The organism is Inquilinus sp. NPDC058860, assembly GCF_042743185.1.
GTDB lineage: Bacteria > Pseudomonadota > Alphaproteobacteria > DSM-16000 > Inquilinaceae > Inquilinus.
Map to the genome: position 1 here is coordinate 24273 of NZ_JBHYMS010000009.1, position 110809 is coordinate 135081.

The window sequence follows — 110809 nt, forward strand, 5'->3', positions numbered from 1 at the left end:
ACGTCGTTGCCGGCGCCGCCGTAGAGCTTGTCGCCGCCGGTGCCGCCGATGAGGGTGTCGTTGTTGGCCCCGCCGACCAGGGTGTCGAAGCCCGAGCCGCCGTTGAGCTTGTCGGCGGCGCCGGCGCCGAAGAGGAAGTCGTCCGCGCTGCCGGCGGTGAGATCGCGCGGCGTGGTGGAGGTGTTGAAGGTGAAGAAGTTGCCGGCGGTCAGGTCATCGACAGTGATGTTCTTGATCCGGATGCTTTCGTCGCTGAAATCGTAGTCGAAGGTGATGACGACATCCGTGCCATCCTGCTTCATGAAGGGCAGGAGGCTGGCCATATCGCCGACGCCGATGCCCTGTAGGTCGATCTTGTCGCCGGCCTGGAGGTCGAAGATCGTGTCGTTGCCGAACTCGCGGTCGTTGTAGACGAAGACGTCGTTGCCGGCGCCGCCGGTCAGCTTGTCGGCGCCGGTGCCGCCGATGAGCCGGTCGTTGCCATTGCCGCCGTCGATGGTATCGCTGCCCCCGAACCCGCTGATGGTGTCGCCGTCCGAGGAGCCGGGCAGATTATCGTCGAGATTGGTTCCATTGATCACAGCCATTGCTTCTTACCCCTTCTTTCACGGTTCGATCGAAGGCCCGCCGCACGGCCCCGGCCTGGACGCCGGGCACGGCGGTGCCGTCGGGCGCCCTTCGTCGCGAAGGCCGCCCCTGCCTGCGCCGCCCATGGCGGCAGCGGGCCGAGCTGATGGTCAGGTTGACGGCCGGCCGTGCCGGCCTGTTCCGGGTGCTACAAGAGGAGGTGAAGGGACCACGGGCGGCGGCCGCGGATCACCGCGGGCGGCCGGATCGCCACGGCCTTCAGCGTGGAAGCCGACGCCGGTCGATATCCCGTTCCGTCAGGTCCCGTTCGGGTTCCGCAGATGACATCCAAGTGCTCCCCCACCATCCATTTAACATTTGATTCAAATTAAACTTTGCCGTGCCGGCCCCGCTGGCGGCAATCCGCACTCGACGAGCCGCCGGTCGTCGTCGACACGGGGCTCGCCCGCTGCTCGGTCCGGGGACGAACGGGCCGGGCGTGCCCCCGGCGGCTGCCCGATGACGAGACCCGGCCGTGAGGCGGCCGGGCGCGCTTCGTCATCGCGCTTGCAACCTGGATATCGGCCGATGGTGGCGCGATTGTGTCATCGGGGTGAGATTGTCGTCCCAATCCGCAAGACCGCAATTTTTTTGGCCAAGCCGCGCTGCGATCGCGCTGCAGCCTTTCAGGCCCGGGGCGCCCGGTGCAGGGCGACGCCGGCCATCACCAGGCCGATCCCGGCGAGATCGCGGATCGAGGGGATCTGTCCCAGCACCAGGACGCCGATCCCGGCGGCGGTGGCCGGCAGCAGCGCCAGCATCAGCGCGAAGCTGGCGCGCGGCAGCCGGGCCATGGCCAGCAGGTCGCAGGCATAGGGGATGACCGACGACGCGACGCCGACCCCGATCCCGGCCAGCAGCAGCACCGGGTCGGCCAGCGCCGGCAAGGCCGGGCCCAGCCCGAAGGGGGTGATCGCCGCCAGCGCCGCCAGCATCGCCGCGGCCAGCCCGTCGATGCCGCCGGCCCCGGCGATGCGGTGGCCCAGCACGATGTAGGCGACGAACAGCGCGCAGTTGGCGAAGGCCAGGGCATAGCCCAGCGCGTCGCCCTCCAGCCGGATCTGGGTCAGCAGCGCCACGCCGGCCGCCGCCAGGCCCAGCGCCGCCAGGTTGCGCCGGCTGCGCAGCCCGGCCAGCGCCAAGCCGATCGGCCCCAGGAACTCGATGGCGCCGACCGTGGCCAGCGGCAGCCGAGCGATGGCCAGGTAGAAGCAGCCGTTCATCGCTGCCAGCACCAGGCCCAGCGCCAGCAGCGTGCGGCGGTCGGCCGGGCTGCTGCGCCGCCACAGCCGCCAGGGCCGGCGCCACAGCGCGAACACCAGGGCGGCGGTGGCGATGCGCAGCCAGGCGACGCCCAGCACGTCGACCGCGGCGAACAGCAGCACGGCGCAGGCCGGCCCGAGATAGTGGAACACGGCGCTGACGACGAAGAACAGCTGCGGCGGCACCCGCTGCGCCAGCGGCGCGGGGTGCAGGGTCTCGGCGGAGGGCATGCCCGAAGATTTGCATGCACCGGCGATCCGGCCCATGATCGGTCGAAGCCCTGTGCCTTCATCTGCCTTCGCTTCGAAGGAGATCCGTCGATTTGGCCTTCCAGGTCTCGCCGCTGCTCGCCGATGAGCGCAACCTCGCCCTGATCCGGCTGCTGCAGGCCGAGCCGCGCCTGGGCACGGCCGAGCTGGCGCGGCGCATCGGCATGTCGGCGCCGGCGGTGCGCGAGCGGCTGCTGCGGCTGGAGGAGGCGGGGGTGATCCGCGGCTGGCGGCTGGAGCTGGAGCCGCGGGCGCTCGGCTACCCGCTGACCGTGTTCGTCCGCATCCGGCCGATGCCGGGCCAGCTGCCGAGGATCGCCGAGCTGGCGCGGGCGATGCCGCAGGTGGCGGAATGCCACCGCATCACCGGCGAGGACTGCTTCATCCTGAAGGTGCATGTCGAGGCGATCGAGACGCTGGACCGGCTGCTCGACCGCTTCCTGGCGCATGGCCAGACCACCACCTCGATCGTCCAGTCCACCCCGGTGCCGCCGCGCGACCCGCCGCTGCCGGGATAGGCCCGGGGGCCGGGGCTACAGCCCGCGGCGTGAGCGCAAAGCGGCGACCAGCGTGCCGTCGTCGAGATAGTCGAGCTCGCCGCCCACCGGCACGCCATGGGCCAGGCGGGTGATGCTGGGGCCGGTCCCCTCCAGCTTCTCGGCCAGGTAGTGGGCGGTGGTCTGGCCGTCGACCGTGGCGTTCAGGGCCAGGATCACCTCGGCCACGCCCGGCTCGCGGGCGCGGGCCAGCAGGCGCGGGATCGCCAGGTCCTCCGGCCCGACACCGTCGATCGCCGACAGGGTGCCGCCCAGCACGTGGTAGCGGCCGCGGAAGGCGCGCGCCCGCTCCAGCGCCCACAGGTCCGCCACCTGCTCGACCACGCAGATCACCCCGGCGTCGCGGGTCGGGTCGCTGCAGATCGGGCAGGGGTCGACCGTATCGAGATTGCCGCAGACCGAGCAGGGCACGATCGCCGTGGCCGCCGCCTCCAGCGCCTCGGCCAGCGGGCGCATGACGGTGTCGCGGTGGCGCAGCAGGTGCAGCGCGATCCGGCGCGCCGACCGGGGCCCCAGCCCCGGCAGCCGCGCCAGCAGGTCCATCATGGTGGCGATCTCGCCGCTCATGCGCGCTCCATTCCCGCCGCCCGCCCGCCGCGGACGGGCACCGATCCTATCTAGACCGGCGGGACGTCGTTTCCCAGCATCGCGAACAAAACAGGGCTATGCAGCATCGTCGAGGCGCCTTGAACGGCATCGCCGCTTCGCCTATAACCGACGGCGCGCGGGTGTAGCTCAATGGTAGAGCAGAAGCTTCCCAAGCTTACGACGAGGGTTCGATTCCCTTCACCCGCTCCAGCCCTTTGCAATAGCGTCGCCGCCTCGTCCGCACCCTCCGGTGCCGGCAATCCGCGCCTGCCGTCAGCCCGGCCGGGCGGTCGGTGGATTTCTCGCGCTTTATTTGAGCTTGACCAACCGCCGTCGAGCAGATTGAAATAACAACACCACAAGCACGGGAAATCATCAAAAATTGCTTACATTATTTTATGCTCGATGAGGGACCTCGTCTTCGCCCGCGACTTGCGGATCGGCCAGGCGCCGGCACTGCCCCACGTCCATCGATGCAGTCGAACCGCGCCGGCCCGCGACTGAAGACGGCGCCGGCGCCCAAGGAGGAGGAGCCCGATGCGCGTCGTCCCAGCCGTTGCGCCGATCGCCCTTGCCCTGTCGCTGCTGTCCGTGGGCCCGGCGCCCGCCGCGGAGAAGCCGAACGTCCACATCGTGGCGACCGGCGGCACCATCGCCGGCGCCCAGGCCGATGTCGAGCAGCATGGCTACACCGCCGGCACCTTCACCGTCGATTCGCTGATCCAGGCGGTGCCAGAGCTGAAGGACATCGCCGCGGTGACCGGCGAGCAGCTGGTCAACATCCCCAGCCAGGACATGAACGACGACGTCTGGCTCAAGCTGGCCAAGCGTCTGAACGAGCTGCTGGCCGACCCCAAAGTCGACGGAATCGTCGTCACCCATGGCACCGACACGCTGGAGGAGACCTCCTATTTCACCCAGCTGACGGTGGCCGGCGACAAGCCGGTGGTGTTCACCGGGTCGATGCGGCCGGCCACCGCGATCAGCGCCGACGGCCCGATGAACCTGTACAACTCCGTCGCGGTGGCCGGCAACCCGGCCGCCCGGGGTTATGGCTCGCTGGTCGTGCTCAACGACGAGATCCATGCCGCGCGCGACGTCTATAAGACCCACACCACCAGCGTCGACACCTTCCGCTCGCCCGAGCATGGGCTGGTCGGGCGGGTCGATACCGGCCATCCCACGCTGTTCGGGCCGCCGCCGCCGCGCGGCGCGACCTATGATGTCGGCGCGCTGACGGCGCTGCCGCAGGTCGAGATCATCTACGCCCATTCCAACATGGGACGGACGCTGATCGATGCCGCGATCGCCGCCGGCGCCAAAGGCCTGATCGTGGCCGGGGTGGGCAACGGCAACATGACCAAGGTCGCGATCGACACCCTCGCCGAGGTGGCGAAGACGGGCGTGGTGGTGGTGCGCAGCACCAAGCTGGCCGAGGGCACGGTGGTGCGCAACGCCGAGGTCGACGACGACAAGCTCGGCTTCGTGGTCTCCGACGACTTCAAGCCGGGCAAGGCCCGGGCCCTGCTGCAGCTGGCGCTGACCCGGACCTCGGATCCGGTCGAGATCCAGAAGATCTTCGACAGCCACTGAGGCCGAGATGACCCGCCGGATGCATATGCGGCGCGGGGGGAGGCCGGGATGAGCTGTTCTGTCCCGATCCTCGAACGCGTGCCGGAGGCGGCGATCTTCCTGTGCCTCTGCCTGGGCTTCGCCATCGGTCAGATCCGTTTCGGCAGCATCCGGTTCGGCGGCGTCTGCGGCACGCTGATCGTCGCCCTGGCGCTGGGCCAGACCGGCTGCGGCGTCGGGCCGGGGGTGCGGTCGCTGTTCTTCGCCATCTTCATCTTTGCCCTCGGCTTCTCCGGCGGGCCGCAATTCTTCGCCAATCTCAACCGCAAGGGCTGGCGGTTCGGCGTCCTGCCCCTGGTCGAAGTGGCGACGATCCTGGGTCTCGTCCTGGCCGCGACCGCGATCGCCCGGCTCGACCCCGGCACCGCGGCCGGGCTTCTGGCCGGCGCCGCGACCGAATCGGCGGTGGTCGGCACCGCCGGCGACGCCCTGGCGCGGCTGCCGCTCGACGCCGCGACGGTCGCTGCGCTGCAGGCGAATGTCGCCACCGCCTACACCATCACCTACATCTTCGGCCTGATCACGATCGTGGTCTTCACCAGCCAGCTCGCGCCGCGGCTGCTCGGCATCGATCTCAGGGCCGAGGCGGAAAGGCTGCTCGTCCGCATGGGCGGGATGGGGGCGGATCCCGGGGCCGGGCCGGCCGCGCCGCCGCTGGTGGGCCGTGTGCACCGGGTCACCGCCGCGGCCGGGAAGGCCGTGGCGGAGACGGAGCGGGGCCTGGCCGACGGGGTGACCATCGCCCTGGTCCGGCGCGCCGGCGCCGACCTGCCGGTCACCCCCGGGCTGACATTGGCGGAGGGCGATCTCGTCCTGCTCCACGGCCGGCGGGCGGAGGCGGTGGGCGCCGCCGCGGCCATCGGCCCGGAGGAGGCTCCGGCCGACGGCTTCGGCCTCGCGCTCAAGCGGCAGGATGTCGTGTTCACCCGCAGGGGCCTGAACAACCACCGTTTCGGCGAGCTGAAGGCGATGGCCGACCGTGAGGCCAAGCACGGCGTCTATGTCGCCGCCATCGCCCGGATGGGCGGGCCGCTGCCGATCGCCGAGGAGACGGTGCTGCAGCATGGCGACGTGCTGACCCTGCAGGGGACGCCGGCCGACGTGGCCCGCGCTGCCCGGCTGATCGGGGCGCCGGTGACCAGCCCGGACCGCACCGACTTCGTCATCCTCGGCATCGGCCTCCTGATCGGCATCCTGATCGGCCAGGGCGCGGTGCCGGTGGCCGGCATCCCCCTGACCCTCGGCATCGGCGGCGGCGCGCTGCTGTCCGGCCTCGCCTTCGGCTGGCTCAACGCCAAGCGGCCGGACATCGGGGCGCTGCCGCCGGCCGCGGCGCAGATCCTGAAGGATTTCGGCCTCGCGGCCTTCATCGCCAGCGTCGGCCTCTCGGCCGGGCCGCAGGCGATCGAGCTGATCGGCCGCTACGGCCTGGCGCTGCCGCTGATGGGGGTGGCGCTGTCGCTGACCCCGGCGCTCATCTCGCTCTATCTCGGCCGCTACCTGCTCGGCCTCGAACCGCCGGTGCTGATCGGCGCGATCGCCGGCCAGCAGGTCAGCACCCCGGCGATCAGCGCCGTGGTCCAGGCCGCCGGCAACGCCACGCCGATCATCGGCTACACCGTCACCTATGCCATCTCCAACGCGATCCTGCCGCTGCTCGGGCCGATCATCGTGTTCCTGACCAGCTGACCCGGGCCGCGGCAGCCATCCAGTGCCTCCCCACGACGGAGTACACGAATGGAAATGCTCCACGATCTGTTCAAAGCCTCGCCGGAGGCCGCGCTCTTCCTGTCCCTGGCGATCGGCTATGCAGTCGGCAAGATCCAGTTCGGGCGGTTCCAGTTCGGCGGAGTCGCGGGGTCGCTGATCGCCGCGGTGCTGATCAGCCAGGTCGGGGTGACGATCGATCCCGGCATCAAGGCGGTGGCCTTCGCCCTGTTCATCTACGCCGTCGGCTTCGAGAGCGGCCCGCAATTCTTCAATTCGCTGAACCGCTCGGCGCTGCGCGAGATCGTGCTGGCGGTGTTCCTGGCCGCGACCGCGCTCATCACCGTCATCCTCTGCGCCCGGATCGGCGGGCTGGACAAGGGTCTGGCGGCCGGCATCGCCGCCGGCGGGCTGACCCAGTCGGCGATCATCGGCACCGCCGGCGACACGTTGAACCGCCTCGGCCTGCCCGCCGACGAGGTGGCGCGCCAGCAGGCGGAGATCGCGATCGGCTATGCGGTGACCTACATCTTCGGCTCTCTGGGGCCGATTCTGGTCTGCCTGATCCTGATCCCGCGCCTGTTCGGCCGCGACATCCGCGAGGATGCGGTCAGGGCCGAGCGGGCGCTGGCCGGCGGCGGTACGGTGCTGGGCCGCGGCGACGTCGCGGCGGCCCCGGCGCTGGTCGGCCGCACCTATGTGGTGACCGCCGCCGCCGGCCGCACGGTCGGCGAGATCGAGGCCGCGGCGCCGGGGATCACGATCGAGCGGGTGCGCCGCGGCGATTCGGCGCCGGCGCTCGACCCCGGGCTGCGGCTCGCGGCCGGCGACCATGTGCTGGTCGTCGGCCGGCGCGAGGCGGTGGTCGCGGCGGCGCCCGAAATCGGCACCGAGGAGCCCGCCGCGGCGGGCATGGACATGGTGCTGCATCTGCGCGACGTGGTCTTCACCCGCCCCGGCGCCAACGGCAAGACCATCGGCGAGCTCAAGGCCCAGGCCGACGCCGCGGCGAAGCACGGCGTCTACATCGCCGGCATCACCCGGATGGAGCGGCCGCTGCCGGTGCTCGACGGCACCGCGCTGCATCACGGCGACGTGATCACGCTGCAGGGCGCCGCGTCCGATGTCGACCGGGCGGCGAAGCTGCTCGGCTACGAGATCGCGCCCAGCGACAAGACCGACTTCGTCTATCTCGGCCTCGGCATCCTGATCGGTCTGCTGGTCGGCCTGATCACCGCGCGGGTCGGCGGCATCCCGCTGACCCTCGGCAGCGGCGGCGGCGCGCTCCTGTCCGGCCTGGTCTTCGGCTGGCTGCGCGCCAAGCATCCGACCTTCGGGGCGATGCCCTCGGCGGCCGGCCAGATCCTGAAGGATTTCGGCCTCGCCGCCTTCGTCGCCTGCGTCGGCCTGTCCTCCGGCGCCCAGGCCTGGACCACGCTGCAGGAAAGCGGCGTCGCGATCTTCGTGCTCGGCCTGGTGGTCACGCTGGTGCCGCTGGTGCTGACCCTGCTGTTCGGCCGCTACGTGCTGCGCTACGACAACGCCGCCATCCTGGCCGGCGCTTTGTCCGGGTCGCGCAGCGCCAACCCGGCCTTCGGCGCCGTGCTCGACAAGGCCGGCAACTCGGTGCCGACCGTGCCCTTCGCCATCACCTACGCCATGGCCAATGTGCTGCTGACCATCCTCGGCCCGCTCGTGGTCGGGCTGGTCTGAGCGTTTGGGAGGAGACCCATCATGAACGACACCGTACCCGCCATCGACGACAAGACGGCCGCCTCGCTCGCCAAGCTCAGCCCGTTCGAGCTGAAGGACGCGCTGATCCAGCTGGCGAAGAGCGACGCCGACCGGATGATGCTGAATGCCGGCCGCGGCAACCCGAACTTCCTCGCGACGGTGCCGCGCCACGGCTTCTTCCAGCTCGGCCTCTTCGCCATGACCGAGGCCGAGCGCTCCTTCGCCTATATGCCGGAAGGGGTCGGCGGCTTCCCGCGGCGCGACGGCATCGAGGGCCGGTTCGAGATTTTCGCCCGCGCCCACAAGGACGTGCCCGGCGTCGCCTTCCTGGTCGGCGCCGTCTCCTATGTGCGCGACCAGCTCGGCCTGTCGGCCGGCGACTTCCTCTATGAGATGTGCGAGGGCATCCTCGCCTGCAGCTACCCGGTGCCGGACCGCATGCTGATGCTGAGCGAGAAGATCGTCGGCCAGTACATCCGCAAGGAGATGATCGGCCGCCAGCCCTTCGCCGGCGGTTTCGACCTGTACGCGACCGAGGGCGGCACCGCGGCGATGACCTATCTGTTCAACAGCCTGCGCGAGAACCGGCTGCTGGCGCCGGGCGATTCGATCGCGATCGGCCTGCCGATCTTCACCCCCTATATCGAGATCCCGCATCTGAACGACTACCGGCTGGTCGAGGTCGGGCTGAACGCCGATCCGGAGAAGGGCTGGCAGTACAGCGACAAGGAGCTCGACAAGCTGCTCGACCCGAAGGTGAAGGCCTTCTTCCTGGTCAACCCGTCCAACCCGCCCTCGGTCAAGCTGGGCGCCGCCAACCTGAAGCGGCTGCAGGAGATCGTGGCCAGGCGGCCCGACCTGATCCTCCTGACCGACGACGTCTACGGCACCTTCGCCGACGACTACGTGTCGCTGTTCGCGACCTGCCCGCACAACACGATCCTGGTCTATTCCTACTCGAAATATTTCGGCGCCACCGGCTGGCGCCTCGGCGTGATCGCGACCCACAGGGACAATGTACTGGATCGCGGCATCGCGAAGCTGCCGGCCAAGGTGCAGAAGGAGCTGGACGAGCGCTATTCGTCGATCACCACCGACCCGCGGCACCTGCCCTTCATCGACCGGGTGGTGGCCGACAGCCGCACCGTGGCGCTGAACCACACCGCCGGCCTGTCGACGCCGCAGCAGGTGCAGATGGTGCTGTTCTCGCTGTTCAGCCTGATGGACGAGCCCGATTCCTACAAGAACGCGATGAAGCGGATCATCCGCCGCCGCAAGGCCGCGCTGTACCAGGCGGCGGGGGTGGCGCTGGAGGACGACGAGAACTCGGTCGACTATTACACCATCCTCGACCTCGAGGTGCTGGGCACCAGGCTGCACGGCCGGAAGTTCGTCGACTGGTTCATGAAGAACACCAAGCCGCAGGAGGTGCTGTTCCGGCTGGCCAAGGAAAGCGGCGTGGTGCTGCTGCCCGGCCGCGGCTTCGGCACGCTGCACCCCTCGGCCCGGGTGTCGCTCGCCAACCTCAACGAGACCGACTACGTCAAGATCGGCACCGCGATCCGCACCCTGATGGCCGAGTATGTGGAACGGTTCCAGGCGGCGGGGAAGAAGAAGTAGCCGCAGCTCCCGCCGGACCTTTCGGCGGCATGACCGTCCCGCGCCCGGGACCGGTTCCGCTCGCCTTCGCCTCCGCCTAAGCTTCCCGGCGACACGGACCGAACGGGGAGGCCGGATTGGACGATGCGGGCAGGATGACGGGCGGCGGCAGGCCGGCGCGAGGCAAGGGGCGGCTCGGGCCGCCCGGGCGCGCGGAGGGATCGGCCATGCCTGACGCGACCAAGGCCGCCGATCCGGCGCAGGAGTGCCTCGACTTCCTGGCCCGGCACCGCGACATCCGCTTCGTCGACATCCTGCTGACCGACGCCTGCGGCGTGCAGCGCGGCAAGCGCATCCCGGTGGGCGAGCTGGAGCGGATCTGGCGCAACGGCCGCTACATGCCCGGCTCGATCATCAGCCTCGACATCACCGGCGCGGATGTCGAGGAGACCGGGCTGGTGTGGGAGGACGGCGACGCCGACCGCAGCGCCCGCCCCGTGCCCGGCACGCTGGTGCCGGTGCCGTGGAAGGCCGAGCCCTCGGCCCAGCTGCTGCTGACGCTGTTCGAGCTGGACGGCACGCCCTCGGCCTACGACCCGCGCCAGGTGCTGGCGCGGGTGGTGTCGCGGCTGGCGGCCGACGGGCTGCACCCCGTGGTGGCGGTGGAGCTGGAGTTCTACGTCTTCGACGCGGCGTGGCGCGAGACCGGGCGCCCGGTGCCGCCGCGGGGCGCCAGCACCGGCAAGCAGGCCTACGGCATGGCCGATCTCGACGAGCTCGGCGACTTCCTGGCCGACCTCTACGCCTGCTGCGAGATCCAGGGCCTGCCGGCCGACACCGCGATCAGCGAATACGCGCCGGGCCAGGTCGAGATCAACCTGAAGCACCGCGCCGACGCGCTGCGCGCGGCCGACGACGCCATCCTGTACAAGCGGCTGGTCCGCGCCGTGGCGAAGCGGCACGGCATGGAGGCCACCTTCATGGCCAAGCCCTATGCCGGCGAGACCGGCAGCGGCACCCACCTGCACATCAGCCTGGCGGACGAGGACGGCGCCAACCGCTTCGCGGCGGAAGGCGGTGACGAGCTGCTGCGCCACGCCATCGGCGGCATGGGGGCGACGATCCGCGACGGCATGCTGGTGTTTGCGCCGAACGCCAACTCCTACCGCCGGTTCCAGACCCTCAGCTACGCGCCGCTGGCGCCGACCTGGGGCGTCAACAACCGCACCGTGGCGCTGCGCGTGCCGATCGGCCCGCCGGCGGCGAAGCATGTCGAGCACCGGGTGGCCGGCGCCGACGCCAATCCCTACCTGGCGCTGGCGGCGGCGCTGGCCGGGCTGCATCGCGGGATTCTGGACCAGCGCGACCCCGGCCCGCCGGTGACCGGCAACGGCTACGGCGCCCCGGCCTCGGACATCCCGCCGAACTGGCTCGATTCGATCCGCGACTTCCGCGCCTCGGCGCTGATGCGCGACTATCTCGGCGACGCCTTCGTCGACGCCTTCGCCAAGATCAAGCTGGCCGAATACCGCCGCTTCCACAGCCAGGTGCCGCCGCTCGACTTCGACTGGTACGCCCGGGTGGTGTGACGGCGAGGACCTCGTAGGTTGGGTTCGCGGAGGCGAACCCAACATCGCGCAACCGGAGCCATCGTTGGGTTCGCATGCGCGAACCCAACCTACGACTCACCACCCGCAGCTTTGCCCCTTGTTCTGCTCGGTCAGCCAGTCGTTCAGCGGCTGGAAGTATTCGGCCACGGCGCTGGCGTCGGTGCGGCGCTCGCCGGTGAAGGCCTCCAGCTCGTCCGGCCAGGGCTTGGACTGGCCCATCTCCAGCATCGCGTTGAAGCGCTCGCCGACATCCTTGTTGCCGTAGACCGAGCAGCGGTGCAGCGGCCCGGTCCAGCCGGCCTGCTTGCAGGCGGCGCGATGGAACTGGAACTGGTAGATATGCGCCAGGAAGTACCGGGTGTACGGCGTGTTGCCGGGGATGTGGTACTTGGCGCCGGGGTCGAAGGCGTCGGCCGGGCGCGGGCCGGGCGGCACCAGCCCCTGGTATTTCAGCCGCAGCGCCCACCAGGCGTCGTTGTACTGCTCCGGCGTCGCCTTGCCGGCGAACACCTCCCAGCGCCAGCGGTCGACCAGCAGGCCGAAGGGCAGGAAGGCGATCTTGTCGAGCGCCATCTTCAGCAGGAACGGGATGTCGCCCTCGGGGCCCGGGACCTTGTCCAGGAGGCCGATCTGGTTCAGGTAGGTCGGGGTCAGCGCCGACAGGCCGACGAAGTCGCCGATCGCCTCGTGGAACCCGTCATTGGCCCCGTTCTTGAAGATATAGGGCTGGTCCTTGTAGGCGCGCTGATAGTAGTTGTGCCCGAGCTCGTGGTGGACGGTGTAGAAATCCTCGCCATTCACCTTGGTGCACATCTTGATGCGGACGTCGTCGCGGTCGTCCAGGTCCCAGGCGGAGGCGTGGCAGACCACGTCGCGCCCCTCCGGCCGCACGATCTGCGACCGCTTCCAGAAGGTGTCGGGCAAGGGCGCCAGGCCCAGCGAGGTGTAGAAGGCCTCGCCGGTCTTCACCATCCTGGTCGCGTCATAGCCGGCATCGACCAGCAGCTTGTCCAGGCTGTAGCCCTCGGTCTCGTCCTGCGGCGCCACCAGGTCGTAGATGTTGCCCCAGGACTGCGCCCACATGTTGCCCAAGAGGTCGGCGCGGATCGGCCCGGTCTTCGGCTGCACCGCGTCGCCGTACTTCGCGTTCAGCCGGCCGCGGACGTAGCAGTGCAGGTTCTTGTAGAAGGGCTCGACCTGGCCCCACAGCCGGTCGGTCTCGGCCGCGAAATCGTCGGCCGGCATGTCGTAGCCGGAGCGCCACAGCGCACCGGTGTCGGCATAGCCCAGCGCCGTCGACCCCTCGTTCGCCAGCGCCACCAGCCTGGCATAGTCCGGCCGCATCACCGGCGAGATCGAATGCCAGCCCTCCCACACCGCTTTGGTCTCGGCCGGGTCGCGCGAGGCGGCCAGGATATCCTCGGCGTCGCTCAGATTCAGGGTCTTGCCTTGGACCTGGAACTGGCCGGTGGAGTAGGTGGAGTCGAGCTTGGTGCTCAGCGTCGCCAGCTCGCGGGCCGCGCCCGGCCGGTCCGGCGCCGGCAGCACCAGGTTGCGCTTCAGGATATCGAGCTTGCGCCGGGTCACCGGGTCGAGCGCCACCCCGTCGAAGCGCGAGGCCTGCTTGGCATAGGCGCTGGTCTTCTCGGTCCACTCGCCATTGGCCTTGGCCTCGAGCCACTGGGTGTCGTCGGTGATGAAGGTGGCGCGCACCCAGGAGGCCTTGTTGAGGTATTCGCTGGTGGCGGCCAGGTCGGCCTCGGCGGTCTCGATGAAGGCGCGGGCCTCGTCCGGGGTCGGCGCAGCGGTCTGGGCCGGGGCGGCGATGGCCCACAGCAGGGCGGCCGTGGCGGTACCGGCGGCCAGCAGGCGGGATCTCATCATCGGGTCCCCCTATGCATTGAATTTTATGAGAAATCTCCGGCGCTCTTCCCATCGCCGGATGGGTTGCGCCCATGGAAGGCGGCCGGGAATCGCCTGTCAATCACCGCGTAGGAGTGCGGCCCTGTCCAGCGGGCTGGGTCAGAAGTTCGTTGTCTCACGGCAGAACCCGGCGGCAAAAGCTGAGCCCGATCTGACGTCCGCCCTCAACTCTCCTGTGCCTCCGCCGGAGTCCGGGTGGTCAGCGACAAGGCGTGCACCCGATCCTTCAGCTCGGCCGCCAGCAGGTCGTAGACCAGGCGCTGCCGTTCGACCCGCGAGCGGCCCTCGAAGGCGTCGGAGACGATCAGCACCCGGAAATGGCTTTCGCCGCGGCCGTCGTGGCCGGCATGCCCCGCATGCCGGTGGCTGTCGTCGATGATCTCGAGCCGGGCCGGGGCCAGCGCCTCCTCGATCTTGCGGCGCATGCGGTCGGCGATCTGCATCGGTCCTCTCCTCCATCCGGGCCCAAGGTGATAGCAGAGCCGGCGCCGCGGCGGGAGGCCGTCAGCCTATATTCCCATATGCTGCAAGCGCGAATGCTGCGACACGAGGGCAGGGCAGATTTCCGCCGCCTCGGCTTGTCAGGCGAATGAGCCCTCCCCATACTCGCACCATGGCCACCGCGAACCGCAGAGAGTACCGGGCATTCGAGGAGCCGGCGCCGGCGATGCGCCGCTGCGACCGCCCGGGCTGTGCCTGCGCCGGGGAGTTCCGGGCGCCGAAATCGCGGCAGCATCTGAACGACTACTGGTGGTTCTGCCTGGAGCATGTGCGGGAGTACAACCGCAGTTGGAACTATTACCAGGGCATGAGCCCGGATCAGATCGAGCGCGAGGCCCGGCGCGACACGGTGTGGGACCGGCCGACCTGGCCGATGGGATCCTGGCGGGCCGAGCAGCGGCTGCGCGCCCGGATCTATCAGAGCTTCGCCGAGGGCGCGGGCGACAACCCGTTCCACGCCGGCCGCGAGGCGGAGGAGGAGGCGAAGCAGGGCCGCCCCCTGACCGAGCAGGAGAGCGCGATGAAGACGCTCGAGCTCGCTCCTCCCTTCGACCTGAAAACCCTGAAGGCCCGCTACAAGGCCCTTGTCAAACTGCATCACCCGGACGCCAATGGCGGAAGCCGCGATGCCGAGGAGAAGTTCAAGACCATCAACCACGCCTACAGCGTGCTGAAGGCCGGCTTCGCCTCGTGAACCATACTCTGGAATTTGGACTTCGACTGGATCATGAGCGCTGACACCTCCACGACGCTGCCCGACATCAAGGTGTCCGTGCGGCAGACCTTCGGCATCGACAGCGACCTGCAGGTGCCCGCCTTCTCCGCCGCCACGCCGCATGTGCCGGACGTCGACAGCGCCTACCGCTTCGACCGCGACACCACCATGGCCATCCTGGCCGGCTTCGCCCACAACCGGCGGGTGATGATCCAGGGCTATCACGGCACCGGCAAGTCGACCCATATCGAGCAGGTGGCGGCGCGCCTGAACTGGCCCTGCGTCCGCGTCAACCTGGACAGCCACATCAGCCGCATCGATCTGGTCGGCAAGGACGCCATCGTGCTGCGCGACGGCAAGCAGGTGACCGAGTTCCGCGAGGGCATCCTGCCCTGGGCGCTGCAGAACCCCTGCGCCATCGTGTTCGACGAATACGACGCCGGCCGGCCGGACGTGATGTTCGTGATCCAGCGCGTGCTGGAGGTCGAGGGCAAGCTGACCCTCCTGGACCAGAACCGGGTGATCAAGCCGCACCCGGCCTTCCGCATCTTCTCCACCGCCAACACCGTCGGCCTGGGCGACACCACCGGCCTGTATCACGGCACCCAGCAGATCAACCAGGGCCAGATGGACCGCTGGTCGATCGTGGCCACGCTGAACTACCTGCCGCATGACGCCGAGGTCGAGATCGTCCTGGCCAAGGTGCCGGATTTCGACACGGAGGAGGGCCGGACCAAGATCAACGCCATGGTCCGCCTGGCCGACCTGACCCGCGCCGGCTTCATCGGCGGCGACATCTCCACCGTCATGTCGCCGCGCACGGTGATCACCTGGGCCGAGAATGCGCGCATCTTCGGCGATGTCGGCTTCGCCTTCCGCCTGACCTTCCTGAACAAGTGCGACGAGGTCGAGCGCTCGACCGTGGCCGAGTACTACCAGCGCTGCTTCGGCACCGAGCTGCCGGAAAGCGGCGTCCGCGCCCATCTGGCGTGAGGCTGGTCGGTTTGTGAGTAGGTTGGGTTCGCGTCCGCGAACCCAACATCGAGACGAAAGAGCCATGTTGGGTTCGCCGTGGGCGAACCCAACCTACGGCGGATGAGCGGATGCCCCAGGACGACAGCCCGATCGAGGTGTTCAAGCGCGCCACCACGGCGACGGTGCGGGCGATCGCCGAGCGGCCCGACATCACCGTGGCCTATTCCAGCGAGCCGGCCGGCGTCGCCGGCACCCGCGCCCGGCTGCCGCAGCCTTCGCGCCTGCTGACCTCGGCCGAGGTCGCCAAGGTGCGCGGCGCCGCCGATGCCGTGGCGCTGCGCCTGCGCCACCACAGCGCCAAGGTCCATGCCGCCCGCATGCCGCAAGGCGACGTCGCCCGCGCCGCCTTCGAGGCGCTGGAGCAGGCGCGCTGCGAGGCGATCGGCGCCACCCAGATGGCCGGCGTCGCCGGCAACCTGGCGGCGGCGCTGGACGACCGCTTCAAGCGCCAGGGGCTGGACCGCGTCACCGAGCGCGAGCAGGTGCCGCTGGCCGAGGCGGTGCGGCTGGCCGCGCGCGAGGCGATGACCGGCGAGAAGCCGCCGCCGAACGCCCGCCACGCCGCCGACCTGTGGCGGTCCTGGCTGGAGAGCCGGATCGGACGGTCGCTGCACGAGCTGGCCGACGCCATGGACGACCAGGAATCCTACGCCCGCTGCGCCAAGCACCTCTTGGCCGAGCTCGACGTCGATGTCGGCCAGGAGGACGAGACGCAGGAGGACGAGGACGGCGAGGACGACGACAAGGCCGACGGCGAGGAGCCGGAGGAGCAGGGCCGCGAGGGCGAGCAGGTCAGCGCCGAGGCCGACGACAGCGACAGCGACCCGGAGAGCGGCGACGAGACCGACGCCGAGGGTGCCGAGCAGGAGGAGGCGTCGGACGACGCCGACGAGTTCTCGACCGAGGACACCGAGTCGCCGGGCCAGCCCTGGCGCGACGACCAGACCGGCGCGCTCGACCCGAACGGGCTGAACTACAAGGCCTTCACCACCCAGTTCGACGAGATGGTGTCGGCCGAGGACCTGTGCGATGCCGACGAGCTGTCGCGTCTGCGCCTGATGCTGGACCAGCAGCTGCAGCACCTGCAGGGCGTCATCGCCAAGCTGGCCAACCGCCTGCAGCGCAAGCTGATGGCCAAGCAGACCCGGTCCTGGGACTTCGATCTGGAGGAGGGCATCCTCGACGCCGCCCGCCTCGCCCGGGTGGTGATCAACCCGCTGACGCCGCTGTCCTTCAAGATGGAGCAGGACACCGATTTCCGCGACACGGTGGTGACCCTGCTGATCGACAATTCCGGGTCGATGCGCGGCCGGCCGATCACCATCGCCGCGATCGCCGCCGACATCCTGGCGCGGACGCTGGAGCGCTGCGGCGTGAAGGTCGAGATCCTCGGCTTCACCACCCGCGCCTGGAAGGGCGGCATGGCGCGCGAGCGCTGGATCCAGCAGAGCAAGCCGCAGAATCCCGGCCGGCTGAACGACCTGCGCCACATCATCTACAAGGCCGCCGACGCGCCCTGGCGCCGGGCCCGCAAGAATCTCGGCCTGATGCTGCGCGAGGGCGTGCTGAAGGAGAACATCGACGGCGAGGCGCTGCTGTGGGCCCACAACCGCATCGTCGGAAGGGCGGAGCAGCGGCGCATCCTGATGGTGATCTCCGACGGCGCCCCGGTCGACGACTCGACCCTGTCGGTCAACCCCGGCAACTATCTCGAGCGGCACCTGAAGCAGGTGATCGAATACATTGAGCGCTGGTCGCCGGTGGAGCTGGTGGCGATCGGCATCGGCCATGACGTCACCCGCTACTACCGCCGCGCCGTCACCATCGTCGATGCCGAGCAGCTGGGCGGCACCATGATCGACAAGCTGGCCGAGCTGTTCGACGAGGAGCCGAAGAAGGCGGTGACCCTGCGCCGGGCGAGCTGAGCCCTGAAACCGGATCCTGCAGAGGTGGTCGCATCCGCGGCCGCCTTTGCCGTGTCCGCCGCCCTGCCTTCGCCGCCGCGCCTCCACACCGATGCCATAATAAAAGTGCCTATAATGGCACCGACAAAACACTTATGATCCCCGGTCGAGGAAAACGTCGCGGCAGGCCGTGACGTCGACCTCGCGGGACTTGGCGTTGTTTCAGGAACCGGACGGGTTCGATTGGCGGCGTATTTTCCTGTTCTAGGATATTTTGGAGCACGGGATGCCGGCATGGCATGATCGACTTGCGGGCGGCGCGCAGGCGGCGGTTCGTTTCGATCCGGCGTGCCGTGGCATCGATGCGAAACCCGGGAAAAGGTCGGCCCGATGACCGCGGGTGCGCAGGTGATCCTCCGGACCGTCCAACGGATCTACGACGCCGCGATGGAGCCGCAGGAATGGCCGCATTGCCTGGACGCGGTGCGCGATCTGGTCGGCGGCTCGCACGCCGTGTTCACCACCACGACGCCGGACGGCGTCCAGCTCGCCACCTGTTCCCGCATGGATGTGCGGCAGCACGGCGACCGCTGCGACAAGATCCTGCACAGCGACTTCTGGGCCGAGCAGATGCAGCGGTTTCCGGCCGGCACCGCCCGCACCCAGTCCTCCCTGGTGCCGGTCCCGGACTATGAGCGGACGGATTTCTACCAGCAGCTGATCCGGCCGATCGGCGGCGGCCTGGCCGCGGTGGCCGTGCCGTGGCGCGGCCCGTCCAGCTGGTCGGCGGTCCGCGTCTGCCGGCCGCTGCACGAGCGCGATTTCGGCCCCGAGGAGCTGAACCGGCTGCAGGCCCTGGTGCCGCACCTGGCCAAGGCCGGCAAGCTGCACCGCCGCCTCGCCAGCGTCGATCCCTGCACGACCGGCGCCCTGGCGGCGATCGACGCGCTGGGTCTGGGCCTGATCCTCTTGGACCGGCACGGCCGGCCGGCCTATCGCAACGAGCGGGCCGAGGCGGTGATCGCGGCACGCGACGGCCTGCTGGCCGATGCCTACGGCATCGCCACCGCCCTGCCGGCGCAGACCAGGGCGCTGCACCAGGCGATCGCCGCGGCGATGCTGCTGGCCGGCGGCCCGGACACGGCCGATGCCGCGCTGAACCGCGCCGCCGCCGCGATGCTGCGCATCCCGGTGTCGCGGCGACCGCCCAGCGGGCCGCTGATCCTGACCGTGGTGCCGGCCCCGAGCGGCCGCTCGGCTCCGGGCGAGCCGGGCGCGGTGGCGGTGCTGATCTCCGACCCCGATCGCCGTAGCCGCATCGACACTGCCGGCCTGGCCACCGCCTACGGCCTCACCCGGCGCGAATCCCATCTGGCGGCGCTGATCGCCGACGGCTTCGGCCCGGCCGAGGCGGCCGAGACCCTGGGCATCTCCATCGGCACCGCCCGCCATTATCTGAAGCAGGTGTTCGAGAAGACCGAGACGCATCGGCAGGCCGAGCTGGTGCGCCTGCTGCTGCACAGCTTCGTCGCCCCCGATTCCGGCGCCGCGATCGGGCGCTGAGCGGGCTGGCTTGACCGGCCGGACGGCATCGGGCCTGCTGCACCTCTTCGATTCAGGAGACGCCCGATGCCAGAACCGGTGCTGGAGACTGCCCGGCTGATCCTGCGCCCGCCGCGGCGGGAGGATCTCGACGCCTGGGCCGAATGGGTCTCCGATGCCGAGGCCATGCGCTTTCTCGGCGGCGTTGCCTCCCGCCCGCTCGCCTGGCGCTTCCTCGTCACCATGGCCGGGGCGTGGGCGATCCAGGGCTTCGCCAATTTCTCGGTGATCGAGAAAGCGACCGGGCGCTGGATCGGCCGGCTCGGGCCCTGGCAGCCGGAGGGCTGGCCCGGCACCGAGGTGGGCTGGGGCCTGTGCCGCGCCGCCTGGGGCAAGGGCTACGCCACCGAGGGCGCCACGGCGGCGATCGACTGGGCTTTCGACCATCTCGGCTGGACCGAGGTGATCCACTGCATCGCGCCGGAGAACGAGCCGTCCAAGGCGGTGGCTCGCCGGCTGGGCTCGCGCTTCCGCGACCACAGCCGGCTGCCGCCGCCGATCGACGCCGAGGTCGAGATCTGGGGCCAGAGCCGCGAGGAATGGCGCGGCCGGGCCGCGCGGCTCCGCTAAGGCGGCGCGACGGCCTTGCCCAGACGGCGGATAGTCGGCGTGAAGCCGGCCGCCTCGTAGCAGGCGACCGCCCCGGCGTTGAACTCCCAGACGCCGAGCTCGAGGGTGCCGACGCCGCGATCGCGGGCCCAGGCCTCGGCATGGCGAAGCAGCAGGCCGGCGATGCCGCGGCGGCGATGGCCCGGCATCACCACCAGATTGTCGATCTCGACGATACGCCGCTCCGGCCGGACCGGGTTGGCCGGGATCGTCCGCTCGACCAGCGTGGCCAAGCCGGCCAGGGCGCCGCCGTCCTCGGCGACGAGGATGGTGCTGCCGGGCCCCGCGATCAGCCCGGCGACCAGCTCCGGACTGCGCGCGGGCCCGTCCGGCTCGACGAAGACATCGGGCCGGACCTCGCGGTGGAAACGGTCGAGCTCGGCGAACAGGACGCAGAGGGCGGGATGCTCGTCCGGCCGGGCCGGGCGGATGAGGGGCATGTCGGATCTCCTGGCGGCGCCGCGCGGCCCCGGAGACCCCACATGGAAATGCCGCCGGAACCGGCGGCATGGGTGGGCATGAAAGATCGTCCCCGCCGCCTCAGAAGGGCGGGGCACCGTATCGCGAAGCGGGACGAGAACGACGGATCATGGCGGCAGGCTATCGGCCGGCCGGGCCGCGGTCAATCACGCGCCATCCGGCCAGCGCCCCGGCGATGATCCCCGCGACCTCGTCCGCGGTCAGGGCGGAGTTTGATGCAGATGACGTCCATGGCCCGTCCTTTCGCGACGCGCCGTCTCAGCCTCGTGAAGGGCCGATGTCAGGCGAACAGCTTCTCCAGCTCGTCCAGGCAGCCCGCCCAGCCGCCGCGCACGCTGTCGGCATACTCCCGGCTCGGGGTCCGGCTGTGATGCACCGTGACCTCGGTGCGGCCGGGCGAGACCTCGCGGAACTCCACCGTCACCTCAGTCTCGGCGCCGCGGAACGCCGCGAAAGGCCCGTCATAGACCCAGCTCTTGACGATCCGCCGGCCGGGCACGAGCTCGCGATAGACGCCGGTGGTGCTGTGGCGCTCGCCGCTGCCGCCGATGACGTCGATGCGCCAACGGCCGCCGACCCGCGGGTCGGTCTCGGCCAGGGCGCAGGTGAAGGGCGGCGGCGCCAGCCAGCGCCGCAGCTTCGCCGGGTCGGTCCAGGCCTCATAGGCCTGAAGCGGCGTGGCGTTGATGACGCGGCTCTGGGTCACCGTCTCGACCATGGCCCTCACTCCTGCTCCGGCGAGCGCCGCTTCATTCTAAACCGTATGGTTTACGATAGAGATCCCCATCGGAATCATCAACCATCCGGTTGAATGATCTGCGCCTTGAGAATGCCCCCAAGATCCGCTACCGCGAAGGCTGCGTCACGGGGATGCGGATGATCGGGGTCTTCGATTCGGGACATGGCGGGCTGACGGTGCTGCAGGCGCTGACCCGGCACCTGCCGCAGCAGCGCTTCCTCTATCTCGGCGACCACGGCCACGCCCCCTATGGCAACCGCGAGCCGGAGGAGATCTACCGCCTGACCGTGGCGGCGGTGGAACGGCTGTTCGGCCTGGGCTGCCGGCTGGTGGTCCTGGCCTGCAACACGGCCGCGGCCACCGGGCTGCGCCGCCTGCAGCAGAGCTGGCTGCCCCATCATCACCCGGACCGCCGGGTGATCGGCGTGCTGGTGCCGATGGTGGAGGCGATCACCGGCGTGCCGTGGATGGCCGACATCCGCACCGGCCGGCACCGCGGCGAGCCGCGCACCGTCGCCATCTTCGCCACCCGGCACACGGTCAGGACCGGCGCCTTCGTCGAGGAGATCGGCAAGCGGGCGCCGGAGATCACGGTGGTGCAGCAGGCCTGCCCGGTGCTGGTCACGCTGATCGAGCAGGCGGCGCCGGAGACGGTGCTGCGCCGCGCCGTGCGGCGCTATGCGGCGCTGCTGATGCGGCAGCTCAAGGGCGTGCCGCCGGATGCGGTGATCCTGGGCTGCACCCACTACCCGCTGGTCGCCGATCTGTTCGCCGAGGCGCTGCCGTCGGGGGTGGAGGTGCTGTCCCAGCCGGACATCACCGCCCGCAGCCTGGAGGCGTATCTGGAGCGCCACCCGGAGTTCGACACCGCCGGCGGGACCGACGTGTCGCCGCCGCTGTTCTTCACCACCGGGGATGCGGGGCAGATCTCCACCCTCGCCACCCGCTTCTACGGCCGCCCGGCGTTGTTCCGGCCGCTCGGGGCGGAGGCGCTGGCCGAGGCACGGTAGCGTTGCGGCGCGAACCTAATCGTCCGGAAAGAACTCGATCCCGGCCTCCCACGGGTCGTCCCGCATCGACCGCAGGCGCGTCCGCCAGTCGCCGTCATGGATCTCGAGCTTGTGGCCGTCCGGATCGAGGAAATAGATCGATGCCCCCTCGCTCCGGTTGAGGCGCCAGATCGGGGCGCCGTGGTCCGCCAGCCGTCTGGCGCAAGCGCCGAAATCGGCCACGCTGAAGGCGATGTGGGTGTAGTCGGGATGGGGCGACGAGCGCGCCGTCTCATCGGCGCTGAGGCAGAACCAGAGATCCCCGGCCAGCAGATAGGCGCCGCGGCTCCATTTCGCCAAGGGCTTCAGCCCCAGCACGTCGACGTAGAACCGGAACGACCTCTCGACGTCGCTGACGGCGAGGGTGACGTGATTGATGCCGGTGACCATGGGGCATCACCTCACCGACGGTAAGCCAGCGGGCATCCGGGTTCCGGCCAGTCCATGGCCACGAGCCGTCCCGTGCCGGACAGGGTGATGTAAGCGGCTTTCAGATCGGCCCCGCCGAAGCAGATATTGGTCACGATCGGATCGTCCGGCAGCATGACCTGGTCCAGCACCGCGCCGTCCGGCGCGATCACGGTGATGCAGCCGGTGATCAGCGTGGCGACGCAGATGTTGCCCCGGGCATCGACCGCCAGGCTGTCGAAGCGCTGGTATCCGGGCAGGCCGCAGACCAGCCGGCCGCCATGCGGCGACGGGAACGGCTGCTTCCGTGCCCGCCCCGGCTCCTCCAGGTCGAAGGCCCAGAGGCGGCCGGTCTCGGTCTCCGAGACATAGACGACCGACTCGTCCGGCGACAGGCCGACGCCGTTCGGCGTCTCCATCGGATAGGCGACCTCGACGATCCGCGAGCCGTCGGCACGGGCGTAGTACAGCCCGCCATAGTCCCGCTCGCGCTCGCGATGCTTGCCGAAATCGGTGAAGTAGAAGCCGCCGGAGCGGTCGAAGACGATGTCGTTCGGGCCGCGCAGCGGATGGTCGCCGCAGCGGTCGTAGAGGGTGCGGATCTCGCCGGTGGCGAGGTCCAGGCGCTCGATCCGGCCGCTGGTGTACTGCGGATGTACGCCGCGGCGCATCCGGTTGTAGCCGCCGTCGAGATGGAACAGGAAGCCGCCGTTGTTGCAGACATAGAGCGCGCCGTCCGGGCCGACGGCCAACCCGTTCGGCCCGCCGCCGAGTTGCGCCACGACCTCGACCGTGCCGTCCGGCCGGACCCGGCTGACCGTCTCGCGCTGAATCTCGACCAGCAGGACGGAGCCGTCGGCCTCCGCCACCGGCCCTTCCGGGAACTGCAGCCCGTTGGCGATGACGCGGATCTCGGGCATGGTTTCCTCCGTCAGATCAGCCCGGATCGGGCCGCGGCCTTCGTGCTTGCGCACGATACCGCCGCCGCCGGTCCCGTCCAGGCCGATCTTGCCGACGTCAGACCAGGCCGCCATTGGCGCGCAGCACCTGGCCGTTGACCCAGCCGCCATCCGGGCCAGCCAGGAAGGCCACGACCCCGGCGATGTCCTCCGGCGTGCCCAGCCGCTCCAGCGGCGCGGCCTTGGCGAGGCGCTCGACCAGCTCCGGCGACTTGCCGTGGAAGAACAGGTCGGTGCCGGTCGGGCCCGGGGCCACGGCGTTGACGGTGATGGAGCGGCCGCGCAGCTCCTTCGCCAGAATCCCGGTGAGGGCCTCGACCGCGGCCTTGGTCGCCGTATAGACGCCGTAGCTCTCCAGCTTGGTGCCGACGACGCTGGTCGAGAAGTTGACGATCCGGCCGCCGTCGTGCAGCCGCTTCGCGGCCTCGCGCAGCACGTTGAAGGTGCCCTTCAGGTTGACCGCGACCTGCCGGTCGAACAGCGCGTCGTCGGCATCGGCGATCCGCGCCAGCTGCATGATGCCGGCGTTGTTCACCACCACGTCGATGCCGCCGAAGGCGGTCTCGGCCGCCTCGAACATCCGGCGCACCGCGGCGGGATCGGCGACGTCGGCCCGGGCGGTCAGGGCCCGGCCGCCTGCCTGCTCGATGCCGCGGGCCAGAGTCTCTGCGGTCTCCGCGTTGCCGGCATAGTTGACGACGACGGTGAAACCGTCGCGGGCGAGCCGCCCGGCGATCGCGGCGCCGATGCCGCGCGAGGCGCCGGTGACGATTGCGACCTTGTTGGGCACGACCTTGCTGCTGACGTCGCTCATCTCTTCCTCCTGCTCGACTCCGTGTCGACGAGAGGAAGATGGGCCTTATCGCTTTCCGGATAATCTGGTCTGATCTGCCATCATCATTCGGAAATCGGGAACAATGGCCATGGACCGGCTGGATGCGATGCGGCTGTTCCTGCGGGTGGTCGAGCGGCGCAGCTTCTCGCTTGCTGCCCAGGATGCCGGGCTGCCGCGCTCCACCGCCACCGAGGGGGTCAAGCAGCTGGAGGCGCGGCTCGGCGTGCGGCTGTTGGAGCGGACCACCCGGCAGGTCCGCCCGACCCTGGACGGCGAGGCCTATTACCGGCGCTGCCTGTCGATCCTGGCCGATATCGAGGAGGCCGAGGCCGCCTTCACCGGCGCCAAGCCCAAGGGGCTGCTGCGGGTGAACGTGCACGGCATCCTGGCCCGGTCCTTCATGATGCCCGGCCTGCCGCGGTTCCTGGAGCAATATCCCGATATCCAGCTGCAGTTCGGCGAGGGCGACCGCTTCGTCGACCTGGTCCGCGAGGGGGTCGATTGCGTGCTGCGCGTGGGCCAGCCAACCGACAGCTCGTTGATCGGACGGCGGATCGCGGTGCTGGCGGAGGGTACCTTCGCCAGCCCGGCCTATCTGGGCCGGTTCGGTACGCCGCGGACGCCGGACGATCTGGACGGCCACCGCATGGTCGGCTTCCTGTCCTCGGCCACCGGCGGGCTGCTGCCGCTGGAGTTCATGGTCGACGGCGCCCTGCGGCAGGTGATGCTGCCGATGACGGTGTCGGCGACAGGGGCCGAGATCTACTACGCCTCGGGCCGGCAGGGACTGGGGCTGATCCAGCTGCCGCGCTACCGGATGGCCGAGGATCTGGCTGCCGGCACCTTGGTCGAGGTGCTGCCGGACACGCCGCCCTCCCCCTCGCCGGTCTATGTGCTGTACCCCCACAGCCGGCAGCTCTCACCCCGCGTCCGCGTCTTCATCGACTGGCTGGCGGCGGAGTTCGCCGCCCGGCTGCCGCGGTCGGACGGAGGCGGTTAGAGGCGGCTCACGCCGCCTCCTCCTCACCGTCGATCAGCCCCATCGCCTGGTGCTCGAACAGCTCGCGATAATGGCCGCCCTCGCGCTTCACCAGCTCGGCATGGGTGCCCTGCTCGACCACGCACCCACGCTCGAACACCAGGATGCGGTCGACCTTCTGCACGGTCGACAGCCGGTGCGCGACGATGATCGTGGTGCGGCCGACGATCAGCTTCTCCACCGCCGCCTGGATCAGCGATTCCGACACGCTGTCCAGGCTGGACGTCGCCTCGTCCAGGATCAGGACGGGGGCATCGGCCAGGATGGCGCGAGCCAGGGCCACGCGCTGACGCTCGCCGCCCGACAGCTTCACCCCGCGCTCACCGACCAGCGTGTCGTAGCCCTGCGGCAGGCGCGAGATGAAGTCGTGGGCATAGGCCTGCTTCGCCGCGTCGACGATCTGCTCCATGGTCGCGTCGGGCCGGCCATAGGCGATGTTCTCCGCCAGCGTGCGGTGGAACAGCACCGGCTCCTGCGGCACCAGGGCGATCTGCCGGCGCAGGCTCTCCTGCGTCACCCCGGCGATGTCCTGGCCGTCGATGCGGATGGCGCCGCCGTTCAGGTCGTACAGGCGCTGCACCAGCTTGACGAAGGTGCTCTTGCCGCTGCCGGAATGGCCGACCAGGCCGATCCTCTCGCCCGGGGCGATGGTCAGGGTGAAGCCGTCATAGATCGGCTCCCTCTGCCCCTGGTAGCGGAAGGTGACGGCGTCGAAGTCGATCCGGCCGGCCTCGACCTTGATGGCCGGCGCCGCCGGCCGGTCCTCGACCCCGAGCGGCTGGTCCATGAAGTCGACCAGCTCCTCCATGTCGTTGACCGCACGCTGCAGATTGCGGACATGCATGCCGACGCCGCGCAGATAGCCGTGGATCAGGGCGTAGGTGCCGAGGATGTAGGTGATGTCGCCCGGCGTCGCCATGCCGCGGCCCCACAGCCACAGGCCGATGCCCAGCACCATGCCGTTCAGCCCCACCATCAGGAGGTTCTGGGTGGTGCCGGAATTGGTGCCGCGATGCCAGGTGCGGATGGTGCGCTGGCGCCAGATCTCGACCGTGCGGGCGATGAAGCTGTCCTCGCGGCGCTCGGCGCCGAAGGTCTTCACCACCGCGTTGCAGCCGATCGAATCCGCGAGGTTGCCGCCCAGCTTCGAGTCCATCTCGTTGGCCAGCCGCGCCGCCGGGGCGACGTAGCGCAGCACCAGCACCAGGCTGACCAGCAGGAACAGGGCGACGCCGCATGCCACCGCCGCGCCCATCAGCGGCCAGCGCGCCGCCAACAGCGCGGTGGCGCCGAGCAGGACCAGGATCGAGGGCAGCAGCTCGACCAGGATCACGTCGTTCAGCAGGTCCATCGCCCAGGTGCCGCGGTTGATCTTGCGGACCGTGGCGCCGGCGAAGGCATTGGCGTGCCAGTCGGTGGAGAAGCGCTGGACGCGCCAGAACGCCTCCTGGGTCATCGCCTGCATGATCCGGGTGGTCAGCCGGATGATGGCGCGGAACACCGTGTCGCGCAGCGCCACATAGACGATGCCGAGCGCGACGATGGTCAGCAGCGCCTGCAGCGCCGCGTCATAGCCGCCGGGGCCGGAGGCGATGGCATCGACCATGTGGCCGGCGAACACCGGCAGCACGACGTCGATGCCGGTCGAGGCCAGCACGCCGCCGATTCCGACCGCGATCTGCAGCGGATGGCGGCGCCAATGGCCGTAGCTGAAGCGCAGTACGCGCAGCAGAGGGTTCTGGTTGGTGGTCTGGTCTTTGGTGGTCTGGTCTGGCGCCACGGTCGTTCCGACACCGCCGAAGCGGCATCCTCCCGGCTGAACGGTTCAGGCGAGTCGGCGAGGGCAGGGCCCGGCGCCGACGGCGATCTGAGAGTTTCGGGATGGGACGCTTGGGCGGTGCAGGCCCTTGGGCGTCCTCGGCGAGGGTCCGGCGGCCCCCGGGGCCAGACCGGCCGGGAGCGCGGAGGCGGACCTACCTAATGACGGAGGTCCGGGGAGCTGACGATGCGTGGCGATGTCACTGCAACTCCCCTCTGCCGTTGGTGGACGCCGTTCAACCCGCCGCGACGGACGGGAGGTTCTTGATACCAGCGACAGAATGTTTCGGCAAGCCGCGATGGGAAGAATGTCGGGCCGGCGCGGGCCCGAAACGAAAAAGGGCCGCTCGCGCGGCCCTTTCCGGATGGATCGGCAAAAGAGAAAACTGGTGCTTACGGCTTCTTCGGCTTGACGGCCGGAGCCGCCGCCTTGTCGGTCGGCGCCGCCGCGGTCTGGGTCTTCGCCCCGACCTCGTTGTAGCGGGTGTGCAGCATCTCGTAGGTCTTGTTCAGATACTCGTCGAGCTGCTGCGGATTGTACTTCACCACCTCGGCGAACTGGTCCTGACGCGCCAGGCAATAGGCGGTCTGAGTCATCCGCTGCATGCGCTGGGACTCGTCGTTCGCCATCTTGGTGCGATAGGTGTCGAACAGGCGCTGACCGTTGCCCTTGTTGTACTTGGCCAGCAGCCGACCGAGCTTGTCCTGGGTCTCCAGGATGCGGTCGTCGTTGTTGACCACCCACTGGCTGAAGGTCCGGAAGATGATCGGATCCCTGAACTCTTCCTTGCAGCTCAGCCCGGTCACCATCATCTCGGTCTGCAGCTTGACCAGCAGGTCGTAACGCACCTCGGTCGGCGTCAACTGCGCCTTCGCCGGCAGGTTCACCGGCTGGTAGTTGCCGACGTCGGGGAACAGCCCCCCCGTCTGCGGCTTCGGCGGCGCCTCCTGGCAGGCCGCCAGCGCCATGGCGGCCAACGCGGCCGCGGCAAAACCCTTCATCATCCTCATCGGTACCCCCGCAGATCCATCGCCCGCACTCTAGCGCAGAAGCCCCGCCGACAGAATCCGAAATGCTCCGCCCTGCCGGCCGGGCTCATATGGTGCTTCAAGTCAGACCCTTATCCCATTGTGATGCATCAGTAAAGCAGGATCAGTCCTGACTCAGTTCCAAAGCCTCGACGCCGAGTTCGGTCAGCTGCCAGGAGGGGTCGGGAGCGTCGGGGTCGAGGCACGTGATCAGCTTCGCGCGGCCGGTCTCGCGCAGGGTGGCGCGTACCCGCCAGAGCGGCAGGCCGGCAGCCTCGGCCAGCCGCGCCGCGGTGTGCGGGACGGCGAGCAGGGTGAGGCTGCGCTTCGCCACCTCGGTCAGCGTGCCGTCGGGGTTGATGCAGGCCATGGTCTGCGCGGGGCCCGGATCAGCCCTTCACCTCGGTCTTGCAGTACCACCAGTCGGTGTAGTCGTAACCGCCCTTGGCCCGGGCCTCGGCGTCCTCGATCGTGCGCGGCGCCGGCACGATCACCTTGTCGCCGGGACGCCAGTCGGCCGGGGTCGCGACCTTGTGCTTGTCGGTGGTCTGCAGCGCATCGATCAGCCGCAGGATCTCGTCGATGTTCCGGCCGGTCGTCAGCGGGTAGTAGATCATCGCCCGCACCACCCCGGCGGGGTCGATGACGAAGACGCAGCGGCTGGTCTCGGTGCCCGACTGCTCCGGCATGATCATGCCGTAGAGCGTCGCCACCTTGCGATCGCTGTCGGCGATCACCGGGAACGGGATCCTGGTCTCGAACAGCTCCTCGATCCGCTTGGCCCAGGCGAGATGGGCATAGATGCTGTCGATCGACAGGCCCAGCAGCTCGACCCCGCGCTCCTTCAGCGCCGGGGCGATCCGGGCGAAGGCGACGAACTCGGTGGTGCAGACCGGGGTGAAGTCGGCCGGGTGCGAGAACAGCACGACCCAGCTGCCGCGAAAATCCTCGAGCGCCAGGCGCCCGTGCGTGGTCTCGGCTTCGAAGGGCGGCGCCACCTGCCCGAGGCGGGGCAGGCTGGGCAGGGGGGAAGTCTCGGTCATGGCGGGGCTCACTGATGACGGTGGCGGCGGCATCGGCAGAGGATAGTCCAGCTGACCCGGGGGGCCAACCGGCTGGCCCGGACGGCGAGGCGCGGTATAAGCTCGCGGCCGAGCCCGCCGGGCCGGCGGGCCAGCCGGAGGATCGAGATGAGACGAGGCACCTGCGTTGCGGCGGCGGCCGCGGCGCTGCTTCTCACCCTCAGCGGACCGGCCGCGGCCGAGATCGACGTGCTGCGCCGGGCGCCGGAGCTGATCCGTGCGGTCGACGCCAACGATGTCGACCAGGTCCGCACCCTGCTGCTGAGCGGGGCGCCGCCGAATGCGACCGACGCCGACGGCCGCACCGCGCTGGTGATCGCCGCCCGCGACGGCCATGCGGGCCTGGTGCGCGAGCTGCTGCGCTTCGCCGCCCAGCCGGACCAGCCCGATTCACTGGGCAACACGCCGCTGTTCTGGGCGGCGGACATCGGCGATGCCGGCGTCGTCCGGGCTCTCCTGGACGGCAAGGCCAACCCGAACCGCGCCAACCGCCAGGGCATCACCCCGCTGATGGCCGCGGCCCGCGACGGCAATCTGCCGGCGGTGGAGGCGCTGCTGGCGGGCGGCGCCAACCCCCAGCAGCGCGACTTCACCGGCCGCTCCGCCCTGGGCTGGGCGGAGACCAGCCGGTCCCGCGCGGTCGCGACCCGGCTGCGCAAGGCCGGCGTCTCCGACTGAGGCTCGGTCCTCAGAGGACGTGGATGCCGTCGGGCCGGCCGCCGAACCGCCAGCGATGGATCTCGACCCGCTCGTAGATCCCGGCCGTCGCATAGGGGTCGGCAGCGAGCATGGCCTCGGCGGCAGGACGCGACGGCTGCTCGACCATCAGGGCGGTGCCGACCCGGGCCGAACCATCGTCGGACAGCAGCGGCCCGCCCACGATCAGGCGATTCCGCCGGTCATGCTCGGCCATGAAGGCGCGGTGGGCTTCGGCCAGGCTGTCGGCAACCGCGCTTGCGCCCGGCCGGCCATGGGCGATGACGAGGAAACGCGGATTGGCATCCGGATCGCCCTTGAACGCCCACATCCTGCGGCCGAGCGCATTCCGCCAGCGCCTCACCATGATTTCGGCGTAGACGCCGGCCCTGTGGTTCGGCTCCTCATAGGCGAACACCCGCGCCGCTTCGGCATCGGGCAGGTCGACGATGTGGACGCTGCCGGTCGGGGTGTCGCCGTCTTCCGCCAGGGTTGGTCCGCGTGCGACCATGCCCTCGGCATACCTGTCCATGAAGGACCAGTGGGCTTCGACCAGCTGCCGGCGCAACTCGAGGGTGCCCGGCTTGTCCCGGCAGTAGATGAAATACTCCACCTTGCCCCCCTCAAGTCGCCCGCGCCGTCAGCGCAGCACAAGCGCGCCGCAGCCGCAACAGGAGCCGTGCAAGGAGGGACACGGGCGTTTCGGAGGAGCGACGGACGGGGCGCGGGTTGCGGTCCGCGCCCCGTCCGGTTAGGAGTCCCGGTCGTCGAGGGGCAGCAATGACGACCGGGACCGAGGCGGGGCCGTGGGGCGGCCCCGTCTCACGGATGCTCCGCCTGGGGGAAGGCGGGCCCCGCTTCCGTTGCCGGCTTCTTGCGATCGCGCCAGGCGATCAGCCGGTAGAACATCGGGATGAAGAAGGTGGCGATGACGGTGGCGGCGAGCATGCCGCCGATCACGCCGGTGCCGATCGAGTGGCGGCTGGCCGACCCGGCGCCGCTGGCGATGGCGAGCGGCAGGCAGCCCAGGATGAAGGCCAGCGAGGTCATGACGATCGGCCGGAAGCGCAGCTTCGCCGCCTCCAGCGCCGCGTCGAAGGCGCTCATCCCCTCCTCGCGCTTCAGGACCGCGAACTCGACGATCAGGATCGCGTTCTTGGCGGCGAGGCCGATCAGGGTGACCAAGCCGATCTGGAAGTAGACATCGTTCTGCAGCCCGCGCAGCCACACCGCGACCAATGCGCCGAACAGGGCGAAGGGCACGGCCGTCAGCACCGCGATCGGCAGCGTCCAGCGCTCGTACTGCGCCGCCAGGATCAGGAACACCATGACCAGGCCGAACAGGAGCGCCTGGTTGCCGGAACCGCCGGCCGACTGCTCCTGGAAGGCCGAGCCGGTCCAGGCCAGGGCATAGCCCTGGGGCAGGACCTCCTTGGCCAGCTGCTCCATCGCCGCGATCGCCTGGCCGGAGGAGAAGCCGGGGGCCGGGCCGCCCATGATCTTCGCCGCCGGGAAGATGTTGAAACGCTCGACCTGATCGGGGCCGACGATCCGCCGGCTTTTCACCAGCGCGTCGATCGGGATCATGGCGCCGCCGTCGGCGCGGACGAAGACCTGCTTCAGATCCTCCGGCCGCTGGCGGAAATCGCCCTCCGAGGCCAGGCTGACGCGGTAGTTGCGGCCGTACAGGGTGAAGTCGTTGACGTAGAGGCTGCCGAAGGTGGCCTGCATCGCGTCGAAGATCGACGAGATCGGCACGCCCAGCGCCCGCGCCTTCTCGCGGTCGACGTCGAGCTTGTACTGCGGGATGGCGATGTTGAACATCGACCGTACGCCGGCCAGGTCCGGCCGCTTGGCCGCGGCCTCGACCAGCCTCTGTGTCGCCTCGGCCAGGGCCGGATAGCCGGCGCCGGTGCGGTCCTGGACATAGGCCTCGAAGCCGCCGGTCGTGCTCATGCCCATGATCGGCGGCGGGTTGAAGGCCAGCACCATCGCGTCCTTGATGCCGGCGTTCATGCCCATGAACGGCCCCGGCAGGTTGCGCGCGTCCATCGCCGAGTCGGTGCGCTGCGACCAGTCCTTCAGCGGCACGAAGACGACGCCGGCATAGGTCTTCTGCGCCGCCGACAGCAGGTCGAAGCCGGGCACGTCGATGCTCTCGCTGACCGCCGGGTGCTTCAGGATGTTCTGGGTCGCCTCGGACAGCGCCTTCTCGGTCCGCTCCAGCGAGGCGGCGGGCGGCAGGAAGGCGGCGACGATCAGGTAGCCCTGGTCCTCGTCCGGCACCAGCGAGCCCGGGATCTTCTGGAACAGGTAGCCCGCCACCCCGGCGAAACCGGCGAACAGCAGGAGGCCGATGGCGAAGCGCTTGAGGAAGAAGCGCACGCCGGCGGTGTAGGCCGAGGTGATGCCGTCGAACACCCGGTTGAACCAGCGGAACGGCAGGGCGGGCTCGTGGTGGCCGGGCTTCAGGATCAGGGCGCACAGCGCCGGGGTCAGCGTCAGCGCGACGATGCCCGAGATGGTGACCGACACCGCGATGGTGACGGCGAACTGGCGGTACATCTCGCCCGCCAGCCCGCCCATGAAGGCGACCGGCACGAACACGGCGCACAGCACCAGGACGATGGCGATGACCGGGCCCGAGACCTCGTCCATCGCCTTCCGCGCCGCCTCCTTCGGCGGCAGCTTCTCGGTGCGCATGATGCGCTCGACATTCTCGAGCACCACGATCGCGTCGTCGACGACGATGCCGATGGCGAGGATCAGGCCGAACAGCGTCAGCAGGTTGATCGAGAAGCCGAGGATATACATCCCGGCGAAGGTGCCGAGGATCGAGATCGGCACCGCGATCACCGGGATCAGCGTCGCCCGCAGGTTCTGCAGGAAGACGAAGACCACCAGCACGACCAGGACCATCGCCTCGATGAAGGTCTTGATCACCTCGTCGATCGAGACCTGGACGAAACGGGTGGTGTCGTAGGGGATGGCATAGGTGATGCCGTCGGGGAAGGCCTGCTTCAGCTCCTCCATCCGTGCCTTCACGCCTTCCGCCGTCTCCAGCGCGTTGGCGCCGGGCTGCAGATAGATGCCGATCGCGGCGGCCGGCTTGCCGTTGTAGTTGGCGGCGGAGTTGTAGGCCTGGGCGCCGAGCTCGACCCGCGCCACGTCCTTCAGCCGCAGCGTCGCCGCGTTGCTGTCGGACTTCAGGATGATGTTCTCGAAGGCCTCGGCGTTCGGCAGGCGGCCGTCGGTCGTCGCCGAATAGGTGAAGGCGAGGCCGTTCGCGTCCGGCTCCTCGCCGAAGCGGCCGGCGGCGAACTGGGCGTTCTGCTCCTGGATCGCGGCGGAGACGTCGCTGGGCGTCAGGTTGTACTGCGCCAGCTTGTCCGGCCGCAGCCAGATCCGCATCGAATAGTCCTTGCCGGCGCCGAACAGCGAGGCGTCGCCGACGCCGGGCACGCGCTTGAGGTCATCGATGACGTTCAGGAGCGCATAGTTGTTCAGGTAGATCGGGTCGTACTGCCCGCTCTCGTCGTGCAGGATCACCGCCTGCAGGATCGAGCTCGACTTCTTGTCGACGCGGACGCCGGTGCGCTGCACCTCCTGCGGCAGGGTCGGCAGCACGCGCTGGACGCGGTTGTTGACGTTGATCGTCGCCTGATCGGGGTCGGTGCCGATCTTGAAGGTGACGGTCAGCGTCATGGTGCCGTCGCCGGTGTTGGTCGACCGCATGTACAGCATGTTGTCGACGCCGTTGATCTGCTGCTCCAGCGGCGCGGCGACGGTCTGGGCCACGGTCTCGGCGCTGGCGCCGGAATAGCTGGCCGAGACCGTCACCTCGGGCGGCACGATCTCCGGATACTGCGCGATCGGCAGCACCCGCATCGCCACCAGCCCGGCCAGGGTGATGACGATCGAGAGGACGGCCGCGAAGACCGGCCGGTCGATGAAGAAGCGGGAGATCACGGGGTCACCTGCGCGACCTTGGCCTCGGACGGCCGCACCGGGCTGCCGGGCCGGACCTTGATCACGCCTTCGGTGATGATCCGGTCACCGGCCTTGAGGCCGCTCTCGACCAGCCAGCCGCCCTGGACCTCGCGGCCGAGCGTCAGCGGTCGGGCCTCGGCCTTGTTGCCCTCGCCCAGGGCATAGGCGAAGGGACCCTGCGGGCCCTGCATCACCGCCACCTGCGGCACCACGATGCCCTGCTTCAGCGTCAGGCCGCTGACCGTGACCCGCACGAACTGGTTCGGCATCAGCAGGCCCTGGGCGTTCGGCAGCATGGCGCGGGCGCGGATCGTGCCGGTCTGGTCGTCGACGATGCTGTCGGTGAAGTTGATGGCGCCGCCATGGTCATAGGTCCGCCCGTCGCCGAGCTTGACCGACACCGGGAAGCGGCGGTCCTTCGGCCCGTCGGCCTTACCCTCGTCGAGCAGCCGCCGGATCTCGGCGAAATCGGCGTCGCTGAAGGAGAAGCTGACATAGGCCGGGTCGAGCTGAGTGATCCGGGTCAGCAGGCCGTTGGCGCTGATCAGGCTGCCCTCCGGCACCTCCTCGATGCTGGTCATGCCGCCGAGCGGCGCCGTGACCGTCGTGTAGTCGAGATTGAGCTGCGCCGTCTTCAGCTGCGCCTGGGCGGCGGCCACCGCCGCCTCGTCGGTGCGCACCTGGGCCGCGGCGTCGTCGCGGTCCCGCTCCGACCCGGCGCGGGCGGCGAACAGCTTGGCGGCGCGCTCGGCGTTGATCCGGTCGTTGGCGAGCTGGGCCTGGGACTGCTGCAGCTGGGCCTGGGCGCGCGCCACCTCGGCCTGGTAGGTGGCGGGGTCGATGCGGAACAGCTCCTGCCCCTCCGTCACCCGCTCGCCCTCGGTGTAGTCGCGCTTCAAGAGGATGCCGCCGACGCGGGCGCGCGCCTCGATCTCGCGGAAGGCCGAGACCCGGGCGGCATAGGTATAGGTCAACGGCACCGGGCCGGCCGCCACCTCCTGCACCGTCACCTCCGGCGGCGGAGGCGCGGATTGCGTCTGGGCCTGGGCTTCACCGGTGTTTTCGTTGCAAGATGCGAGAATCGGCGCGGCAGCCAGGGTAACGGCCAATGCGACGGCGCGAAGAGAAGACGTCTTGCTCACGGTGACCGCACCTTTGCCTGAGAGTTTTTTGCACTGCACAAATATTCGAGCGACAGTCTGCAGCGCAGGGTTGCTTTACATACATTCCAGAATGTATGTATCAGGGATGCGGAAGATCCCCTCGACGTTTCATCCGGCCCCCACACCGCCATATCGGCGCACCCCCAGAATGCCTGCTCTTGGCCGCCTGGGCAATGGCGGAGGCCGAGCCGACGTATTAAGATTTGTTACCGGGAAAGTCGCGGCAGCCGGTCCCCGGAAAGACGGAATCGTGTCGGGGAGCACCCCGAATCCCGGATGGCTGAGCTCACGACAACCCCTTCCCGCTGTCGGATTCTTTTGCACCGCACACATCCCGGGGCCTCCGGGACATCATGCAGGGATGGACTTATATACATACTTGGACGTATGTAAAGAGCAAAAAGGGGGAGAGGAATAGGGACATGGCACGCCGCACCAAGGCCGAGGCGGAAGAGACCCGGCAGAAGATTCTGGACGCAGCGGAGCGGCTTTTTTTCGTCGACGGGGTGTCGCGCACCTCGCTGGAGCTGATCGCCAACGCCGCCGGGGTGACCCGCGGTGCCATCTACTGGCACTTCAAGAACAAGGTCGAGCTGTTCGAGGCGCTGCACGAGCGGGTGAAGCTGCCGGCGGAGGACATCGTCGAGCGGGCGATGGCCGATGGCCATCCCGACCCGTTGGGGCTGATCGAGCAGGCGATGGTCGAGAGCTTCGTCGCTCTGACCGAGGACGAGCAGCGCCAGCGCGTCTTCACCATCCTGACCTGCCGCTGCGAATATGTCGGCGAGATGCTGGCGGCGCTGGCCCGCCAGCGCGAAGCGCATGACCACATGCGCGCGACCATGAGCCGGGCCTTCGGGATGGCACGGGAATCCGGCCGGCTGAGCCCGGCTTGGCCGCCCGAGGTGGCGGCCAGCACCCTGACCTGCCTGATGGTCGGGCTGATGGTCGACTGGATCCGCTTCGGCCGCCGCTTCGACCTGGTCGAGACCGGCACCCGCAGCGTCGGCGAGCTGTTCCGGTCGTTCCGGCGCGAGACCGAGCCGGCGATGTGCTGAACGAAACCCAGGCGGCCGCTATTCCCCGGCCGCCTGGGTGCGCGGGCGGTGGCGCTTGCTCCAGGTGAAGGTCGAGGTGACGCCGAAGTTCCAGACCGAGGACAGGGCGGCGCCGAGGAAGCTGGCCAGGGCCCAGGGCACCTGCTGCTCGAACAGGAACTCCGCCACCTGCAGGTTGATCACGGCGCCGATGGCGCAGGCGGCGTAGAAGGACAGGAGACCGCGCAGGAAGTCGCGGCCGCGCAGCTGCTTGTCGCGGTAGGTGATGCGGTTGTTGAGGGCGAAGTTCGAGGTCATCGCCCCGACCGTCGCCACCGCCTGGGCCCAGTAGAAGTCCCAGGCGAAGGCGTGCAGGAACAGCCCGACCAGGGCCAGCTGCACCGCCACGCCGGACAGCCCGACCATGACGAACAGGATGAAACGCGCCGGGACCGTGCCGCCCAGCAGCTTGTCGAAGATCAGCATCAGGAATTCCAGGCTCACGGCGAAGTCCAGCTTGCTTTCGCCGCTGAGCCGGCTGCGGAAGACGAAGGGCAGCTCGGCGAAGCGCAGCGGGCGCCCGGCCGAGGCGAAGATGTCGAGCAGGATCTTGAAGCCCTGCCCGTTCAGCCGGTCCGCGACCTCCTCGATCAGCGGCCGGCGCAGCATGAAGAAGCCGCTGAGCGGGTCGGTCAGCTCACGCGGCACCACCATGCGGGCGAGGCGGATGCCGAGGCCGGACAGGCGCTCGCGCTTCTCGGAGAAGGTGCCGAGATCGCTGCCCGGCAGGAAGCGGCTGGCGACGACGATGTCGAGCGTGTCGGCCTTCAGCCGCGCCAGCATCTTCGGCAGTAGCGTCTCGTCATGCTGCAGGTCGGCGTCCATCACCGCGAGATAGGGCGCGCCGGTCGCCATCATGCCCTCGACCGTGGCCGAGGACAGGCCGCGCCGGCCGATCCGCTTCAGGCAGCGCACATTGTCCCGGGTCTCGGCGATCTTGTAGACCGCCTCGGCGGTGCCGTCGGTCGAATCGTCGTCGACGAAGATCACCTCCCAGGCGACGCCGGCCAGGGCCTGGTCGAGCAGCTCGACCAGCCGCCCGACATTGCCGACCTCGTTCAGCGTCGGGACGATGATCGCAAGTTCGTAGCGCATCACTTCGCGGTTTCCCACGGTGCGTTCGGCGGCAGCGGCAGCGGCCAGGGCGCCTTGAAGCCGCGCGCGGTGTAGACGTGCAGGGTCAGCTCGGCCCGGCCGCCGCGATGGACGATGATGTCCGGCTGCGGCTCGACCGAGGCGAAATAGGGCCGCCAGCGCTCGTCGAAATCCTTCAGGAACTCGTCCTGGCCGATGATCACCGCGTCATGGCCGGCGAAATCCATCTGGTTCCAGCCGAAGGCCAGGTTGCGCGGGTCGCGGCACAGGCACAGCACCGGCAGCCTGTCGCCGAGCTGGACGTCGATCTTGCCGGCCTGGTGCCACTGGGTGCCGACCACGAACAGGCCGGGCCGGTCGAACCAGCCGCGCTCCTGCGCCGCGGCTTGCAGATCGGTCCAGTCCAGCCCCTCCAGCGTCGGGTCCCAGATCTCGGTCGGGCCCAGCCCGGGCAGCGCCCGCGCCCAGCCGGTGGCGGCATGACTGCCGAGGCTGACCAGCACGGCGACGGTGGCGATGCCCGAGGCCTTGAGCCAGATCCGGGCGGCCCGGCTGCCGGCGTCGAGCCACCGCGCCGTGGCGGCGCCGAGCAGCGGGAACAGCAGCAGGTAGCCCGGCGCCTGCCAGTGGAAATGAGCGCCGACCTTGGCCCAGGAGGCGACCGCGGTGAACAGCAGGATCGGGATGATGGCGAGGCTGACCAGGAACCAGCCGCGCAGATCCTTCGGACCGCGGAACAGGCCGGCGACGAAGACCCAGATCATCGGCAGCCAGATCCAGGGCAGGAGCCAGATCGCCTGGCCGCCGATGTTCTGGCCCAGCCAGTCGAGCCGGATCCGACCGCCGGAGCTGCGGCCGCTCTGGAACAGGAAAGAGACCCACTGGTTCTCGGCGTTCCAGATCAGCACCGGCGAGAAGATGGCGAAGGCGACCACCACCGCGATCCAGGGCGCCGGATGGGCCAGCCAGCGCCGCCGGCCCGGCGTGGTCAGCAGGAACAGCAGCAGCCCGGCCATGATCAGCACGGCGTGGTATTTCGACAGCAGCGCCAGGCCGAAGCAGACCCCGGCGGCGAGCCACCAGCCCCAGGCGGCGCGGGGCGATACCGTCTCCGGCTCCGGCACCACCACCCGGGCGACGCACCAGGCCGCGGCCAGCAGGAACAGGAACAGCGGCCCGTCCGGCTGCACCCAGCTGCCGACGCTGAGGAAGAACACGGCCGAGAGGTTCAAGAGCAGCGCCGCCCAGACCCCAGCCCAGGCGCCGAACAGATAGGCGCCCAGCCGGTACATCAGCCAGGTCGAGACGCCGAACATCAGCACATAGGGCAGGCGCAGCCACAGCTCGGCGTCGCCGAGCCCGATCATGGCGTGGGTGAGCCACAGGAACAGCGGCGGCTGGTCGAAGTAGCTGAGCGCCCAGAAGCGGGCGGTGGCGACGTAGTAGGATTCGCCGTTGCCGTAGCCGAGCGCCCAGGACAGGGCGAGCCGCAGCAGCCCGCCCAGCAGGATCAGCCAGAACATCGCCCCCTGGGGGGTGCCGAGCCGCAGCCAGCCGGCGGATCCCGTGGATCCGGGCCGGGCGGGCGCGGCGGAAAGAGCGTCGGTCATCCGCATTCCCGGCAGCCGCCGCCAATGGCGGGCTGCGTCCTATCGATCTCGCGGATCGGTCGATCCCGCGCGACCGCGCTTCATACCAGCACGGGCCCCGCCCGGCCAGCGCCGATCATTCCGGCCGCCTGCGACCGGTTACAGCAGCGCCGCGGCCGCCGACCACCAGCCGCGGCCGGCCAATACCGTCTCGGCGGCCTTCGCTGCGGCGGGGCTGTCGAACAGGCCGAAGCAGGTGGCGCCGCTGCCCGACATCCGGGCCAGGCGGCAGCCCGGCTGCGCCGCCAGCGCCGCCAGCACCTCGCCGATCACGGGCGCCAAGGACATGGCCGGCGCCGCCAGGTCGTTGCCGCGCCCGGCCAGCAGCGCGCAGAGCCGATCCAGATTCGGCCGTGTCTCGGCGAAGCGGGCCTCGGCCGAGAAGCCGCCGCGCCGGGCCCGGAACACGTCGGGCGTCGACAGCGGCACGCCGGGATTGACCAAGAGGATCGGCACGCTGGCCAGGTCCGGCCCCGGCTCCAGCCGCTCGCCGACGCCGCCGAGCCAGGCGGTGCGGCCGGCGAGGCAGACCGGGACGTCGGCGCCGAGCCCGGCCGCGACCTCGAGCAGGCGCGAGTCACCCGGCGCGAGGTCCCAGAGCACGGCGAGGCCGCGCAGCACCGCCGCGGCGTCGGCCGAGCCGCCGCCGATCCCGGCCGCCACCGGCAGCCGCTTGTCCAGGGTGACGGCGATGCCGTCCGGCCGCCCGGCCGCGGCCGCCAGGCGCCGCACCGCGCGCAGCGCCAGATTGTCGTCGCCCGGCGGGATGGCGCCGGCGAAGGGACCGGTGACGGCCAGGCGCGGCGCTTCCGCCGGCTCCAGCGTCAGCCGGTCGCCGACATCGGCGAACACCACCAGGCTGTCGAGCAGGTGGTAGCCGTCCGCGCGCTTGCCGACGACATGGAGGTAGAGATTGACCTTGGCCGGCGCGATGCCGGACCAGACGTCCCGCGCCACGATCAGTTCGACTTGACCGGGGCCGAGGCTTCCTGGGCGGGCAGGCCGTTGGCCAGCTTGGCCTCGATCTTGTCCTTCGGCGGGTCGCCCTCGGTGGTGCGCAGCGCCGCCTCCCACTGGTAGCGCGCCTCCAGCTTGCGGCCGACCCGCCAATAGGCGTCGCCGAGATGGTCGTTGATGGTCGGGTCCTCGGGCTTCAGCGAGATCGCCTTCTCCAGCGTCTCCACCGCCTTGTCCATCTGGTTGGTGCGGTAATAGACCCAGCCCAGGCTGTCGATGATGTAGCCGTCGTTCGGCGACAGGTCGACGGCCTTGCGGATCAGATCCTCCGCCTCCTTCAGGGCCTTGCCGCGGTCGAGCAGCGAATAGCCGAGATAGTTCAAGAGGTTGGCGTGCTCCGGGTTCAGCCCGATGGCACGGCGCAGATCCTGCTCCGCCCGGTCGAAGCGGCCGGCGCGCTCGAGCGCGATGCCGCGGCGGTAGAGGAAGGTCCAGTCCACCTCCTCCAGCCGCTTCTGCCGGCGCGCCGCGTCGTCATAGGCGACAACGGCGGAGGCGAAGTCCTGCTTCGCACGGTACAGGTCGGCGAGGCGGAGATAGCCGGCCGGGCTGTCCGGCCGTTCCGACACCAGGTCGGAGGCGAGCGCGATGCCCTGGTCGAACTCCTCCAGCCCCTCATAGGCCAGGGTCTCGCGCAGCCGCGCCATCCAGCCGGCCGGGGTGCCGTCCGGCAGCGAGTCATAGGCGGCGATCGCGTTCCGGTACTGGTCTTGCCCGGCCAGGATGTCGCCCAGCAGCATCTGCGCCACCGGGAAGTCGGGCCGCAGATACAGCGCCAGACGGGTGTAGATCAGCGCTGTGTCGCCGCCTTCGGCGTCGCGGTCCTGGCTGACGGCGCTGGCGATGTAGAACAGGGCCTCGGCCAGCCCCTCGGCCGGGCTGCCGATGATCGGCTGCGGCCGGTCGCCCTTGTCCAGGCGCTGGATCGCCGGCTCGAGCAGCAGGTTGTCGCCGTTCTGGTCGGCGAAGGCGCTGTAGAGCTGGCGCGCCTTGTCGCGCTGGCCCTGGCGTTGATAGACGCCGGCCAGGCCTTCGACCAGCCGCACCGTGCCGCCCATCTCGCCCAGCGCCTCATAGGCCGCCCGGGCGCCATCGAGGTCGCCGAGAGTGTCGAGCAGCAGCGCCTTCTGGATCGAGGCCAGCGCGTCCGGCCGCGGCTGCTTCAGGAGCGGGTCGAGGCTGGACAGCGCCGCCTTGCCGTCGCCGGCGCCGACCCGGAGCCAGGCGGCGATGATCGGGGTGACCGACCGGGCGGTGCCCGCCGTCTCCATCGCCTTGAGCCGCGCCAGGGCGTCGCGCCACTTGCCGGCCTTGGCGTCGTGCAGGATCAGGGTGATGCGGACCAGCTGGTCGGCGGTGTCCGCCGTGTCCAGGCGCTGGGCCAGCTTGGCGGCGCCTTCGACATCGCCGCCGGCCAGGGTCAGGGTGAAGCTGCGCCGCAGCAGCGCCAGGTTGTCCGGGTCGGTCGCCAGCACCTGGCTGAAGAACCGGCCGGCGGAGGAGAGGTCGCGCGCGGCCAGCGCATGGGCGCCGGCGAGATAGGCGCCCGAGACGGTGCGCGGATCGGTGGCGGCCTCGGCGGCCGGCGGCCGCAGCACCGCCGTCGCCGCGACGCAGGAGGCCAGAAGGGTCGTCCGCCAGACGGTCATGCGCGGGTCCAGTTTGCCGTGATCCCCCGAAGCTAGGGTGCCGGGCGGCCGCAGGCAATGCCCGTTCGCCGCGACCATAGCCCGCATCTACGTCGAAGAGCCGTCGCCACGGCCCGACTCGCGGCTTGTGCCCACCCGAAAAAACGCTACAGTCGCGCGCGTCGGTGAGACCATGGAAGGCGCCAACGCGGCCGTGACCGGTAAATCGAGCTACACCTACGAAGACCTGCTGTCCTGCGCGCATGGCGAGCTGTTCGGCCCTGGCAATGCCAAGCTGCCGCTGCCGCCCATGCTGATGATGGACCGGATCACCACCATCAACGACGACGGCGGCGCCCATGGCAAGGGCGAGGCCGTGGCCGAGTTCGACATCCGCCCGGACCTGTGGTTCTTCGCCTGTCATTTCGAGAACGACCCGGTGATGCCGGGCTGCCTCGGCCTCGACGCGCTGTGGCAGCTGCTCGGCTTCTATCTCGGCTGGACCGGCGCACCGGGCAAAGGCCGGGCGCTGTCGACCGGCGAGGTGAAGTTCACCGGCCAGGTGCTGCCCGACGCCAAGCTCGTCACCTACCGCCTGGACCTGAAGCGGGTGATCAACCGCAAGCTGGTGCTGGGCATCGCCGACGGCAACGTCGCCGTCGACGGCAAGATCATCTTCGAGGCCAAGGATCTGAGGGTCGGCCTGTTCACGTCGACCGAAGCGTTCTGACGAACCGCGGAGAACCACCATGCGTCGCGTCGTCGTCACCGGGCTCGGCATCGTCTCGAGCATCGGCAACAACCAGGACGAGGTCACCGCCAGCCTGCGCGAGGGCCGTTCGGGCATCGTCGCGGCCCCAGAGTACAAGGAGCTGGGCTTCCGCTGCCACGTCCACGGCACGGTGAAGCTGGACCCGGCCGACCATGTCGACCGGCGCATCCTGCGCTTCATGGGACCGGGCGCCGCCTACAACCACATCGCCATGGCCCAGGCCATCGCCGATGCCGGGCTGGAGGAGAGCGACGTCTCGAACGAGCGCACCGGGCTGATCATGGGGTCCGGCGGGCCGTCGACCTCGAACCAGGTCGACGCCGCGGACATCACCCGCGACAAGGGGCCGAAGCGCATCGGCCCCTACATGGTGCCGCGCTGCATGTCGTCGACCAATTCGGCGACGCTGGCGACGCCCTTCAAGATCAAGGGCGTCAACTACTCGATCTCCTCCGCCTGCTCGACCTCGGCGCATTGCATCGGCAACGGCGCCGAGCTGATCCAGTGGGGCAAGCAGGACATCGTCTTCGCCGGCGGCGGCGAGGAGCTGCACTGGACCCTGTCGGTGCTGTTCGACAGCATGGGCGCCTTCTCCTCGCGCTTCAACGACACGCCGGAGCGCGCCAGCCGCGCCTATGACCGCGACCGCGACGGCTTCGTCATCGCCGGCGGCGGCGGCACCGTGGTGCTGGAGGAGCTGGAGCACGCCAAGGCGCGCGGCGCCAGGATCTATGGCGAGCTGGTCGGCTACGGCGCCACTTCGGACGGCTACGACATGGTCGCGCCGTCGGGCGAGGGCGCGGTGCGCTGCATGCGCCAGGCGCTGGCCACGGTCGACGGGCCGGTCGACTACATCAACGCCCACGGCACCTCGACCCCGGTCGGCGACGTCACCGAGCTGGGCGCGATCCGCGAGGTGTTCGGCGACCGCGCCCCCAGGATCAACTCGACCAAGTCGCTGTCCGGCCATTCGCTGGGCGCGGCCGGGGTGCACGAGGCGATCTATTCCCTGCTGATGCTGAAGCACGATTTCATCGCCGCCAGCGCCAACATCGAGAACCTCGACCCCGCGGCCGAGGGCTTCCCGATCGTGCGCGAGCGGATCGACAACGCCGGGCTGAACTGCGTGCTCTCCAACAGCTTCGGCTTCGGCGGCACCAACGCGACGCTCGTCTTCAAGCGGTACGCTGCATGACCTCCTCTACGACCGAACGCCGCGGCACCGGCCTGATGGCCGGCAAGCGCGGCCTGATCATGGGCGTCGCCAACAACCACTCGATCGCCTGGGGCATCGCCTCGGTGCTGGCGCGCGAGGGGGCGGAGCTGGCCTTCACCTACCAGGGCGACGCCTTCCGCAAGCGGGTCGAGCCGCTGATCCAGTCGATCGGCGCCAGCTTCCTGGCCCCCTGCGACGTCGAGGACGAGGACACGATCAGCGCGCTGTTCGAGCGGCTGGCCGCGGAATGGGGGTCGATCGACTTCCTGGTCCACGCCATCGCCTATTCCGACAAGGAAGAGCTGAAAGGCCGCTACCTCGACACCACGGCCGACAACTTCAGCCGCACCATGCGGATCAGCTGCTACAGCTTCACCGCGCTGGCCAAGCAGGCGGCGGCGATCATGCCGAACGGCGGCAGCCTGCTGACGCTGACCTATCTCGGCGCCGAACGGGTGATGCCGAACTACAACGTCATGGGCGTGGCCAAGGCGGCGCTGGAGGCCAGCGTGCGCTACCTGGCGGCGGATCTGGGCCCGCAGGGGGTCCGGGTCAACGCGATCTCGGCCGGCCCGATGCGCACCCTGGCCGGCAGCGCCATCGGCGATGCGCGCTACGTGTTCCGCTTCAACCAGCAGAACAGCCCGCTGCGCAAGAACGTCACCCTGGACGAGGTCGGCGGCGCCGCCCTCTACCTGCTGGGGCCGCTGTCGACCGGCGTCACCGGCGAGGTGCACCATGTCGACGCCGGCTACCACGCCATCGGCATGCCGGCGGCGCCGCGCAACAGCGAGGCCGGCGAGGTGTAGTCGCCCACCCGCTCGCGGGAGGAGGAGCCATGGCCAAGCAGTTCCCGGAGATCTCGCCGGCCCTGCGGGAGTTCATCCTGCGCCAGCGGGTGTTCTTCACCGCCTCCGCCGCCGCCGCCGGGCGGGTCAACGTCTCGCCCCGCGGCACCGCCATGCTGCGGGTGCTGGGGCCGAACGCGGTGGTCTATCTCGACCTGACCGGCAGCGGCAACGAGACCGCGGCGCATCTGCGCGCCGCCGGCCGGCTGACCCTGATGTTCTGCGCTTTCGAGGGCGCGCCGATGATCCTGCGGCTGTACGGCGCCGGCCGGGTGCTGCGCCGCGGCGGCCCCGACTATGCCCGCCTGCTGGCGGCGGAATATGGCGGCGCGGAGCCGGTCGGCGCCCGGCAGATGATCTGGCTCGACATCGATCTGGTCCAGACCTCCTGCGGCTTCGGCGTGCCGCTGTTCGACCATGCCGGCGAACGGCCGACCCTGGCACGCTGGGCCGAGGCGAAGGAGAAGCAGGAGGGGCTGGAGGCCTATCGCCGGCAGAAGAACACCCGCAGCATCGACGGGCTGCCGACCGGCCTGTTCGAGGACGACCCGGTCCCGGCCGGGTGACGCCTGATTCAGCCATAGGCGCGCGGACGCGCGCAGGACCCCTCCGCCCTCCGGCGAAGGAGGGGAAGGCTGCGCAACGAGGTTTCGTAGGTTGGGTTCGCGGCACGCGAACCCAACAGGATCGGGGGCCGCGGTAGCGGCGGGATGTTGGGTTCGCCAACGCGAACCCAACCTACGCTGTTACCCTGTGTCCGGGGCCTCCGACATCGGATCGGTCTGCGCCGTGTCCATGGAACATATCATAAACATTATCGCCAGTTAATGCAACTGCACATCGAGTTCGCTGGCTCCGATGCCGGCTCGAGGCTTGTTCGCGAAGGGTGAGAAAAAGGACCGGGGGCCGGTGGGGCTTCCACCGCATCCGCCGCTACGGCCTCTTGGCCAAGGGCTCCCGCGCGATCGATCTCGACCTCCTCCGGGCGCTGATCGCCGACCACGGCCGCATCGCCACCACGCCAACCCCTCAGGGCCCGGCGCGGACCGATATCCCCATAACCTCGTCTCAACTGGCCGGCACCGCTCGGGCTGACCGCGGCTTCCTCCCCTGAAGGGCTGCGGACGCCGCGCCGACCTCTCCACAGCGGACATCCACCGGAGCCCCGGAGTTCTCATTCTGTTGCACTACTGGTCCTGGCCGGCGACAGCCGTGTCGCGGCGACGTCCTGCGACCTCAGGATGGTCGAGCACGCTGACGTGCTTCCCGTCGGCGCCGCCGGGGGCGCCCCATCCGGTCACGGCAGGGCCGAAAAACTCCGCGTTGGCAGAGCGGAACGCCGCCTCCGCCGCCGGCAGCGCGTCATCGGCGAAGATCGCCTGCACCGGGCAGACCGACAGGCAGATGCCGCAGTCGATGCATTCCTCGGGGTGGATGTACATCATCCGCCCGCCCTCATAGATGCTGTCGACCGGGCAGACCTTCTGGCAGGCACCATCCTTCACGTCGATGCAGGCCGAGGCGATGATATGGGTCATTGCGCCCCCTCACCGCCCCTGCCAGCGCGGCGGGCGCTTCTCGCGGAAGGCGCTCACGCCCTCCTCCTGGTCCGCCGATCGCAGCGCCTCGACCAACGCCGGCAGGCGCAGCGCCTGGGCCTGGGCGGCGGTCAGGCCGGCCCCCGCCCGCACCATCTGCTTGACCGCGCGCACCGACAGCGGGGCGCAGGCCAGGATGTCGGCGACCCAGCGGTCGACCGCCGCGTCCAGCGTCTCCGGCGCCGCCACCTCGTTCACCAGGCCCAGCCGCAGCGCCTCCTCCGCGCCGATGCGGCGGCCGGTCAGCAGGAGGCCCATGGCCTGGACGTGGCTCAGCCGGCGGGGCAGCAGGGCGATGCCGCCGTCCAGCGCCAGCCGCCCGACGCGCGGCTCCGGCAGGCCGAAGCTCGCGGCGGTCGAGGCCACGACGATGTCGCAGCCCAGCACCATCTCCATGCCGCCACCCAAGGCGTGGCCGTTGACCCGGGCGATCACCGGGATGTCCAAGGTTTCGCGCAAGGCGATGCCGCCGAAGCCGCCCGGGCGCGGCGCAGCCCAGTAGTCCAGCCCGCTGACGCCCGATCCGTCCTTCATGTCGGCGCCGGTGCAGAAGGCGCGGTCGCCGGCTCCGGTCAGGACCACGGCGCGGATGGAGCGGTCGCGCTCGATTTCCTCCCAGATCCGGATCAGCTCCGCCTCCGTCGCCCGGTCGACCGCGTTCATCCGGTCGGGCCGGTCGAGGGTGACGCGGGCGATCTCGCCCTCGACCGTGAAGCGCACCGTCATGACAGCACCCCCGCCTCGCGCAGCGCCCGGATCCGCGACGCCGGGAAGCCGGCCTCGGCCAGCACCGCGTCGCCATCGGCGCCCAGCCCCGGCGGGGCGTGGCGGATGCGGAAGGCCGACGGGTCCATGGTCAGCGGGCTGCCGATCAGCGCCAGCGGGTCGCCCGGCTCATGCGACACCACGCTGCCATTGGCCTTGGTCTGCTCGTGCACCAGCGCGTCGGACAGCGTCAGCACCGGGGCGCAGAGCAGGTCCTGCTCGTCCAGCTTGGCCAGCCAGTGTTCCGTCGTATCGGTCGCGAAGCGCTCGCGGAACAGCGCCTGCAGCTCGGCCTTGTGCTTGACCTGGCCAGCGAAGTCGGCAGTGCGCGGATCGGCCGACAGATCGGGCAGGCCCAGCGCGGCGCAGATGTCGCGCAGCGGATTGGCCTTGAAGGCGCCGACCAGGACGACGGCGCCGTCGGTGGTGGGAAACGCGCCGGTCAGCGGATAGGCGCCCCAGCTGAAGTCGCGGCCGCGCTGCAGCCACATCGCCGCCTCCTGCATCTGCATGGCGAGCATGGATTCGAACAGCGACACCGAGACCTGCTGGCCGCGGCCGGTCTTCTCCCGCTGCAGCAGGGCCAGCAGGATCGCCTGCACCAGATGCATGCCGGCGGAGTAGTCGCACAGCGAGGTGGCGTAGATGGTCAGCGGCTCGTCGTCGTTGCACTTCCGCATCATCACGCCGGACAGGGCCTGGGCCAGGATGTCCTGGCCGCCCTTGTAGGCCAGCGGCCCGGCCTGGCCGAAGCCGGAGCCGAAGGCGCAGATGATGCGCGGGTTGATCTCCGCCAGCCGGGCGTAGCCGAAGCCCATCCGCTCCATCACCCCGGCGCGGAAGTTGTTCACGACGATGTCGGCGCCCCGGATCAGCTCGTAGACGACCTGCTTGCCCTCGTCCTGGCGCAGGTCCAGCGCGATCGACCGCTTGTTGCGGTTCAGGCTGCGGAACACCGGGTTGTTCGGCCCGTCCGGGTCGTCCGGGATCGAGCTGCGCGACAGGTCGCCGGCGCCCGGCCGCTCGATCTTGATCACGTCGGCGCCGTAATCGGCCAGCACCTGGGTGGCGCTGGGGCCGAGCATGACCTGGGAGAAGTCGATCACCCGGATGCCGGACAGCGGCTGAATCCCGTCGCTTTGCATGCTGCTTCCCCTATTCCGCGGCTTCCGCCACCTGCGCATTGGCCGCCGGCCGGTCGCCCGGATCGGCCCCCTGGGCCCGCAGCGTGGCCTGCAGCCGGGCGACGTCCACCCGGTCGACGCCGACGCCGGCCTGCACCGCCAGCGCCGCCGCCACGCCCGCGGCCTCGCCCATCGCCATGCAGGGCGGGATCTCGCGCGAGATGCGCTGGGCGGCGGAGGTGGCGGAGTAGTGGCGACCGGCGACCAGCAGCTGCGACACGTCGCGGGGCAGCAGCGACCGGTACGGGGTGTAGTAGTCGCGGCCGCGGGCGATGCTGTCGGCGAAGTGGCGGCGCTGGGTCACGTCCTCCTTCGACACGACGTGGACACCGTCCAGCAGGCGGCTCTGGCGCACGCCGACCTGGGGCGCCACATCGACCACGAAGGCGTTCTCGAAGCCCGGCATCTTCTCCCTTGCATAGGCGACCAGCGCGGCGATCCGGTCGCGGCCCTGGAAGTCGGCGCGGGTCAGGTCGTCGACCTTCAGCCCGTCGAAGCCGGCCATGTGCGGGCAGTTGCACCAGACCAGCCCGGCCAGCGGCGTCTTCAGCCACCATTTGTCCCAGGACCCGCCCATGATCCGCTTGGCCTCGCGGTCCAGCGCGGCGAAGGCCTCCGGCTCCTCGTATTCGAAACGCTCGGCCGCTTCGGTGTCGACGCCGCCGAGGCGGAACACGGTGGTGACGATGAAGGCACCATGGATGAAGGGCGCGCCGGCCGAGGCGGCGACGTCGAGGTCGCCGGTGGCGTCGATCACCACCGCCCCCATGATCGCCTGGCGGCCTTCCTTGCTGTCGCAGATCACGCCGGTGATGCGCCCGTCCTCGACGATGGCGCGCGAGAACCAGCTGTGCAGCCGCAGGGTGACCCCGGCCTCGCGCACCAGGTCGTTGGCGACGCGCTTGTAGCCGTCGGGGTCGAAGGCGGCGGCGTAGCAGATCGGCTGCGGCTTCATGTGGGAGTGGAAGTCGAACACGCCCCAGCGCGACCATTTCCGCCACATCGCCGGGTCCGACCGGCGATCGGCCTCCGGCGGCGCGACGCACAGGCCGATCCGCTCCATCCGATCGATCATCTCGCCGCACAGGCCGCGGACGCTGATCTCGGCGCCGTTGCTCATGTCGTCCAGCACCAGGACCATGCCGCCCGAGGCGAGGCCGCCGAGATAGGCGTAGCGTTCGAGCAGGATCACCGACAGGCCGTTGCGGGCAGCAGCGACGGCGGCGGAGATGCCGGCCGGCCCGCCGCCGACGACGACGAGGTCGGCGCGCGCCGCGACCGGGATCCGGCCTTCGGGTTCGACAATGGTGTCAGAGGACGTGGCCATGCTCGCGGGCTCCGGAATGAGGTCGGGAGGTGGGACCGCGCGTCAGGCGGCGTGGACGTTCCATTTCAGGAAGCGGTGCTCGGCCCAGCTGATCACGCCGAAGAAGGTGGCCGAGAACACCGAGCCGACGACGATGGTGGCGTAGAGCAGCGGCGAGTCGAAGTTGTAGGTCGCCTGGATGATCAGTGCGCCGATGCCCTTGGTGGCGCCGATCCATTCGCCGACGATGGCGCCGATCACCGCGGTCGACGCCGCGATCTTCAGCGCCGAGAACAGGTAGGGCAGCGCATTCTTCAGGCGCAGCTTGACGAACACCTCGCGCGGCGAGGCCGACAGGATGCGCATCAGCTCCAGCTGCTGCGGGCTGACGTCGCGCAGGCCGCGGGTCATGTTGACCAGGGTCGGGAAGAAGCAGATCAGCGCCGCGATGGCGATCTTCGGCTCCATGCCGTTGCCCAGCAGCAGCACCAGGATCGGCGCCTTGGCCACCACCGGGATGGTGTTGACCATCACCGCGACCGGGAAGAACGCTTCCTCCAGCGTCCGCTTCCAGACGAAGGCGACCGCGATCAGGATCGCCGCGGCGTTGCCCAGCAGGAAGCCCAGCACCGCCTCGATCGCGGTCGGCGCCAGATTCGACAGCAGCATGCCGGATTTGGCGACCAGCACCTTGGCGACGGCGCTGGGCGCCGGGGCGATGAAGGGCTTGATGCCGAACAGCGGCACCGCGATCTCCCACAGCACCAGGATCGCGGCCACGGCCAGGACCGGCAGCAGGCGGCGGCGCCAGGCCAGGAAGCGCTGCGTGCCGGCGAAGGCGGCCTGGGCCTCGGCATCCTCGGCGAAGGCGCCGGCCATGGGCAAGGTGTCGGTGGCGGGCGCGACCATCAGCAGGCCTCCAGCACGCGCCGCAGCCGGGCGGCGAGGTCGACGAACTCCCGGGTCTCGCGCACCAGGATGCGGCGCGGCGACGGCAGGTCGACCGGCACCAGCTCGCGCACCCGGCCGGGCCGGGCGGCCAGCAGCAGCACCTCCTGCCCCAGGAAGGCAGCCTCGTAGATCGAATGGGTGACGAACAGGATGGTCGTGCCCGTCTCCTCCCACACCCGCAGCAGCTCCTCGTTCAACCGGTCGCGGGTGATCTCGTCGAGCGCGCCGAAGGGCTCGTCCATCAGCAGCAGCTTCGGGTCGTTGGCCAGCGCCCGGGCGATCGAGACGCGCTGGCGCATGCCGCCCGACAGCTCGTGCGGGAAGGCGTTCTCCCAGCCGCCGAGGCCGACCAGGTCCAAGAGCTCGCGCGGGCTGCGCTTGCCAGGGCGGGCGCGGCCGACCTCGAGCGGCAGCTCGACATTCTGCAGCGCCGTGCGCCAGGGCAAGAGGGCCGCATCCTGGAACACGAAGCCGATATCGCGCCGCTCGCGCGCCGCCGAGGCGCTGCCGCCGAGCACGCGGACGGCGCCGCTGGTCGGCGGGATCAGGTCGGCCACCACCCGCAACAGGGTGGACTTGCCGCAGCCGGACGGGCCCAGCAGGGTGACGAAGCCGCCGGGCCGGACCGTCAGGTCGATGCCCTCCAGCGCGGTCACGGTGCCGCGTTCGGTGGTGAAGCGGACCGTCACCCGGTCCAGGCGGATGGCGGGCTCCGCGGCCGGGGCGGCGGCGGGCGGCTCGATGCGGACTGCGCGGTCCAGGGCGATGGCGGGCATGGGCGCGCTTCCCCTCAGCCGATCTTCGGACGGTTGCCGCGGGTGGCGTCCAGCACTGCGGTGGTCATCACCGCGTCGATCGGCGGCGTGCCGGCGGAGAACTGGTCGAGCCCGGCATAGAGGTCGATCTGCTCCTGCCACACCGCGGGATCGAAGCAGCCCCAGCCATCCTGTTTGGTCTTCTCGGTGAAGACGTAGTCGAGCAGGGTCTTGCAGGCCGCCAGCTCGTCCTCGCGCACCGCGTCCGGATATTCCTGCAGGAACAGGTCGACCGCCTGCTCCGGCTTCTCCCGCGCATATTGCCAGCCGCGGCCGGCGGCGCGCAGGAAGCCGGCCAGCAGGTCGCCCTGGCTTTCGATGGTCTCGGCCGTGGCGTAGTAGGGCATGGCGTAGAGCCGCACGCCCTGGTCCCACAGCCGCATGGTGATCATGTCGGGGCCCAGCACCTTCAGCGCGGTGCGGTTGGTCTCCCACCCCGTGATGCAGTCGACCTGACCGGTCAAGAGCGGCGACATGTCGGCGCCGATCACCACGACCTCGACGTCGCTTTCGGCGATGCCGTGCTTGCGCAGCAGGGCCGACAGCAGGATCCGGCCGGTGGCCTGCACCCCGACCTTCTTTCCGACCATGTCCTGCGCCGAGCGGACCGGCGCCGCCGGCAGCGAGAAGTAGCTGTAGGGGTGCTGCTGCGCGCCGACGGCGAAGCATTTCACCGGGATGCCCTGCGACGCCGCCAGCAGCAGCGAGGGGCTGGAGGAGACCTGGCCGATCTCGAACCGGCCGGAGGCGACGATGGCGACGCCGTCGATGCTGGGCCCGCCCGGCTGGATCGCGAAGTCGATCTTCTCCTCGTCGAAATAGCCGAGGCGCTTGGCCACGATCTCGCCCAGCTGGTTGTCATTCGCCAGCCAGCCGAGCTGCATGTTGATGTGTCGGGTGCCGGAGGCGGCCCGGGCCAAACGGGGAATCACCGTGGGGCAGGCCAGCCCGCCGGCCAGCGCCAGACCGGTCCTGAGCACATCTCGCCGGCTGGCGGAGAGCGTCGTCGCCATGAAGCCATCTCCTCTTTGGGGTCGCAATGGACCCGGAGCTTCCCTGCCGATGCGGCTCTTGGCGGTGTCGCTCGTCGTGGCTTCCTGGGGCGACCGGTCCGCGCTCGGATCCACAACTTTATGGGTGCTTCGGCGCGCTTCGGAAGAATAGAATTTCGCGCGAGGTGATGCCTTTTCGGCATCACCCAAGGACGGGCTTCAGGGGGCGACCGGCATGCATGCGGTGGTGCTGCGCTATCTCGACCATGTCGCGCGGCTGGGCTCGATCCGCCGGGCGGCGGAGGCGCTGAACGTCGCCTCCTCCGCCGTCAACCGGCAGATCCTGAAGCTGGAGGCGGAAATGGGCGCGGCGCTGTTCGAGCGGCGCGGCAACGGCGTCCGCCTGACGCCGGCCGGCGAGCACCTGCTGCGCCACGCCCGGCACACGCTGGCGGAGTGGCAGCGCACCTGCAACGACATCGCTGCCCTGTCCGGCGACCTGCACGGCGAGGTGCGGGTGGTGGCGATCCCGTCGCTGCTGGTTCGGGTGGTGCCGCGGGCGATCGAGGCGGTGGCCATGCAGCACCCGCACATCTCCTTCCGCGTCATCGACGCCGACCCGGCCGAGCATGTCGAGGAGATGCGCGCCGGCCGGCCCGACCTGGCGCTGCTGTTCATCGACCGGCGCCAGCGCAGCTACGAGCTGACGGCCCGGCTGCGCACCGCGCTGGGCGCGATCATGCGGCCGGACCATCCGCTGGCCTCGGCCGAGGGCGTCACCCTGACGCAATGCGCCGACTATCCGGTGGTGATGCTGAACGACCCCTGGCTGCTCGACGCGGTGTCGGAGAGCGAGTTCATCCACAGCGGCGCCCAGTTCACCGCCCGCATCCTGTCGAATTCGCTGACCGTGATGAAGGCGGCGATGCGTTCCGGCCTCGGCATCGGCTTCTTCACCCCGACCGGCTTCGTCGACGAGATCCGAAGCGGCGAGCTGGTCTGCGTGCCGCTGATGGAGCCGGGGCTGGCGGGCAGCGAGATCGGACTGTTCGTCCACCGGGACCGGGCGGCGGCCCCGCACATTCAGGTGCTGGCCGAAGAACTGGGCCGGCAATTCCAGAGCCTGGCAGAGGACATCGCCGATATGGGCCGATCAGCGGGCGAGGGTCGCCTCGGACAATATTAAATCCCTTGTCGGGTTCAGAGCTGCTGCTCCGCTTCGGCAATGGGCTGGAGGGCGCCAGAAGCGGACGCCGCAAGGCGGTCGTGGCCATTGCCGGCTTTCCGGCGAGCGGCTTAAGCTCGCCGTGCGACGCAGGATCTGAGTGGAAATGGGTGTCAGAAACTATCTGGTCGAAGGCGTTTCCGGCACAGGCAAGACCTCAGTCTGCGACGAGCTGCGACGGCGCGGCTACCATGCGATCAACGGCGACAGGGAGTTGTCGTATCAGGGCGATCCGAAAACCGGTGAACCGGTGGATGGCTTTGCGCACGAGCATCACATCTGGGACGTCGACAAGGTCAGAGCCCTGGTTGCCGACGAGACCAATGCGATGTCCTTCTTCTGTGGCGGGTCCAGAAATTTCCCCCGCTTCATCCATCTGTTTGACGGGGTCTTTGTGCTCGACGTCGATCTCGACACGTTGAACCGGCGGCTTGCCTCGAGACCGGAAAACGAGTGGGGCGGACGCTGGATCGAACGGGACCTTGTCGCGCGATTGCATGCCACGAAAGAAGACATTCCGAAGAGTGGCATCATCATCGACGCCACTGCACCGATCCCGCGCGTCGTCGACGAGATCCTGAGCAAATGCAGGTAGGAGCCGAATGCAGTCAGCCGGCCAAAGATCCGACAGGTCGGGATAAGTGACGCGCCCTGCCCCCTCCCGCGAGGGGAGGGGGACTAAAAAGAGGTGACGGCAATTCCGAAAAGGTCTCGCCTGGCGGGAGAGGCGCCGCAAACCGCGGCGAGGGGGCTACTCCGCGCTGGCGGCCAGGGCCTGGGTCAGGTCGGCGACCAGGTCCTCGACATGCTCGATGCCGATCGAGACGCGGATGGTGGCGTCGGAGATGCCGATCCGCTCCCGCGTCTCCTTCGGCACGCCGGAATGCACCGTGGTCGCCGGGTGGCAGACCAGCGATTCGGTGCCGCCGAGGCTGACCGCGAGCTTGAAGATCCTGAGCGCGTTGAGGAAGCGGAAGGCCTCGGCCTCGCCGCCCTTGATGTCGAAGGAGAAGGTGGTGCCGGCGCCGGTGCATTGCCGGTCGAGCACCGCCCGTTCCGGGCTGCCCTCGGGCAGCAGCGCCGGGTAGTAGACCCGGGCGACCTGCGGATGCTCGGCCAGGAACCGGGTCACGGTCTCGGCGTTGCGGCAGGCCGCGGTCATGCGCAGCGACAGCGTCTCCAGCGACCGAGCGATCATCCAGGCCGAATGCGGGTCGAGCTGGGTGCCGATGGCGCCGCGCAGCAGCTTGACCTGCCTGACCTGGTCGCGCCGGCCCAGGACCGCGCCGGCCACCAGGTCGCTGTGGCCGCCGACGTATTTGGTCAGGGAATAGACCACGATATCGGTGCCGTGCCGGATCGGCTTCTGGAAGATCGGGCCCAGCAGGGTGTTGTCGCAGACCACCACCGGGGTGTGGCCCTGCTTCGCCCCGATCTCGTCGGCCACGGCGCGCACCAGCTCGAGATCGACCAGGGTGTTGAGCGGGTTCGACGGCGTCTCGACCAGGATCACCGAGACCCGGCCCTTGGCCGTCGCCTCGTCGGCCGCGGCCCGGATCACGGCGCCGTCGACGCCGTCGGCGAAGCCGACCGAGGCGATCTGGAACGGCGCCAGGGTGCGCGCGATCAGCGTCTCGGTGCCGCCATACAGCGGCTGGCTGTGCAGGATCACGTCGCCCGGCCGGGCGAAGGCCAGCAGCGTGGTCGCGATCGCCGACATGCCGCTGGAGAAGATGCCCGCCGCCTCGGCGCCCTCGTAGATCGCCAGGCGGTCCTCGACGATCTCGCTGTTGGGGTGGTTGAAGCGGGTGTAGACCAGCCCGGCGTCGACGCCCGGCTTCGGCTCGCGCCGGCCGGCGGTGTAGTCGAAGAAGTCGCGCCCGTCCTCCGCCGACTTGAAGACGAAGGTCGAGGTCAGGAACACCGGCTGCTTGACCGCGCCCTCGGACAGGGTCGGGTCGTAGCCGTAGCCGAGCATCAGCGTCTCGGGGTGCAGCTTGTGGTTGCCGATGCGGTCCTTGCGGTAGCCCGATCCGGCCATGGGGAGTCTCCTGGGAAAGTGTTGGCGCGGAGACTACCCCGGATCGCAGTTCCGCAACCATGGCTCAGTGGTCGTAGCCCTCGCCGGCCTTCACCTTGCCGCGGAACACCCAGTAGGCATAGGTGGTGTAGACTAGGATCAGCGGGATCAGGAAGGCGACGCCGATCAGCAGGAACAGCTGCGACGAGGCCGGCGCGGCGACGTCCCAGATGGTCAGGTCCGGCGGCACCACCTTGGGCCACAGGCTGATCGCCAGGCCGGTGTAGCCGAGCACGAACAGCGCCATGGTGTAGAGGAACGGCCCGTAATCCGAGCCGCGCTGCAGCGACAGCCACAGCCGCCAGGCGAACAGCACCACCAGGATCGGCACCGGCGCGAAATACGCGATGTTCGGCCAGGTGAACCAGCGGTCGGCGATCGCCCGGTCCAGGAACGGCACCCAGAGGCTGACCACCGCCATGAAGAACAGCACGCCGAGCAGCAGGCGGAGGGTGGCGTCCCGCGCCCAGCCCTGCAGCGGCCCTTCCGTCTTCATCACTAGCCAGGCGGCGCCGAGCAGGCCGTAGCCGAGCACCAGGGCGATTCCGGTCATCAGGCTGAAGGGCGAGACCCAGTGGAACGCCCCGCCGGTGTAGTGGCCGCCCGAGAGCGGGAAGCCCTGGACGAAGGTGCCCAGCACCACGCCCTGGAAGAAGGTGGCGAGCAGGCTGCCGCCGGCGAAGGCCACGGTCCACAGCCATTTGCTGGTGTGCGCCTTGAACCGGAACTCGAAGGCGACGCCGCGGAAGATCAGCCCCATCACCATGAAGGTGATCGGCAGGTACAGCGCCGGCAGGATGATCGAGAAGGCCACGGGGAACACCGCCAGGAGGACGACGCCGCCCAGTACCAGCCAGGTCTCGTTGCCGTCCCAGATCGGCGCGACCGAGCTCATCATCAGGTCGCGGTCCTCCTCGGTGCGGGCCCAGGGGAAGAGGATCCCGACGCCGAGGTCGAACCCGTCCATCAGCACATACATGAACACCCCGGCGGCGGCGATCGCGGCCCAGATCAGGGGCAGGACGGTCGAGATCGTCCAGACTTCCGGCGTCATGGCTTCACTCCCGGGATTCGAAGGAGGCGTCGGGCAGGGAGAACGGCCGCGCCGGAGTCTTGAAGGTCTCCTCGCGGTCGGATTCGGGGGCTTCCGGCCCGATCCGCACCAGCTTGACGATGTAGTAGACGGCGGAGCCGAGCAGGATGGCGTAGACCAGGACGAACAGGGCCAGCGACAGCAGCACGCTGCCGCCGCCGACCGGGGACAGCGCGTCGGCGGTGCGCAGGATGCCCTGCACCACCCAGGGCTGGCGGCCGATCTCGGTGGTGAACCAGCCGGCGATCACGGCGACGAAGCCGGAGGGCAGCATCGCCACCATGAAGCGCTGGAACCAGCGGCTGTCGTAGAGCCGGCCGGTCGCCCGCAGCCACAGGCCGAGCAGGCCGGCGCCGAGCATCAGGAAGCCCAAGCCCACCATGATCCGGAAGGTCCAGAACACGATCGCGACCGGCGGCCGGTCCGCGGCCGGGAAGTCCTTCAGCCCCTGCACCGTGCCGTCCCAGCTGTGGGTCAGGATCAGCGATCCGAGATGCGGGATCTCGAGCACGAAGTCGTTCTTCTCGCCGCCCTGGTCGGGCCAGGCGAACAGGATCAGCGGCACGTCCGAGCCGGTCTCCCAATGCGCCTCGATCGCCGCCAGCTTGACCGGCTGGCGCTCGCGCACCTCCAGCCCCGCCTGGTCGCCGATGAAGATCTGCAGCGGCGCCAGCACCGCGATCAGCCACAGCGCCATCGAGAAGGCCTGGCGCGATTCCAGCACGCTGCGGCCGCGCAGCAGGTACCAGGCCGAGACGCCGGCGATGACGAAGGCGGTGGTCAGATAGGCCGCCACCACGGTGTGCAGGAAGCGCACCGGGAAGGACGGGTTGAACACGATCGCCAGCCAGTCGGCCGGGACCAGGGCGCCGTCCACCACCTCGAACCCCGCCGGAGTGTGCAGGAAGGAGTTGGCCGACAGGATCCAGAAGGCGGAGATGGCGGTGCCGACCGCCACCGCGGCGGTGGCGCCGAAATGGACGATGCGCGGGACCTTGTCCCAGCCGAACAGCATGATGCCGAGGAAGCCGGCCTCGAGGAAGAAGGCGGTCACCACCTCGTAGCCCAGCAGCGGCCCGAGGATGCTGCCCCCGGCCCGGGTCAGGCCGGCCCAGTTCGTGCCGAACTGGTAGGTCATGACGATGCCGGTGACGACGCCGACGCCGAAGGAGACCGCGAAGATCTTGATCCAGAACTTGTAGAGCGTCCGGTATTCCGCCCGTCCCGTCCTCAGATACAGCCCTTCCAGCACCGCCAGCCAGCTGGCGATGCCGATGGTGAAGGCCGGGAACAGGAAGTGGAACGAGACGACGAAGGCGAATTGGAACCGGGAGAGGAGGACCGGATCGAGATCCATGACAATTCTCCTTCGGCGACCGACTGGCTCCGGTCGCCTTATTTCTTGGCTCGGAAAGAATATGCCACGATTCCACCGATCGCCCACGAACTTCCCGACGTGCTATAAGGCCCCAGCCGGGCGACGCGTCGCAGCGCAGCGAAGCGGCTGGCCGTGCTAGGGCTGTTCCTTCCCCCGGGACGGAGGGCTATGCTCGCGCCATGAGCTTCACCGACGCCCAGATCAAGCGCTATGCGCGCCACATCCTGCTGCCCGAGGTCGGCGGCAAGGGTCAGGAGAAGCTGCTGGCCGCCCGGGTGCTGGTGATCGGCGCCGGCGGCCTCGGCTCGCCCCTGCTGCTCTATCTCGCCGCCGCCGGCATCGGCACGATCGGCATCTGCGACGACGACCTGGTCGAGCTGTCCAACCTGCAGCGCCAGGTGGTGCACGACACCACCACGCTGGGCCAGCTGAAGGTCGACAGCGCCATCGCCCGGCTGCGGACGCTGAACCCGGAGGTCAGGGTCGAGCGCTTCGCCGACCGGCTGACCGCGGCGACGGCGCTGGAGCGGGTCGCCGCCTTCGACATCACGGTCGACGGCAGCGACAACTTCGCCACCCGCTACCTGCTGAACGACGCCTGCTTCCTGGCGCAACGGCCGCTGGTCTCGGCCGCGATGCTGCGCTTCGAGGCGCAGCTGTCGACCTTCAAGGCGCATCTCGGCGCGCCGCACCCCTGCTATCGCTGCCTGTTCCCGGCGCCGCCCGACCCGGGCACGGTGCCCAGCTGCTCCGAGGCCGGGGTGTTCGGCGCCCTGCCGGGCGTGCTGGGGTCGATGCAGGCGATCGAGACGATCAAGGAGATCCTGGGCATCGGCGAGGGCCTGTCCGGCCGCCTGCTGCTGTACGACGCGCTGGAGGCGCGGCTGCGCGAGATCGCCCTGCCGCGCGACCCGGACTGCCCGGTCTGCGGCGACCATCCGACGCTGACCGACCTGTCGCATCACCATGGCTGACGCGGGCATCGGCGCGCTGTCGATCGTGGTGTTCGACGGCCGCTTCGACCGGGTGCACTACGCCCTGGTCCTGGCCAGCGCCGCCGCCGCGACCAACCGCCCGGCGACGCTGTTCTTCACCGGCCGGGCGCTGCGGGCCCTGCTGCCCGAGGGCTGGCGCCGGCTGGACGGCGACGCCGAGGCGCAGGAGGCGGAGCTCGCCGCCCGGCGGGTGGCGACCTTCGCCGAACTCATGGACGCCTGCCGGGCGCTGGGCGTCCGCTTCATCGCCTGCGAGATGGGGCTGCGCGCGTTCGGCCTCGCCGCCGTCGACCTGGCGGTGCCGGCCGAGATCGCCGGCGTCGTCACCCTGCTGGCCGAATCGCCGCGCGACGGCCAGCTGCTGTTCATCTGACCCGGCCCGGCCGAGAGATCGGTCTCTCAGGACACCGGCACGCGGAACATGAAGGACGGTGCCGAGGTCAGCCGGTCGCTGCGGCTGCCGGACGGGCCGTTGGTCGAGAGCTCCACCGACCGGGAGTCGCCGGTGAGCGGCCCGGCGAAGACGAAGTTGGCGGCCGCCCGGGATCGCGGCGCCACCTGCACCTCCGGATTGCCGGCCGGCGGCACGAAGGGATGGCTGCGGCCCCTGTCGTCCACCAGCACCAGGCCGCCGGCGCGATTGAGCGATACGGGCCGGTCGGACAGGTTGGTGATGCTGGCGGAGACGATGACGCTGTCGGCCCGGTAGGTGATGCCGGTCAGCATCATCGAAACGCCGCTCGGGTGCGCCTGCTGCTGCTCGAGCGCGACGGTGCGGCCGGCGTCCTGGCCGCCCGGTGCGGCCGGAACCGCAGCGGATACCCCGGGCGCCGCCGGCGCGGGGGGCGCCGGCGCCATCACCGGCCGTTCCGGCCGCGACGGCACGCCCGGCTTGACCAACGGCTGGGACGGGGTGGGGCTCGACGGGGCCCGGCCGGGCGGCGGCTGCAACGGGTCCAACGGGACCTGGGCCCGGGCCGCCGTCGCGGCCGCCATCACGGCAAGCGCGATCAAAATCGGCCGAAATTTCATCAAAATCCTCCCGACCACGTTGCTTGTTCAACCCGCGGTCCGGCCCGCTGTTCCCGCCCGGAAGCGCCGCGAAGTCGCTTTGCGCATCTCAAAAGAATGATACCGTGAAGGAGATTCGGCGCGAGCCGCGCGGAAGACTGCACAGATGCCCCTTGATCAGAGCCGAAGGAGACAGGCCAATCATGTCGGGATCCTGGACAGCCTGGCGGCGCCGTGCGCCGGCCGCCTTCGGCCTCCTCCTTCTCGCCGGCTGCAACGAAGCCTCGGACCAGCAGGCCCAGGCGCCGCAGATGCCGCCCCCGGCCGTCGGCGTCGTCACCGCCGCCAAGCGGCCGGTGGCCGAGGGCGTCACCTTCGTCGGCCGGGTCCAGGCGGTGAACAAGGTCGACCTGGTGGCCCGGGTCGAAGGCTTCCTGCAGCAGCGCAACTACACCGAGGGCCAGGAGGTGAAGGCCGGCGACCCGCTGTTCGTGCTGGAGAAGGACACCTACCAGGCGGCGGTCGACCAGGCCCAGGCCAACCTCGCCAGCGCCCAGGCCACCGCCGACAACGCCAAGCTGCAGACCGACCGGGCCCGCGAGCTGATCAAGAACCAGAACGTCGCCCAGTCCACGCTGGACGACCGGATCGCGGCGGAGAAGTCGGCGGTGGCGTCGGTGCAGCAGTACCAGGCGGCGCTGGAGCAGGCGCAGATCAATCTCGGCTACACCGAGATCAAGGCGCCGTTCGACGGCCGCGTCGGCATCTCCACCTTCAGCGTCGGCGCGCTGGTCGGGCCCTCGAGCGGCGCGCTGGCGACCATCGTCAGCCAGGACCCGATCTACGTCGTGTTCCCGGTCAGCGACCGCTTCATCCTGGACGTGCAGCAGCAGACCGGCGCCGGCAGGGTCGAGCCGCAGGATGTGGTGGTGCGCCTGACCCTGGCCAACGGCTCGCAATATCCGCAGACCGGCAAGATCGACTTCACCGACGTCAAGGTCGACCAGAACACCGACACGCTGACGGTGCGGGCGCAGTTCCCGAACCCGGACCGCACCCTGACCGACGGGCAGTACGCCCGGGTGACGGCGGAGCGGAAGAACCCGGTCGAGGCGCTGGTGATCCCGCAGCGCGCGATCCTGACCGACCAGACCGGCAGCTACGTGCTGGTGGTCGGCGACGGCAACAGGGCGGCGGCCAAGCACATCACCACCGGCGCCAACCAGGGCGCCGACGTGGTGGTGCAGCAGGGGCTGAACGACGGCGACGCGGTCATCGTCGACGGCATCCAGAAGGTGCGCCCCGGGCAGGAGGTGAACCCCGCCCCGGTGGCGCCCGAAGCGACGCCCGGCCAGCCGGCCAAGCCGGCGGGGAACTGACCCGATGCTGTCCTCGATCTTCGTCGATCGCCCGCGCTTCGCGATCGTCATCGCGATCGTCATCACCCTGGCCGGGCTGATCGCGATCCGCAGCATCCCGATCGCCCAGTTCCCCGACATCGTGCCGCCGCAGGTCTCGGTCAGCGGCGCCTATCCCGGCGCCAACGCCGCGACCGTGGAATCGACGGTGGCACAGCCGATCGAGGCCCAGGTCAACGGCGTCGACAACATGCTGTACATGTCGTCGACCAGCGGCAGCGACGGCTCCTACTCCCTGACCGTCAGCTTCGCCGTCGGCACCGACCCGGACATCAACACCGTCAACGTCCAGAACCGCGTGGCGCTGGCCGAGCCGAAGCTGCCGAGCGAGGTGACGGCCCAGGGCCTGACGGTGAAGAAGCAGTCCTCGGCGATCCTGCAGCTCGTCACCCTCTATTCGCCGGACAAGAGCCAGGACACGCTGTTCCTGAACAACTACGCGATCATCAACGTGCTGGATGCGCTGGGCCGCGTACCCGGCGTCGGCCAGGCCTCGCTGTTCGGCAGCGAGAACTACGCGATGCGGATCTGGTACAGCACCGATCAGCTGACCAGCTTCGGCCTGACCCCGAACGACATCGTCACCGCGGTGCAGAGCCAGAACGTGCAGGCCGCGGTCGGCCGCCTGGGCGCCCAGCCGATGCCGGACGACCAGCAGATCCAGGTGACGCTGCAGACGCTGGGCCGGCTGACCGACGTCAAGCAGTTCGAGAACATCATCCTGCGCGCCAACCCGGACGGGTCGGTGGTGCGGCTGAAGGACGTGGCGCGGCTGGAGCTGAACGCCCAGTCCTACGACACCACCGGCCGGCTGAACGGCGCCCCGGCCGCGGTGATCGGCATCTTCCAGTCGCCCGGCTCGAACGCCGTCGCCGCCGCCGCCGGCGTGCGGGCGGAGATGGAGAAGCTGAAGGCGCGCTTCCCGGCCGGGGTCGACTACAAGATCACCTACGACACCACGGTCTTCGTCAGCGAGACCATCAGCGAGGTGATCAAGACCCTGCTCGAGGCCTTCGTGCTGGTCGCGATCGTGGTGTTCGTCTTCCTCGGCAACCTGCGCGCCACGCTGATCCCGATCATCGCCGTGCCGGTGTCGCTGGTCGGCACCTTCGCCGTGCTGCTGGTCTTCGGCTTCTCCGCCAACACCATCTCGATGTTCGCCATGATCCTGGCGATCGGCATCGTCGTCGACGACGCCATCGTCGTGGTCGAGAACGTCGAGCGGGTGATGGCCGAGACCGGGCTGCCGGCCAAGGAGGCGACCAAGCAGGCGATGCGCGAGATCACGGCGCCGATCATCGCCATCACCCTGGTGCTGCTGTCGGTGTTCGTGCCGGTCGGCTTCATTCCCGGCATCACCGGCGCGCTCTATTCGCAGTTCGCCGTCACCGTCTCGGTGGCGATGCTGATCTCGGCGCTGAACGCCCTGACGCTGAGCCCGGCGCTGTGCGGGGTGTTCCTGAAGCAGCACCAGCACGGCCACCGCCCCGGCCTGTACGGACGGATCATGGGCCGCGTCTCCGGCGGCATCGACAAGGTGCGCGACGGCTATGCCTGGGTGGTGGCCCGGCTGGTCCGGGTCGCGCTGCTGTCGATCGCACTGGTCGCCGCTTTCGGCGGGCTGGCCTGGCTGCTCAATTCCGCCACCCCGACCGGCTTCCTGCCCGACGAGGACCAGGGGCTGTTCTTCGTCGAGATGAAGCTGCCGGCGGCGGCCGCCGTCGGCCGCACCACCCAGGTGGTCGAGCAGGTCGAGGGGCTGGTGCGCGACATCCCCGGCGTCGCCGACATCACCGGCGTGGTCGGCCGCAGCTTCATCGACGGGCTGGCCGAGCCGAACGCCGCCTTCCTTGTGGTGGCGCTGAAGCCGTTCGACGAGCGGGTCAGGGAAGGGATCACCGTGTTCGACGTGATCCGCCAGGTGGCGATCCGCACCGCCGGCGTCCGCGACGCGCTGGTCATCCCCCTGAACCTGCCGCCGATCATCGGCCTCGGCACCGCCGGGGGCTTCCAGTATCAGCTCGAGGATTTCGAGGGCAAAAGCCCGAACGAGCTGGCGGCGGTGGCGCAGGGGCTGGTGGTCGCCGCCAACCAGACGCCGGGCCTGACCCAGGTCTTCACCTCCTTCAACGCCAACACGCCGCAGATCTTCCTGAACCTGGACCGCGAGAAGGCGCAGACGCTGGGCGTCGCCGTCAGCAGCATCTTCAATGCGCTGCAGGCGACGCTGGGCGGCTTCTACATCAACGACTTCAACCTGTTCGGCCGCACTTGGCAGGTGATCGCCCAGGGCGAGGCCAACGACCGCCGCACGGTCGACGACATCTACCGGATCTATGTCCGCTCCGCCTCCGGCCAGATGGTGCCGATGCGGTCGCTGGTCGACGCCGAGCAGCAGCTGGGGCCGCTGTTCATCACCCGCTACAACAACTACCGCTCGGTCAGCATCCTCGGCAGCGCCGCGCCGGGGGTCAGCTCGGGCCAGTCGCTGGCGGCGATGACGCAGGCGTCGAACGCCACCCTGCCGCCCGGCTACGGCTTCGAATGGACCGGCACCGCGCTGCAGGAGCTGCAGGCCGCCGGCCAGACCGGCTTCATCCTCGGCCTCGCGGTGCTGTTCGCCTATCTGTTCCTGGTGGCGCTGTACGAGAGCTGGTCGATCCCGGTCGGCGTGCTGCTGTCGGTCACGGTCGGCATCGTCGGCGGCCTGGCGGCGCTGTGGATCGCCGGCCTGTCGAACGACGTCTACGCCCAGATCGGCATCGTCGTGCTGATCGCCCTGGCCAGCAAGAACGGCATCCTGATCGTCGAGTTCGCCAAGGCCAAGCGCGAGGAGGGGTCGTCGATCGCCGACGCCGCGATCGAGGGCGCCCGGCTGCGCTTCCGGCCGGTGATGATGACCAGCTTCGCCTTCATCCTGGGCTTGGTGCCGCTGGTGACGGCGGCGGGCGCGGCCGCGGCCAGCCGGCGCGGCGTCGGCACCTCGGTGTTCGGCGGCATGATCGCGGCCTCGGCGATCGGCATCTTCCTGATCCCGATGCTCTACGTCACCCTGCAGCATGTCCGCGAATGGGTGCACGAGAAGCTGCTGGGCGGCTCGATCGCGCCGAAGCCGCGGGCCGAGGCGCCGGGCACGCCGGCCGAGTGAAACAGGGCGGCTCCTGCGAGAGCCGCCCTTCACTCGCTAATGCACCCAGCGGCCGCGGTCGCGGTACCAGGGCCGGCCGCGGTAGTAGTTGTCCCAGTAGGGGCCGGCGTCGAATCGGATCACCGGCACGCCGATCACCGGGGCGGCCTCGACGATGACCCGGCGGCGGTGCTGGACATCCGCCGCCAGGAAGCGGCCGTCGGTCCAGCCGCGGTCGGGACCGACACCGATGTCGCACCAGGCCCAGCCGTCAATGCAGCCGAAGATCTGCACCGGCACGCCCGGCCGCAGCCGCGCCACCATCGGATAGTCGGCCCCCGGCCCGGCGCGCAGCCGGACCGCCCCGGTGGTGTAGCCCGGCGCGGCATCGGCCGCCGTCGCCGCCAGGGCCGTCATCGCCAGCCCGGCCATCGCGGCCAAAGCGAGCTTCCATCTCATCATGCGAACTCCAGGGACGAGAATCCCCCTTCGTCCGCTTCAACGCGGCCGGGCCGGAATCCGGTCGCCTGATCAGCTGGGCGCGGCGCCTTGCCTCACCCCGCCCGACGGGCGGCGTCGAGGGCGCGGGACAGGTCGCGCTCCAGGTCCTCGATGCCCTCGAGCCCGACCGACAGCCGCACCAGCCCTTCGGTGATGCCCATGGCGGCACGGTCCGCCGCCTCCATCGCCCGGTGGGTGGTGGTGGTCGGGTGGGTGGCGAGCGATTTGGTGTCGCCGAGATTGTTCGAGATGTCGACCAGCCGCAGCGCATCGAGGAAGGCGAAAGCCGCCGCCTTGCTGCCGAGGTCGAAGGCGACCAGCGTGCCGCCGTTCTTCATCTGCCGCTTCGCCAGCGCGTGATGCGGATGGCTTTCCAGCCAGGGGTAGCGCACCGATTTCGCCGCCGGATGCGCCTCGACCAGCTGCGCCAGGCGGTGGGCGCCGGCGACCTGGCGCTCGACGCGCAGGCCGAGCGTCTCCAGCCCCTTCACCAGCACCCAGGCGTTGAAGGGCGACAGCGCCGGGCCGGTGTGCCGGTAATAGGGCAGGAAATCGTCGGTCAGGAACTTCCTGTCGGCCAGCACGGCGCCGCCCAGCACCCGGCCCTGGCCGTCGATGTGCTTGGTGGCGGAGTAGATCACCACGTCGGCGCCGAGTTCGAGCGGCTTCTGGCCCAAGGGCGTGGCGAAGACGTTGTCGATGAACACCTTGGCGCCGGCGGCATGGGCGATCCTGGCCACCGCGGCGACGTCGACCAAGTCGAGCGTCGGATTGGCCGGCGTCTCCAGGAACACCGCCCGGGTGTTCGGCCGCATCGCCGCCTCCCAGGCCGCGAGGTCGGCGCCGTCGACGAAGGTGGTGGTGATGCCGTAGCGCGGCAGGATGGTGCCGAGGATGACGAAGCAGGAGCCGAACAGCGCCCGGCTGGCCACGACATGGTCGCCGCCGCGCAGGTGGCAGAACAGGGCGGTGAACACCGCCGACATGCCGCTGGCGGTGACGTGGCAGCCCTCCGCCCCTTCCAGCAGGGCCAGGCGCTGCTCCAGCACCTCCAAGGTCGGGTTGCCGTAGCGGGAATAGACGAAGCCGGGATCGTCGCCGGTGAAGCGCGCCTCGGCCGCCGCCGCGCTGTCATAGACGAAGCCCGAGGTCAGGAAGATCGCCTCGGAGGTCTCGCCGTACGGCGTTCGTCGGACGCCGCCGCGGACCAGCGCGGTCTCGGGGCCGAATTCGTCTTCGCTGGGGGCTTCGTCTCGATCCATCTCACCGACTCCTCGATCCGACCGGGAGGCGGTGCGTGCGGGACCTGCGCGCATCCGACCTTTTAGCGGAGATTAACGTGGCCGCAAGCCGGTCGGCTCAAATCACCACGGGGCCGCCCGGAAGGACGACGGTCCAAGACTTATCGGCAAAACGGCGATCGGGCAATGCGTTTCAGGCAAGGCTGCCCTTCATCCCTCGGCCAGGGCGTAGAGCACGAAGGGCATCTCGATCCCTTCGTACAGCCGGCGGTAGGAGCGGCAGAGGCGGAAGCCGCGGGATTCGTAGAAGCCGCGGGCCAGCCGGTTATGGGCGAAGCTCTCCAGCGTCCGGCAGCCGCGCTTGACGGCGTCGGCCAGGAGCGCGGTGCCGGCCGACCGGCCCTGCGCCGCCGGGTCGACGAACAGCATGTCGAGATGCGACCCGGTCATCAGCGAGAAGCCGAGCGGCGTGCCCTGTCCGTCAACGGCGATGCGCAGGTCGGGCAGCCGGGCGGCGAAGCGGCGGGCGAAATCCTCCGGCCGCTTGCGGTCCAGGATCGCGGCCGGGAGGATGTGCTCGAAGGCGGCGCGGGTGCTGCGCCAGGCCACCTCGGCCACGGCCGGCACATCCGCCGCCGCCGGCGGCCGCACCGTCACCGCTTCCATCGTCTTCGCATCGCCCATCATCCGGCGCCCCGCAACCTGGGATCGAGCGCGTCCCGCAACCCGTCGCCGAGCAGGTTGAAGCCGAAAGACGCCAACAGGATGGCAAGGCCGGAGAAGATCGAATCCCAGGGCGACAGCAGCAGATAGCCCCGCGCCTCGGCCAGCATGCGGCCGAGCGACGGCACCGGCGGCTGGGTGCCGAGGCCGAGGAAGGACAGCGAGGCCTCGACCAGGATCGCGGTGGAGAGGGCCAGGCTGGCCTGGACCAGGATGACGCTGGCGAGGTTGGGTAGCACGTGGCGCCACAGCACCCGGCCCTCACCCGCCCCGATGGCGCGGGCGCCGAGCACGTATTGGCTGCCGGCGACCACGAGCGCCGGGCCGCGCAGGAGGCGGGCGAAGACCGGGATGTAGACCACGCCGATGGCCAGCGCCGTGGTCGTCGCCCCCGGCCCCAGCACGGCGACGATGCCGATCGCCAGCAGGATGATCGGGAAGGCGAACAGGATGTCCATCAGCCGCATGCCGGCACGGTCGAGCCAGCCGCCGCGCAGGGCCGCGGCCACGCCCAGCGTGCCGCCGACCAGCAGCGCCAGCAGCACCGCGCTGGCCGAGGCGGCGAGCGAGGCGCGGTAGCCGTAGAGGATGCGCGACAGCACGTCCCGGCCGAACTGGTCGGTGCCGAGCCAGGCCGCGGCGCTGGGTCCCTTCATCCGCTGGATGACGTGCTGGGCCAGCGGGTCGTCCGGGGCGATCCAGGGCGCCAGCAGCGCCGCCCCGACCTGCAGCAGCACCAGCGCCCCGCCGATCCAGACCAGCGGGTGCCGGGGCGCGGCGATGCGGCGGCGCGAGGGCGGCGCCAGGGTTTCCGGAAGGGGAGCCGTCATCTGAGGCCGATCCGCGGGTCGAGCGCGGCGTAGAGCATGTCGGTGACGAAGTTCACCAGCACGAATCCGGCGGTGACCAGCAGGATCGCCGCCTGGATCAGCGGATAGTTGCGCTCGGCGATCGCGCCCAGCATCAGCCGGCCGAGGCCGGGCAGGGCGAAGACCTGCTCGACCACGATGGCGCCGCCGAACAGGTAGCCGGCGGAGATGCCGAGCGCGGTGACGAAGGGGATCATGGCGTTGCGGAAGGCGTGATGGAACACCACCGCCCGCTCGCTGACGCCCTTGGCCCGGGCGGTGCGGATGTAGTCCTGCCCCAGCGCGTCGAGCATGGCGGAGCGGACGATGCGCGACAGCGAGGCCAGCACCGGCACGGCCAGCGCGATGGTCGGCAGCAACATGCGCTGCAGGTTGCCGGCCGGGTCGTCGGCCAGCGCCACGAAGCCGATCGCCGGGAAGGCCGGGAAGACGCCGTGGAACAGGTAGATCAGGAGAGCCCCGAGCCAGAAGGACGGCACGGTGACGCCGGCGATGGTGACCACTCGCACCAGGTAGTCGCGCGCGGAGTTGCGGAAATACGCCATCAGGCAGCCGGCCGGCACCGCCAGCGCCACGGAGACGGCGAGCGCCAGCAGCGTGACCTCGATGGTGACGCCGATCCGGGCCGTGATCTCCTCCAGCACCGGCCGACCGGTCCACAGGCTGGTGCCGAGGTCGCCGGTCAGGAGGCCGCCGAGCCAGGCGAAATATTGCGTCACCAGCGGCTGGTCGAGGCCGAGGCGCTGGCGCAGCGCCGCGATCCGGTCCGGCGTCACCTCGCTGTTGGCGCCGAGCATGATCTGCACCGCGTCGCCCGGGATCAGCCGGATCATCAGGAAGGCGACGACCGAGACCCCGAACAGCACCACCAGCAGGTCGAGCAGCCGCCCGGTCAGGAAACGGGCCATGGCGCCTCACCAGGACGATGGCACGAGCCCGCCGCAGCCCCTTTTCTGTCATGCCCGGGCTTGACCCGGGCATCCAGAGGATGTCGACGCTCTCTGGATTGCCGGGTCAAGCCCGGCAATGACAAGAAAGGGCAGACAGGAACCATCACTTCTGCAGCGCCGTCTGCCGCAGCGAGCGGGTGGAGCGGTTGCCGGTGATCTCGTAGCCGGTCACGCCGTCGCGCACCGCGGTGAACAGCTGGCCGAAGGCCAGATGCGCGATCGGCCCGTCGCAGGCCAGGCGCTTCTGCAGGTCGGCGTAGATCGCCTTGCGCTTGGCCGGGTCCAGCGTCACCCGCCCTTCGTCCAGCAGCTTGTCCACCTCGGAATCCGAATACTTGAACACATTGGTCGAGCCGCCGGTGCGGAAGGTGCGGAACAGATAGCCGTCCGGGTCGGCCACGCCGCCATTGATCGAGGCGAAGAGCTGGAAGTTGGAGTTGCGCCAGTCCTGGATGAAGGTGCCCTGCTCCTGCACGTTCAGCGCCACCTCGAAACCGGCGGCGTTGAGCTGGGCCTGCACCACCTGGGCGACGTCGACCACCAGCTGGTTCGAGCCCAGCACCTTCAGCTCCGCCTTGAGCGGCAGGGTCACGCCGGCCTCGGCCAGCAGCGCCTTCGCCTTTTCCGGATCGGCGGTGTAGCAGGGATAGTCCGAGACCGGCAGCGCCCAGTCCTTCAAGGCCGGCGACAGCGGGCCGCCCGGCTGGCCCTTGCCGAAATAGGCGGCCTCGACGACCTGGGACCGGTCGATCGCGGTGTTCAGCGCCTCGCGCACCTTCGGGTTGTCGAAGGGCGGCTTCGACACGTTCATGCCGACCAGCGTGTAGGACAGGTCGGTCGTCTCCAGGAGCGTGACGCCGGGCGTGCCCTGCAGCGTCGCCGCCGTGGCCGGGTCGACATTCGGCAGCAGCTGGTAGGTGCCGCCGGACAGGCCGACCTGGCGGGTCGAGGCCTCGGGCACGATGTTGATCTTGACCGCGTCCAGCTTCGGCAGGCCCTGCTGCCAGTAGCCGTCGACCTTCGCCAGCAGCAGATAGGTGTCGGGCACCCATTCCTTCAGCGTGAACGGGCCGGTGCCGTCGGTCCTGCGCTGCAGGTCGAGGCCGCCGGTCGCCGCCGCGGCCGGCACGATCACGATCTGCGGCAGGTTGGCCAGGAACGGGGCGGAGGGCGTCGACAGCGTCACCGTCACCTGCCGGTCGCCGGTCGGCGTCACCTCCTTCACCATGTCGATGCGGCTGGCATAGGGCGAGCCGGTCTTCGGATCGCGCACCCGGGCGAAGCTGGCGGCGACGTCGGCCGGGGTCACCGGCGACCCGTCATGGAATTTCGCGCCCTGGCGCAGGGTGAAGACATAGGTCAGACCGTCGGGCGAGATGGTCCAGGATTCGGCCAGCTCCGGCGCCACCTTCAGGTCCTTGTCGATCGAGGTCAGGCCCTCATAGACCGCGCCGTTGACCAGCACCGTGGCGAAGGAGGTGGCGACATGCGGGTCGAGCCCGACCGGCGACTGGTCGGTCGCGACCTCCAGCGTCTGCGCCGCCGCCATCGATCCGACGAGGGCCGCCGCTGCCGCCAGCGACGCCCGAATCATCCGTCCCATCTCCAGCCTCCCCCTGTTGATTGGCGCCAGTAATGCGCGTTCGACGGGCGAGGTCAATCGATCGACGCGGACGGGCGTTCCGTTCCGCTTTGACCGCTGCAGGCCAGTTTGTGGTAATGAACTTATACATAGTCGAAATTTTCATGCGCGATTTTCAGGAGGATTCATGATCAGCCGGCGCACACGGGGCGGCAGCGCTCTATCAACAGCCGCGGCGCTTGCCATCTTGGCCCTGGCCATCGGCAGCCCGCTGGCGCGGGCCGCGGATGCGGATGCGCCGATGGACGCGCGGATCCGCGCCTTGGAGCCCGAGCTCGACCCCTATGTCGCGGCCGGGATGAAGGCCTTCGACACGCCGGGCCTGGCCATCGGCATCATCAGCGGCGACCGCCTCGTCTACGCCCGCGGCTTCGGCGTGCGCAGCAAGGCGAAGGGTGGGACGGTCGGGACCCGCACCGTGTTCCAGATCGGGTCGACGACCAAGGCGTTCCTCGCCGCCACCCTGGCGATCGCCGCGGACCGCGGCTCGCTGCGGTGGGACGACCGCATCGTCGACCTCGACCCGGAGTTCCAGCTGAAGGACCCCTGGGTGACGCGCGAGTTCCGGGTCTTCGACCTGCTCGCGCAGCGCTCCGGCCTGCCGCCCTACGCGAATGATTCGCTCGGCATCCTGGGGCTGGACGAGGCGGCGATGATCCGGTCGCTGCGCCATGTCGAGCCGGTGTCGAGCTTCCGCACCACCTTCGCCTACACCAACATCACGCATATGCTGGCCGGCCGCATCGTCGCGCGCGGCGAGGAGGCCGCGGACTGGAACGCGGTGCTGCGCCGGGACCTGCTGGAGCCGCTCGGCATGGCCGAGACGTCGACGACCGCCGAGGCGATCGAGGCCGCGCCGGACCACACCCAGGGCCATCGCTGGACCCCCGACGGCACGGTCGAGGTGCCGTTCACGCCGATCTTCCCCTATGCCTTCGGCGGCGCCGGCGATATGAACTCCACCGTCGAGGACATGGCGCGCTGGCTGCGGCTGCAGCTGCGCGACGGCAGCTTCGACGGCCAAAAGATCATTTCGCCGGAGAACATGGCCGTCACCCGCACCGCGCGGGTGGGGATCACCGACAAGGCCTTCTACGCGATGGGCTGGGTCGGCGTCCCGACCCCGAACGGCCGCATCATCTGGCACAATGGCGGGACGCCCAGCTTCGGCGCCTATGTCGGCTTCGCGCCGGAGAAGGATGTCGGCGTCGTCGTCCTGACCAATGCGGAGAATGTCGGCTTCCCGGACGCCGTCGGCGCCTGGGTGCTGGACCGCCTGCTGGACAATCCGCGGGTCGACCATGTCGCGGCCGCGCTCGATGCCGCAAAGGCCCGCTTCGCCGAATCGGCGAAAAAGTTCGAGAGGCCGGCAAACCCGCAGCCGGCCCTGCCGCTGGCGCCGCTGGCCGGCCGCTATGTCGAGCCGAGCTTCGGCCAGGCCGTGCTGCGCCAGGACGGCGACGGCGCGGTGCTGGAGCTGCAGGACGGCGGCGCGGCGCTGCAGCTGGAGCCGTGGGACGGCAGCGTCTTCACGGTCCGGCAGAAGCCGGTGGGCCGGTTCGCCGCCATCGTCGAGAACAGCGGGCCCAGCCCGAGCGGCTTCGCCCAGTTCCAGATCGACAGGGACGGAACGACGCCCCTGCTGCGCCTGACCATCGAGAACCAGTCCTACATGTTCCGGCGCGAATAGGAACGCCGCCGGCTCAGACGATCGCGGCCAGCCCTCCCGACAGACCCAGCCAGGCCTCGGCCAGGCCCGGGACGCACAGCGCCCAGGCGGCGAGCCGCCCCTTGATCTTCCCGAGGGTCGAGGCCTGGACCGGCTCGAACGTGTCGAGCCAGCGGGCGAAGGCCTTGTGCGGCAGCACGCCGTGGCGATCGGCCAGGGCCCAGAGCCAGGCGGCGTGCACCAGGCGGATGTGGACCGGAACGCGATCGAGGCCGAGCGCCTGCGCGGCGCAGATCCGATGGCGGCCCGCCAGCATCCGGTAGAACGCGCCGTCCGGCCCGGCCGCGACGATGATGTCGCCCTCGGTGCGTTCGCTGCGGGGATCGCGGCCGCGGGCCGGGGCGAAGTCCGGGGTCAGCTGCCGCGGCGTCACGCCGTGGGTCCGGATGCTGTCGAGCAGCGATTCGCAGTAGCGGCGATAGGATTCGATCGCCTCGACGCTGTCGAGCAGCAGCGGCCCGACCTGCATCGGGCGGCCCGCCTCGATCAGGCGCAGCAGCCTGCGATAGCTGGGCGTGTCGGTCGGGGCCCCGCCCCAGACGAGATCGTGGAACCATTGGTGGTGGAAGCTGTCCGCCACCGGCTTCGAGATCTCCGACCAGTCGCCGGCATCGATGAAGCGGTCGCGCAGCCAGACCGGGCGGCCCCGGGCATGGACCTGGGTGGCCAGCGTCCTGGTCACCAGCTTGGTCGGCACCCAGCGCAGCAGGGCGGACCCGTAGAAAATCCGCGCATCGCGAGGAGAGACCAAGGATCTCTCCGGAAGCTCCGGCAGTTTTTTCAGATCCCGCAGCATCCTCCCAGGGAATCTCAAACGAGACTCCAGAATTGTTTGTGGACCCGTTTTTTCTTGAGTCTCAGAGATTTGCTGAAAGAGAGGGATGATGGCGGCGTCGGCGCGCTGATAGGTCAGCATTGCTTCTCTCCCCGATCGCAAGACTGTGTTTGTAATGAAAGTGTCACAGTCTGGCAATAATGGGGCGGGAACGGCTTTCCCGCAGGCCGGCGTCTTCGTCATAATCCCGGTGCCGATTCGACGGCGAAGACGCGAGGAGATCCCCCATGGCCGCAGCCCGGCGCACCGCCATCGGACTGATGAGCGGCACCTCGATGGACGGGGTCGACGTCGCGGTGATCGAGACCGACGGCGAGACCGTGTTCGCCTGCGGCGCCGCCACGACCACGCCCTACACCGACGAGGTCCGGAACGCCCTGCTGGCGGTGGCGCGCGACCCGGCGCGGGCCGAGCACGAGACGCTGGACGAGTTGGCCGCGGCGGTCACCGACCTGAACGCCGCCGCGGTGCGCCGCCTGCTGGACGAGGCGGGGCTGGCGCCGCAAGCGGTCGACGTGGTCGGCATGCACGGCCAGACCGTCCTGCACCGGCCGGAGCGGCGCTTCACCCGGCAGCTCGGCGACGGCGCCCGGCTGGCTGCGGCGCTGGGCATCCCCTGCGTCAACGACTTCCGCTCCGCCGACGTCGCCGCCGGCGGCCAGGGCGCGCCCTTCGCGCCGCTGTACCACGCCGCCCTGGCCAAGGAGCTGCCGCGGCCGCTGGCGGTGCTAAACCTCGGCGGCGTCGGCAACGTCACGGTGATCGAAGACAACACCATCACCGCCTTCGACACCGGCCCGGCCAGCGCCATGATCGACGACTGGGTGCAGCGCCACACCGGCGCCCGCTACGACGAGGACGGCCGCATCGCCGCCAGCGGCACCGTGGCGCGGGACCGGCTGGATGCCCTGCTGGCCAACCCCTATTTCGACGCGCCGCCGCCGAAATCGCTGGACCGCAACGACTTCCCGATGGCGGCGGTGGAGGGGCTGCCGCTGGCCGACGGCGCCGCCACCCTGGCCGCCTTCACCGTCGCCTCGGTGGCCGCGTCGCGCCGGCACTTCGCCGCGGCGCCCGGGCGCTGGCTGGTGACCGGCGGCGGCCGGCACAACTCGACCCTGATGAACGGCCTGCGCCAGGCCCTGGGCGTGCCGGTCGACCCGGTCGAGGCGGTGGGCTGGGACGGCGACGCGCTGGAGGCCCAGGCCTTCGCCTTCCTCGCCGTGCGCTCGCTGGACGGGCTGCCTCTCAGCCTGCCGACCACCACCGGCGTACCCCGGCCGATGACCGGCGGCGTGCTGCACCGCCCGCTGACCCGGGCGGCGTGACGGAGTCCGGCCCGCTCTTTCCTGTCATCGCCCCTGTCATCGCCGGGCTTGACCCGGCGATCCAGGGGCCATTACGGACAGGCCTTGGCAAAAAGCCCCTGGATGCCCGGGTCAAGCCCGGGCATGACAGTAGAGTGTTGAACGACTTCTGCCTGGACTCCGCCGAATGACCCTTGCCGCCGCGGCCGACGCCGCCTTCGCCCTGGTCGATGAAGCGATCGATGCCGGCCGCATCCCTGGCGCCGTGCTGGGGCTGGTCACCCGCGACGGCGACCGCGCCCTCCGCTTCGGCGGCCATGCCGCGCTGGTGCCGGAGCGCGTGGCCCTGGCCGAGGATGCGCTGTTCGACCTGGCCAGCCTGACCAAGGTGATCCTGACCACCACCGAGGTGCTGCGGCTGGTCGAGCAGGGGCGGATCGACCTGTCCGATCCGCTGGCGCTGCACCTGCCGGACCTGCGCCAGTACCAGCCCGAGCACTGGGTGCGGCAGGTCACCGTGCGGCAGCTGCTGTCGCACCGCTCCGGCCTGCCGGCCGTCGAGCCGCTGTACACCTGGGGCAGCGACCCGGAGACGCTGAAGGCGCTGGTGCTGCAGAAGGACTGGGCGGCCGGCGCCGACGGCTATTCCGACGTCAACTACGTGCTGCTGGGCATCCTGGTCGAGCGGCTGCGCGAGCGGCCGCTGCGCGACCTGCTGCCGCCCGGCGACTTCGCCGTCAGCCCCGGCCCTTCCCGCGCCGCGGCCACCGAGCGCTGCACCTGGCGCGGCCGGGTGATGCGCGGCGAGGTGCATGACGAGAACGCCTATGCGCTGGGCGGGCTGGCCGGCCATGCCGGGCTGTTCGCCAGCGCCGCCGCGGTGCTGGATTTCGCCCGGGCCTTCTTGACCGGCGAGGTGCTGCGGCCGGCAACCATCGGCGAGGTGCTGCGCGTCGAGGACCACCCGCACGGCCTGGGCTGGCAGGTGCGGCACGAGGGCTGGTCCGGCGGGTCGCTGTGCTCGCCCGACACGATCGGCCACACCGGCTTCACCGGCACGGCGCTGTGGCTCGACCTGGAGCGCGGCCACGCCTGGACCCTGCTGACCAACCGGGTGCATCCGTCGCGCCATGTCGAGACCGGCATCCAGGCCCTGCGCCGAGGGGTGTCGAACGCGGTGTCGGCAGGCTGGCCGTTCTGAGGTCAGCGCAGGCTCCAGCTCCAGTGGGTCGCGCCCTCGGGCAGCGCCTCCGGCGTCAGCCGGATCGTCTCGGCGATCGCCTCATCGCCGAATCCGGGTTTCAGATCGCCCACCACCAGCGCAGGCGCCGCATCAGGCTGCCGCCGGCCAGGCGTGACAGCAGGTCGGCCCGGCTGCCGCCGAAGGCGCGGGAGACGACCTCCGGCGCGGTGAAGCCGAAGGCCACCGCCTCCATCGCCTCGTCGGCCCGGCCGAGAAGGGCGGCCGCCCCGCCGAGCCCGACCAGGCCGGCGAACATCAGCCAGAAGAACCAGTCGCGCAGGAATTGCGGCGCGCCGTCGTGCCGACCCTTGATCAGGCGCAGCACGTCCGGCAGCGCGCCGCCGAGGCAGCCCAGGGCGAAGATCTCCGCATTGGTCATGGCGCCCTCCGCCCGCGATTGACAAGTGCCGGCAGGGTACCCATCTCAAGGTCAGATGATGATCGTAATATAAAAAGCTGAGATCGTCATCCGCAGGCCGCCGGGGAAGCCGGCGGCCCATCGCAATCGACGCCCGATCGGGGGCGCAGGAGACCGGGATGAGGTTGAAGGACAAGGTCGCGCTGATCACCGGCGGCAATGCCGGCATCGGCCTGGCGACGGCCCGCCTGTTCGTGGCCGAGGGCGCGAAGGTGGCGATCACCGGCCGCAACCGCGAGACGCTGGACGCGGCGGCGCGCGAGCTGGGCGACGCCGCGCTGGCGGTGCAGGCCGACGCCGGCGACGCCGCGGCGATGGAGCGCGCGGCGGCCGAGGTGGCGCGGCGCTTCGGCGGGATCGACATCGTCTTCGCCAATGCCGGCATCGGCGGCGCCACGCCGCTGGGCCAGACCGCGCTGGAGCTGTTCGAGCAGATCATCCGCACCAACCTGACCGGCGTGTTCCTGACCGTGCAGGCGGCGCTGCCGCATCTGAAGGACGGCGCCTCGATCATCCTCAACGGCTCGGTGCACAGCGTCTACGGCGTGCCCGGCTGGTCGGCCTATGCCGCGGCCAAGGGCGGGGTGCGGTCGATGAGCCGGGTGCTGGCGTCGGAGCTGTCGCCGCGCCGGATCCGGGTGAACGTGGTCTCGCCCGGCGCCACCGACACCGACATCTGGGCCGCCGTGGCGCCGACGCCGGAGGCCCGCGCGGCGCTGGGCCAGCAGCTCAGCCGCGGCATCCCGCTCGGCCGCATGGGCCGGCCGGAGGAGGTGGCCAAGGCGGTGCTGTTCCTGGCCTCGGACGAGTCCAGCAACGTGCAGTCGGCCGAGCTCTTCGTCGACGGCGGCGGGACAGGGTCGCCCTATGGGGCGCCGGTGTATCGGGGGTAGATGGGAGCCGACACTGTTGAGGCTTCATGGGTCGTCAGCGACCCATGAAGCGCTCGAATCTCTCCGCCAACCGATCTCGATCTGGATAGTCACGAGGCCTCCCAGGGAGGCGGATGGTCCGGCCGGCTATTTCCTTGAAGCCGTACTCCAGCATCGGGCCGTCATCGATCGACATTAGAGCTTTGCTGACGTGGATCCGAAAATCCGGATCGATCCCGATCAGGTTGGCGTCGAAGGCGGCATGATGGATTTTCGACATCGGCAGACCATTCGGGACGACCGGCTGTCCGAGGTCGATGTGGCCATCGGCGATAATGTGGGCGGCATCAAGCAGCCGCGGTTCCGGCAAGCCGGAGATCGCGCAGCGGTTGTTGTAAGCGGTCAGAACAGCTTCGCGGAATGTCGCTTGATGGAGACGCTGCCGAATCAGCTGGAAGCTGTATCTCCGAGCCGGTGGTTCGCTCACACCCCAGATGACCTTGGATTCTGATGTATCCGAGATGGATGAAAAAGCCAGTTGTACCTTCAGCTCAAAGGGCCGCCATTCGGCAATATAGGTCGGCCAGATTTTCATGTAGCGGGTCGGAGCGACCCCGAGAAAGTAGAGGATCGGGGTCTGTGTCTCCCACGCCTCGCGAAGCCAGCGGTTGTCAGGGGCGGCTGGGTCGGTGCCCATGAAGGCATAGTCGATCAACTCGTCGCCACGTTCGATCTGCTCGTGCACGCGACGTTGATCATCATACCAGATTCGAGCGCCTGTCTTCGGATAGACTGTGCGGATACTGAGAAGAGAGGTCATCTCCGCTGGTTTGAAGATGCCTCGCTGCGGATTGATGAGTGGTATTCGCCGACCTTCAAACTGAAAGCCGGCTCGTAGTTGTTCCGAGGTCAGAACATCGCTGACAGCGATTCGGCCGACATGCTCAACAGCCGCCATGCGGATTTGAGCGTCGCGGCTCATCAGTTAGCCCAGGAAACGGTTTTCACGGTGCCATTCGAGCGCCGTGGGTGAAGGAAGTGCGTCCTTGCTGCGCGGAGGACGAACTGCCTGACCATGAAGCTCGTAGTAATGTTTGCCGTTGTCGAAATCGTCCTTGAGCCGCCGACCTACGACGAAGCGTCCTTCCGAGCTCACTGTGACGTAGCCGAGATCAAACAGACGATGGATATCGGTGCGTAGAAGGAGCCCATTGGATGGTTGGTGCTCTCCCCCGTCGGCATAGGACCGAATATGGGCGGCGTCGAGAATGGGCAGCGTCTTCTCGTTGGTCACGGCGCAGCGCCTTTCATAACCGTCGGTGACGGCAAGTCGGAATGCGCCCTGTCCGAGCCGCGGTGCAATCAGATGCGGGGCGCCGTAACGTGCTGGTGCCTCGTAGAGGTGGCTGTGCAACCTTGGTTCCGCGAGTCGTTCGGTAACTGCTTGCCATAAACCTAGACCTTCAGTCTTGCTGAGATCGAAGCCTTTTCCCGAGACGATGTTCGGCCGCCAGCTTTCGGGTACGGGCATCCAGAGATGCCGAGGCCAAAAGAATGGTTGCGTCAACACGCGACAGCCAATGATTGGATCCTGGCGCGGATCAAGTATGCCGGGATCCTTGCGGTAGTGAGCGATGCGTTTACGCATCTCGGACGGAGAGGCAGCGCCGTTCTTCTGTTCAAAGGCCTGCCAAGCTATGGAAAGCGGTACGTTCGACGCGTGGCTAAACACTCCTCCGCCAACGATAAAGTTGTCCGGCGCATGGAGTTTGAACAGAAATATTTCGCCTGGCTGGAGTGCCCGAAATTGATTGCCGCCGCTCGGCCGCCAGAAATTGACTTCGTCAGGCGGAGATGCCGACAGCGTGTCAAACCAAGTTCTATCTGTAACCGCAATATAGAGCCGAACCATTCATCTACGTTCCACCGCGTCCCACCGCATTGCAAGGGAGATTGAACGGGGATGGGGGCCCGCTCACCCCGGCAGGAACGCCACCATGTTCGGGCTGCCGACCGGCAGGTAGCGGCCGGTGAAGGCGAGCCGGCCGGACTCCGGGTCGACCCGGAACAGGGTGACGTTGTCGCTGCGCCGGTTGCAGGCGAACAGGAACTGCCCGGTCGGGTCCAGCGCCACATGGTTCGGGTAGTCGCCGCGGGTCCATTCCGCGTCCAGCCAGCGCAGCGTGCCGGCGGGCTCGATGGCGAAGATGGCGATGCTGTTGTGCAGCCGGTTGCCGGAATAGAGGAAGCGGCCGTCGCGGCCGACCGCCAGCGCCGAGGCGAAGCTGGAGCCGGCGAAGCCCGGCGGCAGCGAGCCCACCTGCTGCAGCAGCGTGGCGCGGCCGGTCGCCGGGTCCCAGGCATGGACCGCCAGCTGCGACGCCTCCTCATAGGTGGTGTAGAGGATGCGGCCGTTCGGATGGAAGGCGAGGTGCCGCGGCCCGGCGCCGGCGGAGGCGGCCGGGAAGAAGCCGGCCGGGCGCAGCGCACCTTCGTCCAGGGTCCAGACATAGACCCGGTCCTGGCCGAGATCGGTGCTCAGCACGAAGCGGCCGGCGGTCTCGATGATATGGGCGTGCGGGCCGTCATGGCCGCTGATGGCGAAGCTGCCGGGCGGGCCGGCCTCGGCCCGGTCCGCGCCGACCGGCCCCGCCGGGGCCTGCACGTCGGTGGCGGCGCCCAGCGACCCGTCCGCTGCGATCGGCAGCACCGCCAGCCGGCCGTCGCCGTAATTCGCCACCAGCAGGTGCCGCCCGCCGGGATGGACGCTGCCATGCGCCGGGACGGTACCGCCCGAGCCGACGGTGTTCAGCGCCGTCAGCGCGCCGCTGTCCCGGTCGACCCGGTAGGCGGTGACGGCGCCCTGCGCCACGCCGCCGAAGCGGTCGATCTCGTTGACGGCATAGGCGTGCCGCCCGTCCGGGGCGAAGGCCAGCCAGGAGGGGCTGGGGCCGGCGACGCTCGACAGCGCCTCCAGCCGGCCGGTCTCCGCGTCCAGCCGGGCCAGGGTGATGCCCTCGCCGTTGCCGGACGCGCCCGTGTAGCTGCAGACATGGAACAGCATCGCCTCGCCCACCCTGTTGCCGGTGTTCGAGAACGCGATAGCATCCGTGTCGCGCATTGTCAGCGCCGCCGCGCGCGGCTATCACCCGCCATCCGCCGCCTTTGCCGGGAACCCTCCGATGGCCGACACCCCGCCCGACCGCCTGTCGAACAACCCGAACAGCCCGCATTTCGACGAGGCCGCGCTGCGCCGCGGCGTCGGCATCCGCTTCAACGGCGCCGAGCGCACCAATGTCGAGGAGTACTGCGTCAGCGAGGGCTGGGTCCGCCTGTCGATGGGCAAGGCGCTGGACCGCCGCGGCAACCCGCTGACGATGAAGATGAACGGCACGGTGGAGCCGTATTTCCGGGACGACACTCCCGACGCGTGATCCGCGCGGCAGGAACACGGGCCGGCCGTACGGCATTGTCCTGTGGGATCCGTGATCCCGGGAGCCGCCGGATGGATCGACCGATGCCTTCGCCGAAGATGGCGCTGTTCGCGGTGCTCGGCACCCTGGTGTATCTCGGCCTGGCCGTGCTCGGCTGGGGCGGGCTCGCTGCCTTCTTCGCCCATCCGGCCCGCACCGCCCTGGCGGCGATCACCGTGGCGCTGACGGCCGCCAGCCTGTTCAGCGGCGGCAATCTCAGCCCCGGCGAGCGCGAGGATCGCGGCAACCGCTGGGTGCTGGCGGCCTTCGCCGTGCTCGGGCTGCTCGGCGCCTATGTGCCGGCCTGGACCGACCGGACGGAGCTGTGGACGGTCGACGGCGACACCGTGCGCTGGCTCGGCGTCGTCCTCTTCGCCCTCGGCGGCGCGCTGCGGCTGTGGCCGGTCTTCGTGCTCGGCCGCCGGTTCAGCGGGCTGGTGGCGATCCAGCCGGGGCACCGGCTGGTCACGGGCGGCATCTACGGCGTGATCCGCCACCCCAGCTATCTCGGGCTGCTGGCCGGCGCACTGGGCTGGGCGTTGGCCTTCCGCTCCGGCATCGGGGTGGTGCTGGCGCTGCTGAACCTGCTGCCGCTCCTGGTCCGCATCCGGGCCGAGGAACGGCTGCTGGCCGACCAGTTCGGCGCCGAATACGAAGCCTATCGCGGCCGCACCTGGCGGCTGGTTCCCGGCCTCTACTGATCTGCCGCGCCGAGGGCGCGCAGCGCCGCGTCCAGGGCCGCCTGCAGCGGCTCGACCACGGTGACGGCATGGCCGCGCGCCGCCAGCTCCGACCGCAGCCGCGCCGCGGCGTCCGCCTGGCCGGTGCTGCCGACCAGCAGCACGGCCGCGCCGGCCTCGACCGCGGCCAGGGCATGGGCCAGCGGGTCCCCGGCCAGCATCTCAGCATCCAGCCAGGCCTGCCGGCGGCGGCCGGCCAGGCGGCGCATTTCCTCGCCCGGGCCGATCACCGGGATCGCCGCCACCACCGCCCGCGCCTCGGCCAGGCCGACATCGGAGGTGCAGTCGATGATCACCGCGTCGACGCCGTCGCGCTCGGCCTCCGCGATCCGGCGCAGCACGCCCGGGCGGGCGGCCTCGACATCGGCGTCGCTCCGCACCGCCAGGGGGCCGTCCTCGCTTTGGACATGGCTCAACGCCACGCCCGGCCGGGCCAGCCGGGCGAGGTCGTCACGGATCGCCGCCAGCGTCGCCGGCCGCGGATCCGTGGTCGGCGCGACCAGACGGATCTTCAGGACCATGCGGCAGGGTGGGCCGGATCGGGCGGGAAGGGAAGCCTCAGGCCGCCGCCTTCCCCGCGCCGGCGATCAGCCGGCCCAGCCGGCCGATGCCTTCCTCGATCGCCGCGGCGCCGGCCAGGGAGAAGGACAGGCGCAGCGTGTTGCCGTGGCTGCCGTCGGCGTGGAAGGCGCGGCCGGGGACGAAGGCGACGCCCAGCTCCACCGCCCGGGCCAGCAGCCCGGCGCCGTCGAGGTGCTCGGGCAGGGTCACCCAGATGAACATGCCGCCCTCGGGCCGGGTCCAGCTCACCCCCGCCGGCATGTGCCGCTGCAGCGCCGCCAGCATGCGGTCGCGCCGGTCGCGATAGGTGGCGCGGATCTTCGCGACCTGGGCCGGATAGGCGTGCTCGGCCGCGTGGTGCATCACCATCTGGTTGATGGTGGGCGTGTGCAGGTCGGCCGCCTGCTTGGTCAGCACCAGCTTCTGCACCACCTCGCGCGCGGCGCAGATCCAGCCGATGCGCAGCCCCGGCGCCAGGGTCTTGGAGAAGCTGCCGCAATGGATCACGCGGCTGCGGTCGATGCCGCCCTTCGCCGCCGCGTCCAGCGCCAGCAGCGGCGGCACGTCCTCGCCGTCATAGCGCAGCGCCTGATAGGCCGAATCCTCGATCAGCGGGATGTCCAGCTCGTCCGCCAGCGCCAGGGCGCGCTCACGCGCCGCCAGGTCCAGCGTCTCGCCCGAGGGGTTGGCGAAGTCCGGCGTCAGATACGCCAGGCGCACCCGGCTGCCGGCCGCCCCGGCCGCCGCGCGGCAGGATTCGGGCGTGGCGTTGCCCTGCGCCGGATCCAGCCGGTCGTAGCGCGGCTCATAGGGGTTGAAGGCCTGCAGCGCGCCGAGATAGGTCGGCCAGCCGACCAGCGCGGTGTCGCCGGGCGACAGGAACAGCTTGCCGAGATAGTCCAGCCCCTGCTGCGAGCCGGAGGTGATCACGATGTTGTCGATCGCGCAGGGCACGCCGATCGCGCCCATGTGCCGGGCGATCCACTGCCGCAGCGGGGCATAGCCCTCGCTGACCGAATACTGCAGCGCAGCTCCGCCGGCGGCGAGCGCGGCGTCGTAACCGGCGCGGATGGTGTCGGCCGGGAACAGTGCCGGGTCGGGGATGCCGCCGGCGAAGGAGATCACACCCGGCCGGTCCAGCAGCTTCAGCAGCTCGCGGATCTCGGAGGCGCGCATCTTCGCGGCGCGGGTGGCGTAGTGGGTCTCGCCGATGGTCATGGTGGTCCTCGGGTCTTCCTGGGCCGGCGCGCTGCCCGGCGCCGTTCCCCGACCGAACCATGCCGGCTGGATTTATGTCAACGAAGCTGACCTATTTCATGCCAGAGTTGCGGATGACGCGCGTCTGAAGACATTTTGTTTCCGCTCTTGGCGGGCTGCGCGAGCGTCACCCCTGCCAGCGGCGGAACAGCACGCTGGCGTTGACGCCGCCGAAGCCGAAGCCGTTCGACAGCGCGTGCTCGATCCGGCCGGGGCGGGCCTGCAGCGCCACCAGGTCGATGCCCTCGGCGTCCGGGTCGGGGGTCTCCAGGTTCAGCGTCGGCGGCATGACCTGGTCGCGCAGCGCCAGCACGGTGAACACCGCCTCCAGCCCGCCGGCCGCGCCCAGCAGGTGGCCGGTGGCGGATTTGGTGGCGCTCACCGCCACCGTGCCGCCGGTGCCGAACAGCGCCTTGACCGCCGCCATCTCGCCCTTGTCGCCGACCGGGGTGGAGGTGGCGTGCGCGTTCAGGTGCTGCACGTCGCCGGGCTCGATACCGCCCTGGGCGAGCGCGATCTCCATCGCCCGGCGGGCGCCGTCGCCATCCTCCGGCCCGGCGGTCATGTGATAGGCGTCGGCGGTGGTGCCGTAGCCGATCAGCTCGGCGATCGGCCGGGCGCCGCGGGCCAGAGCGTGGTCCAGCGCCTCGATCACCAGGAGGCCGGCGCCCTCGCCCATGACGAAGCCGTCCCGGGCCTGGTCGAAGGGGCGGGAGGCGCGCTCCGGCGTCTCGGTGAAGCCGGTCGACAGGGCCCGGGCGGCGGCGAAGCCGCCCAGGCTGACCCGGTCAATGCAGGCCTCGGTGCCGCCGCACAGCGCCACGTCGGCCTCGCCGGCGCGGATCATCCGGGCGGCGTCGCCGATGCCCTGCACCCCGGCGGCGCAGGCGGTGACCGGCGCGCCCAGCGGGCCCTTGAAGCCGTGGCGGATCGAGACCTGGCCGGCGGCGAGATTGACCAGGAAGGCCGGCACGGTGAAGGGCGACAGCCGGCGCGCGCCCTTCTGATCGACCGTCCGCACCGTCTCGACGATATAGGGGAAGCCGCCGACCCCCGACGCGATCACGGTGGCGGTGCGCTGCTGCGCCCGCTCATCCGTCGGCCGCCAGCCGGACTGCGCCACCGCCTCCTCCGCCGCCGCCATGGCGAACTGGATGAAGCGGTCCATCTTCTTCTGGTCCTTCGGCGGCACCGCCGCGTCCGGGTCGAAGCCGGCCTCGGGATCCTCGGCGATGGACGGCACCACGCCGGCGACCTTGGCGGCGAGATCCGGCACCATCTCCTCCGGCAGGCGGCGCAGGCCCGATCGGCCGGCCAGCAGCCGGCGCCAGCTGGCTTCCACCCCGCTGGCCAGGGGCGACACCGCGCCCATTCCGGTAACGACGATACGGCGCATCTCAGGGTCTCCTCATGTCGGAACCGCGTCCACGCCGTCGCCGTTCCGGCGCTCCGCGACCCGGATCCGGGCGGCGCGGGCCCGGCCGGCGGCGCCGGCATCGGGGCCCGGGCGGAACTTGGCCGTCTCCGGCGTGACCGGCACTCCGCTGCGCCGGTCGACCAGAACCGGGTCGATCGGCTGGCCGTCGGCGCGGCCGGCCAGCTGCATCAGCACCTTGCCGCCGGTGGCGTGGCGGCCGCCCCAGGCGCCCAGCGCCGCCAGCACCGGGAACACGTCGCGGCCGGCCGGGGTCAGCCGGTATTCGTGGCGTAGCGGCCGCTGCGAATAGGCATGGCGCTCCAAGAGGCCGGCCTCTGCCAGGCTTTTCAGCCGCCGCGCCAGCATGTTCGGGGCGATGCCCAGGCTGTGCTGGAAGTCGTCGAAGCGCGTCAGGCCAAGGAAGGCGTCGCGCAGGATCAGCAGGCTCCACCACTCCCCCAGCGCGTCGAGGGCGCGGGCGATCGGGCAGTCCATGGCGGCAAAGCTGGTGCGCTGCATGGCGCCAGGGGTAGCGCAGTCGCTTGCATGATGCAAGCGATGCGAGACGAGGCCCGGCGTCCCTAGGGCGGAGGGAAGCGCTCCAGCGCGCCCAGCAGGGCCTTGTTGAAGGCGTCCGGAGACTGGATCTGCGGCGCATGGCCCTCGGCGGGGAAGCGGATCAGCTTGGCGCCGGGGATGCGCTGGGCGGCGCTGCGGCTCAGCTCGGCATAGTTGCCCAGGCGTTGCGCCACCTCGGGCGGAGCCAGCGCCTTGCCGATCGCGGTGGTGTCGCGCTCGCCGATCATCAGCACGGTCGGAGCGCGGATGTGCTCCAACTCGTAGACCACCGGCTGGTTGAACACCATGTCCGAGGTCAGCGCCTGGTTCCAGGCCACCTGCCGGCCGCCCTCGCCCTGGTACATGCCGGCCAGCATCTGCACCCAGCGGTCGTACTCCGGCCGCCATTCGCCGGCATAGTAGGTGGCCTGCTGATAGGCCTTGATGCTGTCGGCGCTGGTCTTCAGCTCGCCCTCGAACCACTGGTCGACGGTCTGCTGCGGCACGCCCGCGGCCTTCCAGTCCTCCAGCCCGATCGGGTTCACCAGCACCAGGCCGGACAGCGCGTCGGGGAAGGCCAGGGCGTAGCGCATCGCCAGCATGCCGCCCATGGAATGGCCCATCACCACCGGGCGCTGGATGCCCAGCTTGTCCAGCAGCGCCCGGGTGTTGGCGGCCAGCTGGTGCAGCCCGAACTGATAGGCCTGCGGCTTGGTGGATTTGCAGAAGCCGACCTGGTCCGGCGCGACGACGCGGTAGCCGGCCTGCAGCAAGGGCCGCATCACCCCTTCCCAGGCGGCGCCGCAAAAGTTCTTGCCGTGCAGCAGCACCACGGTGCGGCCGTTCGGCTTGTCCGGCTGCACGTCCATATAGGCCATGGACAGGTCCTGGCCCTGGGACTTGAAGTCGAAGCGCTGGATCGGGAAGGGATAGTCGAAATCCACCAGCATCGGGTCGGCGACGGCGGCCGGGGCGGCGGCGAGGGTTGCGAGCAGGGCGGCGGCCAGGGTCAGGCGTCGGATCATCTCTCTCCTCGGGGCCGGATCGGTGCTGCCGGGTTAACGCCTGGCCGCCGTGCACGGCACCGCGCGGATCGTCGAGGCCGGATCAGCCCTGCTGCGGCCCGGTGTAGAAGCCCGGCCAGTGGCGGCGAGCATGCTCGCCATCGGCGGCGAAAACGTGGCAGCTGTCCAGCAGCACCGGCCGCTTCGTCGGATCGGCCTCGGCCGCGCGTTCGCGCGACAGGATCGGGAACACGGTCTGGAACGCGGTCGTTGCCATCGGCCCGAGCAGCTCGACCAGATGGGTGCAGCCTTTGGCGCCGCCCAGCCGCTCCTTCACCGCACGGGTGAAGCCGGGGCCGATGCGCAGGCCGACCAGCGCCTGGAAGGCGGGCGCGATCTCCGGGCACAGCGCATAGGGGCCGTGCTCGGTCTCCGCCTCGACCGCGACGATGGCCAGGCCGTCATCGACGGTCAGCCGCAGCCGCATCTGATGCAGCGGCTCGCCCGGCGTGATCGCGCCGCGGAACTCGTTGCGGAACGTGTAGTGCTTGGTGTCGACCAGATGGCCCTCGATGTCCCACAGCCCGTCGGCGCGGCGGAAGCCGTCGCAGGTGACGCGGCGGGTGTGGATCGGCTCGCGCGCGGCGGGGGCGGAGAGGGGCATGGGCTCAGCTTTCGTCGGGCTCGATCTCGGCCGGCGGGGTGAGGCGCACCGCGGTGATCTGGTTGCGCTGGCGCCGCAGGATCTCGAAGCGGAAGCCGTGGAAGGTGAAGGCCTGGCCGACCTCCGGCAGGTGCCGCGCCTCGTGCAGCACCAGCCCGGCGATGGTCGAGGCCTCGTCGTCCGGCAGCCGCCATTCGAAGCGGCGGTTCAGGTCGCGGATGGTGACCGTGCCGTCGACCAGGAAGCTGCCGTTCGGCTGCGGGCGGACGCCGGCCACCGGCAGGTCGTGCTCGTCGACGATGTCGCCGACGATCTCCTCCAGGATGTCCTCCAGCGTCACCACGCCCTGCAGGTCGCCGTATTCGTCGACCACGATGGCGAAATGCTCGCGCCGGGTGCGGAAGGCGTGCAACTGGTCGAGCAGGCTGGTCGAATCCGGAATGAACCAGGGCTTGGCCGCGATCCGGCGGATGTCCAGCCGGTTCGGATCGCCGCCGGCCGCCTGCAGCGCCCGCAGCACGTCCTTGGCGTGCAGCACGCCGATGATGTTCTCCAGGCCGCCCTGGCACAGTGGCATGCGGGTGTGCGGGCTGTTCAGCATCGCCGCCACCACCTCGCGCGGGGTCAGCTCGATGTCGATCGCCTCGACGCTGCGGCGGTGGGTCATGATCTCCGACACCGAGACGTCGCCGAGATCGAGGATCGAGCGCAGCATCTGCCGTTCCTGCGCCACCTCGGCCTCGCTGCCGCGATGCAGCTCGATGGCGCCGCGCAGCTCGTCGACATAGTCGGCCAGGCCGATCCGGCTGGGATCGGCCCCGAACAGCCGCAGCACGCCGCGCACCAGCCAGTTCACCAGCCGTACCACCGGGCTCAGCAGCCAGACCACGGACCTGACCGCGGGGGCGATGCCCAGCGCGGCGCGGTCGGCGTGGTTGATGGCGTAGGTCTTCGGCAGCACCTCGCTGAAGATCAGGATCAGCGCCGTCATCACCACCGTGGCCACCGGCACCGCCGGGGCGCCGAGCACCGAGACCAGCAGGCTGGTGGCGAGCGAGGAGGCCAGGATGTTGACCAGCGTGTTGCCCAAGAGCAGCGCGCCGATCAGCCGCTCCTTCTGCTCGCGCAGTCGGTTGACGATGCCGGCCCGCTTCAGCCCGTGCGTCTCCAGCTGGTGCATCCGCGCCCGGCTGGCCGCGGTCAGCGCCGTCTCCGACCCCGAGAAGAAGGCCGAGGCCACGAGCAGCACGACGATCCCGGCGAGGTGGAGCAGGAGGACGATGTCGTCGGACATGGTGGGTTGTGGTCAGGCGGCGATGGCGTCGGCCAGCACCGCGGCGACCGGCTCGGCCGGCACCTCGCTGGTGACGAAGGCCTGGCCGATGCCGCGCACCAGGATGAAGGTCATGCGCCCGTCCCGCACCTTCTTGTCGCGGGTCATGTGGTGCAGCAGGGCGTCGACCGACCAGGCGCGGTCGCGGGCCGGGCGGGTCGGCAGGCCGACCGCCTGCAGGTGCCGGGCCAGCCGGTCGCGGTCGGCGGCCGGGCACAGGCCCAGGCGGGCGGACAGGTCGAAGGCCATGACCATGCCGATCGCCACCGCCTCGCCGTGCAGCAGCGCGTCGCCATAGCCGGTCTCGGCCTCCAGCGCATGGCCGAAGGTGTGGCCAAGGTTCAAGAGGGCGCGCCGGGCCGCCTCGCGCTCGTCCTCGCCGACGATCTCGGCCTTCATCTCGCAGCTGCGCTTGACGGCCTTGATCATCGCCTCGCCGTCGCCGGCCAGCAGCCTCGGGCCGTTCTCCTCCAGCCAGGCGAAGAAGCCGGCATCGCCCAGGGCGCCGTACTTCGCCACCTCGGCATAGCCGGAGCGCAGCTCCCGCGCCGGCAGGGTGGCCAGCAGGGCGGTGTCGGCCAGCACCAGCAGCGGCTGGTGGAAGGCGCCGATCAGGTTCTTGCCGTGCTTGCTGTTGACCCCGGTCTTGCCGCCGACCGAACTGTCGACCTGGGCCAAGAGGGTGGTCGGGATCTGCACGAAGTCGAGGCCGCGCAGCGCCGTCGCCGCGGCGAAGCCGGCGAGGTCGCCGACCACGCCGCCGCCGAGGGCGACCAGCAGCGTCCGCCGCTCGATCCCCAGCGCCAGGATGCGGTCCAGGAGGTCGGCGAGGACGGTCATCGACTTGGTCGCCTCGCCCGGGGGCACGGTCAGGGTCTCGGCCGCGATCCCGGCTGCGGCCAGCGACGCCTCCAGCGCCGCACCGTGCAGCCCGGCCACCCGGGCGTCGGCGACCACGATTACCCGCTTGCCGCGGCCCAGCGCGGCGATGCGCTGCCCGGCCTCGGCCAGGGCGCCGGGACCGATGACGATGTCGTAGCTGCGTGGGCCCAGCCCGACGCGGATGGTCTCTCGTGTCATCTCAGGGGTTCAATCCGTCTGCCCCGCATGGGCGGTTTCGGTGGCGGCGGCCTCGGCCGCCAGATGCGCGTCGATGGCAGCCAGCACCCGGTCGACCGTCTCCTCGACCGGGCCGTCGCGGCTCTCCACCGTCATGTCGGCCAGGGCGTAGACCGGATAGCGCCGCTCCATCAGCCCCTCCAGCACCGCCTTCGGGTCGCCCTGGCGCAGCAGCGGCCGGTTGCTGCGCTTGGCGGTCCGCGCCGCCAGCACCGAAAGCTCCGCCTTCAGCCACACCGACAGTCCGTGCTCGGCGACCACCGCCCGGGTCTGCGGATCCATGAAGGCGCCGCCGCCGGTGGACAGCACCTGCACCGGGTCGTGCATCAGCCGGGCGATCACCCGCCGCTCCAGGTCGCGGAAGGCGGGCTCGCCGTAGCGCTCGAAGATGTCCGGGATGGTGCAGCCGGCCGCCGCCTCGATCTCGTGGTCGGCGTCGATGAAGCTCAAGCCCAGCCGCGCGGCCACGCGCTTGCCCACCGCGGTCTTGCCGGCGCCCATCAGGCCAACCAGAACCAGGGTGCGGGGCAAGGGGCGGTGCAGCGTGGTGATCATCGATCCTCTTCCGGGCCCGAACCTGAAGCTCAGGCGGGCGTGGCTGGCGGGGCGAGGCGGTTTGCCGCCGCCCTGCCGACGGCCTAAGATAGGGTTGCGCCGGGCCGGCCGCATCTGCTTTCTCCGGCCGTGGCCCGCGCATCGGCCTGTATTCACACCTGTCAGGGGTCCGTCTTGGCTCGTCGTCGTTCGAAGTCCCGCTTTGCGCAGAGTTCCGGTGGTGGCGGGGGCGGCGGCCTCGGCCGGGTGCTGGCGATCGCCGTGCTGCTGGTGATCGTCGGCGGTGGTGTCGCGCTCGCGGTGATCGATTTCCGGCCGCCGACCCAGACGGTCGAGAAGGTCATCCCGAACGACCGCTTCAAGTGACGCGATGACGGAGGCCGCGGCCCCGAAGCGCCGGCGCGGCCGTCCGCCGGCGCCGCGCCTCCTGCCGCCGCCCGCGGTCGAGGCCTTCCTCGACATGCTGGTGGCCGAGCGCGGCGCCGCCGCCAACACCCGCGAGGCCTATGGCCGCGACCTGCTCGACCTGAACCGCTTCCTCGAGGCCCGCGGCGGCGGCGTCGACCGCGCCGTCACCGAGGATCTGCGCTCCTATCTCGGCGACCTCGCTCGGCGCGAAGGGGCCAAGGGGGCGCGCACGGCCGCGCGCACCGCGGCCCGGCGCCTGTCGGCGATGCGGCAGTTCTACCGCTTCCTCGTGTCGGAGGGCCGGCGCCAGGACGACCCCTCCGCCACGCTCGATTCCCCGGCGCTGGGCCGGCCGCTGCCGAAGCTCTTGTCCGAGGACGAGGTCGAGGCGCTGATCGGCGCGGTCTCGGGCCTGTTCGCCGACCCGGAGCGGTTGGCCGAGGGGCTTCGGCTGATGGCCCTGCTCGAGATCCTCTACGGCGGCGGCCTGCGGGTGTCCGAGCTGGTCGGGCTGCCGCTCTCGGCCCTGGGGCGGGACGGGCGGGCGCTGATCGTGCGCGGCAAGGGCGACAAGGAGCGGCTGGTGCCGCTGTCGGAGCCCGCGCGGGATGCCATCGCAGCCTGGCTGCCGCATCGCGGCGTGTTCTTCGTCAAGGGCCGCGACCGCGGCTTCCTGTTCCCGTCGCGCACCGCCCGCGGCGGCTGCCTGACCCGGCAGCGATTCGGCCAGCTGCTGAAGGATCTCGCGGTCGAGGCCGGGATCGAGCCCAGCCGCGTCAGCCCGCATGTGCTGCGCCACGCCTTCGCCACCCATCTCCTGTCGCACGGCGCCGATCTGCGCTCGGTCCAGACCATGCTGGGCCATGCCGACATCGCCACGACCCAGATCTACACCCATGTGCTGGGCGACCGGCTGCAGAGCCTGGTGACATCCGCCCATCCGCTGGCGAAGAAACGGCCGTAGGTTGGGTTCGCGTGCCGCGAACCCAACCTACGAATCACGCCTCGGCGAAAGTCCACAGCCGATTCGCCAGGAAACCCCAGACCAGCACGACCAGCGTGGTCGCGGCCTGGGCCGGCAGATAGGGGGCGCCGAGCCGGCCGGCCAGCAGCGCCATCAGCAGGCCGGTCCAGGCGAAGCCGCCGGCGGCGACCAGGGCGAATCGCCAGGCCGCCTCGCGGTGCGGCCGGCCGCCGGCAAAGGTCAGCCGCCGGTTGAGCGCGTAGGAGACGAGACCGCCGGCGACATAGCCGGCCAAGGTCGCCGGCAGCGGCGCGGCGCCGCCCGATTCGACCAGTGCGATCAGCAGGGCGTAGTGGATGGCCGTCGCGACTGCACCGACGCCGGCGTAGCGGGCGAATTGAAGGGGTATCGCGGGAGGCGGCAAGGCCTGCATGCGGCCTGTCCTGGCACAGCGTCCAGCCGTCGTCACATGTCATCGCCGTAAGCGAAGGCCGGACGGATTGTATTTGCATTGACAGCGAGGCCCGGTTGCGGTTTCGCTGTTGCCGCTTGAGTCCTCTTGGAACGGAACGACGTGACCTTCCTGCCCCCGACGCTGCGACGACGACGCCTGCAGCCCGCCCTTCGCGGCGCGGCGGCCTGAGGCGTTCCGGGGTGCCTGCGACACCATGATGCGGGCGGGACGGAAGCCGGTCGGCGCGCGAACCGACGCTCTCCGTTCCAAGGATCCTTCTCCAGTGTATCTCCTGAAGACCGAACGGCCGCGGGATGCGGCCGAAGTCGACGCCCTGCTCGACATCGCCTTCGGCCCGAACCGGCAGACCAAGGTCTCCTACCGCTATCGCGACGGCATCGCGCCGGTGCGCAGCCTGTGCTTCGTGGTGCGCCAGGACGGCCGTCCCAGCGGCCGGATCCTCGGCTCGATCCGCTACTGGCCGATGCTGCTCGACTCCGGCCGGCCGACACTGCTGCTCGGCCCCCTGGCGGTGCAGCCGGAGCTGCGCGGCGCCGGCGTCGGCGCCGCGCTGATGCGCGGCAGCATGAAGCGGGCCGCCGATATGGGCCACCGGCTGGTGCTGCTGGTCGGCGACCTCGCCTACTACGCCCGCTTCGGCTTCCAGCCGGCGGCCCCGCTCGGCTTCGTGATGCCGGACGAGCAGCCGCACCGCCTGCTGGTGGCGGAGCTTCGGCTCGGCGCGCTGGAGGATGTTCCGGGCGGCGCGCTGCTGCGGGCAGACGCCGCGGTCAGCCCTGCACAGATTTCGGTCTCAATGCGCGCGGCCCTGTGTTAGACAGCCCCCCGATCCCGAGGGCCAGTCTCAACGCGGAATGAAGACCTTTCTCGAATTCGAAAAGCCGATCGCCGAGATCGAAGGCAAGATCGAGGAGCTTCGGCACATCACCGACGCCGGCGAGCTCAACATCGCCGACGAGGTCTCCCGGCTTCAGACCAAGGTCGACAAGCTGCTGCGGGACACCTATCGCGGGCTGACGCCGGCGCAGAAGGTGCAGGTCGCACGGCATCCGAATCGGCCGCACGCGCTGGATTACATCCAGGCGCTGATCACCGAGTTCCAGCCCCTGGCAGGCGACCGCGCCTTCGCCGAGGACCGCGCCATCATCGGCGGCCTCGGCCGGTTCCAGGACTGGTCCGTGGTGGTGATCGGGCAGGAGAAGGGCAACGACACCGAAAGCCGCATCCGGCACAATTTCGGCATGGCCAAGCCCGAGGGCTACCGCAAGGCGCAGCGCCTGCTCGACCTGGCCGACCGCTTCCATCTGCCGGTGATCACCTTCATCGACACCGCCGGCGCCTATCCCGGGGTGGCGTCGGAGGAGCGCGGCGTGGCCGAGGCCATCGCCAAGTCGATCGAATCCTGCCTCAAGGTGCAGGTGCCGCTGGTCTCGGTGGTGATCGGCGAGGGCGGCTCGGGCGGCGCCATCGGCATCGCCGTGGCCAACCGGGTGCTGATGCTGGAGCACTCGATCTATTCGGTGATCTCGCCGGAGGGCTGCGCCTCCATCCTGTGGCGCAGCAGCGCGCAGAGCCAGGAGGCCGCGGCGGCGCTGAAGCTGACGGCGCAGGACCTGAAGCAGCTCGGCGTCATCGACGGCGTGATCGAGGAGCCGGTCGGCGGGGCACACCGCTTCCCGGACCAGGCGTTTCGCGCTGTCGGCGACGCGATCGGGTCGGCGCTGGCCGGGCTGGTCGAGCTCGACGGCAAGACCCTGCGCGGCAAGCGGCGCGAGAAGTTCCTGGCGATCGGCCAGAACCTGGGCTGAGCGCTCTCTGTCAAACCCTTCAGCCGTCATCGCGAGGAGCGAAGCGACGTGGCGGTCCAGCGGCACCGACCCCTGGATCGCCACGCCCCTGCGGGGCTCGCGATGACGACTTCAAATCAGGTGCGGAGGGCTCTTCGCGCCGGGACTACCAGATCGACCCCGCGGCCCGGGCCGGCGCCCGCTCCTCGCCGGCCTCGATCCGCTCCAGGAAGTGGCCGAGCAGCCGTTCGTACAGCATGTCGCCCAGGCAGGCATCCTCCAGCCCGACATCGACGTTCGGGTTGTCGTTGACCTCGATCACCACCGGCCCCTGCGCCGTCTCCTTCAGGTCGACGCCGTACAGGCCGGCGCCGATCAGGGCGGCGGCGGCCAGCGCGGCCGACAGCACCGCAGGCGGCACGGCGTCGAGCGGCACCGGCTCGGTCGCGCCCTCCTCGCTGCTGCCGTCCCGGCCATGGCGGAAGATCTGCCAATGGCCGCGCACCATGCGATAGCGGCAGGCGAAAAGCGGGCGGCCGGCCAGCACGCCGACGCGCCAGTCGAAGTCGGTGTAAAGATACTCCTGCGCCAGGATCAGGCGCGACCGGCGCAGCAGCCGGCGCCCGGCCACCGGCAGCTCGGCCAGGGTGTCGACCCGGACGACGCCGCGCGAGCAGGCACCGTCCGGCGCCTTCAGCACCAGCGGAAAGCCCAGCGCCTCGCCGGCCGCCGCCAGCGTGTCGGCCCGCACCGCCAGCGTGCGCGGCTGCGGCACGCCCTCGGCCTTCAGCCGCTCGTGCAGGAACACCTTGTTGCAGCAGCGCAGGATCGACACCGGGTCGTCGATCACCGGCAGGCCCAGCCGGGCCGCGGTCTCGGCGAAGGCGTAGCTGGGCGACTGCAGCGCCGTGGTCTCGCGGATCAGCAGCGCGTCGAAGCCGCCCAGCCGCGGCAGGTCGCGATGGCCCAGGCATTCGGTGTCGATGCCCATCGATGACGCCACGTCGCGCAGCCGGGCGATGGTGCCGGGCTTGGACGGGGGCAGCGGGTCATCCGGGTTCACCAGCACGGCCAGGCGGGGGGCGCGGCGAAACGGGCGCGGCGTCGGCGGGGGGCCGGCCATCCGCTCCAGCGCCGCGCGCAGCAGGCGCTGCTGGCGCGGGTCCAGCCCGGCCAGCGGCTCCGCAACCACCTGCAGCAGAAGCGGACGGACCGGGTCGATCTGCAGGGTCATCAGCGGCAGGCCGAACGCCTGATAGGCCGCCTCGGCGACCTCCTGCAGATGCGGCTTGTTGCAGCGGCCGAGCGCCACGAACAGGCGCCGCGGCAGGATCAGGCGCCCGCCCCGGCGGCGCAGCGCGGCGAGCGCGCGGTCGACCGGCGCGTGGCGGCTGCGGATCAGCCGGTCGTCGGCCTGGTCGGCGAGATCCGCCGCGGTCGGGATCGCGGCATAGCCGCGGGCCTCGGCGATCAGCGAGACGTAATAGCCGAAGGAGAGGGGGCGCTGGTCGCGGCACAGATTGACCACGGTGACGCCCGGCGCGGCATCCGGCTCCGGCAGGTGGTGCCCGTCCAGCAGGTCGTCAGGGGCGACGACACGGCATTGGGGAGGCAGGTCGTCGGCCAGCCCATCGGGCTCGTCGGCGACGATCAGTGTGATGGCCATGGGTCCATGTGTGATGTGGCAATGACCCTCAGCCTCCCGCCGACCCGGATAAATTCGCCATTCGGATTTGCGGATCGGCGCTTAAGCGCTTATGTGTATATGTGTTTGCCAGGAGGGCTCGATGTCTGCAACCCGCTGGAACCTCGTCGTCTCGCAGTCTACCGACATCGCCTTGCGCCAGTTCCTGGCCAGCCAGGGCGGCGGTCGCAAGGGCGACCTGTCGCGCTTCGTCGAGGAAGCGGTGCGCGCGCATATCCTGGAGCTGACGGCGGCCCAGGCAAAGGCGGCCAATGCGGATGTCGACCAGGACACCCTCGATGCCGCGATCGATGAGGCCCTGGCTGCGACGCGTCGCTGATGCGCGTGATCCTCGACAGCAACGTCTTTCTCAGCGCGTTGCTGTCGCCCGGCGGCCCGCAGCATCGCATCTATGAAGCCTGGCGAGGCGGTCGCTTCGACATCGCGATCTGCACCGAGCAAATCGAGGAGCTGCGCCGGGCGAGCCGATATCCCAAGTTTCGCGGGATCCTGCAGCCTCATCGCGTCGGGCTCATGCTCAACAACCTGCAGCGGGCAGAGGTTTTCGACCGGCTTCCGGCCGGCCATGAGGCGACAGATCCGCAGGATGCCTATCTTCTCGCCTTGGCGGAAGTCTCCAGCGCCCAATATCTGGTCACTGGTGACAAGCGGGCGGGGCTGCTGCAACGCCGTTCGGTCGGTGCGGCGAGGATCGTCACCGCGACCGTCTTCTGCGGGCTCGTGCTCTAGCTTTCAGTCTCGAACACCCGCTGCGTGAAGCGTTCTGCGAGGCGGCCCAGCTCAGGGCCCAGCACGCGGTCTTCCGCCACCGGCGGCACGACGCGATGGATCTCGTCGACCAGATCCCGCAGCGCCGGCGGGGCCGCGCGACCGGTGACGTGCAGGGCCTGGGAGGCGATCACCGACAGCATGGCCAGCGCCGCGTCCAGGCAGCGGCCGGCGCGCTCCTCCTTGGCCCAGGCCAGGAAGGCCGGGGCGGCGACGTCGTCCTGGCCGGCGCCCGCCGCCTCGGTGCCGGGCAGGAAGGTGCGCTGCGCCGCCGCCTTGGCCTGCTCCAGATATCCGGTCACCGCCATCGGCACATAGCCCAGGCTGCCATGGCCGTCGCTGTCGCTGGGGTCGCGGCCGACCATCAGCAGGTCGGGCAGATGCGATACCCGGCCGGCCAGCAGCTTCGAGCCGTGGCGGTCGCACAGCAGGCAGAGATCGGCCCAGATCGCCGCCAGGTCGTCCAGCGCCGGCGCCGCTATGGCGTTGTGATAGCCGCCGGTGCTGAGGCAGCGGCCGTCCGGATGGCCCGGGCCGGCCTCGTCGGGCGGGATGTAGACCGGGTTGTCCGAGGCCGCGGAAAGCGACACCGCGGCCGCGCGCTCCGCCGCCGCCAGGGCCCGGTGCGCCTGGCCCAGCAGCCGCGGCACGATGCGGTAGCTGACCGGCGCCTGATAGCCGCGGCGCCCGTCGCCGGCGCCGTCCAGGAGGGTGCGCAGGTTGCGCAGCGCCGCGGCGTCATGCGCGTCGCCCCACAGCGCGTCCAGCGCGGCGTCGTAATGCTCCAGCGGCGCCCGGAAGGCCTCGATTGACAGGGCGAAGACGCTCTCCGCCAGCCGGATGCGGTTGCGCGCCGCCAGGGCCGAATCGGCCAGCAGCGCCGCGGCGCAGGGCGACCCGTTGATCAGCGATCCGCGCTCCTTCACCTCGAGGTCGAAGCGGGCGCTGAGCCCGGCGAACAGCGGGTAGAGCGCCAGGATCTCGCCGGCCCCGCCCTGGCCGCCGGCGGGCACCGCGGGCAGCGGGCCGCCGTCCAGCATGGCGGCGACGGCCAGCGCGATCCGCGGCGTGGTGGCGGCGTGGCCTTCCAGGAAATTCGCCAGCCGGGCCAGCACGATGCCGCGCACCACCCGCTCCGGCAGCTTGTCGCCGAAGGCGGTGGCGGCGGCGAAGGCCTTGATCCGGGCGTGGCGGTCGCGCTCCTCGCGCCGCAGGCGCCGGTCGGCCAACTCGCCCATCGCCGTGGTCACGCCGTAGATGACGAGGTCCGGGTCGGTGTCGATCAGCCGCAGGAAGGCGGCGCGGCACTCCGCGATCCGGGTCAGCGCCGCCTCGCTGATGCACACGCCCTCGCCCCGCCAGGCGACGCGGTGCACCGCGTCCAGGGTGATGTCGGCTCTCCTGGTCAGCGCCACTGTCATCGGCATGCGCTCCCGCCTCGATGGCGGGAGCTTCGCAAAAGCAAAGGCCGGCGGCGATGGGATTCGCCGCCGGCCTCTTCCGGTCCGATATGGTGTCGCGGTGCTTACGCCACCGACCCGTGGCAGTGCTTGAACTTCTTGCCCGAGCCGCAGGGGCAGGGGGCGTTGCGCGGGGTGTGGGCCCAGTCCGGGTTCAGCGCCAGGGCGGCGCTGGCGGCCGCCACCGCGCCGGCGGCGGTCGCCGTCTCAGGCTCCGGCGGCGCGCCCAGCGCCGGGTCGAAGCGGCTTTCGTGCATCTCGCGCTGCATCGCCGCGCGCTGCTGGGCCTCGACATCCTCCGGCCGGGTGACGCGCAGCTCGACCTGCGCCAGCACCTGGGTGACGTTCTCGCGCAGGCCGGCCAGCATCTGCTCGAACAGGTTGAACGCCTCGGCCTGGTATTCGCGCAGCGGGTCGCGCTGGGCATAGGCGCGCAGGTTGATGCCCTGGCGCAGATGGTCCAGCGTCAGCAGGTGGTCCTTCCAGCTCTGGTCCAGGATCTGCAGCAGCAGGCTCTTCTCCGCCATCTGCATGATCTCGGCGCCATAGGCCTCGACCTTGGCCGCCATCTTGGCGTCGACCGCGGTCTGGATCCGCTCCTCGATCTCGCGGTCGGCGATGCCCTCTTCCTTGCCCCATTTCTTGATCGGCAGGTCGAGGCCGAAGATGCGCAGCACCTCCTCGTGCAGCCCGTCGATGTTCCACTTCTCGGCGTAGCTGTTCTCGGGGATGGCGCGGGCGACCATGCCGGTCACCACCTCCTGCCGCATGTCGGCGACCATGGCGCTGGCGTCGTCCGCCTGCATGATCTCGCGCCGCTGCTCGTAGATCACCTTGCGCTGGTCGTTCATCACGTTGTCGAAGCGCAGCAGGTTCTTGCGGATGTCGAAGTTGCGCGCCTCGACCTTCTCCTGCGCCTTCTCCAGCGCCCGGTTGATCCAGGGGTGGATGATCGCCTCGCCCTCCTTCAGGCCGAAGCGGCGCAGGATGCCGTCCAGCCGCTCGGAGGCGAAGATCCTCATCAGGTCGTCTTCCAGCGACAGGAAGAACTTCGACCCGCCGGGGTCGCCCTGGCGGCCGGAGCGGCCGCGCAGCTGATTGTCGATGCGGCGGCTCTCGTGCCGCTCGGTGCCGACGACGTAGAGGCCGCCGGCCGCCAGCACGATCTCCTTGTTCTTCGCCACCTCGGCCCGGATCTCGGCCTCGCGCCGGTCGCGCGCCGCCGGGTCGTCGATGCCGGCGAGCTCCAGCGCCACCCGCATCTCGACATTGCCGCCGAGCTGGATGTCGGTGCCGCGGCCGGCCATGTTGGTGGCGATGGTCACCGCGCCGGGCCGGCCGGCCTGGGCGACGATATAGGCTTCCTGCTCGTGGAAGCGGGCGTTCAGCACGTTGTGCGGGATCTTCTCCCGCTGCAGCAGCGCCGCCAGCGTCTCCGACTTCTCGATCGACACGGTGCCGACCAGCACCGGCTGCGCCCTGGCGTTGCACTCGCGGATCAGGGTGACGATGGCGTCGTATTTCTCGCGGACGGTGCGATAGACCTCGTCGTCCTCGTCCTTGCGGATGACCGGGACGTTGGTCGGGATCTCCACCACCTCGAGGTTGTAGATCTCGCCGAACTCGGCGGCCTCGGTCTGCGCCGTGCCGGTCATGCCGGCCAGCTTCGGGTACAGGCGGAAGTAGTTCTGGAAGGTGATCGAGGCGAGGGTCTGGTTCTCGCGCTGGATCTCGACCCGTTCCTTGGCCTCGATTGCCTGGTGCAGGCCCTCGGAATACCGCCGGCCTTCCATCATGCGGCCGGTGAATTCGTCGATGATGACGACTTTGTCGTCCTTGACGATGTAATCCCGGTCCAGCTGGAACATCACATGGGCGCGGAGCGCCTGGTTGACGTGATGGACGGCGTTCACATTGTGTATATCGTACAGGTTCTCGCCCTGCAGCAGGCCGGCCTCGATCAGCAGGCGCTCGATCTTCTCCTGGCCGGCCTCGGTCAGGGCGACGGTCTTCTGCTTCTCGTCGTGCTCGTAGTCCTCGACCGCGACCAGGCTCGGGATCAGCCGGTCGACGCGCATGTACATCTCCGACGAATCCTGCGCCGGGCCGGAGATGATCAAGGGCGTCCGTGCCTCGTCGATCAGGATCGAATCGACCTCGTCGACGATGGCGAAGTTGAACGGCCGCTGGACCATGTCCTCGAGCCGGAACTTCATGTTGTCGCGCAGGTAGTCGAAGCCGAACTCGTTGTTGGTGCCGTAGGTGATGTCGGCGCCGTAGGCCGCCCGGCGCTGGTCGTCGTCGAGGCCGTGCACGATGCAGCCGACCGAGAGGCCGAGGAAGCGGTAGATCCGGCCCATCCACTCGCTGTCGCGCTGGGCCAGGTAGTCGTTGACGGTGACCACGTGCACGCCCTTGCCGGCCAGGGCGTTGAGATAGACGGCCAGGGTGGCGACCAGGGTCTTGCCCTCGCCGGTCTTCATCTCGGCGATCTTGCCCTGGTGCAGCACCAGGCCACCGACCAGCTGGACGTCGTAATGGCGCTGGCCCAGCACCCGGCGGGCCGCCTCGCGCACCGTGGCGAAGGCCTCCGGCAGCAGGTCGTCCAGCGTCTCGCCCTTGTCCAGCCGGGCGCGGAACTCCTGGGTCCTGGCCTGAAGCTGTTCGTCGCTCAGCGCCTGGACCTGGGGCTCCAGGGCATTGGCCTCGACCACCGGGCCGGTGATCAGCTGTTTGACGAAGCGATCGTTGGAAGAACCGAACAGCTTTCGGGCGAGCGCACCGAACATCGAAACCTCGACTAGGGCAGGGAGAGCACGCGACAGCACTCCCCCTGGAAATTGGGGCCGCGACACCCGGCTTTCAACGCGGCGCGGCACCATAGCGGAAGGGCCCGGCCCTGCCAATGGGCCCCCCGAAACGGCCAAGAAGGGCGGGACGGCCATGCCGCCCCGCCCGGCCTGACCGCCTCAGCTGGCCGGGTCGGCGGCGATGGCGCTGCCCTTCAGCACGACCGGGCGGGTGGTCTCGCCGGTGATGCCGAAATCGCTGTCGTTGATCATCATCAGCGACCCGTCGCCGGTCAGCGCCAGGCCTTCGATCTTGACCGGCACCTCCGGATGGTCGGCGCTGTCGAAGCGCAGCGTCTTGGTCACCGGCACGATCTTCGCGGCGGCCAGATCCTTCGACTGCTCCAGGCTCGGCGCGGTCTTCAGGTCGTCCCAGGCGGTGCCGTGGATGTCGGTGGCGCCGGCCAACGACACCTCATACAGCTTGGTGGTGCCGTCGGTGCGCTCCAGCACCAGGAAGCGGTCGGGGCCGAGGCCCATGATCTCGCTGATGCGCGGGTCGCTCTGCTTCTTCGACGGGTCCAGCCGGAAGCTCTGCGGGTCGTCCAGCGTGTAGACGTACTCGCCGGTGACCGCGAGGGTCGCCGGGTCGAGGGTCCACAGCCGGGCGTTCTTCGAGCCGCGATAGGTGTCGGCGTCCGGGTTGGCCAGCGGGTTCTGGATGATGGTGGCGAAGCGCTTGCCGTCCGGGGTGATCGCCAGCGATTCCAGGCCGCGGTTGAGGAAGCGCTTGGCCAGGACGGCCGGCAGGCCGCCGTCGACCGGGTAATGCGCGCCCTTGAAGTCGTCCTCGGTGCCCTGCGGCACGATCCGGCGCAGGATCTTGCCGTCGGCGGCGACATGCAGCAGCGACGGGCCGTTCTCCTCCGACACCCAGAAGCTGCCGTCGGCCATCGGCACCACCGACTCGGCGTCGACCGCGTCGGGGTTCTGCGCGAGCGTCTTGCCGGACAGGTCGATCGGCTGCTCGGTCGAGGCGTGGGTCAGCGGGTTCAGCAGGCCGTTGACCGGCTTGCCGTCGCCGTCCCTGAGCGGCAGCACGGTGTCGACCGTGAAGCTGCCGCCGTCCTTCAGCGTGATCCGGTAGATCGTCGGCGAATAGTCGGGCAGCGGGTAGATGCGGGCGCCCTTGAGGTCGCCGCAGATCGTCTTGCCGTCGACCCCGAACACGTCCTCGACATCGCCGCAGGTGAAGTTCGGGCCGCGGTCGGAGATGGTCCAGAAGGTCATCGGCGGGTCGCCGGCGCGGCGGCCGGCGCCGCTGCCGATGCCGACGTTCAGCTCCCGCGTCTTGCCGCCGGGCACCGAGATGCTGCCGAGCGCCAGCTTCGGGTCGGTGCTGGTGTAGCTGGTCAGGGTCTCGGCCGCCTGCGCGGCCGGCAGGATCGCGGCCGAGAGCAGCAGGGCCGCAAACGCGGAACGGAACGCCATGAACCCCTCCTTAATTCTTTGTCACCTTGGCCGGCGGATCGGGATGCCGCCGCTGGGGGGCGCCGCCGGGAAGCCGTCCGTCTTCTAGGATTTCCCGCGTGTCGCGCCGGTGACGGTCGTGTTAAGCTTTGATGACAGCGGCTTCGGCCCGGCCGGCAGCGGCCCTTGGTCCGCTTGTGCCCCGTTTCCGCCTGTGCTTTACCTGTCGGCCACGTCGCGCAGCTGGCGCCGCCGCGATCCCATGACCGGATGCCGGCACGTCTCCGCCGAGGCGCCACTCGTCCCACAGGATCTGAAAGGACGCGTTTGATGTCTTCCCTCGCCCTCCGCCTGCTCGCCGGCGCGGCTGCCCTGACGCTCCTGGCCGGTCCGGTCCTGGCCCAGGATGCGGCCAAGCCCGCCGAGGCGCCGGCCGCCGCCCCCGCGGCCGCCGGCGACCAGGCCGGCAAGCCCGACGATCCGGTGGCGGCCACGGTGAACGGCCAGCCGATCCTGCGCTCCGAGGTGCTGGAGGCGATCAACAGCCTGCCGCAGCAGTACCGGCAGATGCCGGTCGAGATGCTGGTGCCGCTGATGGCCGAGCAGGTGGCGACCGCCCGCCTGGTGGCGCAGAAGGGCGTCGACGCCGGGCTGCAGAACGACCCCGAGGTCAAGGACCGGCTGGCGACGGCCGAGCGCCGGATCATCCAGGACGTCTGGCTGCAGCGCCAGCTGAAGGCCAAGATCACCGACCAGGCGATCCAGGACGCCTACAAGAAGTACCTGGCCGACAACCCGCCGCAGGACCAGGTCAAGGCCCGCCACATCCTCGTCGACAGCGAGGACAAGGCCAAGGATCTGGTCAAGAAGCTGGAGGGCGGCGCCAAGTTCGAGGAGCTGGCCAACGCCAACACCACCGACCCGTCGGGCAAGGATTCCGGCGGCGACCTGGGCTGGTTCTCCAAGGAGCAGATGGTGCCGGAATTCGCCGACGCCGCCTTCAAGCTGGAGAAGGGCAAGTTCACCACCGCCCCGGTGAAGACCCAGTTCGGCTGGCATGTCATCCTGGTCGAGGACAAGCGCACCCTGCCGCAGCCGACGCTGGACGAGGTCAAGCCGCAGATCGAGGAGCAGCTGTCGCAGCAGCTGGTGCCGCAGATCATCGCCGAGGTGAAGCAGGGCGCCGAGATCGTGGTGATGGGCCAGGACGGCAAGCCGCTGCCCCCGCCCAGCACCGACGCGCCGGCCGCCGATCCCGCGGCCCCGGCCGCGCCGGCCGGCGAGCAGCCGCAGCAGCCCGCGCCGAGCAAGTAGCCGGCGCGACGAGACGGGGGAGGGGACCATGGCCGGAGCATTGCCGCGTTCGCCGCTCGCGCCCGAGCGGCTGCCGGACCTGTCGCCGATCGCGGGCGTGCGGCTGGCCGCCGCCGCCTGCGGGCTGAAGAAGACGGGGGCGCCGGACGTGCTGTTCGTCGCCCTCGACCCCGGCACCAGTGCGGCGGGCGTCTACACCCGCTCGCGCTGCCCCTCGGCCCCGGTGGACTGGTGCCGCCGGGCGCTGCCCCAGGGCTCGGCCCGGGCGGTGGTGGTGAATGCCGGCAACGCCAACGCCTTCACCGGCCAGGCCGGGGTGAAGACGGTGGCGTCGACCGTGGTGGCCGCGGCCAAGCTGGTCGGCTGCGAGTGGGAGGAGGTGTTCGTCGCCTCCACCGGCGTGATCGGCCAGCCGCTGCCGGAGGACCGCATCGCCCGGCACCTGCCCGATCTGGCCAAGGTGCTGGGCGAAGACTGGGCGGGGGCGGCGGAGGCGATCCGCACCACCGACACCTTCGCCAAGGGCGCGACGCGCACCGCCACGATCGGCGGCACCGTGGTCACCCTCACCGGCATCGCCAAGGGGTCGGGCATGATCGCGCCGGACATGGCGACGATGCTGTCCTTCGTGTTCACCGACGCCGCCATTCCGGCGCCGCTCTTGCAGAAGGCGCTGGCGGCGGCGGTCGACACGTCGTTCAACGCCATCACGGTGGACGGCGACACCTCGACCAGCGACACGCTGATGCTGTTCGCCACCGGCCAGGCCGGCAACCCGGTGCCGGCCGGGGGCGACGGCGACCTGGCCGACTTCCAGCGGGCGCTGGACGACCTGACCGCCGACCTGGCGCGCCAGGTGGTGTGCGACGGCGAAGGCGCGCAGAAGCTGATCACCATCAGGGTCCGGGGCGCGATCTCCGATCGCTCGGCCCGGCGCATCGGCCTGGCCATCGCCAATTCGCCGCTCCTGAAGACCGCGGTGGCGGGCGAGGACGCGAACTGGGGCCGCATCGTCATGGCGGTGGGCAAGTCGGGCGAGCCGGCGGACCGGGACAAGCTCGGCATCGCCATCGGCGGCGTGCAGGTGGCGCGCGACGGCATGGTGGTGGACGGCTATGACGAGGCGCCGGTGGCGGCGCATATGAAGACCCGGTCGATCGAGATCGAGGTCGACATCGGCATCGGCCGCGGCCAGGCCACGGTCTGGACCTGCGACCTCACGCATGGGTATATCTCCATCAATGCGGATTACCGTAGTTAGCCCGGACTGAAGCGGAGCTGGCACGGGACGAACTGAGGTCGGCCAGTGCATCGGGGCAAGGGCAGGATATCGAGCGTCTTCATAGGGCCTCCGGCGAGGCCTTCTCGGAACAGCGTCCGGCCTTCCGTGGCCCGCTCCGGCCCGGGCCCGTCCCACCCCAGCCGAGAGCCCGTGGCCCCGTGACCGAGCTGCCGGAGGAGCTGGAGACCGAGCGGCTGAGGCTGCGCCGGCACCGCCCCTCCGATGCCGGGGAGATCACGCATCTGCTGGACGACTGGGAGGTGGTGCGCTGGCTGTCGGACGTGCCGTTCCCCTACCGCTTCGCCGATGCCGAGGACTGGATCCGGACGGCGGAGAAGCGCTGGATCGCGGGGCGCGAGTACCAGTTCGTGGCGACGCTGGCCGACAGCGGCGCCGTGATCGGCCATATGGGGCTGGCGATCGCGACCAACGGCCGGGTGGGCAGCTTCGGCTACTGGTTCGGCCGGCGCTACTGGGGCCAGGGCTTCGCCACCGAGGCGGCGCAGGCGGTGATCGCGTTCGGCTTCCTCGATCTGCGGCTGGAGCGGATCCAGGCCGCCTACCACCCCGACAACGGCCCGTCGGGCCATGTGCTGGTCAAGGCCGGGCTGATGACCGACGGGATCAAGACCATTGAGTTCAAGGCGCTGGGGCAGGCGGTGCCCTGCCCTCTCTTCGCCCTCAGCCGCCAGGATTATCTGAAGATCTATGCCGCCTGACGCCCCCGCCCCTGCCGTTCCCGCCGCGCCCGCCCTGCCGATGGTGCTGGTGGTGGCCGTCGCCCTGGTCGACGCCGACGGCCGGGTGCTGATCGCGCAGCGGCCGCCGGGCAAGTCGATGGCGGGCCTGTGGGAGTTCCCGGGCGGCAAGGTCGATCCGGGCGAGACGCCGGAGGCGGCGCTGATCCGCGAGCTGCGCGAGGAGCTGGCGATCGACACGGAGGAGAGCTGCCTGGCCCCCTTCACCTTCGCCAGCCACCGCTACGAGCGTTTCCACCTGCTGATGCCGCTCTACCTCTGCCGCCGCTGGCAGGGCACGCCGCAGCCGCGCGAGGGCCAGACCCTGGCCTGGGTGGCGCCGAACAAGCTGCGCGAGTATCCGATGCCGCCGGCGGACAAGCCGCTGGTGGCGATGTTGAGGGATGTGGTGTGAGGGAGGCAGAGCTCTCAGGAGTCGTCGTTATGAAAAGTGCAGCGACATCGCGGGAATTCGCTAAAAATGTACTATGACCGCTATAGCCCTTGTCTCTTGACGCGGCCGGCGGGCGGCGCTGTCCGCCAGATAATCGAGTTTGTAGACATTTATTGGCTATCCTGATGTTTTGAATTGAGGTTCGATAGCTAAAATGAAATCGCCTAAATTTCGCTTCTCTCTAAAGGATTTAGAAAGTTGTTTAAACACGGATTCTATAAAACTGGCATGGAAGAAAAAGCTCGGTGCTCAAATCAGAAAACAAATTATCGTCGATTTAATTGAATTTAAAGATATAGATCAGGAAATAGACATAATTGCACAAGACATTTGCTCAGAAATATCATCAGCTCAGTATTATCCTAATAAACCGAAGCACTATCTAGTAGAAAAATCGAGAGGCCTTTGTAGGCAGATGACTCTCGCCCATCCTAGAGATCTGATTGTGCTGCAATGTCTATCAAGTGCATTGTATAAGGAAATAAAGGGCAGTCAGCCAACGAAGAAAGCCTTTTTCGAACCCGGTGATCAAAAGTTTAGCAAAGATCAACTTCTTATTGAGGAAGGTGACTACGGCGCAATCGCTTCATGGAAGAGGTTTCAACAAAAAATATTTGAATTTTCGAAGGAACGCAGATTCATCGTTGTAACAGATGTGGCCAATTTTTATGATTTCATAAATTTCTCACACATGAGAAATATTATATCTTCGTTATGTAACATAAAGGAGCCAATATTAGATTTCTTAATATTTATTCTTAATGAAATTTCCTGGAATCCTGATTTCATGCCCAGAAATGGGATAGGGTTGCCGCAGATGGAGCTTGAGGCCCCAAGAGTACTTGCAAATGCGATGCTATATGAACTTGATAAAGTAGCAGAAGAACATTCCTTCGGCGACTATGTTAGATTTATGGATGATATAGACGTTGGAGTTGACACCATACACGCGGCTAAATGTGTTGTCAGGGATATCGATCTGGCTTTACAGTCAAGACAACTCCGCCTTAATTCAAGTAAAACAATGATATTGCGGACGGAAAATGGTGACGCTCAACGACACTTCTGTATAAAAGAGAATAAATTTCTCGATTATTGTTCGAAATTGCTGTCTAGAAAAAGGGAATTAAGTATAGAAGTCGCAAAGAAAGCATTGATCAAAAGCTATGAGATATGGGCGAATAGAGATGAAAAAGGTAATATAGGAGAAAATAGTAGATTCTTTATTGGTAACGGGGAAAAAATTTTTAAAAGGATCTTAAAATGTATGAAGTATGCAAATTTATATCCTAGAGTGGATGATCTTTTGTGGCTGATAAAACAAAGACCCAGTCTGCGGTCTTCCTGTTTCAGGGAATTATATCGTACAAAGAACGCAAACTACGTTTTCAGCGAAATTTTAAAATCTTTCTATAATGAAACATTTGTTGATGATTCCGTTTTCGTGGAAATGGCTATATTTTGCATCCATGCAAGATTCCAGTATAGCAAAGAATTGATATTGGAGATAAAAGGCTTCATAGAATTCTTGACGGAAAAAAATACAACGTTCACAATATACTCAGCTATACTTATTGCATCAAGGTTTTTGAAGCCTGGAGAAATTCTAAAAATAATAGAGACGTCTTATAATACGTGGCGATCAGATTATTGGCTTTCGCGTGTAGTTGGCGGTCTTTCCCCGAGGATGTTTGGAAATAACCAGATCAATAAAAAATTTGAAGCCATTGTGAGGCTTTCTGGAAGCCAAGATGCTCAGGCTGTTCTTGATTTCCACATCAAGATTAGATCAGATGTTAACAGTGTTGCTAAAATATTCTCATATGCAAAAAGTGAAAATTACACATATCCACAGAATATATATTATCCAAAAGCGCTAATAATATTGTCGATATATAGAAATAAGCAAGCAAGTCACTATTTATCCAAAATACTTAGCACGCACAAATCTCTGTCAGAAGATGATTTTTATAAGCGGTGGGCCGCCTGGAGCTAACAAGAGGAGGAATTCGAATTCGGTGACAGTGCACTGGACTGCACCCCCGGGATGAGACAGAAGACGTGGAGACGAAAGGGGGCTGCCGGGTCAGTGGGGTCGAGTGTTCGTGACGTCGGCGGTCAAAGGCTAACGCTCGTCGATCAGGTTCTCCGACCACTCCCGCGCGCTGTGCAGGATGCGCAGGATCCTCACCGTGCCATCCTCGATCCGGTAGATCACGAAATAGGGCGTGCGCCCGACGGTCAACTCGCGGGTGCCCTCCACCCGGCCCGGCCGTCCACTATGCGGCAGCTGGAGCAGCGTCAGGACGCGAGCCAGAATCCGCTCATCGACGAGCGCAGCTGCGCGAGGATTCTCGGCTTCGATGTGGTCGTAGATGGCGAGACGATCCCCCTCGGCGGCCGGGCGCCAGCGCAGCTTCAAGATTTGCCGGCGGCCAGCTTGCGCCGAGTCTGAGCCCGCCGCGCGGCGAACCTGGCTTCCACCTCGTCATGCGGGACGTCCGGCCGCGGGTCGTCAAGCGCCTCCCGCACCTTGGCGCGGACCCACGCGTCATAGGCCTCCGGGTCGACCGCCAGCCCGGCCGGCAGGGCACCCTCATTCGCGACCCGGGTGAGCAGCATCCGCACCGCATCGGATACGGTTAGCCCCATCTGCGCGAGCACCAGCGACGCCTTGTCCCTCAAGACGGGGTCGATGCGGGTCTGGATCAGTGCACTTGCCGCCATGTCGATCCTCCTGTGCGGTCACAGTGTACTGCAAACGCATTACACGTCAAGCTGGTGAAGTGGACCCGGGCGAGGCAGGGAATTGGGGCGGCATCGCCGCCAAACACTCGAGGTAGGAGCCGTATGCCTTGATCGGGCACGTACGGATCCGTGCGGGGGGCGCTCAGCAATGGGCGTCCCTACCGCGATCCGAATTGCCTTACGGCTTGCGGCCGATCACGGCGCCGTTCGCGGCGGGTGCGTCGAACCGGACCGTCTCGACGTGCCGGAATCCGGCGTCCTCGAGCCACGCCGAATATTCGGCCGGCGTGTAGTTTCGCCCTTCCGTCTCGATCAGCATGTTGAGGCTCATCAGCGCGGCCGGCGCCGGCCCGGTCTTCTCGTCATTGACGAGAAGCTCGCTGATGACGACGGCGCCGCCGCTCGGCAGAGCCGCGAAGGACCGGCGCAGCAGGGCGCGGTTCTTCGCCTCGTCCCAATCGTGCAGGATCATCGACAGGAGATGCACGTCGTGATCCCCGGGAAGCTGCTCGAAGAAGCTGCCGCCTGCGGTCTCGATCCGGTCGGTCAAGCCGGCCCCGGCGATCTTTCCCGCGGCGATCGCGGCCACATGCGGCAGGTCGAACACGGTCGCGCGCAGCGCCTCATACTGTCTGCAGAGCTCGATGTCGTACGCGCCCGATCCGCCGCCGATGTCCAGGAGGCGGCGGAAACGACCGAGATCCACGGCTTCGCCGAGCTTGCGCGCGGTCATCGTGGAAAGCGAATGCATCGCCTCCCAGAAGAGGGCCAGCATCGTCGGATCCTCGCCGTCGAAGATCGAGGATTGCACCGTGGGGTCCCACGTGGTCGGCCGATTCGTGCGCAGCGCTTCGGCAAGCCTTCCCCAGCCCGCGTAGAGCCGCTTGTCGGCCATCTGCACGAAGCCACCGAAGTAATACGGCTTTCCGCGCACGAGATAGGCTTCGCTCAAGGGCGTATTGCGATAACGGCCGTCCGTTTTCTCCAGAAGCCCGAGTGCAGCGCAGCCGGTCAACAGCATCTCGGCCGGGCGTGGATGCAGGCCGAGCGCTTGCGCGAGCTCCGCAACCGTGGTGCCGGCGCCGCCCGCCAGGCGGCTGAAGAGGTCCAGATCATGCGCGGCGGCCAGGGTCTTGAAGGCCCAGAAACCGGTCGAAAGCGCCATCAGCGGGACGGCGGAAGGAAGCTCCGGCGGGGCGGCAAGAGTGTTTGTTCGAGGCATTTCGGCCTCCCATGTTCCAGACTGCGACCGATCCGACTGCGGAACTTATGAAAAAAGCTCTTCAAGCCGTTGTTACCCGGGTCACAGGCCAGAATTACGGTGACAGTGCACTTTTAGCAGGCTTCCGCCCGCGTCTGGCCGGAGCGAGAGGCCTGCCGCTCTCGCGTTCGAGCCGGTCCAGGAACTCGCGGCCGCCGAGCGGCCGGCCGATCTGCTCGGCCCGCCGCAACCGCATCGACGCCGCCTCGTCCTCGCCGGCGGCGAGGACCGCGGCGAAATCGGGATGGCGCGACAGCACAGGCTCCGCGGCGGTCAGGCCGTCCGCCTCGATCCGGCCGAGATGGACCGGCGCGCTGGACCAGGGCCAGTCCGCCGCCCGCTCCACCAGCCCGGCCCGCACCGGATTGAGCGCAACGTAGCGCAGCGCCGCCCCGAGATGCTCCTCATCCATCGCGACGCAGCCGAAACGCCCCTGCCAGAAATGGCCGCTGCGCCCGAGCCGGGCATGGATGTGGCCGGCATAGTACCGGTGCACCGGCGCCAGCGCCCGGCGGAGACCGTCCGGATCGCTCGGCACCAGGATCAGATGGACGTGGTTCGGCATCAGCACCCAGGACCAGACCTCGACCTCCGCCGCCGCGCAGTGGGTGCCGAGCAGGTCGCGGTAGAGCGCGTAATCCGCGTCGCAGAAGAAGGTCTGCGCCCGTCCGTTGCCGCGCTGGGTGACATGGTGCGGAAGCCCCGGAAAGACCGCACGCGCCAGCCGAGCCATGGCCCCTCCCGTCCTGCGCCGTCAGCATAGCATGGCGCCCAAAAACTGCACTGTCACCGAATAAGCGGATGACGGGCCAGGAGCCGGCATCTCGATATGTTCCCTTTTTGTTCTTGACATGATGCCGCATCGCGCCGCATAATCCAGGCACAGTCGAAGAGTTGCGCCCGCCCGGCCCCGCCGCGGCGGGCTTTTTCATGCGAGGACGGGATGGAGCTGAAGCAGCTGAAGAAGAGCCATTGGCATTTCATCGCGTGTTTTCTCAGCCACGGCGTCGCGTCCCAGGCGGCCTTGGGGGCCGGCTACTCGAAGAAGAACCCCGGGACCGTCGGCTGCCGCCTGCTGCACAAGCCGGAGGTCCTGGCCGGCTGCCTCATGCAGGCGATCGCGATGCACGCCGAGGGGCAGGGGCCGGACGGGCGGGCGGTGCGCCAGCTGTGCGAGATCGTCCCGGACCGCCTGGGAAAGGGCCTGAACGAGCATGATTTCGCCGGCCTGCCGTCGGTCGAGGAGGCGTTCCGGCAATTCTGCCTCGCCCTGGGGCTGGACCAACGCAGGATGATGCCGCTGCCCATGCCGATCCTGCCAAGGCCGGCACCGGATGGGACCGGGACGGCGCCGGACGGGGCGGAGGCCGCGGCCGTACCGGCGGCACCGGCCGCGCCGCGGGCGCCGCTGGCCCCGCCGCGGCTGAGGCTGGCGCCCACCTTCCGGGGTCTCAAGAAGCCGTCGCGCTACAAGGCGCTGCATGGCGGGCGCGGCTCGGGCAAGTCGCATGTCTTCGCCGAGCTCCTGGTGCGGCGCTGCTTCGAGCGGCCGACCCGGGCGGTGTGCATCCGCGAGGTGCAGCGGTCGCTGGACCAGTCGGTGAAGCGGCTGATCGAGGACAAGATCCAGGCGCTCGGCCTCGGCGCCGCCTTCACCGTCCAGGCCGACCGGATCCTCGGGCCGGGTGAGGGGCGGATCATCTTCCAGGGCATGCAGAACCACACGGCGGAGAGCATCAAGTCGCTGGAGGGCT

General features: G+C 69.5%; 104 protein-coding genes, 1 tRNA gene and 1 riboswitch (1 of these 106 running past the window's edge). Of the genes, 44 read left to right on the forward strand and 61 right to left on the reverse strand.

The window, feature by feature from the left end:
- Together ACFW16_RS08230 and ACFW16_RS08235 are read right to left on the reverse strand one after the other, a co-directional pair.
- Positions 1-587 (reverse strand): calcium-binding protein (locus ACFW16_RS08230; RefSeq protein WP_380303693.1); only part of this gene is annotated, 587 nt, incomplete at its 3' end.
- Positions 588-1253: 666 nt separating this feature from the next.
- The gene (locus ACFW16_RS08235; protein WP_380303695.1) at positions 1254-2120 is read right to left on the reverse strand and encodes a DMT family transporter; all 867 of its coding nucleotides are present in this window, start codon (positions 2118-2120) and stop codon (positions 1254-1256) included.
- 92 nt (positions 2121-2212) lie between these two features.
- Between ACFW16_RS08235 and ACFW16_RS08240 the strand changes: the two genes are divergently transcribed.
- A complete protein-coding gene (locus ACFW16_RS08240) occupies positions 2213-2677 on the forward strand; it encodes an Lrp/AsnC family transcriptional regulator (protein ID WP_380303697.1) in 465 nt (154 codons plus the stop codon).
- A gap of 15 nt (positions 2678-2692) precedes the next feature.
- Here ACFW16_RS08240 and recR read toward each other — a convergent pair whose 3' ends face one another.
- Entirely contained in the window at positions 2693-3283 is a 591-nt protein-coding gene (gene recR, locus ACFW16_RS08245; protein WP_380303699.1) for a recombination mediator RecR, read from the reverse strand.
- Positions 3284-3440: 157 nt separating this feature from the next.
- On the opposite strand from recR, the gene ACFW16_RS08250 reads away from it, so the two are divergent.
- The 6 genes from ACFW16_RS08250 (at position 3441) to ACFW16_RS08275 (ending at position 11565) form a co-directional block, all read left to right on the forward strand.
- A tRNA-Gly gene (locus ACFW16_RS08250) sits at positions 3441-3514 on the forward strand.
- Positions 3515-3841: 327 nt separating this feature from the next.
- Positions 3842-4897, forward strand: a complete 1056-nt coding sequence (locus ACFW16_RS08255; protein WP_380303701.1) for a type II asparaginase — start codon at positions 3842-3844, stop codon at positions 4895-4897.
- 48 nt (positions 4898-4945) lie between these two features.
- Entirely contained in the window at positions 4946-6625 is a 1680-nt protein-coding gene (aspT, locus tag ACFW16_RS08260; protein WP_380303703.1) for an aspartate-alanine antiporter, read from the forward strand.
- A gap of 48 nt (positions 6626-6673) precedes the next feature.
- Positions 6674-8356: an aspartate-alanine antiporter gene (gene aspT / locus ACFW16_RS08265; RefSeq protein WP_380303705.1), complete on the forward strand. Its 1683-nt coding sequence runs from the start codon at positions 6674-6676 to the stop codon at positions 8354-8356.
- 21 nt (positions 8357-8377) lie between these two features.
- A complete protein-coding gene (locus tag ACFW16_RS08270) occupies positions 8378-9997 on the forward strand; it encodes a bifunctional aspartate transaminase/aspartate 4-decarboxylase (RefSeq protein WP_380303707.1) in 1620 nt (539 codons plus the stop codon).
- 206 nt (positions 9998-10203) lie between these two features.
- Positions 10204-11565 (forward strand): glutamine synthetase family protein, encoded by a 1362-nt coding sequence (locus ACFW16_RS08275; protein ID WP_380303709.1) that lies wholly within the window; start codon positions 10204-10206, stop codon positions 11563-11565.
- A gap of 96 nt (positions 11566-11661) precedes the next feature.
- Here the strand turns inward: ACFW16_RS08275 and ACFW16_RS08280 are convergent, their stop codons facing one another.
- Positions 11662-13470: a M2 family metallopeptidase gene (locus tag ACFW16_RS08280; RefSeq protein ID WP_380303711.1), complete on the reverse strand. Its 1809-nt coding sequence runs from the start codon at positions 13468-13470 to the stop codon at positions 11662-11664.
- Positions 13471-13673: 203 nt separating this feature from the next.
- Positions 13674-13952 carry a BolA family protein gene (locus tag ACFW16_RS08285; protein WP_380303713.1) on the reverse strand — a complete coding sequence of 93 codons (279 nt, stop codon included), beginning with the start codon at positions 13950-13952 and terminating at the stop codon, positions 13674-13676.
- A gap of 170 nt (positions 13953-14122) precedes the next feature.
- On the opposite strand from ACFW16_RS08285, the gene ACFW16_RS08290 reads away from it, so the two are divergent.
- The 5 genes from ACFW16_RS08290 to ACFW16_RS08310 all read left to right on the forward strand — a co-directional run bounded on the left by ACFW16_RS08290 (position 14123) and on the right by ACFW16_RS08310 (position 19836).
- The gene (locus tag ACFW16_RS08290; protein ID WP_380303715.1) at positions 14123-14704 is read left to right on the forward strand and encodes a J domain-containing protein; all 582 of its coding nucleotides are present in this window, start codon (positions 14123-14125) and stop codon (positions 14702-14704) included.
- A gap of 33 nt (positions 14705-14737) precedes the next feature.
- Positions 14738-15718 (forward strand): cobaltochelatase subunit CobS, encoded by a 981-nt coding sequence (gene cobS / locus ACFW16_RS08295; protein WP_342235605.1) that lies wholly within the window; start codon positions 14738-14740, stop codon positions 15716-15718.
- A 110-nt stretch (positions 15719-15828) separates the two neighbouring features.
- Positions 15829-17685 carry a cobaltochelatase subunit CobT gene (cobT, locus tag ACFW16_RS08300; RefSeq protein WP_380303717.1) on the forward strand — a complete coding sequence of 619 codons (1857 nt, stop codon included), beginning with the start codon at positions 15829-15831 and terminating at the stop codon, positions 17683-17685.
- Between the two features lie 369 nt (positions 17686-18054).
- Positions 18055-19227, forward strand: a complete 1173-nt coding sequence (locus ACFW16_RS08305; protein ID WP_380303719.1) for a helix-turn-helix transcriptional regulator — start codon at positions 18055-18057, stop codon at positions 19225-19227.
- Between the two features lie 66 nt (positions 19228-19293).
- Entirely contained in the window at positions 19294-19836 is a 543-nt protein-coding gene (locus ACFW16_RS08310) for a GNAT family N-acetyltransferase (protein WP_380303721.1), read from the forward strand.
- Here ACFW16_RS08310 and ACFW16_RS08315 read toward each other — a convergent pair.
- Positions 19833-20315 (reverse strand): GNAT family N-acetyltransferase, encoded by a 483-nt coding sequence (locus ACFW16_RS08315; RefSeq protein WP_380303723.1) that lies wholly within the window; start codon positions 20313-20315, stop codon positions 19833-19835. The genes ACFW16_RS08310 and ACFW16_RS08315 overlap by 4 nt on opposite strands.
- 320 nt (positions 20316-20635) lie before the next feature.
- Positions 20636-21073, reverse strand: a complete 438-nt coding sequence (locus ACFW16_RS08320) for an SRPBCC domain-containing protein (RefSeq protein ID WP_380303724.1) — start codon at positions 21071-21073, stop codon at positions 20636-20638.
- 158 nt (positions 21074-21231) lie between these two features.
- On the opposite strand from ACFW16_RS08320, the gene ACFW16_RS08325 reads away from it, so the two are divergent.
- Complete coding sequence (locus ACFW16_RS08325) at positions 21232-22104, forward strand: glutamate racemase (RefSeq protein ID WP_380303726.1); 873 nt, start codon at positions 21232-21234, stop codon at positions 22102-22104.
- A gap of 15 nt (positions 22105-22119) precedes the next feature.
- Here the strand turns inward: ACFW16_RS08325 and ACFW16_RS08330 are convergent, their stop codons facing one another.
- From ACFW16_RS08330 to ACFW16_RS08340, 3 genes are all read right to left on the reverse strand, one after another.
- Entirely contained in the window at positions 22120-22533 is a 414-nt protein-coding gene (locus ACFW16_RS08330; RefSeq protein WP_380303727.1) for a fosfomycin resistance glutathione transferase, read from the reverse strand.
- Positions 22534-22544: 11 nt separating this feature from the next.
- On the reverse strand, positions 22545-23471 hold the full coding sequence (locus ACFW16_RS08335; protein ID WP_380303729.1) for an SMP-30/gluconolactonase/LRE family protein: 927 nt from the start codon (positions 23469-23471) through the stop codon (positions 22545-22547).
- A 97-nt stretch (positions 23472-23568) separates the two neighbouring features.
- Entirely contained in the window at positions 23569-24324 is a 756-nt protein-coding gene (locus ACFW16_RS08340) for an SDR family oxidoreductase (RefSeq protein ID WP_380303731.1), read from the reverse strand.
- 109 nt (positions 24325-24433) lie between these two features.
- Here ACFW16_RS08340 and ACFW16_RS08345 point away from each other — a divergent pair, with 109 nt between their 5' ends.
- Complete coding sequence (locus ACFW16_RS08345) at positions 24434-25345, forward strand: LysR family transcriptional regulator (RefSeq protein WP_380303732.1); 912 nt, start codon at positions 24434-24436, stop codon at positions 25343-25345.
- A gap of 7 nt (positions 25346-25352) precedes the next feature.
- On the opposite strand, the gene ACFW16_RS08350 is transcribed toward ACFW16_RS08345, so the two are convergent.
- The 4 genes from ACFW16_RS08350 to ACFW16_RS08365 form a co-directional block, all read right to left on the reverse strand.
- Positions 25353-27164 carry an ABC transporter ATP-binding protein gene (locus ACFW16_RS08350; protein WP_380303734.1) on the reverse strand — a complete coding sequence of 604 codons (1812 nt, stop codon included), beginning with the start codon at positions 27162-27164 and terminating at the stop codon, positions 25353-25355.
- A gap of 431 nt (positions 27165-27595) precedes the next feature.
- Positions 27596-28213, reverse strand: a complete 618-nt coding sequence (locus tag ACFW16_RS08355; RefSeq protein ID WP_380303736.1) for a hypothetical protein — start codon at positions 28211-28213, stop codon at positions 27596-27598.
- A 142-nt stretch (positions 28214-28355) separates the two neighbouring features.
- The gene (locus ACFW16_RS08360; RefSeq protein WP_380303738.1) at positions 28356-28601 is read right to left on the reverse strand and encodes a hypothetical protein; all 246 of its coding nucleotides are present in this window, start codon (positions 28599-28601) and stop codon (positions 28356-28358) included.
- Between the two features lie 19 nt (positions 28602-28620).
- Complete coding sequence (locus ACFW16_RS08365) at positions 28621-29274, reverse strand: peroxiredoxin (RefSeq protein ID WP_380303739.1); 654 nt, start codon at positions 29272-29274, stop codon at positions 28621-28623.
- 147 nt (positions 29275-29421) lie between these two features.
- Here ACFW16_RS08365 and ACFW16_RS08370 point away from each other — a divergent pair, with 147 nt between their 5' ends.
- Positions 29422-29991 (forward strand): ankyrin repeat domain-containing protein, encoded by a 570-nt coding sequence (locus ACFW16_RS08370; RefSeq protein WP_380303741.1) that lies wholly within the window; start codon positions 29422-29424, stop codon positions 29989-29991.
- 10 nt (positions 29992-30001) lie between these two features.
- On the opposite strand, the gene ACFW16_RS08375 is transcribed toward ACFW16_RS08370, so the two are convergent.
- From ACFW16_RS08375 to ACFW16_RS08385, 3 genes are all read right to left on the reverse strand, one after another.
- Positions 30002-30622, reverse strand: coding sequence for a YciI family protein (locus tag ACFW16_RS08375; protein ID WP_380303743.1), 621 nt, complete (start codon positions 30620-30622; stop codon positions 30002-30004).
- A gap of 209 nt (positions 30623-30831) precedes the next feature.
- Positions 30832-33978, reverse strand: a complete 3147-nt coding sequence (locus tag ACFW16_RS08380) for an efflux RND transporter permease subunit (RefSeq protein WP_380303745.1) — start codon at positions 33976-33978, stop codon at positions 30832-30834.
- Entirely contained in the window at positions 33975-35003 is a 1029-nt protein-coding gene (locus ACFW16_RS08385; RefSeq protein ID WP_380303747.1) for an efflux RND transporter periplasmic adaptor subunit, read from the reverse strand. Before ACFW16_RS08385 ends, ACFW16_RS08380 begins: the two co-directional genes overlap by 4 nt.
- Before the next feature lie 581 nt (positions 35004-35584).
- Here ACFW16_RS08385 and ACFW16_RS08390 point away from each other — a divergent pair.
- Positions 35585-36220 (forward strand): TetR family transcriptional regulator, encoded by a 636-nt coding sequence (locus tag ACFW16_RS08390; protein WP_380303749.1) that lies wholly within the window; start codon positions 35585-35587, stop codon positions 36218-36220.
- 18 nt (positions 36221-36238) lie between these two features.
- On the opposite strand, the gene ACFW16_RS08395 is transcribed toward ACFW16_RS08390, so the two are convergent.
- From ACFW16_RS08395 to ACFW16_RS08410, 4 genes are all read right to left on the reverse strand, one after another.
- Positions 36239-37354 carry a glycosyltransferase gene (locus ACFW16_RS08395; protein ID WP_380303751.1) on the reverse strand — a complete coding sequence of 372 codons (1116 nt, stop codon included), beginning with the start codon at positions 37352-37354 and terminating at the stop codon, positions 36239-36241.
- Complete coding sequence (locus ACFW16_RS08400; RefSeq protein ID WP_380303753.1) at positions 37354-38964, reverse strand: glycosyltransferase family 39 protein; 1611 nt, start codon at positions 38962-38964, stop codon at positions 37354-37356. Before ACFW16_RS08400 ends, ACFW16_RS08395 begins: the two co-directional genes overlap by 1 nt.
- A 138-nt stretch (positions 38965-39102) precedes the next feature.
- Positions 39103-39960: a 4-(cytidine 5'-diphospho)-2-C-methyl-D-erythritol kinase gene (locus ACFW16_RS08405; protein WP_380303755.1), complete on the reverse strand. Its 858-nt coding sequence runs from the start codon at positions 39958-39960 to the stop codon at positions 39103-39105.
- 2 nt (positions 39961-39962) lie between these two features.
- Positions 39963-41669, reverse strand: a complete 1707-nt coding sequence (locus ACFW16_RS08410; RefSeq protein ID WP_380303757.1) for a tetratricopeptide repeat protein — start codon at positions 41667-41669, stop codon at positions 39963-39965.
- Positions 41670-41841: 172 nt separating this feature from the next.
- Here ACFW16_RS08410 and fabA point away from each other — a divergent pair, with 172 nt between their 5' ends.
- Genes fabA through ACFW16_RS08430 form a run of 4 tightly spaced genes read left to right on the forward strand, consistent with a single transcriptional unit; the run spans position 41842 to position 45050 of the window.
- Complete coding sequence (fabA, locus tag ACFW16_RS08415) at positions 41842-42378, forward strand: 3-hydroxyacyl-[acyl-carrier-protein] dehydratase FabA (protein ID WP_380303759.1); 537 nt, start codon at positions 41842-41844, stop codon at positions 42376-42378.
- A 19-nt stretch (positions 42379-42397) separates the two neighbouring features.
- Positions 42398-43615 carry a beta-ketoacyl-ACP synthase I gene (gene fabB / locus ACFW16_RS08420; protein ID WP_380303761.1) on the forward strand — a complete coding sequence of 406 codons (1218 nt, stop codon included), beginning with the start codon at positions 42398-42400 and terminating at the stop codon, positions 43613-43615.
- Positions 43612-44445: an enoyl-ACP reductase FabI gene (gene fabI, locus ACFW16_RS08425; protein WP_380303763.1), complete on the forward strand. Its 834-nt coding sequence runs from the start codon at positions 43612-43614 to the stop codon at positions 44443-44445. The genes fabB and fabI overlap by 4 nt, the downstream gene beginning before the upstream one ends.
- A gap of 29 nt (positions 44446-44474) precedes the next feature.
- Positions 44475-45050 (forward strand): pyridoxamine 5'-phosphate oxidase family protein, encoded by a 576-nt coding sequence (locus ACFW16_RS08430; RefSeq protein WP_380303764.1) that lies wholly within the window; start codon positions 44475-44477, stop codon positions 45048-45050.
- A 621-nt stretch (positions 45051-45671) separates the two neighbouring features.
- On the opposite strand, the gene fdxA is transcribed toward ACFW16_RS08430, so the two are convergent.
- From fdxA to ACFW16_RS08465, 7 genes are read right to left on the reverse strand one after another with little or no spacing between them, the layout of a single operon-like run.
- Complete coding sequence (fdxA, locus tag ACFW16_RS08435) at positions 45672-46022, reverse strand: ferredoxin (protein ID WP_380303766.1); 351 nt, start codon at positions 46020-46022, stop codon at positions 45672-45674.
- A 9-nt stretch (positions 46023-46031) separates the two neighbouring features.
- Positions 46032-46808, reverse strand: a complete 777-nt coding sequence (locus tag ACFW16_RS08440) for an enoyl-CoA hydratase-related protein (protein ID WP_380303768.1) — start codon at positions 46806-46808, stop codon at positions 46032-46034.
- Entirely contained in the window at positions 46805-47992 is a 1188-nt protein-coding gene (locus tag ACFW16_RS08445) for a CaiB/BaiF CoA transferase family protein (RefSeq protein WP_380303770.1), read from the reverse strand. Before ACFW16_RS08445 ends, ACFW16_RS08440 begins: the two co-directional genes overlap by 4 nt.
- Positions 47993-48002: 10 nt before the next feature.
- Positions 48003-49358 carry an FAD-dependent oxidoreductase gene (locus ACFW16_RS08450; protein ID WP_380303771.1) on the reverse strand — a complete coding sequence of 452 codons (1356 nt, stop codon included), beginning with the start codon at positions 49356-49358 and terminating at the stop codon, positions 48003-48005.
- A 42-nt stretch (positions 49359-49400) separates the two neighbouring features.
- The gene (locus ACFW16_RS08455; RefSeq protein WP_380303773.1) at positions 49401-50246 is read right to left on the reverse strand and encodes an ABC transporter permease; all 846 of its coding nucleotides are present in this window, start codon (positions 50244-50246) and stop codon (positions 49401-49403) included.
- Entirely contained in the window at positions 50246-51064 is an 819-nt protein-coding gene (locus tag ACFW16_RS08460; protein WP_380303775.1) for an ABC transporter ATP-binding protein, read from the reverse strand. The genes ACFW16_RS08455 and ACFW16_RS08460 overlap by 1 nt, the downstream gene beginning before the upstream one ends.
- Before the next feature lie 14 nt (positions 51065-51078).
- Positions 51079-52116 (reverse strand): ABC transporter substrate-binding protein, encoded by a 1038-nt coding sequence (locus ACFW16_RS08465; RefSeq protein WP_380303777.1) that lies wholly within the window; start codon positions 52114-52116, stop codon positions 51079-51081.
- Between the two features lie 214 nt (positions 52117-52330).
- Between ACFW16_RS08465 and ACFW16_RS08470 the strand changes: the two genes are divergently transcribed.
- Complete coding sequence (locus ACFW16_RS08470; protein ID WP_380303779.1) at positions 52331-53281, forward strand: LysR family transcriptional regulator; 951 nt, start codon at positions 52331-52333, stop codon at positions 53279-53281.
- A 145-nt stretch (positions 53282-53426) separates the two neighbouring features.
- Positions 53427-53915 (forward strand): AAA family ATPase, encoded by a 489-nt coding sequence (locus ACFW16_RS08475; RefSeq protein WP_380303781.1) that lies wholly within the window; start codon positions 53427-53429, stop codon positions 53913-53915.
- A 156-nt stretch (positions 53916-54071) separates the two neighbouring features.
- On the opposite strand, the gene ACFW16_RS08480 is transcribed toward ACFW16_RS08475, so the two are convergent.
- From ACFW16_RS08480 to ACFW16_RS08490, 3 genes are all read right to left on the reverse strand, one after another.
- Positions 54072-55361: a cystathionine gamma-synthase family protein gene (locus ACFW16_RS08480; RefSeq protein WP_380303783.1), complete on the reverse strand. Its 1290-nt coding sequence runs from the start codon at positions 55359-55361 to the stop codon at positions 54072-54074.
- Positions 55362-55425: 64 nt separating this feature from the next.
- On the reverse strand, positions 55426-56454 hold the full coding sequence (gene cydB, locus ACFW16_RS08485) for a cytochrome d ubiquinol oxidase subunit II (protein ID WP_380303785.1): 1029 nt from the start codon (positions 56452-56454) through the stop codon (positions 55426-55428).
- A gap of 4 nt (positions 56455-56458) precedes the next feature.
- Positions 56459-57850, reverse strand: a complete 1392-nt coding sequence (locus tag ACFW16_RS08490) for a cytochrome ubiquinol oxidase subunit I (RefSeq protein WP_380303787.1) — start codon at positions 57848-57850, stop codon at positions 56459-56461.
- 200 nt (positions 57851-58050) lie between these two features.
- On the opposite strand from ACFW16_RS08490, the gene ACFW16_RS08495 reads away from it, so the two are divergent.
- Together ACFW16_RS08495 and ACFW16_RS08500 are read left to right on the forward strand one after the other, a co-directional pair.
- A complete protein-coding gene (locus ACFW16_RS08495) occupies positions 58051-58845 on the forward strand; it encodes a HesA/MoeB/ThiF family protein (protein ID WP_380303788.1) in 795 nt (264 codons plus the stop codon).
- A complete protein-coding gene (locus ACFW16_RS08500) occupies positions 58838-59239 on the forward strand; it encodes a DsrE/DsrF/DrsH-like family protein (protein WP_380303790.1) in 402 nt (133 codons plus the stop codon). Before ACFW16_RS08495 ends, ACFW16_RS08500 begins: the two co-directional genes overlap by 8 nt.
- Positions 59240-59265: 26 nt before the next feature.
- Here ACFW16_RS08500 and ACFW16_RS08505 read toward each other — a convergent pair whose 3' ends face one another.
- Positions 59266-59898, reverse strand: coding sequence for a hypothetical protein (locus tag ACFW16_RS08505; RefSeq protein WP_380303791.1), 633 nt, complete (start codon positions 59896-59898; stop codon positions 59266-59268).
- A gap of 182 nt (positions 59899-60080) precedes the next feature.
- On the opposite strand from ACFW16_RS08505, the gene ACFW16_RS08510 reads away from it, so the two are divergent.
- Positions 60081-61256: an efflux RND transporter periplasmic adaptor subunit gene (locus tag ACFW16_RS08510; protein ID WP_380303793.1), complete on the forward strand. Its 1176-nt coding sequence runs from the start codon at positions 60081-60083 to the stop codon at positions 61254-61256.
- Between the two features lie 4 nt (positions 61257-61260).
- The gene (locus ACFW16_RS08515) at positions 61261-64443 is read left to right on the forward strand and encodes an efflux RND transporter permease subunit (protein WP_380303795.1); all 3183 of its coding nucleotides are present in this window, start codon (positions 61261-61263) and stop codon (positions 64441-64443) included.
- 36 nt (positions 64444-64479) lie between these two features.
- On the opposite strand, the gene ACFW16_RS08520 is transcribed toward ACFW16_RS08515, so the two are convergent.
- The 6 genes from ACFW16_RS08520 to ACFW16_RS08545 all read right to left on the reverse strand — a co-directional run bounded on the left by ACFW16_RS08520 (position 64480) and on the right by ACFW16_RS08545 (position 70309).
- A complete protein-coding gene (locus ACFW16_RS08520; protein WP_380303797.1) occupies positions 64480-64884 on the reverse strand; it encodes an SH3 domain-containing protein in 405 nt (134 codons plus the stop codon).
- Positions 64885-64976: 92 nt separating this feature from the next.
- Positions 64977-66185, reverse strand: coding sequence for an O-succinylhomoserine sulfhydrylase (metZ, locus tag ACFW16_RS08525; RefSeq protein WP_380303799.1), 1209 nt, complete (start codon positions 66183-66185; stop codon positions 64977-64979).
- A 42-nt stretch (positions 66186-66227) separates the two neighbouring features.
- Positions 66228-66304, reverse strand: a riboswitch (SAM riboswitch).
- Between the two features lie 70 nt (positions 66305-66374).
- Positions 66375-66851 (reverse strand): GNAT family N-acetyltransferase, encoded by a 477-nt coding sequence (locus ACFW16_RS08530; RefSeq protein WP_380303800.1) that lies wholly within the window; start codon positions 66849-66851, stop codon positions 66375-66377.
- A complete protein-coding gene (locus ACFW16_RS08535) occupies positions 66848-67717 on the reverse strand; it encodes an ABC transporter permease (RefSeq protein WP_380303802.1) in 870 nt (289 codons plus the stop codon). The genes ACFW16_RS08530 and ACFW16_RS08535 overlap by 4 nt, the downstream gene beginning before the upstream one ends.
- The gene (locus ACFW16_RS08540; RefSeq protein WP_380303804.1) at positions 67714-68664 is read right to left on the reverse strand and encodes an ABC transporter permease; all 951 of its coding nucleotides are present in this window, start codon (positions 68662-68664) and stop codon (positions 67714-67716) included. Before ACFW16_RS08540 ends, ACFW16_RS08535 begins: the two co-directional genes overlap by 4 nt.
- Before the next feature lie 145 nt (positions 68665-68809).
- Positions 68810-70309 carry an ABC transporter substrate-binding protein gene (locus tag ACFW16_RS08545; RefSeq protein ID WP_380303806.1) on the reverse strand — a complete coding sequence of 500 codons (1500 nt, stop codon included), beginning with the start codon at positions 70307-70309 and terminating at the stop codon, positions 68810-68812.
- 226 nt (positions 70310-70535) lie between these two features.
- On the opposite strand from ACFW16_RS08545, the gene ACFW16_RS08550 reads away from it, so the two are divergent.
- On the forward strand, positions 70536-72038 hold the full coding sequence (locus ACFW16_RS08550; protein ID WP_380303808.1) for a serine hydrolase: 1503 nt from the start codon (positions 70536-70538) through the stop codon (positions 72036-72038).
- 13 nt (positions 72039-72051) lie between these two features.
- Here the strand turns inward: ACFW16_RS08550 and ACFW16_RS08555 are convergent, their stop codons facing one another.
- Entirely contained in the window at positions 72052-72828 is a 777-nt protein-coding gene (locus tag ACFW16_RS08555) for a hypothetical protein (protein ID WP_380303809.1), read from the reverse strand.
- Positions 72829-73139: 311 nt separating this feature from the next.
- Here ACFW16_RS08555 and ACFW16_RS08560 point away from each other — a divergent pair, with 311 nt between their 5' ends.
- Together ACFW16_RS08560 and ACFW16_RS08565 are read left to right on the forward strand one after the other, a co-directional pair.
- A complete protein-coding gene (locus ACFW16_RS08560; protein WP_380303811.1) occupies positions 73140-74240 on the forward strand; it encodes an anhydro-N-acetylmuramic acid kinase in 1101 nt (366 codons plus the stop codon).
- A 166-nt stretch (positions 74241-74406) separates the two neighbouring features.
- A complete protein-coding gene (locus ACFW16_RS08565) occupies positions 74407-75420 on the forward strand; it encodes a serine hydrolase domain-containing protein (RefSeq protein WP_380303813.1) in 1014 nt (337 codons plus the stop codon).
- Positions 75421-75520: 100 nt separating this feature from the next.
- Here the strand turns inward: ACFW16_RS08565 and ACFW16_RS08570 are convergent, their stop codons facing one another.
- Positions 75521-75841 (reverse strand): hypothetical protein, encoded by a 321-nt coding sequence (locus tag ACFW16_RS08570; RefSeq protein ID WP_380303815.1) that lies wholly within the window; start codon positions 75839-75841, stop codon positions 75521-75523.
- A 158-nt stretch (positions 75842-75999) separates the two neighbouring features.
- Between ACFW16_RS08570 and ACFW16_RS08575 the strand changes: the two genes are divergently transcribed.
- Positions 76000-76773 (forward strand): SDR family NAD(P)-dependent oxidoreductase, encoded by a 774-nt coding sequence (locus ACFW16_RS08575; RefSeq protein WP_380303817.1) that lies wholly within the window; start codon positions 76000-76002, stop codon positions 76771-76773.
- Between the two features lie 34 nt (positions 76774-76807).
- On the opposite strand, the gene ACFW16_RS08580 is transcribed toward ACFW16_RS08575, so the two are convergent.
- The 3 genes from ACFW16_RS08580 to ACFW16_RS08590 all read right to left on the reverse strand — a co-directional run bounded on the left by ACFW16_RS08580 (position 76808) and on the right by ACFW16_RS08590 (position 79873).
- On the reverse strand, positions 76808-77734 hold the full coding sequence (locus ACFW16_RS08580; RefSeq protein WP_380303819.1) for an HNH endonuclease: 927 nt from the start codon (positions 77732-77734) through the stop codon (positions 76808-76810).
- Between the two features lie 3 nt (positions 77735-77737).
- A complete protein-coding gene (locus tag ACFW16_RS08585; protein WP_380303821.1) occupies positions 77738-78664 on the reverse strand; it encodes an HNH endonuclease in 927 nt (308 codons plus the stop codon).
- 63 nt (positions 78665-78727) lie between these two features.
- Entirely contained in the window at positions 78728-79873 is a 1146-nt protein-coding gene (locus ACFW16_RS08590) for a lactonase family protein (protein ID WP_380303823.1), read from the reverse strand.
- A gap of 61 nt (positions 79874-79934) precedes the next feature.
- Between ACFW16_RS08590 and ACFW16_RS08595 the strand changes: the two genes are divergently transcribed.
- Both ACFW16_RS08595 and ACFW16_RS08600 read left to right on the forward strand, forming a co-directional pair.
- The gene (locus ACFW16_RS08595; protein ID WP_380303825.1) at positions 79935-80186 is read left to right on the forward strand and encodes a DUF3297 family protein; all 252 of its coding nucleotides are present in this window, start codon (positions 79935-79937) and stop codon (positions 80184-80186) included.
- Positions 80187-80269: 83 nt separating this feature from the next.
- Entirely contained in the window at positions 80270-80926 is a 657-nt protein-coding gene (locus ACFW16_RS08600; RefSeq protein WP_380303826.1) for a methyltransferase family protein, read from the forward strand.
- Here the strand turns inward: ACFW16_RS08600 and ACFW16_RS08605 are convergent.
- The 9 genes from ACFW16_RS08605 to ACFW16_RS08645 form a co-directional block, all read right to left on the reverse strand.
- On the reverse strand, positions 80920-81486 hold the full coding sequence (locus ACFW16_RS08605; RefSeq protein ID WP_380303828.1) for an aspartate/glutamate racemase family protein: 567 nt from the start codon (positions 81484-81486) through the stop codon (positions 80920-80922). The two genes, ACFW16_RS08600 and ACFW16_RS08605, sit on opposite strands and share 7 nt — an antisense overlap.
- A gap of 37 nt (positions 81487-81523) precedes the next feature.
- Complete coding sequence (locus tag ACFW16_RS08610) at positions 81524-82744, reverse strand: PLP-dependent aminotransferase family protein (RefSeq protein WP_380303830.1); 1221 nt, start codon at positions 82742-82744, stop codon at positions 81524-81526.
- A gap of 166 nt (positions 82745-82910) precedes the next feature.
- Positions 82911-84179 (reverse strand): beta-ketoacyl-ACP synthase II, encoded by a 1269-nt coding sequence (gene fabF, locus ACFW16_RS08615; RefSeq protein WP_380303832.1) that lies wholly within the window; start codon positions 84177-84179, stop codon positions 82911-82913.
- Positions 84180-84191: 12 nt separating this feature from the next.
- On the reverse strand, positions 84192-84719 hold the full coding sequence (locus ACFW16_RS08620) for a winged helix-turn-helix transcriptional regulator (protein ID WP_380303834.1): 528 nt from the start codon (positions 84717-84719) through the stop codon (positions 84192-84194).
- A gap of 62 nt (positions 84720-84781) precedes the next feature.
- A complete protein-coding gene (locus tag ACFW16_RS08625; protein ID WP_380303835.1) occupies positions 84782-85783 on the reverse strand; it encodes an alpha/beta fold hydrolase in 1002 nt (333 codons plus the stop codon).
- Positions 85784-85865: 82 nt separating this feature from the next.
- A complete protein-coding gene (locus ACFW16_RS08630; RefSeq protein WP_380303837.1) occupies positions 85866-86426 on the reverse strand; it encodes a DUF2889 domain-containing protein in 561 nt (186 codons plus the stop codon).
- 4 nt (positions 86427-86430) lie between these two features.
- The gene (locus ACFW16_RS08635) at positions 86431-87720 is read right to left on the reverse strand and encodes an HlyC/CorC family transporter (RefSeq protein WP_380303839.1); all 1290 of its coding nucleotides are present in this window, start codon (positions 87718-87720) and stop codon (positions 86431-86433) included.
- A 12-nt stretch (positions 87721-87732) separates the two neighbouring features.
- Complete coding sequence (gene aroB / locus ACFW16_RS08640; RefSeq protein ID WP_380303841.1) at positions 87733-88839, reverse strand: 3-dehydroquinate synthase; 1107 nt, start codon at positions 88837-88839, stop codon at positions 87733-87735.
- A 9-nt stretch (positions 88840-88848) separates the two neighbouring features.
- Complete coding sequence (locus tag ACFW16_RS08645; protein ID WP_380303843.1) at positions 88849-89433, reverse strand: shikimate kinase; 585 nt, start codon at positions 89431-89433, stop codon at positions 88849-88851.
- A 174-nt stretch (positions 89434-89607) separates the two neighbouring features.
- Here ACFW16_RS08645 and ACFW16_RS08650 point away from each other — a divergent pair, with 174 nt between their 5' ends.
- Positions 89608-89799, forward strand: coding sequence for a hypothetical protein (locus tag ACFW16_RS08650; protein ID WP_380303844.1), 192 nt, complete (start codon positions 89608-89610; stop codon positions 89797-89799).
- Positions 89800-89803: 4 nt separating this feature from the next.
- Complete coding sequence (locus tag ACFW16_RS08655; RefSeq protein ID WP_380303846.1) at positions 89804-90805, forward strand: site-specific tyrosine recombinase XerD; 1002 nt, start codon at positions 89804-89806, stop codon at positions 90803-90805.
- Positions 90806-90839: 34 nt separating this feature from the next.
- Here the strand turns inward: ACFW16_RS08655 and ACFW16_RS08660 are convergent, their stop codons facing one another.
- Positions 90840-91238: a GtrA family protein gene (locus ACFW16_RS08660; RefSeq protein WP_380303847.1), complete on the reverse strand. Its 399-nt coding sequence runs from the start codon at positions 91236-91238 to the stop codon at positions 90840-90842.
- A 304-nt stretch (positions 91239-91542) separates the two neighbouring features.
- On the opposite strand from ACFW16_RS08660, the gene ACFW16_RS08665 reads away from it, so the two are divergent.
- A complete protein-coding gene (locus ACFW16_RS08665) occupies positions 91543-92097 on the forward strand; it encodes a GNAT family N-acetyltransferase (RefSeq protein ID WP_380303849.1) in 555 nt (184 codons plus the stop codon).
- Between the two features lie 37 nt (positions 92098-92134).
- Positions 92135-93088, forward strand: coding sequence for an acetyl-CoA carboxylase carboxyltransferase subunit alpha (locus ACFW16_RS08670; RefSeq protein ID WP_380303851.1), 954 nt, complete (start codon positions 92135-92137; stop codon positions 93086-93088).
- A gap of 145 nt (positions 93089-93233) precedes the next feature.
- On the opposite strand, the gene ACFW16_RS08675 is transcribed toward ACFW16_RS08670, so the two are convergent.
- The gene (locus ACFW16_RS08675; protein ID WP_380303852.1) at positions 93234-94733 is read right to left on the reverse strand and encodes a RimK-like ATPgrasp N-terminal domain-containing protein; all 1500 of its coding nucleotides are present in this window, start codon (positions 94731-94733) and stop codon (positions 93234-93236) included.
- A gap of 121 nt (positions 94734-94854) precedes the next feature.
- Between ACFW16_RS08675 and ACFW16_RS08680 the strand changes: the two genes are divergently transcribed.
- Together ACFW16_RS08680 and ACFW16_RS08685 are read left to right on the forward strand one after the other, a co-directional pair.
- A complete protein-coding gene (locus ACFW16_RS08680) occupies positions 94855-95091 on the forward strand; it encodes a ribbon-helix-helix domain-containing protein (RefSeq protein ID WP_380303854.1) in 237 nt (78 codons plus the stop codon).
- Complete coding sequence (locus ACFW16_RS08685; RefSeq protein ID WP_380303855.1) at positions 95091-95501, forward strand: putative toxin-antitoxin system toxin component, PIN family; 411 nt, start codon at positions 95091-95093, stop codon at positions 95499-95501. The genes ACFW16_RS08680 and ACFW16_RS08685 overlap by 1 nt, the downstream gene beginning before the upstream one ends.
- Here ACFW16_RS08685 and ACFW16_RS08690 read toward each other — a convergent pair.
- The 3 genes from ACFW16_RS08690 to ACFW16_RS08700 all read right to left on the reverse strand — a co-directional run bounded on the left by ACFW16_RS08690 (position 95498) and on the right by ACFW16_RS08700 (position 101280).
- Positions 95498-96967 (reverse strand): aromatic amino acid lyase, encoded by a 1470-nt coding sequence (locus tag ACFW16_RS08690; protein ID WP_380303857.1) that lies wholly within the window; start codon positions 96965-96967, stop codon positions 95498-95500. The two genes, ACFW16_RS08685 and ACFW16_RS08690, sit on opposite strands and share 4 nt — an antisense overlap.
- A 98-nt stretch (positions 96968-97065) precedes the next feature.
- Entirely contained in the window at positions 97066-99789 is a 2724-nt protein-coding gene (gene secA / locus ACFW16_RS08695; RefSeq protein WP_380303859.1) for a preprotein translocase subunit SecA, read from the reverse strand.
- A 180-nt stretch (positions 99790-99969) separates the two neighbouring features.
- Positions 99970-101280, reverse strand: coding sequence for an esterase-like activity of phytase family protein (locus ACFW16_RS08700; RefSeq protein ID WP_380303861.1), 1311 nt, complete (start codon positions 101278-101280; stop codon positions 99970-99972).
- Positions 101281-101589: 309 nt separating this feature from the next.
- On the opposite strand from ACFW16_RS08700, the gene ACFW16_RS08705 reads away from it, so the two are divergent.
- The 5 genes from ACFW16_RS08705 to ACFW16_RS08725 all read left to right on the forward strand — a co-directional run bounded on the left by ACFW16_RS08705 (position 101590) and on the right by ACFW16_RS08725 (position 107042).
- Positions 101590-102573: a peptidylprolyl isomerase gene (locus ACFW16_RS08705; protein ID WP_380303862.1), complete on the forward strand. Its 984-nt coding sequence runs from the start codon at positions 101590-101592 to the stop codon at positions 102571-102573.
- A gap of 28 nt (positions 102574-102601) precedes the next feature.
- The gene (gene argJ, locus ACFW16_RS08710) at positions 102602-103834 is read left to right on the forward strand and encodes a bifunctional glutamate N-acetyltransferase/amino-acid acetyltransferase ArgJ (RefSeq protein WP_380303864.1); all 1233 of its coding nucleotides are present in this window, start codon (positions 102602-102604) and stop codon (positions 103832-103834) included.
- 179 nt (positions 103835-104013) lie between these two features.
- Positions 104014-104574 carry a GNAT family N-acetyltransferase gene (locus ACFW16_RS08715; RefSeq protein WP_380303866.1) on the forward strand — a complete coding sequence of 187 codons (561 nt, stop codon included), beginning with the start codon at positions 104014-104016 and terminating at the stop codon, positions 104572-104574.
- On the forward strand, positions 104564-105007 hold the full coding sequence (mutT, locus tag ACFW16_RS08720; protein WP_380303868.1) for an 8-oxo-dGTP diphosphatase MutT: 444 nt from the start codon (positions 104564-104566) through the stop codon (positions 105005-105007). The genes ACFW16_RS08715 and mutT overlap by 11 nt, the downstream gene beginning before the upstream one ends.
- Before the next feature lie 193 nt (positions 105008-105200).
- A complete protein-coding gene (locus ACFW16_RS08725) occupies positions 105201-107042 on the forward strand; it encodes an RNA-directed DNA polymerase (RefSeq protein WP_380303869.1) in 1842 nt (613 codons plus the stop codon).
- A 129-nt stretch (positions 107043-107171) separates the two neighbouring features.
- Here ACFW16_RS08725 and ACFW16_RS08730 read toward each other — a convergent pair whose 3' ends face one another.
- From ACFW16_RS08730 to ACFW16_RS08745, 4 genes are all read right to left on the reverse strand, one after another.
- A complete protein-coding gene (locus ACFW16_RS08730) occupies positions 107172-107468 on the reverse strand; it encodes a type II toxin-antitoxin system RelE/ParE family toxin (RefSeq protein WP_380303871.1) in 297 nt (98 codons plus the stop codon).
- A complete protein-coding gene (locus tag ACFW16_RS08735; protein ID WP_380303873.1) occupies positions 107465-107773 on the reverse strand; it encodes a type II toxin-antitoxin system RelB/DinJ family antitoxin in 309 nt (102 codons plus the stop codon). The genes ACFW16_RS08730 and ACFW16_RS08735 overlap by 4 nt, the downstream gene beginning before the upstream one ends.
- Before the next feature lie 199 nt (positions 107774-107972).
- On the reverse strand, positions 107973-108959 hold the full coding sequence (locus tag ACFW16_RS08740; RefSeq protein ID WP_380303875.1) for a methyltransferase: 987 nt from the start codon (positions 108957-108959) through the stop codon (positions 107973-107975).
- 151 nt (positions 108960-109110) lie between these two features.
- Complete coding sequence (locus ACFW16_RS08745; RefSeq protein ID WP_380303877.1) at positions 109111-109788, reverse strand: transposase; 678 nt, start codon at positions 109786-109788, stop codon at positions 109111-109113.
- Between the two features lie 210 nt (positions 109789-109998).
- Here ACFW16_RS08745 and ACFW16_RS08750 point away from each other — a divergent pair, with 210 nt between their 5' ends.
- Positions 109999-110809, forward strand: the 5' end (the start) of a protein-coding gene (locus tag ACFW16_RS08750; RefSeq protein WP_380303879.1) for a PBSX family phage terminase large subunit. 866 nt of this gene lie beyond the right edge of the window; 811 of the gene's 1677 nt are visible here — the first part of the coding sequence; its start codon is at positions 109999-110001; its stop codon lies beyond the right edge, outside the window.

Excerpts from the sequence above, each read along its gene's own strand:
- ACFW16_RS08235 (WP_380303695.1), bottom strand. The coding sequence starts at position 2,120 with ATGCCCTCCGCCGAGACCCTGCACCCCGCGCCGCTGGCGCAGCGGGTG.
- recR (WP_380303699.1), bottom strand. The coding sequence starts at position 3,283 with ATGAGCGGCGAGATCGCCACCATGATGGACCTGCTGGCGCGGCTGCCG.
- ACFW16_RS08255 (WP_380303701.1), top strand. The coding sequence starts at position 3,842 with ATGCGCGTCGTCCCAGCCGTTGCGCCGATCGCCCTTGCCCTGTCGCTG.
- aspT (WP_380303703.1), top strand. The coding sequence starts at position 4,946 with ATGAGCTGTTCTGTCCCGATCCTCGAACGCGTGCCGGAGGCGGCGATC.
- aspT (WP_380303705.1), top strand. The coding sequence starts at position 6,674 with ATGGAAATGCTCCACGATCTGTTCAAAGCCTCGCCGGAGGCCGCGCTC.
- ACFW16_RS08270 (WP_380303707.1), top strand. The coding sequence starts at position 8,378 with ATGAACGACACCGTACCCGCCATCGACGACAAGACGGCCGCCTCGCTC.
- ACFW16_RS08275 (WP_380303709.1), top strand. The coding sequence starts at position 10,204 with ATGCCTGACGCGACCAAGGCCGCCGATCCGGCGCAGGAGTGCCTCGAC.
- ACFW16_RS08280 (WP_380303711.1), bottom strand. The coding sequence starts at position 13,470 with ATGATGAGATCCCGCCTGCTGGCCGCCGGTACCGCCACGGCCGCCCTG.
- ACFW16_RS08285 (WP_380303713.1), bottom strand. The coding sequence starts at position 13,952 with ATGCAGATCGCCGACCGCATGCGCCGCAAGATCGAGGAGGCGCTGGCC.
- ACFW16_RS08290 (WP_380303715.1), top strand. The coding sequence starts at position 14,123 with ATGGCCACCGCGAACCGCAGAGAGTACCGGGCATTCGAGGAGCCGGCG.
- cobS (WP_342235605.1), top strand. The coding sequence starts at position 14,738 with ATGAGCGCTGACACCTCCACGACGCTGCCCGACATCAAGGTGTCCGTG.
- cobT (WP_380303717.1), top strand. The coding sequence starts at position 15,829 with ATGCCCCAGGACGACAGCCCGATCGAGGTGTTCAAGCGCGCCACCACG.
- ACFW16_RS08305 (WP_380303719.1), top strand. The coding sequence starts at position 18,055 with ATGACCGCGGGTGCGCAGGTGATCCTCCGGACCGTCCAACGGATCTAC.
- ACFW16_RS08310 (WP_380303721.1), top strand. The coding sequence starts at position 19,294 with ATGCCAGAACCGGTGCTGGAGACTGCCCGGCTGATCCTGCGCCCGCCG.
- ACFW16_RS08315 (WP_380303723.1), bottom strand. The coding sequence starts at position 20,315 with ATGCCCCTCATCCGCCCGGCCCGGCCGGACGAGCATCCCGCCCTCTGC.
- ACFW16_RS08320 (WP_380303724.1), bottom strand. The coding sequence starts at position 21,073 with ATGGTCGAGACGGTGACCCAGAGCCGCGTCATCAACGCCACGCCGCTT.
- ACFW16_RS08325 (WP_380303726.1), top strand. The coding sequence starts at position 21,232 with ATGATCGGGGTCTTCGATTCGGGACATGGCGGGCTGACGGTGCTGCAG.
- ACFW16_RS08330 (WP_380303727.1), bottom strand. The coding sequence starts at position 22,533 with ATGGTCACCGGCATCAATCACGTCACCCTCGCCGTCAGCGACGTCGAG.
- ACFW16_RS08335 (WP_380303729.1), bottom strand. The coding sequence starts at position 23,471 with ATGCCCGAGATCCGCGTCATCGCCAACGGGCTGCAGTTCCCGGAAGGG.
- ACFW16_RS08340 (WP_380303731.1), bottom strand. The coding sequence starts at position 24,324 with ATGAGCGACGTCAGCAGCAAGGTCGTGCCCAACAAGGTCGCAATCGTC.
- ACFW16_RS08345 (WP_380303732.1), top strand. The coding sequence starts at position 24,434 with ATGGACCGGCTGGATGCGATGCGGCTGTTCCTGCGGGTGGTCGAGCGG.
- ACFW16_RS08355 (WP_380303736.1), bottom strand. The coding sequence starts at position 28,213 with ATGAGGATGATGAAGGGTTTTGCCGCGGCCGCGTTGGCCGCCATGGCG.
- ACFW16_RS08360 (WP_380303738.1), bottom strand. The coding sequence starts at position 28,601 with ATGGCCTGCATCAACCCCGACGGCACGCTGACCGAGGTGGCGAAGCGC.
- ACFW16_RS08365 (WP_380303739.1), bottom strand. The coding sequence starts at position 29,274 with ATGACCGAGACTTCCCCCCTGCCCAGCCTGCCCCGCCTCGGGCAGGTG.
- ACFW16_RS08370 (WP_380303741.1), top strand. The coding sequence starts at position 29,422 with ATGAGACGAGGCACCTGCGTTGCGGCGGCGGCCGCGGCGCTGCTTCTC.
- ACFW16_RS08390 (WP_380303749.1), top strand. The coding sequence starts at position 35,585 with ATGGCACGCCGCACCAAGGCCGAGGCGGAAGAGACCCGGCAGAAGATT.
- ACFW16_RS08395 (WP_380303751.1), bottom strand. The coding sequence starts at position 37,354 with ATGCGCTACGAACTTGCGATCATCGTCCCGACGCTGAACGAGGTCGGC.
- ACFW16_RS08400 (WP_380303753.1), bottom strand. The coding sequence starts at position 38,964 with ATGACCGACGCTCTTTCCGCCGCGCCCGCCCGGCCCGGATCCACGGGA.
- ACFW16_RS08410 (WP_380303757.1), bottom strand. The coding sequence starts at position 41,669 with ATGACCGTCTGGCGGACGACCCTTCTGGCCTCCTGCGTCGCGGCGACG.
- fabA (WP_380303759.1), top strand. The coding sequence starts at position 41,842 with ATGGAAGGCGCCAACGCGGCCGTGACCGGTAAATCGAGCTACACCTAC.
- fabB (WP_380303761.1), top strand. The coding sequence starts at position 42,398 with ATGCGTCGCGTCGTCGTCACCGGGCTCGGCATCGTCTCGAGCATCGGC.
- fabI (WP_380303763.1), top strand. The coding sequence starts at position 43,612 with ATGACCTCCTCTACGACCGAACGCCGCGGCACCGGCCTGATGGCCGGC.
- ACFW16_RS08430 (WP_380303764.1), top strand. The coding sequence starts at position 44,475 with ATGGCCAAGCAGTTCCCGGAGATCTCGCCGGCCCTGCGGGAGTTCATC.
- fdxA (WP_380303766.1), bottom strand. The coding sequence starts at position 46,022 with ATGACCCATATCATCGCCTCGGCCTGCATCGACGTGAAGGATGGTGCC.
- ACFW16_RS08440 (WP_380303768.1), bottom strand. The coding sequence starts at position 46,808 with ATGACGGTGCGCTTCACGGTCGAGGGCGAGATCGCCCGCGTCACCCTC.
- ACFW16_RS08445 (WP_380303770.1), bottom strand. The coding sequence starts at position 47,992 with ATGCAAAGCGACGGGATTCAGCCGCTGTCCGGCATCCGGGTGATCGAC.
- ACFW16_RS08450 (WP_380303771.1), bottom strand. The coding sequence starts at position 49,358 with ATGGCCACGTCCTCTGACACCATTGTCGAACCCGAAGGCCGGATCCCG.
- ACFW16_RS08455 (WP_380303773.1), bottom strand. The coding sequence starts at position 50,246 with ATGGTCGCGCCCGCCACCGACACCTTGCCCATGGCCGGCGCCTTCGCC.
- ACFW16_RS08460 (WP_380303775.1), bottom strand. The coding sequence starts at position 51,064 with ATGCCCGCCATCGCCCTGGACCGCGCAGTCCGCATCGAGCCGCCCGCC.
- ACFW16_RS08465 (WP_380303777.1), bottom strand. The coding sequence starts at position 52,116 with ATGGCGACGACGCTCTCCGCCAGCCGGCGAGATGTGCTCAGGACCGGT.
- ACFW16_RS08470 (WP_380303779.1), top strand. The coding sequence starts at position 52,331 with ATGCATGCGGTGGTGCTGCGCTATCTCGACCATGTCGCGCGGCTGGGC.
- ACFW16_RS08475 (WP_380303781.1), top strand. The coding sequence starts at position 53,427 with ATGGGTGTCAGAAACTATCTGGTCGAAGGCGTTTCCGGCACAGGCAAG.
- ACFW16_RS08480 (WP_380303783.1), bottom strand. The coding sequence starts at position 55,361 with ATGGCCGGATCGGGCTACCGCAAGGACCGCATCGGCAACCACAAGCTG.
- cydB (WP_380303785.1), bottom strand. The coding sequence starts at position 56,454 with ATGACGCCGGAAGTCTGGACGATCTCGACCGTCCTGCCCCTGATCTGG.
- ACFW16_RS08490 (WP_380303787.1), bottom strand. The coding sequence starts at position 57,850 with ATGGATCTCGATCCGGTCCTCCTCTCCCGGTTCCAATTCGCCTTCGTC.
- ACFW16_RS08495 (WP_380303788.1), top strand. The coding sequence starts at position 58,051 with ATGAGCTTCACCGACGCCCAGATCAAGCGCTATGCGCGCCACATCCTG.
- ACFW16_RS08500 (WP_380303790.1), top strand. The coding sequence starts at position 58,838 with ATGGCTGACGCGGGCATCGGCGCGCTGTCGATCGTGGTGTTCGACGGC.
- ACFW16_RS08505 (WP_380303791.1), bottom strand. The coding sequence starts at position 59,898 with ATGAAATTTCGGCCGATTTTGATCGCGCTTGCCGTGATGGCGGCCGCG.
- ACFW16_RS08510 (WP_380303793.1), top strand. The coding sequence starts at position 60,081 with ATGTCGGGATCCTGGACAGCCTGGCGGCGCCGTGCGCCGGCCGCCTTC.
- ACFW16_RS08515 (WP_380303795.1), top strand. The coding sequence starts at position 61,261 with ATGCTGTCCTCGATCTTCGTCGATCGCCCGCGCTTCGCGATCGTCATC.
- ACFW16_RS08520 (WP_380303797.1), bottom strand. The coding sequence starts at position 64,884 with ATGATGAGATGGAAGCTCGCTTTGGCCGCGATGGCCGGGCTGGCGATG.
- metZ (WP_380303799.1), bottom strand. The coding sequence starts at position 66,185 with ATGGATCGAGACGAAGCCCCCAGCGAAGACGAATTCGGCCCCGAGACC.
- ACFW16_RS08530 (WP_380303800.1), bottom strand. The coding sequence starts at position 66,851 with ATGATGGGCGATGCGAAGACGATGGAAGCGGTGACGGTGCGGCCGCCG.
- ACFW16_RS08535 (WP_380303802.1), bottom strand. The coding sequence starts at position 67,717 with ATGACGGCTCCCCTTCCGGAAACCCTGGCGCCGCCCTCGCGCCGCCGC.
- ACFW16_RS08540 (WP_380303804.1), bottom strand. The coding sequence starts at position 68,664 with ATGGCCCGTTTCCTGACCGGGCGGCTGCTCGACCTGCTGGTGGTGCTG.
- ACFW16_RS08545 (WP_380303806.1), bottom strand. The coding sequence starts at position 70,309 with ATGGGACGGATGATTCGGGCGTCGCTGGCGGCAGCGGCGGCCCTCGTC.
- ACFW16_RS08560 (WP_380303811.1), top strand. The coding sequence starts at position 73,140 with ATGGCCGCAGCCCGGCGCACCGCCATCGGACTGATGAGCGGCACCTCG.
- ACFW16_RS08565 (WP_380303813.1), top strand. The coding sequence starts at position 74,407 with ATGACCCTTGCCGCCGCGGCCGACGCCGCCTTCGCCCTGGTCGATGAA.
- ACFW16_RS08570 (WP_380303815.1), bottom strand. The coding sequence starts at position 75,841 with ATGACCAATGCGGAGATCTTCGCCCTGGGCTGCCTCGGCGGCGCGCTG.
- ACFW16_RS08575 (WP_380303817.1), top strand. The coding sequence starts at position 76,000 with ATGAGGTTGAAGGACAAGGTCGCGCTGATCACCGGCGGCAATGCCGGC.
- ACFW16_RS08580 (WP_380303819.1), bottom strand. The coding sequence starts at position 77,734 with ATGAGCCGCGACGCTCAAATCCGCATGGCGGCTGTTGAGCATGTCGGC.
- ACFW16_RS08585 (WP_380303821.1), bottom strand. The coding sequence starts at position 78,664 with ATGGTTCGGCTCTATATTGCGGTTACAGATAGAACTTGGTTTGACACG.
- ACFW16_RS08590 (WP_380303823.1), bottom strand. The coding sequence starts at position 79,873 with ATGCGCGACACGGATGCTATCGCGTTCTCGAACACCGGCAACAGGGTG.
- ACFW16_RS08595 (WP_380303825.1), top strand. The coding sequence starts at position 79,935 with ATGGCCGACACCCCGCCCGACCGCCTGTCGAACAACCCGAACAGCCCG.
- ACFW16_RS08600 (WP_380303826.1), top strand. The coding sequence starts at position 80,270 with ATGCCTTCGCCGAAGATGGCGCTGTTCGCGGTGCTCGGCACCCTGGTG.
- ACFW16_RS08605 (WP_380303828.1), bottom strand. The coding sequence starts at position 81,486 with ATGGTCCTGAAGATCCGTCTGGTCGCGCCGACCACGGATCCGCGGCCG.
- ACFW16_RS08610 (WP_380303830.1), bottom strand. The coding sequence starts at position 82,744 with ATGACCATCGGCGAGACCCACTACGCCACCCGCGCCGCGAAGATGCGC.
- fabF (WP_380303832.1), bottom strand. The coding sequence starts at position 84,179 with ATGCGCCGTATCGTCGTTACCGGAATGGGCGCGGTGTCGCCCCTGGCC.
- ACFW16_RS08620 (WP_380303834.1), bottom strand. The coding sequence starts at position 84,719 with ATGCAGCGCACCAGCTTTGCCGCCATGGACTGCCCGATCGCCCGCGCC.
- ACFW16_RS08625 (WP_380303835.1), bottom strand. The coding sequence starts at position 85,783 with ATGATCCGACGCCTGACCCTGGCCGCCGCCCTGCTCGCAACCCTCGCC.
- ACFW16_RS08630 (WP_380303837.1), bottom strand. The coding sequence starts at position 86,426 with ATGCCCCTCTCCGCCCCCGCCGCGCGCGAGCCGATCCACACCCGCCGC.
- ACFW16_RS08635 (WP_380303839.1), bottom strand. The coding sequence starts at position 87,720 with ATGTCCGACGACATCGTCCTCCTGCTCCACCTCGCCGGGATCGTCGTG.
- aroB (WP_380303841.1), bottom strand. The coding sequence starts at position 88,839 with ATGACACGAGAGACCATCCGCGTCGGGCTGGGCCCACGCAGCTACGAC.
- ACFW16_RS08645 (WP_380303843.1), bottom strand. The coding sequence starts at position 89,433 with ATGATCACCACGCTGCACCGCCCCTTGCCCCGCACCCTGGTTCTGGTT.
- ACFW16_RS08655 (WP_380303846.1), top strand. The coding sequence starts at position 89,804 with ATGACGGAGGCCGCGGCCCCGAAGCGCCGGCGCGGCCGTCCGCCGGCG.
- ACFW16_RS08660 (WP_380303847.1), bottom strand. The coding sequence starts at position 91,238 with ATGCAGGCCTTGCCGCCTCCCGCGATACCCCTTCAATTCGCCCGCTAC.
- ACFW16_RS08670 (WP_380303851.1), top strand. The coding sequence starts at position 92,135 with ATGAAGACCTTTCTCGAATTCGAAAAGCCGATCGCCGAGATCGAAGGC.
- ACFW16_RS08675 (WP_380303852.1), bottom strand. The coding sequence starts at position 94,733 with ATGGCCATCACACTGATCGTCGCCGACGAGCCCGATGGGCTGGCCGAC.
- ACFW16_RS08680 (WP_380303854.1), top strand. The coding sequence starts at position 94,855 with ATGTCTGCAACCCGCTGGAACCTCGTCGTCTCGCAGTCTACCGACATC.
- ACFW16_RS08685 (WP_380303855.1), top strand. The coding sequence starts at position 95,091 with ATGCGCGTGATCCTCGACAGCAACGTCTTTCTCAGCGCGTTGCTGTCG.
- ACFW16_RS08690 (WP_380303857.1), bottom strand. The coding sequence starts at position 96,967 with ATGCCGATGACAGTGGCGCTGACCAGGAGAGCCGACATCACCCTGGAC.
- secA (WP_380303859.1), bottom strand. The coding sequence starts at position 99,789 with ATGTTCGGTGCGCTCGCCCGAAAGCTGTTCGGTTCTTCCAACGATCGC.
- ACFW16_RS08700 (WP_380303861.1), bottom strand. The coding sequence starts at position 101,280 with ATGGCGTTCCGTTCCGCGTTTGCGGCCCTGCTGCTCTCGGCCGCGATC.
- ACFW16_RS08705 (WP_380303862.1), top strand. The coding sequence starts at position 101,590 with ATGTCTTCCCTCGCCCTCCGCCTGCTCGCCGGCGCGGCTGCCCTGACG.
- argJ (WP_380303864.1), top strand. The coding sequence starts at position 102,602 with ATGGCCGGAGCATTGCCGCGTTCGCCGCTCGCGCCCGAGCGGCTGCCG.
- mutT (WP_380303868.1), top strand. The coding sequence starts at position 104,564 with ATGCCGCCTGACGCCCCCGCCCCTGCCGTTCCCGCCGCGCCCGCCCTG.
- ACFW16_RS08725 (WP_380303869.1), top strand. The coding sequence starts at position 105,201 with ATGAAATCGCCTAAATTTCGCTTCTCTCTAAAGGATTTAGAAAGTTGT.
- ACFW16_RS08735 (WP_380303873.1), bottom strand. The coding sequence starts at position 107,773 with ATGGCGGCAAGTGCACTGATCCAGACCCGCATCGACCCCGTCTTGAGG.
- ACFW16_RS08740 (WP_380303875.1), bottom strand. The coding sequence starts at position 108,959 with ATGGCGCTTTCGACCGGTTTCTGGGCCTTCAAGACCCTGGCCGCCGCG.
- ACFW16_RS08745 (WP_380303877.1), bottom strand. The coding sequence starts at position 109,788 with ATGGCTCGGCTGGCGCGTGCGGTCTTTCCGGGGCTTCCGCACCATGTC.